Below are 115343 nucleotides of genomic sequence, written 5' to 3'. Positions count from 1 at the left end.
GTGCGAGCGGCGTGACGAGCGCGTAGGGCAGGAGGTCCATGCGCTTCCGCCGCCCCGGGCCTCCCGGTCGGCCCGCCGGCAGCCCGCTCGCGGCGCGGCCCGCCCTGCCCACGCGACCGGCCCGGCCGGTCCGCGTGGTGGCCGGCGCGCTGGTGCCGACCGTCACGAGTTGCCCTTCGCGAGCGAGTTCGCGCTCTTCGCGATGGCGGCGACCGCCTGGTCGACCGACATCGAGCCGACCGCTGCCGCGTGCAGGTTCGTGTTCACGGCGCGGGAGAACTGCGGGTACCAGGACGGCGCACCGGCCGGGAACACGGCCTTCGAACCCTGCAGCAGCGTCGTGAGCTCGGCACCCTGCGCGAGGTTGCCCGACGTCGTCAGGGTCTTCATCGCGCTGAGCCGCGACGGCGTCGGGTAGTTCGGCATGACCTTGGACGCGCCGTCGGCACCGGCGAACGCGGCCTGGTTGCCGGAGGCGGTGATCCACTTGATGAACTCCGCGGCGGCCTTCGGGTACTTCGCCTGCTTCGGGATCCCGATCCCGTCCGGGTTGCCGAGGTTGGCGACCGTGCCGCTGACACCGGGCGTCGGGATGTACTGCACGTGGTGCACGACGGTGGACGAGGCCGGGACGTCGTACAGGCTGCCGACGTTGCCGGAGTAGTCCGACAGGGTCGAGGCGGTGATGCCCTTCGCCATGAGGTTCTGCATGCCCTGCGAATCCGTGACGTTGATGTTCCCGTTCGGGACCAGGCCGTTCTTGATCGACTGGACCATCCACTTGGCGGCCTTGTAGCCGCCGGAGCTCGGCGACGTGAACTGCGGCATGCCGCTCTTGTCGAGGACCTGCCCGCCGAACGCGGCCGTCGTCTGGTACCAGTACGTCGACAGGCCCTCGGCCGCGGCGAACGGGATGTTGAGCGGGGTGTCCGTGACGCCCTTCGCCTTCACCTGCTCGAGGTCCTTGGTGTACTCGTCCATGGTGGTCGGCATGGTCGTGATGCCGGCCTTGGCGAACTCGTCCTGGTTCACGGTCGTGACCATGTACGACGAGTCGAACGGGATGCCGTAGACCGTGCCGTTCGAGGTGAACGAGCTCATCTGCGGCATGTCCGACTTCATCGACTTCACGTCGAGGTAGTCGGACATCGGGCGGAACCACCCGAGCTTGCCGAGCTGACCGACGCGGGACCAGTCGACGTCGGTGACGTCGGCGAAGTACGTGTTCGAGGTCGCTGCCGCCGCGATCTTCGTCTGCAGGCTGTCCCAGTCGACGACGGTCCACTTGACGTGGATGCCCGTCTGCTTCGTGAACTGCGCGAGCGCCGCCTTGGGCGGGGAGGGGTTCAGCCACGCGACCGTGATCGTCGCGCCCTTGGTCTGGTCCGACCCCGAGCTCGCCCCGCCCCCGGCACACCCGGTCGCGAGGAGCGAGAGCCCGAGCGCTCCCGCGACGAGCGCCGAGCCCCGGAGGCCCTTCCGCTTGATTGCCATTGTCGTGACCCTTCTGCCACCGCAGCGCGTCGTCGCGCCGAGGACCGATACCTGCGCAACCTGCGCGGGCGTGGCGGCAACACTTGCACTTTTCGCGCAGTTCCGTCAACTGAGCACGGGCGTTCGTAACGAGCAGGACACAAAGTTGCAGGAATCATGATCGAACCGCGCGAACACTCCCCCGGAGACTGCGCGAAGGCTAGAGTTGCTGTGTGCAGCGAAAGCAACGGCTCAACCAGATCGTCGCCGCGATCGTCGAGAACACCTCGATGGACGTCCCCGAACTCGCGGAACGGTTCGCCGTGTCCGAGGCCACCGTCCGGCGGGACCTCGAGCTCCTCGAACAGCAGCAGCTCGTCAGTCGGACCCGAGGCGGGGCCACCCGGCACGTCGCGTTCAACGACCTGCCGCTCGGGTACAAGACCTCGCAGGACGCGGCGGAGAAGCACCGCATCGCCCGTGCCGCGCTCGCCTACCTCGAGGGCGCGCGCGTCGTCGGCCTGACCGGCGGCACCACCGTGTGGGAGTTCGCGCAGCAGATCGGCAACCGCACGGGGCTGACCGTCGTCACGAACGCGCTCAACATTGCCACGGGGCTCGTCGAACACAGCGGGGTCAGGGTGTTCGCGGCGGGTGGGGAGGTCCGGTCGAGCAGCCAGGAAACCGTCGGTCCGAGCGCCGAGGCGTTCCTGTCCGATTACCACATCGACGTGTCGTTCGTCGGGGTCGACGGAGTTGACGCCACGGCCGGGTGCACGAACTACGATCCGGTCGGCGCCCGGGTGAACGCGATGATGAGCCGGCGGTCCCGCGCCACCGTGGTGCTCGCCGACGCCACCAAGATCGGTCGCATGGCGCTGGCGAGCGTCTGCTCGATGGCCGACGTCGACGTCCTCGTCACCGACACGCGGGCGCCGGACAGCGCCGTCGAGGCGATCGAGCGCCAGGGCTGCCGGGTCGTCCGCGCCTGAGGAACCAAGCAGTTCGCGCAGTTCTCCATGCATTCCTGCGCGCTGATTGCGCAGAAAGCACGCAGCATGCCAGGGTGAGCGCGTGGTCAAAGTAGCCTTCATCGGCGCCGGGAGCGTCGAGTTCACCCGCAACGTCGTCACCGATCTGTGCACCTACCCGGAGCTCCAGGGACAGCTCGAGCTGTCGCTCCACGACATCGACGCCGAGCGCCTCGGGTACGCCGAGGCCCTCGCCGGCCGGGTGTCCGACCTGGCCGGAGCCGGCGCGCGCATCAGCTCCGACATCGACCGACGCGCCGCGCTCGAGGGCGCCGACTTCGTCATCAACGAGATCCAGGTCGGCGGGTACGCGGCGACCCGCCTCGACTTCGACATCCCCGCGAAGTACGGACTGCGTCAGACGATCGGCGACACGATCGGCGTCGGCGGCATCTTCCGTGGCCTCCGTACCATCCCCGTGCTCCAGGGCATCGGGAACGACCTCGCCGAGGTCGCGCCCGACTCCACGCTCCTCAACTACAGCAACCCGATGGCGATGCTGCCGTGGGCCGTCGCGGCGAGCACGCCCTTCCAGCGCGTCGTCGGCCTGTGCCACTCCGTGCGCGACACCCACCGCCAGCTCGCCGAGCTCGTCGGCGTTCCGCAGGACGAGATCGAGTACGTCACCGCCGGCTTCAACCACCAGGCGTTCGTCCTCCGGTTCACCCGCGACGGCCAGGACCTGTACCCGCGCCTCCGCGAGGTCGTCGAGGCCGACCCGGAGCTGCAGCGCCGCGTGCGCGTCGAGATCTTCCGCCGGTTCGGGTACTTCCCCACCGAGTCGAGCGAGCACTCGGCCGAGTACGTGCCATGGCTCATGCACGACGACGCCGCGATCGATCGGTTCCGCATCCCGGTCGGCGAGTACCTGCGCCGCTCCGAGGAGAACCTCGACGAGCTCGACGAGACGAAGCACATCCTCGAGGGCGGCGGGGAACTCACGCTCGAGCCCACCTCGGAGATGGCGTCGGAGTACATCCGCGCGCAGGTGACCGGTCAGCCGACGGACCTGTACGTCAACGTCGTGAACAACGGCAAGATCGCGAACCTCCCCGACGAGTGCGCGATCGAGGTCCCCGCGACGGTCGACGCCGACGGCCTGCACCCGCAGTCCGTCGGCGCACTGCCCGCGCAGCTCGTCGCGCTCAACCGGACGTTCCTCAACGTCGTCGAACTCACGGTCAAGGCCGTCCTCGAGGGCGACCGCGACCACGTGTACCACGCCGCGATGCTCGACCCGAACGCCGCCGCGTCGCTGAGCCTGGACGACATCCACGCGATGTGCGACGAGCTGCTCGAGGCGCACGGCGACCGGATCCCACAGGCGCTGCGTCTCCACTGATCGCCGCCGCACCACCATCGGGTGCGTCGGGAACCGCCATGCTGGTCCCGATGCACCCGATCCCGGTCGACGTCCCGTCGTCGACCACGGACCGCGCTCACCGCGCTGGAAGGAACCCCACGACATGAACCAGGTCGAAGCCATCGTCCGTCGGCACCGCGGCGGCGACACCGTCGGGATCACCTCCGTCTGCTCCGCGCACCCCCTCGTGCTGCGGGCGTCGATGCGGCAGGCCCTCGAGGACGGCTCCGTCCTGCTCATCGAGGCGACCTCGAACCAGGTCGACCAGTTCGGCGGGTACACGGGGCTCACGCCGGAGCAGTTCCGCGACCAGGTGCTCGGCTTCGCCGACGAGGAGTCCTTCCCCCGCGACCGCCTGGTGCTCGGCGGGGACCACCTCGGGCCGAACCGGTGGCAGCGCGAGACCCCGGATCAGGCGATGCCGAAGGCCGACGACCTCGTCGCCGCGTACGCCGCCGCCGGGTACGCCAAACTCCACATCGACTGCAGCATGCGGCTCGACGGCGACCCCACGCCCCTGCCCGACGCCGTCGTCGCCGAACGCGCGGCCCGGCTCATCGCGATCGCCGAGGCCGCCCGGCCGACCGACGGCGAACCGCCCGTGTACGTGATCGGCACCGAGGTGCCCGTGCCGGGAGGCGCGCACGAGACACTCGGCGCGCTCCAGCCGACGAGTCCCGCGGCCGCACGCGAGACCCTCGACGCCCACCGGGGCGCCCTGCGCGACCGCGGCCTCGACGCGGTGTGGCCGCGGGTCGTCGCACTCGTCGTGCAGCCCGGCGTCGAGTTCGACCACCTCAAGGTGATCGACTACGACCGGACGGCCACGCAGCAGCTGCAGCGGGTCCTCGACGACGAGCCCGACATGGTGTTCGAGGCGCACAGCACCGACTACCAGACCCGCGGCCACCTGACCGAGCTCGTCGAAGACCACTGGGCCGTGCTCAAGGTCGGGCCGGGGCTGACGTTCGCCCTGCGCGAGGCCCTGTTCGCCCTCGCCGCGATCGAGGACGAACTCGTGCCCGCCGGCGAGCGCTCCGACCTCGTCGCGTTCATGGACGAGCGGATGGTCGCCGATCCCGGGTACTGGGAGCACTACTACGAGGGCGACGCCGAGGAGCAGCGCATCGCCCGCCGGTACAGCTACAGCGACCGCATCCGCTACTACTGGGCCTCGCCCGAGGTCGAGGAGCGCGTCGACCGGTTGTTCACCAACCTGACCGCGTCCGGGATCCCCGAGCCGCTGATCGGGCAGTTCCTGCCGAAGCAGTTCACGCGGGTGCGGCAGGGCGTGCTGGCGCCGGAGCCCGAGGCCCTCGCGGTCGACGCCGTGCGCGAGGTCCTCCGCGACTACGCGGCGGCCTGCGGGCACAGCGTCGGCTGACCGCCGGCCGCTCCCCCGCTCCCCCTTCCGCGAGATCGCAGTCGTTGCCGCTCTGACCGGCGTCGGAACGACGACGACTGTGATCTCGTCGGAACGGTCGGGTGCCGGCCACCCGGACGCCGGACGCCCGGGACGCCGGGACGCCGGACGCCCGGACGAGCAGGATGGACGGCGTGCACCCCGTCGACGCCCTGCAGGAGATCGCCTTCTGGCTCGAACGGGACCTCGCCCCGTCGTTCAAGGTGCAGGCGTTCCGCACGGCGGCCGCCGCGATCGCCGGTCGGTCCGACGACGATCTGGAGGCCCGGCTCCGCTCCGGCGCACTCGCCCGCACCAAGGGGGTCGGTTCCCGCAGCCTCGAGGTGATCGGCCAGGCGCTCGAGGGCCGCGTGCCCGACTACCTGCAGGCCCTGCTCGACCGGGAACGCGAGACGACGAGCGAGGCCGGGGCGGGCCTCCTGGCCGACCTGCGCGGCGACCTGCACTGCCACAGTGAGTGGTCGGACGGCGGAACGCCCATCGCGCTCATGGTCGAGGCGGCGCGGACCCTGGGGCGCGAGTACATCGCGCTCACCGACCACTCGCCCAACCTGACCGTCGCGCACGGTCTGACCGCCGAGCGCCTGACCGAACAGCTCGGCGTGCTCGACGACGTCCGGGCGGACCACCCCGACGTCCGGGTGCTCAGCGGGATCGAGGTCGACATCCTCGAGGACGGCACGCTCGACCAGACCCCGGCGATGCTCGACCGGCTCGACGTCGTCGTCGCGAGCGTGCACTCGAAGCTCCGCGCTGACCGCCGCACGATGACGGAGCGCATGCTCGGCGGCATCCGTGATCCGCACACCAACGTCCTCGGGCACTGCACCGGCCGCCTCGTGCAGGGGTCCCGCGGCGAGCGCCCGCAGTCGACGTTCGACGCGCGTGCGGTGTTCGAGGCGTGCGTGGAGCACGACGTCGCGGTCGAGATCAACAGCCGACCCGAGCGACAGGACCCGCCGGACGACCTCATCCAGCTCGCGCTCGAGGTGGGCTGCCTGTTCAGCATCGACACCGACGCACACGCGCCCGGACAGCTCGACTTCCTGCGGCTCGGGGCGGAGCGGGCGGCGCAGAACGGGGTGCCGGCGGACCGCATCGTGACGACGTGGCCGGTGGAGCGCCTCCTGGCCTGGGCGCATCCGCAGGCCTGACGGCCGTCCGCCCCCGCCGTCCGAGGGCCACCGGCCACCGGCCACCGGCCACCGGCCACCGGCCACCGAACACCGAACACCGGCCACCGAACACCGAACACGACCACCGGCCACCGGCCACCGGCCACCGGCGACCGGCCGCCGACCACCCACGAATGCCGCGGGATCGGGGCCGGGGGCGCCAACGGCTGAGCAGAGTGACAGGATGAACGCGTGACGACGACGTCAGCGCGGCGCGACCTGTTCCGCCGCAAGCCGATCGACCAGGTCGAGGACGATCCGGGCGCGGGGTCCCCGCCCGGCGGTCTCGCTCGCCAACTGGGCCTCTGGCAGCTCACCGCGATCGGCGTCGGCGGCATCATCGGCGCGGGGATCTTCACCCTCGCGGGCCAGGTCGCGCACCAGACGGCAGGACCCGCGGTGCTCATCTCGTTCCTCGTCGCCGGGGTCGCGAGCGCGGCGGCAGCGCAGTCGTACGCCGAGTTCGCAGGGATGATCCCGAAGGCCGGCAGCGCCTACACGTACGGCTACGCGGTGCTCGGCGAGCTCGTCGCCTGGTTCATCGGCTGGGACCTGCTCCTCGAGTACACGGCGATCGTGGCGGTGGTCGCGATCGGCATCTCGGGGTACGTCGGGTTCCTGCTCGGGCAGGTAGGTCTCGATCTCCCGGCGTGGATGCTGGGCGCCCCGGGAACGGGGCACGGCCACGTCGTCGACGTGTTCGCGATCGCACTCTGTCTGCTCACGGCGTTCGTCCTGACCCGGGGCATCCGGAGTGCAGCGCGGTTCGAGTTCGTGGCGGTGGGGATCAAGGTCGCACTCGTCGTGCTCATCGTCGTGCTCGGCGTCTTCCACATCCGGGCGGCGAGCTACCATCCGTACTTCCCGCACGGCTTCGGCGGGGTGATGACCGGGGCGGCGACCGTGTTCTTCGCGGTGTTCGGGTACGACGCCATGAGCACCGCGGCGGAGGAGTCGAAGGACGCGCGGAAGCACATGCCGAAGGCGATCCTGCTGTCGCTCGGGATCGCCATGGTGTTGTACGTGCTGGCCACCCTGGTGCTCACGGGCATGCAGCGGTACACCGAGATCGACCCGGCGTCGGGCTTCGCGACCGCGTTCGCGTCGGTCGGGCTCGGGGGCGTGGCGGACGTCATCGCCGTGGGCGCGATCATCGGCATCGTCACGGTGCTCCTGACGTTCCTGCTCGGGGTCTCGCGCGTGTGGTTCTCGATGAGCCGCGACGGCCTGCTGCCCGCGTGGTTCGCCAAGACGGACCCGAAGCGACACGTCCCGACGCGCGTGACGTGGATCGCGGGCGCGGCGGCGGCGGTCCTGGCGGGGCTGCTGCCGATCGGCACCGTCGCGGAGCTGACGAACATCGGCATCCTGCTCGCCTTCGTCGTGGTCTGCTCGGCCGTGGTGGTCCTCCGCTACCGGCGTCCGGAGATCCCACGCCAGTTCCGACTGCCGCTCATGCCCGTCGTGCCCGTGATCGGGGTGATGGCGTCCCTGTGGCTGGTCACGTTCCTCCAGTGGGAGACGTGGGTGCGGTTCGGCGTGTGGTTCGCGATCGGTCTCGGGGTCTACTTCGGGTACTCGCGTCGGCACTCGGTCCTGGCGACCCAGGAGGCGCCGCCGTCCTCGGCCGGATAGGCGGGCGCCGTCCCTCCCCGTCGCGCGTCGTACACACTCGGCGGCCAGACGGGGCGGCAGCGGTTGCACACTGGGGCGTGCCGGACACATCCAGGGTGACCACCGATCCGAAGGAGTCCCGTGGACCCCACATTCACCGAGCTGTACCGGCTCCACTACCCCGCGGTGCTGCGGTTCGTCCGTCGACGAGCGCATCCGGCGGCCGTGGACGACGTCGTGTCCGAGACCTTCGTCGCCGCGTGGCGCCGGCAGGACGAGATGCTCGTCGCACCGCTCCCCTGGCTCTACCGGACGGCACGGAACGTCATGCTCAACGCCGCCCGGAGCGCCGGACGTCGGACCGGACTCGCCGTCCGGGTGCAGGGTGAGGCATCGGTCGCGGTTCCGAGCGACGACCCGATCGCGGCGCTCGAACGTCGGCACGACCTCGCGCTCGCGTGGCGCTCGCTCGACGAGCTCGACCAGGAGGCCCTGGCCCTGCAGGTCTGGGAGGGCATGACCGGAGCGCAAGCCGCCGCCGTCCTCGGCATCAGCCGTGCGGCCTACTCGATGCGCGCCAGTCGCGCCCGACGCCGCCTGGCAGCGGTGCTCCGCGACTCCGACGACGACCAGCGCGACACCGGTTCGGCACCCGCCACCGCCTACGACGACACCGGCCGGGAGGCCCCGCAACCCGCCGCCACCTGGCCCACCTCCGACGCCGGCCGGGAGGCCCCGCACCCGCTCGCCAGCTGGCCCACGCCCGACCCGGATCCGGGCCCCGACCACCCGGACTCCCCCACCGCGATGACCGCACTCCGCCTCGACCGGAAGGCACGACGATGACACGACCGCACGCACCACGACTCGACCACGAGCTCGGCGGCCTCGACACCGAGCCCCGCGCCGACCTGACCCCGAGCGAGGTCGACCGCGCCGAGCGCCTCCTCGCCGCGATCGTCCGACTCGACCCCGAGCCGGAGGTGGGCCGCGTGACGGGCTCGTCCCGGGCCTCCCGGCCGATGCCGGCGACGCGGATCGGACGCGGGCCGGTCACACGGGCCGCCTGGGCGACCGGTGCCACCGTGGCGGGTGGCGCGCTGCTCCTCGGCGGCGCCGTGGTCGGCCTGCCGATCGCCCGAGACCTGTACCACCAGCTGCCGGGACACGCGACGAGCCTGTCGACGGCCGAGATCGCCTCGTGGACGGCGGTCCCCTCGCACCCGTCGGCGACGTCCTCGTCGATCGAGGCGATCGCACAGCAGTGCACGACGTCGGTGGGCACCGACGCGACCTCGACGGCCGGACGGATCTCGGTGTCGGACGTCGACCGCCGCGGCTCGGTCCTGACCATGGTGGTGTCGAGCGCGGGCGACGGCGCGCGGCGCTGGTGCCTCGTCGGCTCCGGACATGTCGTGTCGTGGGAGCTCATCGACGACCGCTCGACCCCGCTACCGGTGCTCGCCGCCGGGACGGTCAACGTCCAGAGCACCGAGATGAACGGATCGGGCGGCCAGGCGATCAGCCGCGCGTACGGGCAGGTCGGGCCGGACGTCACGGGTGTCGTGCTGCACACCGCCTCGGGCCGGACGATCACGACGACCGTCGGGGACGGCCTGTGGACCGCGTGGTGGCCGCCGGTGGACCGGGACACCGGGGACCTCGGGGACCTGACCGTGACGTGGACGACGAGCGACGGCGCGACGCACTCGGCGTCGACGGACGCCCTCTCCGCGCTGCGCTGAACAGCGCTCCCACCGGCCCGGTCACCCCCCCCTTCGTCGAGATCGCAGTCGTTGCCGCTCTGGAGCCGCAGATACCGGCAACGACTGCGATCTCGCGGAAGAACGGGGCGGTCAGGCGGCGGAGCGCTCCGCGGCCGGGCGTCGGCGCAGCGCCGGGTCGCCGACCTCCGGGCCGCGGTAGACCATGTCCATCGCCCCGACGCTCTCGCCGGGCGGGACGATCGCGTCGATCCGGTCGAGCACCTCGTCCGACAGCGCGACGTCGATCCCGGCGAGCGTGTCCTCGAGCTGCTCCATGGTCCGGGGTCCGGCGATGGCGGAGGTCACCCCGGGATGCGCGATCACGAACGACATCGCGAGGTGGGTGAGTGGGACACCGACCTCCTGGGCCAGCGTGATGAGCTGCTCGACGGTGGCGAGGCGACGTTCGTCGCGGAAGTGCCGCATCCCGGAGACCGACGAGCGGAACACGTCGTTGTCCTGACCCGCCCGGTAGCGCCCGGTCAGGGTGCCACCGGCGAGCGGGCTGTAGACCAGGGTCCCCATGCCGTAGCGCTCGGCGACGGGGAGGATCTCGCGCTCGATCTCACGGTCGAGGATCGAGTAGTTCGGCTGTTCGGTGCGGAACCGCTCGAACCCGCGGCGCTCGGACGTCCACTGCGCCTCGACGATCTCGGAGCCGCGCATCGAGGACGACCCGATCGCGCGGACCTTGCCCTGCCGCACGAGGTCGGTGAGCGCCGACAGCGTCTCGTCGATGTCGGTGTCGGGGTCCGGGCGGTGGAGCTGGTACAGGTCGATGTGGTCGGTCTGCAGGCGGCGGAGCGATCGCTCGACCGCCTGGGTGATCCAGCGCCGCGACGCGCCCCGGTGGTTGACGTCGTCGTCCACGGGACCCCAGAACTTCGTGGCGAGGACGACGTCGTCGCGGCGGCCCTTCAGCGCTTCGCCGACGACCTCCTCGGAGTCGCCGTAGCGGTCGGCGGTGTCGACGAGGTTGATGCCGGCGTCGAGGGCCCGGTGGATGATCCGGACGCCCTCCTTCCGGTCCGGATTGCCGAGACTCCCGAGCATCATCGCGCCGAGCGCGTACGGGGTGACCTTGATGCCGGTGCGGCCGAGAGTGCGGTACTGCATGATGCTCCACTTCCGGACCCGCGCCGCCCTGTCAGCCGAGGCGGGTCGTATGATCGATGAATCGGAACGACCTTCCGGAACGACCGCTCGATGCGATCGGATATCCGGAACGTTGTTCCGCTTGATTCCGTCACCTTATGCGGAACGTTGTTCCGCCGCAAGAGGAGCCCCATCATGCCCGCGCCCACGAGCGACACCGAGGCCTCGATCGCGCCGGCCGGCCGACGGATGCGCTCGGACGCGCGGCAGAACGTCGATGCCCTCCTCGAAGCCGCGAAGGCGGTGTTCGCGGACGCCGGTGTGGACGCGCCGGTGCGGTCGATCGCTGAACGCGCGGGCGTCGGGGTCGGCACCCTGTACCGGCACTTCCCGCTCCGCTCGGACCTCATCTCGGCGGTGTTCCGGCGGGAGATGGACGCGTGCGTGGCGGCCGCGGACGAGATCGAGGCCACCTCGCCGCCGGGCGAGGCACTCGACCGCTGGATCATGCGCTACACCCAGTTCGTCGCCACGAAGCGCGGGCTCGCTGCGGCACTCCACTCGGGCGACCCGGCGTACGAACCGCTCGCCGAGTACTTCTCGACACGACTCGCACCGACGCTCGATCGGCTGCTCACCGCGGCGACCGCGTCCGGCAACGTCGTGCACGAGGTCGACCCCGCCGAGTTCCTCGGGGCGGTCGCGGACCTCTGTCACGCGGGTGGGCCTCCCGGGACCGAGCGGTCCGGCCGTGCCGAACGCATGGTGCGGCTGCTGCTCGCGGGACTGCGGGCGGAGCCGGGCGACTGACGACGTCGGACGCTCCTGCGACGATGGGGGACATGCCCGCCCCGCTCGTCGACGCGGTCGACGTCATCCGACTCGTCGGCCCGCGTCCGTTCGGGCGCGCGAAGGACCTCGTGCGTGCCGGCGGCGTGCTCGGGACCCGCTGGGACGACGCGGACGAGACGCTCGCCGCCCTCGTGCAGGGCTCCGGCCCCGAGCCGTACCAGGTGAGCGTGCACCTCACGCCCACCCGCGGTCCGTTCAGCCGACCCGGCCGGAACACCTGCACGTGCCCCATCGGTGGCGACTGCAAGCACGTCGCGGCGGCGCTCCTCGAGGTCACGGCCGCCGCGGTCCGGCGCGACCCCGGGCTGACCGGCGCGGCCGGACTCACCGGACTCGTGGCGCCGACGGGCCTCGCCGCGACGGCGGTCGACGACGCCGTGGCCGTGCCGCCCGAGCACTGGCGGACCGCGCTCGGGTCGCTCGCCGGCGACCCCGGGCCGTCGAGCGCACGGACGATCGCGATGGGCCTCCAGTTCGAGCTCCGGGACCTCGTGCCGCAGCGACTCGCCCGCGCGGCGGCGGGTCGCGACGCCGCTCGGTCGGTCGGGAGCCGCGTCCGCCTCGGCGTCCGCCCGGTCACGCGCAGCGCCGCGGGCAACTGGGTTCGCGGGCAACTCACCTGGGGGTCGCTCCCCTACTCCCGCAACCGCCTCGGCGCGGACCCCGACCAGCACGCCTGGTTCCTGCAGTTCGCCGCGCTGCACCGCTCCGCGCACGCGGCGTACGCGCCGGGCGAGAGCGACTGGCTGTTCCTCGACGAGTTCGCGAGTCCGCTGCTGTGGCCGCTGCTGCACGAGGCCGAGCGGCTCGGCATCGCGCTCGTCGCAGCGGGCGCGAAGGCCGCCGCACGCGGGCGCGGCCGGAGCGCCAGTGCCGGCACCGGCACCGGCACCGGCACTGGCACGGCGCCCGACCCCACCGCCGACACCGACGCCCGTGCCGTCGTCGTCGGCCGGGAGGCCCGGGTCGTCCTCGATGCGTCCCGCACGTCGGACGGCGTGCAGCTCGGCGCACTCGCCCTGGTCGACGGCCGTCCGATCCCGCCGGGGGCCGCGGGCGCGATCGGCACCCACGGCGTCTACGCCTTCCGTCGCTCCCCCGCGCTGCACATCACCCTCGCGCCGACACCGACACCCCTGCGCGAGGACCAGCGCCGTCTCCTGACGACCGGGGACCGCATCACCGTCCCGCCCGCGGACGTCGACGAGTTCCTGCACGACGTCTCGCCCCGCCTGCGCGGCAGCGTGGACCTCGTGAGCGCCGACGGCTCGCTCGAGCTCCCGGACCGCACGCCGCCGGAGTTCGTCCTGACCGTGACGTTCGAGCCCGAGGACCGCGTGCTGCTCAGCTGGCGTTGGCACGTCGACGGCCGACGGGACCTCCCCGCAGCGCACGGACCGATTCCGGACCTGTCGGAGGTCGACGGGCCTCCCGGCGTGCGGTGGCCGAGCCGGACCGGCGTCGACCCGGTACGCGACCGCGACCGAGGCGGCGACGTCGACGTCGACGGAAGCGACGCCGACGACGGGGACTCCGACGACGGCGACCAGGTGCTCGACGGCTCCGACGCCATCGAGTTCACGACGACGACCCTGCCGACACTCCAGGCCCGCGACGACCTGCGCGTCCGCATCGTGGGCGAGCGCCCGGACTACCGGGAACTCACCGACCGGCCGAAGCTGACCCTGACCACGATGCCGAGCCCGCACCGCGACTGGTTCGACCTCGGGTTCCTCGTGACCGTCGAGGGTCGCACGGTCCCGTTCACGCCCCTGCTCGAGGCGCTCGCCAAGCGGGAGCGGAAGCTCAAGCTCATCGACAACACGTACATGTCACTGCAGAACCCGGTGTTCGACGAGCTGAAGCGCCTCATCGACGAGGCGACCGAGCTCGACGAGTGGGAGCCCGGCCGCTACCGCATCAGCCCGTACCAGGCCGCACTGTGGTCGGAGTTCGACCAGCTCGCCGACGAGACCGTGCAGGACGCCGGGTGGCGCGAGACCGTCGAGGGCCTCCTGCGGTTCCAGGACGCCACCGACGACGACCCGGTGATCACGGCCGTGTCCGTGCCGGAGTCGGTGCACGCCGAGCTCCGCCCCTACCAACGCGAGGGCCTGGCGTGGCTGACGTTCCTGTACGAGCACGGGCTCGGCGGGGTCCTGGCGGACGACATGGGGCTCGGCAAGACGCTGCAGACGCTCGCGTTCGTGGCGGGCGTCCGGGAGCGCGAACGGGCGCGGGCCGGCTCGGGGGACGCCGCACCGGACCGGTCGGGAGGCCCGTCAGCCGCGGCTCCCGACCGTCGCCCGTTCCTCGTGGTCGCGCCGACGAGCGTCGTCGGCAACTGGGTCACCGAGGCGGCGCGGTTCACCCCGTCGCTCGTGGTGCGCGGCGTGACGGCGACGACCGCGAAGCGACGGCGGATGCTCCGGGACGCCGCGGCCGAGGCGGACGTCGTCGTGACCTCGTACGCGCTGTTCCGGCTCGACGCGGCGGCGTACCGACAGCAGGAGTGGGCCGGGCTGGTCCTCGACGAGGCGCAGTTCGTCAAGAACCGGACGTCCCAGGCGAACCGGCTCGCGGCGGACCTCCCCGCGCCGTTCAAGCTCGCGATCACCGGGACGCCGCTCGAGAACGGGCTCATGGACCTGTGGTCGATCTTCTCGGTCGTCGCGCCCGGTCTGCTGTCGAGCGTGACGCGGTTCACGGACGACGTGGTCAAGCCGGTGGCGTCCCCGGACCTGACACCGGAGCAGCGGGCCGATGTGATGGGTCGGCTGCGGCGGCGGATCCGGCCGCTCATGCTCCGGCGCACCAAGGAGTCCGTGGCGGCGGACCTGCCCGAGAAGGTCGAGCAGGTGCTGCACGTCGACCTCGACCCGGAGCACCGCGCCCTCTACGACCGGACCCTGCAGCGCGAGCGGCTCAAGGTGCTCGACCTGCTCGACGACATGGACCGGCACCGGATGATCGTGTTCCGCTCGCTGACGCTCCTGCGGATGCTCGCCCTCTCGCCGGCGCTCATCGACCCGGACTCGGCCGTGCCGTCGGCGAAGCTCGACCTGCTGCTCGACGACCTCGCGGAGCTCGAGGCCGAGGGGCGCCGTGCCCTCGTGTTCAGTCAGTTCACCTCGTTCCTCCGGCTCGTCGCGGCCGGGCTCGACGCGCGCGGCGTGGCGTACGAGTACCTCGACGGGTCGACGACCGGTCGCGCAGCGGTGATCGACCGGTTCAAGCAGGGCAGTGCGCCGGCGTTCCTCATCAGCCTCAAGGCGGGCGGGTTCGGCCTCAACCTGACCGAGGCCGACACGGTGTTCGTGCTCGATCCCTGGTGGAACCCCGCGGCGGAGGCCCAGGCGATCGACCGCGCGCACCGCATCGGGCAGCGGGTCCCCGTGAGCGTGCACCGCCTCATCGCGCAGGACACCATCGAGGACAAGGTCCTGGCCCTCGCGACCCGCAAGGGGGAACTGTTCGACGCGGTCATCGACGAGGACGACACGTTCTCGGGAGCGCTGACGGCTGAGGACGTGCGGGGGCTCCTGGAGTAGGACAGTTCCGTCTGGATCCACCACACCCCGAACTGGGTGGTCACCGGGGACAGGACTCACAGCGTGCCCCCGGTGTGACCTGATTTGCTAGACAGACTAGCGAATCCGAGTTCCCGCCCGGCCCTGGACGTGGCGACTCCGGACCTGCAGTGGGGCGACCGAGCGGTCGCCCTGTGCAACCCGAACCGAGGAACCAATGACGCTCATGAGCACCACAGCACCATCCGAGATCACGATCGACCACGAGCCGTACAGCGGCGAGGACGCCGTTCGCCTGCGGGCCGTCGCACTCCTCAGCGCCGGGCTCCCCCCGCGCATGGCACGGACGCTGCCCCCGGCGTCGGTCGCGGCGAACCTGACGGTCCGCAACGGCATGGGTGAGCCGCTCGGCTACGGAGTCCTCAGCGAGGTCGCCGATGGCGTGCTCGAGATCCAGTCGTTCTTCATCCGCGAGGACGCCCGGGGCGCCGGTATCGGCAGCGCGCTGCTCAGCCGCCTCGAACAGGTCGCGGGCGAACTCGGCTCCCCCGCCCTCGTGCACGCCGGCACCCCGGGCGACGCGGACATCACGGACACGCTGCTGCGCCGCGGGTACGTGCCGATCGCCCCATTCGGTGTGCACACCCTCGTGGCGGACGTGGTCTGCGTCTCGAAGATCCTGGTCTGATCCGCGGGACGGCCGGGAGGCCCGGCGGCGTCATCCGCGGAGGTTCGCCACCCAAGCGTCCACGGTCGTGACGTCGGCCTGTCGGGGGTAGACCTTCTCGGTCAGGACCCGGTGGACCTCGGGATCGGCGTCCGCACATGCGTCGGCGAGGACGGTGATCCCGTAGTCGAGGTCCGCGGCCTGCCGGAGGGTCGACAGCACGACCCCGCTCGTGGCGATGCCCGCGAGGACGAGCTCGGTCGCCCCGGCAGCGCGGAGCACGACGTCGAGGTCGCTGCCGGCGAAGGCACTGACCCGGCGCTTCGTCACGACGACCTCGTCGGGACGGACCGCGAACGCGGCGTGGATCGCGGTCGAGCGCTCGTCGAAGCCGGCGGCGTCGCCCCGCTGCCGCATCGCGTCGAAGCTCTTGTTCGACGCGGCGATCTCCGGGAACCCCGCGCGGAAGGCGACGCGGACGAACACCACGGGCACGCCGCTCGTGCGGGCGGCATCGACCGCGCGCGTGGCGGCCGCCAGGACCTCGGGCGAGCCGAGCCGGTCGACGATGCTGGTCTGGAAGTCCATGACGAGCAGGACGGGTGTGGACATGGCGAGCCTCCGGTGGTCGTGTGGATTTCGACAGTCCTGACTGTACAGGTACTGATGCGCAGTCTAGGCTGCCGATCATGTCCGACGAACCGATCCCACTCGACGCATCCCCCGCGGCGACCTCGCTGGCCGTGCGCGTGGCCGTCGGCCGTTTCCTCCGCCGCCTGCGCGAGGTCGCGGCCGAGGGCGACCTCACTCCCTCGCAGGCGTCCGTCCTGACCCGCGTCGGCAAGGGCGAGGCGACCACCGCCTCGGCTCTCGCCGTGCTCGAGGGCGTCCGGCCGCAGTCGATGGCGAACACCCTCACCGCGCTCGAGGCCGCAGGGCTCGTGCAGCGGGCACCCGACCCCACCGACGGGCGCCGCCAGATCGTCGGCCTGACCGACGCCGGGTCGGTGCAGAACGAGGGCAACCGCGCCGCGCGGCAGGAGTGGCTCACCGAGGTGATGGCCGAGCGGTACACGGAGGACGAGCGTCGTCGCCTGCTCGAGGCCCTGGCGCTGCTCGACCGGGTCGCCGAGGCACCGACGGAGCGCACCGACCGATGAGCGAGTCGGACACCGGGCGGCTCCCCCGCCCCACTGCACCGTCCACGCCGGGAGCCGGACGACCGCGCCGCGCCGCGCCTCCCGACCGGTTCGACCGGCGCCTGCTCGCGCCGATGATGCTCGGGTCGATCCTCAACCCGATCAACTCGTCGATCATCGCGGTCGCCCTCGTGCCGATCGCCGCCGCGTTCGGCGCCCCCGCGTCGGAGACCGCCTGGCTGGTGTCCGCGCTGTACCTGGCGACGTCGATCGGGCAGCCCCTGGTGGGGCGACTCGTCGACACGTTCGGGCCGCGGCGGCTGTTCCTCGTCGGCGCCGTGCTCACCCTCGTCGCGGGCGTGATCGGCACCGCGGCCCCCGGGCTCGGGTGGCTCGTCGCCGCCCGGGTCGTGCTCGGGTTCGGCACGTGCGCGGGGTACCCCGCCGCGATGACGCTCATCCGTGCCGAGGGCCGCCGCACCGGGCAGGACAGCCCCCAGGCGGTGCTCACCGCGCTCGCCGTGACGACGCAGACCATCGCGGTGATCGGGCCGACGCTCGGCGGACTCCTCATCGCCCTCGGCGGGTGGCGGGCGACGTTCGCGGTCAACATCCCGCTCGGTGTCGCCTGTCTGGTGCTCGGCTGGGTCGCACTCCCCCGGCACACCGCGCTCGACGCCACCCGGACGCGTGCGCGGTTCGACGTCGCCGGTGTCCTGCTCTTCGCGGCGACGCTCCTCGCGCTCCTGCTGTTCCTCATGGACCTGCGGCCGGCACTCGTCTGGCTGCTCGTGGTCGCCGTCGCCGCCGCGGTCGCCTTCACGGTGCGCGAACTCCGTGCCGTCGACCCGTTCATCGACGTGCGGGTGTTCGCCGGCAACCTCCCGCTGCTCGGGACGTTCGCGCGCGCCCTCGTCGCCCAGGTCGTCAGCTACGCGTTCCTCTACGGGTTCACGCAGTGGCTCGAGGACGGCCGTGGCTTGTCGGCATCGGCCGCGGGGCTCGTGCTGCTCCCCCTGTTCGGTGCGGCCATCGTCGTGTCGACCCTGACCGGCAGACGGCCCGAGGTGCGGGCGAAGCTCGTCGTCGGCGGCGTCCTGCTGCTCGTCGGCTGCGTCCTGCTCCTCGCCGTGGGGTCCGGCACGGCCGTGTGGCTCCTGTTCGCCCTCACCACGCTCGTCGGGATCCCGCTCGGGCTGCTCAACCTGGCGAACCAGAACGCCCTGTACCACCAGGCGGACCCCGAGCGGGTCGGCGCGTCCGCGGGCTTGCTCCGGACGTTCTCGTACCTCGGCGCGATCGTGGCGTCGGCGTCGGGCGGGGCGGCGTTCGGGGCGCGGGCGACCACCCCCGGGCTGCACGAACTCGCGTGGATCATGGTCGTGGCGGCCGCGGTCCTCGTGGCGCTGACGCTCGCCGATCGCTCGCTCGCAGCGCTCTCGCGCCCGGCCCGGACGCCCTGACCGTCCACCCCCTCTTTCACAAGATCGCAGTCGTTGCCGTTCAGACCGCGTCTGGAACGGCAACGACTGCGATCTCGCGGGGTCGTGCGTCAGCGGGCGGTGCCGCCCAGGGCGTCGATCGCGGCGACCTCGTCCTCGGTCAGCTGGAACGTCACGCCGCGCGCGTTCGAGCGGATGCGCTCCGGCTGCGACGACTTCGGGATGACGACGAACTCGTGCGCGATGTGCCATGCGACGATGACCTGCGCGGCGTCGGCGTCGTGCGCCTCGGCGATGCGGAGGAACGTCGGGTCCTGGAGGTTCGAGGCCTTGAACGGGCTGTACCCCTCGAGGACGACGCCCCGCTCGGCCAACCCCTGCGCGAAGGCGACGTCGTACTCCGCAGGGCTCCAGCGCACCTGGTTCACCGACGGGGTCACGCCGGTCGCGTCGATGAGTTCGTCGATCTGCGCCAGCGAGTAGTTGCTGACGCCGATGGCCTTGGTCAGACCGTCCTGCTGGGCGGCGATGACCTGCTCCCACACCGCCGGGGTCGCCTCGCCGTTCGGCGGCCAGTGCACGAGCCACAGGTCGAGCTGGTCGACGCCGAGCTTGTCCAGGCTCTCGGAGATGGTCTGCCGTTCACGGCCGCCGTGCTCCGGCGGCAGCTTGGTGGTGATGAACACCTCGTCGCGGTCGAGTCCGGACTCGGCGACGGCCCGACCGACCCCGCGCTCGTTGGCGTAGCCGGTGGCTGTGTCGATGTGGCGGTAGCCGGCCTCGAGGGCCGAGCTCACGGCAGCGGGGGCGTCGGCGTCCTCGATCTGCCAGGTGCCGAAGCCGAGCAGCGGCATCGAGGCGGTGGGCAGGGCGACGGCTGGTTCGTTGTACGCGTCGTTGGGCATGACGCCTGTCTACTCCGCCAGGCGGGCGCGGGTGAGCGTTCACTCGCCGACCGGCCGGGAGGCACGACCCCTGTCCTCGTCGCTTCCCCCGGTGCAGCATGGGGACATGAGCACGAGGACCGTCCTCCACCCCGTCGATCCGGACGTCCTGCGGGACCTGCGCGAGCGCGTGCGCGCACGCCGGGTGCTGCCTGCCGTCGACCGCGCCGGTCAGGACCTCGGCATGGCGGGGCGCGACCTCGACGCCCTCCTCGACCACTGGGCCGACGCCTACCGGTGGGAGGACCACGAGGCGCGCGTCCTCGCCCGGCCATGGGTGCGCTCGGGGTCGGCGACACCGGTGAACGCGATCGTCCACCGTGCGGGCGCCGACGCCCCGGTCGTCCTGTTCCTGCACGGGTGGCCGGACTCGGTCCTCCGGTTCGAGCGGGTGCTCGACCGCGTCGACGACGTGACGTGCGTCGTTCCGGCGCTGCCGGGCTTCCCGTTCGCCGCGGCGACGGAGCGGAGTGGCTGGTCGGCGATCGAGATGGCGGACGCCGTGCACGCCGCGATGCTCGACCTCGGGTTCGACCGGTTCGTCGTCTCGGCCGGGGACGTCGGCTGTGACGTGGGTGAGGCGATCGCGGCCCGGCACCCCGGAGCGGTGGCTGCGCTGCACCTGACGGACGTGTCGCAGTACCACTTCCTCGGCGGCCTCCCCGACGACCTCGACGACGACGAGCGCGCCTACGTCGAGCGCGGTCGACAGTGGCAACGGGACGAGGGCGGGTACATGCACGAACAGTCGACCCGACCGAACACGCTGTCGGTCGGGCTCGCGGACTCGCCTGCCGGGCTCGCCGCCTGGATCGGCGAGAAGCTCGACCGCTGGACCGACCAGGCGGTGGACACGCCGCCGTTCTCGCCCGACGAGCTGCTCACCTGGATCACCGCCTACTGGGTCAGCGGATGCATCGGCACGTCGTTCGCGCCCTACGCGGTGGGCGGCGGCAAGGACTGGGGTCGCATCGACGTACCGACCGTGATGACGGTGTTCCCCGCCGACCTCGTCAACGCGCCGCGACGGTTCGCCGAGCGACGCTTCCGGATCGTGGACTGGCGGGAGTTCGAGCACGGCGGGCACTTCGCGGCGTGGGAGCGACCCGACGACTACCTGTGGGGCGTCCGACGAGCGGTCGAGGTCGGGTGGTGACGGCGGCGTCGTTCGGTCAGCTCCTGGCGGCAGCGACGAACCCGGCCCCGCTCAGCGGCGGGCGTGCCGCCAGCGCGCCCACCGCACGACGTTGATGGCGGGGTAGGTCAGGAACGCCAGCGCGAGGAGCAACAGCAGGATCGAGGAGGCCACCGGGGCGGAAGCGCCCGGGTCTGCCGCCGCGACGATGCCCGACACCGCGCGAACGAGGTCGAACAGTCCGATGACGCCGAGCACCACCGAGACGACGACCCGGACGGCGAGCTGCCGGGGACGCAGCGGCGTGAGCGGCTCGCGGTGGTCGACCTCGGCGAACTCGGGCGCCACGTACGTGCCGCTGCTGCCGCGCTGTGCACTCCGCGCCGTCGCGGTCGGATCTCCGTGGTAGGTCTGTCGGTCGGTCATCGTCACGATCCCCTCGTCGTCGTACCCGCAGCCGAGGCCCGGATCCGCCAGCGATGTCAGAACCCGCCGAAGCCGAACAGCGCGGTGACGCCACCGGTCACGAGCACCCAGAACGACACGGGGACGGCCATCGCGCCGAGGACGACGACGACGACCCCGAGCGTGCGGTGTCCCGGGTCGGCGGACCGGGTGCCTCGGACGCCGAGCATGAGCACGCTCGTCGCGGCGATGACCGAGCCGACGGACAACAGCCCGAGCAGCAGGGCGGCCACCTGCACCCACCACGAGGGTGTCGCGAGCGCCGCGTGCGGTTCGTGACGCACGAGGGCCAGCAGGACGAGGTAGGCGCCCAGGAGCGCGGCCGCATAGCCGACGAGCAGCGTCATCCCCACGACCGACGCGCCCGCACTCGCCCGCGGACGCCGATCGGCCAGCGGGTCCGGCGCCCACTCGTCGTCGAAGCCCGCCCACACCCCGTCGTTCCCCATGACGGCAGCATGGCAACGCGAGGAGTGCTCGCACATCCGCCGAGGGGATGATCACGTCAGGCGGTCGCGGCCCGGTCTCAGTCCGGCCGATGCGTCAGAGTCGGCAGGCGCGCTCCGAGGTCGGCGAGATCGCGCACCGTGATCGTGAAGCGGTCGTCGGGCGCCGGAGCGTCGGCGGACGGGCGAGCGACGAACGCGGTCTGCATGCCGAGCGAGGCCGCCGCCCGGAGGTCCCACGGATGCGCCGCCACCATCATCGTGCGGGCGGCGGGGACGCCGAGCAGCTCCAACGCCGTCCGGTACACCGAGGCCGCGGGTTTGAAGGCACGCGCGAACTGCGCGGAGACCACGGCGTGCCAGCGCAGTCCGGCACGCTGCGACAGCGCGGCGAGCTCGTCGAGGTCCGCGTTCGACAGGGACGCGACCACCACCTGCCGTCCCAGCGTCGCGAGGGCGTCCGCCGAATCGGGCCACGGCCGGAGCGTCTCGGTGACGTCCACGAGCGCGTCGTGTTCGTCGGCCGACAGCGCAGGGAGCGAGCCGTCCGCGACGAGGTCGTCGAGGGCCTCCCGTCGGATCGCGCGGTGCGGGCGCCAGGGGGCCTCCCCGGTGTTGACCGCCGCCATGGCGGCGTCCATCAGGTCGTCCCATCGACGGGCGATCGCGTCGACGTCGTGTCCGGCATGCGCGGCGAGCGCCACCGCCAGACGGTCCCGGATGGTCCCGACGTCGTCGACGACGGTGCCGATGGTGTCGACGAGGAGTGCGTCGACGCCGGTTCCCTGGTCGGTCATGCGCCCAACCTACGGATCACTTCCGACCGCGGGAACGGTCATCCTCACGACGGATGCCGCTCCGGTGCACGGTCCGCCACGATCGGTACCACCCGCCCGCGGATCCCTGGAGGCCGTTCCCATGCCCTTCCTCGTCCTGGTACCCGTCATGTGTCTCTGCATCGCCCTGCCGATCACGGATGCGCTCGTCCGGAAGGACCTCGGTCGAGCCGGGCGGGTGCTCGTCCTGCTGACCGTCGCGATCGTCGTGGGCGCGTGCTCGGAGTTCGTCGTCTACCTCGCCGTGCCGGCGTTCGCCGTCCCGGCGGTGGTCTACCTGGCGACCCGTGGGCGGCTCCCGTTCGTGCAGCGGCTCGTCCCCGGTCGGTCCGGTGACCCGGAGCGGCGGCGCGCACTCGCCGTGCGGCCCGCGTTGGCCCTCAGCGCGGTGGCACTCGGGGTCGCGGTCCTCGCCGTCGTCGCGATGATGAGCGTGGCGCTGTCCGAGATGTGAGGGCACCGAGGCCGGCGGCCGCGCCGGGACGAACGGGCGACGACCCTCGATGTGGCCGCGTCAGTCCATCGCGATCCCTCAATCGATCCGGTTGGTCAGGGCCTCCCCGCCGCGGACGTGCTGGTCGCAGAACGTGAACACGGTCTCGCTCCACACACGGAAGTTCGACGGCGACAGCACCCAGTGGTTCTCGCTCGTGAGCTGCAGGAACCGGTGCGGCATGTCCTCGGGCGCGCCCGGGAACCCCGATACCAGGTCCCACCACGCCCGCAGCGCCTCGGAGACCGGCACGCGGTAGTCCCGGTTGCCGTGGATGAGCAGCATCGGCGTCGTGATCGCCTCGGCGGTCCGGTCGGGCGAGTTCTGCGCGTACCAGTCCGGGTGCTCCTGCTCGGTGCCGAAGATCCCGTTCTTGTTCTCGGCGGCATCGGTCGTGTCGTGCTGCTGGTCGAGCGACCAGAGCCCGGCGTGCGTGACGATGCAGTCGAAGCGGTCGGTGTGGCCGGCGATCCAGTTCGTCATGTACCCGCCGAAACTCGCGCCGAGCAACGCCGTCCGCGTCGGGTCGAGGCGGTGGTCGCTGTCGGCGAGGACGGCGTCGAGCACGCCCTCGACCTCACGCCACACGATCGCGGCGCGGTGCGGCCAAGCCCGCGCGATCCACTCGTCGCCGTACCCGGTCGAGAGCGCCGGGTCGGGCAGCACGACGGCGTACCCGCGCTCGACGGCGAGCCAGGGGCACCAGCGCCACGACCAGGCGTTCCAGGACGAGAACGGTCCGCCGTGCACCCACGTCATGACGGGTGCCGGGCCGTCGCCGCGGTGCGCGTCGTCCGGCAGGAACAACCATCCGGGCACCTCGACACCGTCGACCTCGGCCGATACTCGCTGCACGGTGCCGGGCAGGGTGTCGACCACGCCGGGGGCCGGGAGGAACGCGGGCGTCTGGTCCTCCGCGGTCACGTCGAGCCGCACCGGGCTCGCCGGACGGTCCATCGCCGAGCGGAGCGCGAACAGCGTCCGCCCGTCCGGGTGCACGAGGAGGTTCGAGTACGACGCGTCGGTGACGAGCCATCGGACGATGGCACCGGAGGCCGGGTCGACGAGGACGACCGCCCCCGCGCCGTGCAGGTCACCCGTCACCAGGAGGCCGGTTCCGTCGGCCGTCCACGCGACGTCGTTCGCCGTGATGTCGCCGAGGTCGAGCCGCACCGCTGCTCCGCCGTCGATGCTGCGGACCTCGATCCACTCCTGGTGCGGGGAGTCGTACGTCCCGCGCACGCGCATCGCGACGGCGAACCGGGAGGCGTCGGGCGCGATCCGCGCCTGGCTCGCGTCGGCGCCGTCCTCGTCGACGACGACGGACCGCTCGCCCGTCATGACGTCGATCCGGAGGAGCACGGCATGCGAGCGTCCGCCCGTGATCCGCTCGGTGGCGCGAGCGAGGACGAAGGAGCCGTCGGGAGCGATGTCGAACTCGGGGTTCCGGAAGCGCTGCCCCGCGTCGGGGGCGAGGTCCCGGAGCGGGGTGGGACGGGCCTCCCGGTCGCTGGCCCGAGCGGCGTCGGGGGCGGTGGCCCCCGCGTCGTCGAGCACGAGCAGGCGCGCCTCGGTGTCGTCGAGTTCGTGGTCCCACCAGCGGATGGGCATGCCGTCGTGCAGGATCGCGGTGACCGCCTGGTCCTTCCGGCGCTCGCGGCGGGCTCGGTCCTCGTCGGCGTCGGACGAGCCGACCAGGCGGCTGCCGGTCACGATCACCACACCCGAGCGGCTGGCGAGCGGACTCCCGACGCCACCGGGACTCGTCGCGACGCGGATCGGCTCACCGTGTTCTGGCAGCGACCAGAGCGCGGGGTCCTCCGTGTTCTCGCCGCTGCGCGGGTCGGGGCGGCTCGACGTGAAGAGCAGGTCGCCGGACGGGGTGAACGCGGGCGACGACTCCCCCTGCTCCGAGGACGTCAGGCGGACCGGCGGGCGATCGCCGACGGGGTCGACCTCCCACAGCGCGCTCCGGTACCGGGCGGCGTCCGCGTCGGGCTCCTGCACGGTCGCGACGAGGCGGGCGCCGTCGTGACTGAGCGCGAGGCCCGTGACGCGGGGGTGGCGGATGAACGAGTCGAGGTCGGCGAAGAGCGAGGAGGTCATCGCCTCCGAGCGTACGGCGGGGCGCCGACCAGCGGCCGCATCCGCGCGGGCCGCTCACCGCCGAGGACGTGCGTACCCGGACATGAACGCCACGAGCGCGAGCACCGCGGTCACGGCACCAGCAACGGGCACCGCCACCGCTCCCGCGTCGCCCCCGACCCCGAGGACCTGCGCGCCCACCACCGGGGCGAGCGCGATCCCGACGTACATCGCGGTGGAGTACCACGACAGCGCGATCCCCGCGGTACCGGGGTCGATGCCGACGAGGCGGTGCTGCACGGGCACCACGGCGGCGAACGCGACGACACCCCACACGACGAACGCGGCGCCGAGCGCGGCGACGGAGCGGTCCACGAACGGCAGGACCGCCAGCACCACCGCCTCGGCTGCGAGGGCGACCGCGACCATCGGCCGGCTCCCGACCCGGTCGGTCAGCCGCCCCGACAGGTTCGTCCCGACGATCCCACCCATGCCGTAGAGCAGGAGGAGCACGGCGAGCACGCCGTTCGAGCCGTGCGTCGCCGGCCGGGTCACGACGGCGCTGAAGATGTAGACGACGTTGAACGCCATGGTGAGGAGCACGGTGGCGAGGAGGGTCGCGAGCATCGGCCGGTGTCCGAGGGTGCGGAACCGCTCCCGCATGCCGATCGCCGCTCCGAGCGGGACCCCGCGGACGAACACGGCCACCGTCACCGCGAGCACGAGCCCGAGGCCCGCCAGGACGCCGAGCGGGAGTCGCCACCCACCGATCTCGGCGAGCGCCGTCCCGGCCGGCGATCCGATCGCGGTGGCGAGGGTGAACCCGAGACCGGCGATCGCGAGGGCCCGACCGCGCTGGTCCGGCGGCATGATGGCGGGTGCCGCCGCGGTGGCGGCGGGGACGAGCGCGGCACCACCGAGCGCTGCCAGGAACCGGCCGACGTCGAACACCTCGAGCGTCTGCGCGACGGCTGCGACGCTGGTGCCGAGCGCGATGAGCACCAGGCCACCGGCCATGAGGCGGCTGCGGTCGAGTCGTGCGAGGAGGACCGAGATCGCGGGCGAGGCGACGGCCACGACGATCGCGTAGAGCGTGATCGAGTAGCTCACCCGCGACACGGAGGTGTGCAGGCTGGCCGCGATCTCGGGCAGGAGCCCGGCGATCACGAAGGCGTTCGTCCCGACGACGAACAGGCCGGCGGCGAGCACCGCCAGACGTGCGGTCACGGCGCGGGCTGGGTACGATCGTTCGATCACCGTCATACGGTGCAGCGTACGCATTCGTTCGATTGTTGTCGAACTATCTCTGGAGGCCCGTGCCCGACTACCCCGTCCCCGCCATCGACGACGTCGAGCTCGTCGAGGTCATGCGCGCCCTGGCGGATCCGATCCGCCTGCACATCGCGCGGATCCTCGCCGACGGCGAACCCCATGGCAAGACCATGGAGGACTGGGGCGTCGACGTCACGAAGTCGACCATGTCGCACCACTTCCGCACCCTGCGCGAGGCCGGTCTGACCCGAACGATCATCGACGGCCGGACGCACGCCATCCAGCTGCGGCGCGACGAGCTCGACGTGCGGTTCCCCGGACTCATCGCGGCCGTCACGCAGGCATGACGCAGCGGGAGGCGCGGTGCGGGTCGGACCCGCGCCGCGCCTCCCGGCCGTTCCCCCGGGGCGACGATCAGGGACGTACCCAGACCGTGGTCTCCCCCGGCAGCTCGCCGGCCGCGGTGAGTCCACCGCTCGCGACGACCACCGACCCGGCGGGCGCGGGCACGGGGTCGGTCCCGAAGTTCATCGCGCACACCCAACCGTCGTGCCGGGCGAAGGCGATCGCGTCCGGCCCCGGAGCGTCGAGCCAGCGGAGGTCCTCGCCCTGCTGCAGCGCGTGGCGGGCGCGGAGTGCGGCCCGGTAGAGCTCGAGCGTCGAGTGGGGCGCACCGTCCTGCACGGACACGGCGAGGTCGGCGAACCACGCCGGCTGCGGCAGGTGCGGCGCGGCCGGGCCGAAGCCGAACGCCGGCGTCGACGTGTCCCACGGCAGCGGGACACGGCAGCCGTCACGGCCCTTGCGCGTGTGCGCACTCCGGACCCACACCGGGTCCTGGAGGTCCTCCTCACGCAGGTCCGCGACCTCACGGAGTCCGAGCTCCTCGCCCTGGTACAGGTACGCCGAGCCCGGCAGCGCGAGCAGGAGGAGCGTGGCGGCGCGGGCGCGGCGGAGTCCCCGGGTCTCGTCCGCCGTAGGACGCGTGCCGCCGGACATGAGCCAGTCCTCCTCGTCCGCACCGGCGGGCAGCGCGTAGCGGGAGGCGTGGCGGATGACGTCGTGGTTCGAGAGCACCCACGTGCTCGACGCACCGCTCTCGGCCGCGAGCCGCAGGTTGTCGTCGATGATCCGCGCGAACGTGCCGGCGTCGAAGTCGGCGCGGAGCAGGTCGAAGTTGAACGCCTGCCCGAGCTCGGTCGGCCGCGCGTAGAGGGCGACCCGCGCGCTCGGCACCCACGCCTCGGCGACCGCGGTGCGGGGCGGGTCGTACTCGTCGAACACCCGCCGCCAGCCGCTGAAGATCTCGTGCACCTCGTCGCGGTCGTACAGCGGGTCGCTGCCGTCGAGCGGGAGGTCGAAGTCCTTCGGGTTCGCGTCGCGGAGCGGCTCGCTGAGGTCCTTCGCCAGCGCGTGTGCGACGTCGACGCGGAACCCGTCCACCCCGCGGTCGGCCCAGAACCGGAGCGTGGTGTGGAAGTCCTCGCGGATCTCCGGGTTCGCCCAGTTGAAGTCGGGCTGCTCGGGCGCGAACAGGTGCAGGTACCACTGGCCCGGTGTGCCATCGGGGTCCGTGGTGCGGGTCCAGGCGCTGCCACCGAAGTTCGACTGCCACGTGGAGGGCGGGATCTGCCCGTCGTCGCCGAGCCCGTCGCGGAACACGTAGCGCTCGCGGGCGGCGGAACCGGGCTCGGCGGCGAGCGCCTCCCGGAACCACGCGTGGTCGTTCGAGCTGTGGTTCGGCACGATGTCGACGATCACCTTGATGCCGGCGTCGTGCGCGGCGGCGACCATGGCGTCGAAGTCGTCGAGCGTGCCGAGCCGCGGGTCGACGTTCCGGTAGTCCGCGACGTCGTACCCACCGTCGGCGAGGGCGGACGGGTAGAACGGGCTGAGCCAGATGGCGTCGACGCCGAGCCGCTGCAGGTACGGCACGCGACTCGTGACACCGGCGATGTCGCCGAGACCGTCCCCGTTGCTGTCGGCGAAGCTCCGCGGGTACACCTGGTAGACGACGGCCTGGCGCCACCAGTCCGGGTCGGTGCCGTCGATGGCGATGAGCTCGCCGTCGTCGCGTGCGGTGAGGCCCGGGGTGGTGGGTTCGGACATGGCGTTGGCCTCCTGGGATGGTCGTGGTCCCTGCACGAGGGACGTCGACGAACGGCGGACGATCACCCCCAGCATGGCGCTCCCGACGGCGACAGGCCCGCTTCCCGCGTCCCTGACCCGCAGCTGAAGGGGCACGGCACCCGACGTCTAGGGTCGGACCGGTCCTCGTCCGCGGTCCGACCGGTCCGCTCTCCCACCCACGCAGGAGGTTCCATGGCCCACACCGACATCGACGACGCCCTCTGGGACGACTTCCACGCGGCCGTCAACATGACCTCGCGCGAACTCCGCGAGTGGCTCGAGACCGATGCGTCGCAGCCGGACAGCGAGGCCTTCGCCGACCAGGCCGGTGACGAGCGCTCGCGCGCCGTGCTCGAGATCCTCGGCAAGCGCAGGACGGACCTGACCGACGACGACGTCACCGTCATGGAGACCGTGGTCGCCGAGGTGCAGGCCGAGCGCGGCGACGACCGCGAGCCGACGGCCGGCGACGCGGAGTGGCGGCACCGGCTCATGTCCATCGGGCACGACCCGCTCAAGCCCTCGACCTGAGCCGGGAGCACATGCCCGCGGACGCGGCGGCCGCTGAACGGGCAGACTCACAGTCGAACCACGCTCATGCTTCCGACGAAGGAGTCCCGATGACCTACGCCTCCGAGCGCCAGGCCCGTGCCACCCCGCCGACGCTGGTGAACGCCGCGTTCTGGCTGTTCATGCTCGCCGTGCTCGCCCAGATCGTCAGCCTCATCGTCTCGATCTCGACCTTCGGCACGGCGGAGGACGAAGCGAAGCGACGGGTCGCGTCGACGTCGAGCAACCTCTCGGAGTCGACGGTGCACGCCGCGCTCGTCGCCGGACTCGTGATCGCGATCGTCATCGGCGTGCTCTCCATCATCGCGTTCGCCCTGTTCGACGTGTTCATGCGTCGCGGGGCGAACTGGGCACGCATCGTGCTCCTCATCCTGACGATCCTGTCGGTCTTCACCATCCTCGGGGGACACGGCATCAACGCGGTCGGTGAGGTCGCCGCCATCGTCGCGACGATCCTCATGTACCTCCGGCCGTCGAGCGCCTACTTCGCCGCGGTCAAGGCGCGGAAGACGGGTGCCCAGCCGCTCGGGTACTGACCCCAGACCACCACCGCAGGACCACTCCCGGCCGGGAGGCGCCGTGTGCGCCTCCCGGCCGTCGTGCGCTCCCGGCCGTCGTGCGCTCCCGGCCGTCGCGCGCCCCGGCCGTCACGCGCCTCCCGGCCGTCGCGCCCCGAACAGGATCGGTCGGTTTGATCCTTGACAGTTAGATGTCGAACTGTCAGAGTTCTGACCATGAGCGAACAGGAGCCCGAACTCACGACCAACATGGACCTGCTCCGGTGGGTCGGCTGGGCGCAGCAGCAGGCCGGACTGGACTGGATCCGGCAGCGCGAGCTGAGCCACCAGCAGGGCTTCGCACTCGGGTTCCTCGTGCAGAACCCCGGTGCGATCCAGCGTGACATCGCCGCGATGACACGGACGACCCCGGCCAGCGTCTCGAGTCTCCTGCAGGGGCTCGAACGACGCGGACTCATCGAGCGCCGCACGGAACCCGGGAACGAACGGAGCAAACGCGTGTACGCCACCGAGGCCGGCGCCGCGCTCATCGCCGGGTTCGACGACGCGATGCGGGACGCCGAGGAGACCATCCTCGCGCCCCTGAGCGAGGAGGAGCGTCACACCCTCCACGCCCTGCTCACCAAGGTGACCTCCGCACTCCCGCGTCCGACGCGGGAGCAGTAGCCAGTCGTCCGCGCGCCCGTCCGCGGGCCGCACCCCCACCACCGCCGTGCCGGCGTCCGTCGGCGCGCCATCCGTCATGCCCGGAACCGGGCTCCACCCTGCCCTCGAGGAGTCACCATGAGCACCTCAGCCCCCACCACCGTCGACGCATCGGTCGCCGCCCCCGCCATCGGCACGAACCGTTGGTACCTGTCCGCTGCGCCCATCGTGCGGGCGCTCGTCCACCTCTGCATCCCGATGGCCGCCGCGCTCATCGTCGGAGCCGTCTACAACGTCGTCAACGCCGGGTTCATCGGTTCGCTGCACGACGCGACGCTGCTCGCCGCCGTCACCTTCGGCTCGCCGATCCTCGGGCTCGTCATGGCCGTCGGCGGTGTGTTCGGGACCGGTGGCAGTGCCCTCATCTCGCGGCTGCTCGGCGCGTCGGAACAGGACCCCGCGGAGGCGGGCGAGATCAAGCACGTCGCCGCGTTCTCCGTGTGGGGTGCGGTGATCGTCGGCGCGGTGCTCGGCGGCGTCGGCCTCGTGGTCCTGCACCCCCTGGTGCTCGCCCTCGGCGCGCACGGTGTGGCCGTCCCCGCGACGAGCGCGTTCGTCGCGGTCATGCTCGCCTTCGTCCCGGTGCTCGCCGCGGCGTTCTGCCTCGAGCAACTCGTGCGCGCCGAGGGCGCCGCACGGCAGGTGATGATCGGCCTCATCGCGTCCACGGTCGGCAACCTGGTGTTCGACGTGCTGTTCATCCTCGTGCTGCGCTGGGGTGTCGCCGGCGCGGCACTGTCGGTCGGGCTGTCGAACCTCGTGACCGTCGTGTACTTCGTCACGTGGCTGACCCGGCACAGCGAGCACGTCAGCCTCGCGCCGCGATGGTTCACGCTCTCCCCCGCGGTCATGCGGCCCGTGTTCGGGGTCGGCATCGGCGAGCTGCTGCAGTCGGCGTTCCTCATCGTGACGTCGCTCGTGCTCAACAACCTGGCAGCGGGCTACGGCGACGGCCCCCTCGCCGCGATGGGAGTCGCCGTGCGGATCGCGCAGGTGCCGGAGTTCCTCATCATGGGCGTCACGCTCGGGGTCCTGCCGCTGCTCGCCTACACGTTCGGCAAGGGCGACCGGGCACGGCTCGCTGCGGCGCTCCGCGGCTCGGCGATCACCGTCGGCGGCATCGCCTTCGTGTTCTCCGGGGTCGTCTTCGCCTTCCGGGACCAGGTGTTCTCACTGTTCGTCGCGGACCACGCTCTGCTCGCCGTCGGCGCCACGATCATCACCGCGCAGCTCGTGTCGATGATCTGCAACGGGTTCACCGGCCTCATCACGTCGCTGTTCCAGGCGACCGGCCGCGCCCTGCCTGCGACGATCATGTCGGTCACCCAGGGGGTGCTGTTCATCCCGATCGTGATCCTGGCGAACCTCTGGTTCGGCCTCGGGGGCATCATCTGGGCGCTCACCGTCAGCGAGGGTCTCGTCCTCGTCGCCGGGATCGTCATGTGGCTCGGACTCCGCGGTTCGATCGACCGCGGGCTCGCCGACGGCAGCCCGGAGCGCGCGGAGGCCGTGCTCGACGAGGCGTGATGCGGCGCGACGAGCGAGCCGGGACGGCCGGGAGGCGCGGTGCGGGTCCGACCCGCACCGTGCCTCCCGGCCGTTCCCCTGGATCAGCTGAGCGCGTCGACCACCGCGCCCCAGCCCGGGGCGAGCTCGGCCGCCCGGACGCAGGAGAGCAGCATGCTCGCCTCGTTCGCCTGGCCGGTCCCGGCGATGTCGAACGCCGTGCCGTGGTCCACGGAGACGCGCACCGCGGGCAGCCCGACCGTGATGTTGACCCCGTCGTCGCCGTAGACCGACTTGAAGGGGGCGTGGCCCTGGTCGTGGTAGCACGCGACGAGCAGGTTCCAGCGGCCCCGGCGCATCGCCGCGGGGAACAGCGCGTCGGCGGGGATCGGTCCGTCGACGGGGATGCCCCGCTCGCGGGCGGCCTCGATCGCCGGGGTGAGGACGTCGGCGTCCTCGTCGCCGAACAGCCGGTTCTCGCCCGCGTGCGGGTTGAGGCCGGCGACGGCGATCCGCTCCTCCGGACGCCCGAGGGCCCGGGCGAGCCCGTGTGCGAGGTTCAGCACCTGGGTCGTCCGCTCGACGGTGACGTCCTCGATCGCACGGCGGAGCGACACGTGCGTGGTGAGGTGGAACACGTAGAGGTCCCCGGCCGAGAGCACGAGGCTGTAGTCCTTGACGCCGAACTCGTGGGCGAGCAGCTCGGTGTGGCCGGCGAAGTCGTGGCCGCCCGCGTGCATGGCCGCCTTGTTGAGCGGCGCGGTGACGATCGCGTCGGCGCGGCCGGCCCTGACGAGGGAGCAGGCCTCGACGACGAAGCGGTAGGCGCCGTCGCCGGCGGCCGCGCTGAGCTCGCCGATCGGGACGTCGGCCAGGGACGGTCCGCTCTGCACGAGTTCGACGGTGTCCGGGTCGTTCCGGGCCTCGCGCGGGTCCTCGATGACGACGAGGGCGTCCGTGTCGAACCCGGTGGCGCGCATCCCGCGGCGCATCGCGTCGGCATCGCCGATCACGACCGGACGCGCGATCTCCCGGAGTTCGGGGTGTGCGAGCAGCGCCTTGGCGGTGATCTCCGGACCGATGCCGGCGACGTCGCCGAGGGTGAGCGCGAGCGTGGGGTTGGTCATGGTTCGTCCTTCGTGAGGGTGCGGATGATGGCGTTCAGGGTGTCGGCGTCGCCGAAGCCGCCGGACTTGGTCACGATCGTGGTGCCGTCGGCGCGACCACCGCGGATCCGACCCCAGGGCACGCCCGGCAGCACGGACCCGAGGACCTCGACACCCTCGGCGCCGAGCGCGCTGAGCAGGGCGTCGGTGCCGTCGCCGCCGATGACGACCACGGCGGTGTCGGCATCCCGGTGGACGTGCTCGGCGGCACGGTCGGCGGTGGCCCGCGCGATCGCGACGGCCTGCTCGTGCGTGACCGTCCCGATGTCGAGGGCGGGCGGCGAGACGATGGGCACCCGGACCTCCAGGGCGTCGATCTGCGCGCGGGACACGGGGTGCACCGAGGTGACGACCACGACCACGCGTGCAGCCCGCGGGCCCGGCGCCTGCCGTGGCGAGCGCCGTGCGCCGAGTGCCGCCGCGAGGCCCGACGCGCCGACGGGGACGGCACGGGGCCCGGCGGCCTCGATGACGGCGGCGAGCGCGTCGAGGTCCGCCTGGGTCGCGGCGTCCACGACGACGGCGGGGTGGTGCCCGATCGCGCCTGGGAGGTCCGCGAGGTCCACCAGGGGCGCGTCGAACAGCACCGGCAGGCGGTCCTCGCGGGTCGGGGCGACCGGATCGGCTCCGGCGGCCGTCTGCGCGGCGGGGGTCCCGTGGACGAGCACGCGGCCGTCGGTGACGGTGCGGCCGAGTGCCGGGGCAGCCGGGCAGATGACGGCCGTCGCGGACGGGCCCCACCACGCGACGGCGGTGCGGACGTGCTCGCCCGGCCAGCCACGGAGCGTGGAGTCGATCTTGACGAACAGGCGGTCGACGGCGTCGCGGTCGAACCGGTCGTCGGTCTCCCAGTCGTGCGTCGGCTTGGCGCGGGACCCGGTCGAGACGGACGCGACGTCGACGTGGACCGGCAGCGTCACCCCGTACTCGACGAGGCCGGTCCCGGCGAAGCCCACGGCGCTGTCGAGCGCGCCGGTGACGTCGTCGGCGAGGATGAGCCACCGTTCCATCGCGTCTCCTCCTCGGTCTGTGTGCTGCACTGCTCGGATCCCGTCTACGCGATCGCGATGGGACGGACCATCGAGCCGGTCGCGCCCGCGATCTTGAGCGGCAGGCAGATGAGCGTGAACTCGGCCACGCCATCACGCGCGAGGTCCTCGAGGAACGCGTTCTCGAGCAGGTGGACGCCGCGCTGCCGCAGAGCGAACTCGTGCACGGGGTGCGGGTTCTGCGGGTCGGCGGACGGGACCTGCTCGACCGTCGAGGTGTCCGAGCCGAGCACGACGCAGCCGAGGTCGTCGATGAGCCAGCGCGCGGCCTCGAGGTCGGGGCCCGCGCCGTCGGCGGCCCCGTAGCGGGCGGGATCCGGCCACACCGACATGAGGCCGGTGCGGACGAGCACGCAGGACCGCGGCGGGATCGTCGTCCCCTGGGCCGCGGCGACGGCTTCGAGGTCCGCCCGGGACAGCCCGCGGCCCTGTTCGAGCAGCGGGACGTCGAAGTACCCCGCGGCGTCGAGCAGGACACCGCGCAGCACGATCGGCGGGATGCTCGCGGCGTCGGCCCGGGTGGGACCGAAGTCGCTGCTGTGCTCCGCCGCGTGGAAGCCACCGAACCACGTGTCGTCGGCGTCCGTGATGTGGCAGAGGGCGTCGAGGTGCGTGCCCGTGTGCATGCCGGTGATCATGAGCTCGGTCAGCATGCTCACGCCTGCGGGGTTCTGCTGCTCGCCGAAGAGGGGGATGTCCTGCGCCCGCTTGATGCCCTGCGGCGTGCGGTACGGGGTGAGGGTGAAGGTCGGATGTCCATCCCACTGCGGCATGCCGACGAACCGGCCGGCGTCGAGGTCGTAGACGCGGCCCTGTCCGGCGGCCCCGAGGGCGTCGAGGACGTCGGCGGGACCGATGTCCCCGACGCGGCCGATCTCGCGGCAGCCTCGCCCGACGCCTGCGCGGACGCTCCGGCCTCACCGTCATCACCAACGGCATGACGACCCTGGCCGAACTCTCCGACGACGAGCACGTCCACGTCATCGGCCTCGGCGGCGACCTCCGGAACATCAGCCAGGGGTTCGTCGGCCCCCTCGCCGAGCTCGCCCTCACCCGGTTGACGGCGGACCGCGCGTTCCTCGGCGCCGACAGCCTCGACGCCCGGCTCGGGATCTGCGAGGCGAGCCCGGTGCAGACCCGGCTCAAGGAACTCATGATGGACCACGCCGACCACGTCTACGTGCTCGCCGACAGCTCCAAGCTCGGTCGCGCCCCGTTCGACGCGTGGGCACCGATCGAACAGCCGTGGACCCTGATCACCGACGCGGGGGCGACCGAGGAGCAGCTGGCGCCGTTCCGGGCGCGCGGCGACGTCACCGTCCTCGTCGCCGGCGGGCGGGGCTGACGCGCGGCGCCGGCACGCGGGTCGGAACGCGGCCCCGACGCGTGGGCCAGCCCGGACCCGACACGCGGCCCGACACGCGGGATGACACGCAGGGCGGGCACCCCCTTCCGGGGGCCCGCCGAAACCGGATACGGTGATCGAGCTCCACCCGAAGCGCGACACCCGAGGGGACCCGAACCCGTGCGCACAACGACCATCACCGTCATCGCCGCTGCCGTCTGCATCGCCGCAGTCGGCATCACCGTTCCCGCCGCCGCGGCGACCGCATCCGACCACCCGACGACGGCGGCGTCCGCCGCAGCCCGCAGCAGCGCGCCAGCCGCCAGGCGGACACCGTCCGCGACCACGCCCTCGTCTGCGTCGCCGTCCGCCACGCCGTGGTCCGCGACCGCGACCGCCACGCCGAGCGCTGCCGCGGCGGCGAAGTCGAGTACTGCCGCCACGGCGAAGCCGAGCGCCGCGGCGCCCGCGCGCACCGCCACCGCGAAGGCCCCGGCTCCGACCGCCCTCACGGCGACACCGCTCCCCCTCGCCTCGGCCCGCGCCACGTTCGGCAGTGCCCTCATTCACTGGACGAAGCCCGAGGGCGCCCAGGGCGCGTGGGTCGTCAGCCGCAACGGGACGGACTCACTCGGCGTCGGCCCGCAGAGCATCAGCACGACCTCGGCGAACGACACCGCACTCGTGCTCAACCACCTCGTCCGCGGCAGGACCTACACCGTCACCGTGACGGGCGACCTCGGCCAGGGGCGATTCGCCTCGACCACCGTGCGCGTCGGGTCGGATCAGGTCACTCCGCCGCGTGCCCTCGTGGTCACGCGGAACGACGAGAACGCGCGGGTCGGCACGGTGTCCGCCGCGTGGGCGGCACCGCAGGTCTCGGCCGGCAAGAAGGTGCTCGGGTACCAGGTCACCGTGCAGCAGCTGGCCACCGGTGCCGCGCCGACCGTCGTCGTGCTCGCGCCGAGCGCGCGCTCCTACACCTCGGGCGAGCTCGACTCCACGTTCACCTACCTGGTGTCCGTGTCCGCGATCACCAGTTCCGGCGTGGGGCCCGCGGCGCAGGGGTCGATCCAGATCGGAGACTCGAACAAGCTGTACCCGTGAGGTACTCGGGCCATCCCGCTTGACGGGCGGGGGCGACGACCGGCTCAGCGGTCGTCGACGTCCCACCGGTGGTCGACGTCGGCGAGCGTGGGCTTCGGCGACGGATGAGGTTGTCCTTTGTGGACTTCCAGCGCTCCAGCCACGCAGGACATCGAGCCCGCGGCAGCGGATGCGGACCCGAACTGCGCGGTCAGCCCGCCCAGACCTCCCCGAGCACCCGGAGCACGTTCCCGCCGAGGACCTTCCCGATCTCGTCGTCGGAGTACCCGTGCTCGACGAGCCACGCGGCGATGTTGTGGAAGCTCTCCGTCGGGTTCTCGAGCCCGTCGACGTACTCGACCCGGGGGTGGTCCTCCGTCGTGGCCGCGGCCGCCCCGAGCATGGACGAGAACGTCGTGTGCAGGCGGACGTGGTCGCCGTAGAGCGTGTCGGGACCGAAGGCCACGTGGTCGATGCCGACGAGTTCGGCGCAGTACTCGAAGTGGTCCATGACGGACAGGAGGCTGTGGGTCGGGTGGTCGCGCGAGATCGTCGTGTGCGGGGCGGCGGACGTGCCGATCACTCCCCCGCCGGCGGCGACGGCCCGGAGCACGTCATCCGACTTGAGCCGCGGGATGTCCCAGAGTGCCCGCGCGCCGGCGTGCGTGATGAAGACCGGGACGTCGGACGCGTCGGCGGCGTCGATGCCGGTCCGGTCGGACGAGTGCGACACGTCGATCGCGAGCCCGAGCTGGTTCATCCGACGCACGGCGGCCCGACCGAAGTCGGTCAAGCCGAAGTCGGTTCGCTCCGAGAGTCCGGCCCCGAGACCGTTCGACTGGGAGTAGGCGAGCCCGATCTGCCGGATCCCGAGCCCGTACAGGATGTCGAGGCGGTCGAGGTCGTTCCCGATCGGGGTGGCGGCCTCCAGACCGAAGACGAGCCCGGTCCTCCCGGCCGCGTGGGCGGCGTGGATGTCGGCGAGCGTGCGGATGACGACGACGTCCGACTGGTGGGCGATGTCCGCCTGCCGCATCCCGAGGTCGGTGACGACGTCCTCCCACTGCCATGGCGTGTTGCCCGTGACGGTGGCGGTGCCGTCCATCATGTTGTCGAACACGACGGTCAGCCCGGACGCGCGCAGGCCCTCGAACGCGGTGAACTGACGGCCCGTGCGGTTGTAGGCGGGTGTGTTCGCCATGTCGGCCGGGAACCGGACCGGGTGGTCGTGCAGGCTGATCGTGATGGTCGCCGCCAGGAGCCGCTCGGCGCGCTCGATGACCGCCGGCGTGTGCCCGCCGTCGTACGGCGGGACGCGGTTGAACTCCGGCGTCAGCGGATCTCGCGGTAGGTGGAGGTCACCGTCGAGGTAGTCGTAGGACTCGTAGCCGGACACGATGCGCGGGCCGCCGTTCCCGATCTCCTCGTGCTGCGGATCAGACGGTGGCCGCGACGGGAACCGCGCGGGCGAGGAAGTCGCGGAGCGTCTGCTGGAACTTCTCGTGCTCCTCGACCTGGGGCGAGTGCCCGGACTTCTCGAAGACGACGAGCTCCGCGTCGGGGATCAGTCGGGCGATCGTCTCGGAGGCGCTGACCGGCGTGACCCAGTCCCCGCGGCCGACCGTCACGAGCGTCGGGACGGCGATGCCCGGCAGGTCCGGCTTGAGGTCGTAGGTCGGGAAGTTGTCGACGAAGCAGGCGTTGTGCGCCTCGTGCCGGTAGATGCCGGCCTCGACCGCCGCCGTCGACTTCTCCTCGTCGTACTCGTAGTCGTACAGCGGGATGAGCTCCGCCCACAGCGACTTGAGTTCCTCGTCGCTGCGCGTCTGGCCGCCCCAGTAGCGGTTGAAGTGGTCCCAGTTGATCTCGACGCGGTCCTGGTTCCGCGCGTTCTCGAACGCGAGCTCGAGGTTGCTGCCGTCGGCGGAGGTGTCCCGCAGGATGATCGCCGAGACGTGCTCCGGGTAGCGGACGGCGTACTCGAGGGCGATGAACCCGCCGTACGAACCACCGGCCACGACGATCTGCTCGACACCCGCCCACTGCCGCAAGCCGTCGACATCGGCCGCCCACTGCTCGTGCGTGTACGGGCCGACGCCCTCGCTCCGGCCACAGCCACGCGAGTCGAAGACGATGACCCGGAAGCGGTCGTGGAGCGGGCCGAACGTGGCCTTCGGCTCGGCGAGCGAACCGATTCCGCCACCGCCGTGGTGCGCGATGAGGACCGGTGCGTCCGGGTCGCCGTTCGTCGGCTCGAGCACCTCGACGTTGAGTCGGGCACCGTTGATCGTGAGGTCCATCGGGTTCCTTCCGGGTGGTCTGCTTCGACGCCGGTCGGTGGAAGCCCCGGGCGGATGCTCGGAACTCTAGCAACGGGTGTGGGAGCGCCGGCGATCGTGCGCCGACGGATCACGGAGCGCGACATGACGAAGCGCGCTACCCCCTTCCTGGGGCCGCTCCACGAGGTCTACGGTGAGCGCCACTCACCACACGCGCTTCTCACAGATGGGACCCGAACCCGTGCGCAAACCAACGCTCGCTGCCCTCGCCGCGGCCTTCTGTATCGCCGCAGTCGGCGCGGCCGTCCCCGCAACCGCGGCGACCACGTCCTCCTCGTCCGCGGCCGCCACCCACGCCGCCGTGACGGCGTCCGCCTCGCCGGCCACCGCCTCCAGGACGTCCGCCGGGCCATCGAAACCGGCGGTCGCACCTCTCGCCTCGCTGCCGAGCGCTCCGCAGTCACTCGGCGGATCGCAGAACGTGCCGAAGGAGACCGTCACCTGGACCTGGAAGGCTCCGGCGACCGACGGCGGCTCGCCCGTCACGGGCTATCGGTTGTCGACGGTGGCGCCCGGGCCGACCTCCACGCTGACGGTGTCGGCGTCCACGCTGTCCCACACCTACACGGACTGGGCCCGCGACACCGACTACTCCTTCACCGTCCAGGCGATCACCAAGGCCGGCGTCGGCCCGGCGGCGTCCGACTCGATCCACACGGCCCCCGCGCCGAGCGCCGCGCCGACCGGTGTGAGCGCGACGCCCCTGCCCCTCGCCTCCGCCACCGCCAGGTTCGGCAGCGCCCTGATCCAGTGGACGCAGCCCGCCGGCGCGCTCGGCCCGTGGGTGGTCAGCCGTGATGGCACCGACTCGCTCGGCATCGGTCCCCAGAGCATCAGCACGAACGGCGTGTGGGACACGTCCATCGTCCTCAACCACCTGATCCGAGGCAGGACCTACACGGTCACCGTCGCTGGGAACCTGGGCCAAGGGCTCTCGTCGACGGTCACGGTCCGGGTCGGTCCCGAGCTCGCCACCCCACCGCGGAACCTCGTGCTCACCCGCGATGACAAGGACTTCTTCACAGGCACGGTGTCGGCAGCGTGGGCACCACCGGTCCTGACCCCCGGGCAGAAAGTGCTCGGATACCAGGTCACCGTGCAGCCGCTCCCACACGCCACACCCACGGTCGTCGTGCTCCCGGCGTCCGCGCGCTCCTACACGACGGGCGACATGGGTTCGACGATCACGTACCTGGTGTCGGTGTCGGCGGTCACCGCTTCGGGCGCCGGGCCGGCGGCGCAGGGTGCCATTCAGATCGGAGACACGAACAAGCTGTACCCGTGACGGCGGGGTGAGGGGCAGGTGGCTGTACGGGTGCGCCTGCTCCGTCGCCTGCTCCGCAGTGCTCGTGCGGGCGGGGCCGGGGGCGCTGGCCCCGCGCAGACCGTTCCGGAAAATGTGCGCACGACTCCTGACGTGCTCACAGGTCCCGAACACGTCTGCGCCATCGTCCGTCGTCCACCGATCCGCCGGGAGGCGCGGCACCCGTCCGCCGCTCCGCTACCGTCCCGGCCTGGTCACCGAGACGTGGCAGGCGGACGACGAACGGCGGGCACGCATGGCGCGGTTGGGCCGACGGGACACCGCGCCCGAGCTGGCGCTGCGGCGACTCCTCCACCGCCGCGGCCGCCGGTTCTTCGTCGACCGTCGCATCAGCCAGCGCACCCGGGCGCGGCCGGACCTGGTGCTCCCACGCGGCCTCGATCGGTGGGGACGGACTGTCAGCGCTTCGTGCTGGAGATCAGGCTCAGCCGTGCAGCGCTGACACGGCGACGGCCCACCAGTACCCAAGCAGACATGCTGCCGGAACGGCGAGGACCCCGAGCACGGACACCTGTCGAACGAAGCGCCGGCGCCCCGCTGCGGCGATGACCTCGCGTTCGAGCCGCTCGAACCGCTGCACATGGCGGAGCGTGTCGGTGATGACCAGCGACTCCACGTGCCAGGTGCCCCGCTCCTCAGCCAGCATGCTGAGGAAGCGGACCTCCTCCGCCGACTTCACCCGTCGAAGGCCGTGGAACCAGCGACCGACCTGGTGAGCCTGCAGCGTCACGACCATCGGGGTCTTACGGCCTACCTTGAACGATGCGGCCGCGGCGAGGATCAGCAGCGGCTGTACGCGGACCTGCACCCCGGCTGCGACCGACAAGAGTCGCTCGGCTCGCTCGGCCTCGTGCAGGGCGTTGCGCATGTGCGGCTGCCGGTACCCGCTCACCATGAACGACCCGCCGCCGACGAACACCTTCTGCCCTGCGTGGTTCTTCGTGTTGACGGTGAACACGCCTCCTGGCCCGATGACGACATGGTCGATGTCGGATTGCCCCGTACCGACGGGGACCGCGTGCAGGACGGTCCATTCCGGCCCGAGCTGCTCGAGTGCGACCGCGACGGCCCGCTCACCCAGCGCGCCCTTGAACCAGCTCCGCGCCTCGGGCACGAGTGGGTCTTTGCCGAAGAAGCGCTCGCGACGGGTGGGCGGCGTCGTGCCGTGCTGGATCTCGAGGCACTTCTGCATCACCGAATAACCCGGCCTCCGAGCACGGAGCGTCACGGGAGCGGAGCCGCGAGGAGCTGAACGTGCCGTGGTTCCCGAGACCGTTGGACCATCGTTCGTGAGACTGCTCACGTTCCCCCTGCCGCCAGTGCCCGTGACCCCCACGGACGTCTTCCAAGGCTAGGAGCAGCGAGACGTCACCCCGAACGGACCCGTGCCCCCAGTCCGGGTCCTGCACTTCGCCCTTCAGCCAGATCGGCCGAGCAATGCTTGAGCCCTGCAGTAGCACCGTTATGCTGACATTTCAGATAGCCGTTGTGGGGGAGACCATGAGCACTGACCGGTCTCCAGTCGAACCGCTGTTTCACGAACGCCGGGGCGGCCCAGTGTGGGTCCGAATCGTCGGCGCGATGATCCTCGCCCTGAGCCTCGTCGTCGTCGGACTGATGCTCGGCACCGGCAACCGTGATGGTCGGGCTGTGGTCATCGTCGCGTTCACCGTCGCCGGGCTCGTCGGCATCGCAGCGCTCATCCAGTGGCTGTCCGTCACCGTCGACCAGGACCGGCTCCAGATCGCGGTCGTTCCCCTGTACCGGCGCAGCATCCCGCTGCAGGACGTCGCCGAGGTCTCGCCCACTGTCATCCGTGCAAGAGAGCACAGCGGCACAGGCATCAGGAAGACTCCCGGGCGCCCCCTCGCGGTGTTCCAGTCATCCGGTCCGGCTGCTCGGGTTCGACTGAACGACGGGCGCGAATATCTCGTTCAGGTCGGGGCTCCCGAGGCGCTCCGTGCCGCGATCCCGGCTCAACGCGGCGACGAGTGACCTACCGCGGTGCGTCGACGAGCTCGACAACCCACGCAGCTGTCCGTCGGTCAATTCATCGCCGGCGACGCAAGGAGATGCTGAACGGCCGCGTCCAGGACGAACGGCGGCATCGAATGTCCACCGTCGAACACGATCGCGGTCAACACGCCCGGCCGGAAAGCGTCGAACGCGTCCTGCACGCCGGCCATCGGGAAGAGCTTGTCGTTGCGTCCGGCAGCGACGAGAACGGGCTGCTCGACGGCAGCGGCGACCAACGGAACGTCGCCCGATGCCAACAGGCCGGGAACGAACCACGCCGGGTTGTGCCGGATGCGCTCCGACTCAAATGACGCCAGCGAGCCAATCCCGCAGCTCACGACTCCTTTCGAGACCCGAGCGTCGACCGCGAGGGAAAACAGCGCCACTTGACCACCAAGCGAGTGACCGATGATCCTGACATCAGTGGGACCCACGCTGGTGTCCTGCATCCAGCTCGTCACGACGGCGATGTCGCCGGTGTGCTTGGACTGAAGGCTGCTGCCCTTCGCCACTCGGAAGAGCGCGTCGAGTCGCTCGTCGGCAGCGGGATCGTCGGTCCACCTCCGTTGGCGCTCTTCAAAGCCGACGAGGTCGGGCAGGATCACACGCGCTCCAGCGCGAGCGAGCGACGTACCGTAGGCAAGGGTCGGTTCGCCAATGAGTCCAGCTGGCTCGCTCTTCCCGATGGCGAATGCTCCCGCGTGTTGATGCACCGCGATCACGTCGATCCCGGCCTGCTCATCCGGCGTCAGCAGTAGGCAGGGGATCGTGTCGCCGTCAGCAGCGTCAAGCACAACGCGGTCGTACTGCACCCCCTCATCGCGCCGAAGATGCTCTCGACGGATCGCTGTCGGTCGCATCGAATCGGGTGATGGAAGCGCGAGGAGCTCGAGAACCTTTGAGCGAGCGGTGTCGTCAATCGTCGGCGCCATCTGCGGACGCTACCAGCGGCCGCATCGCGATCGTCGGCGTGCAGGGCCGGTGTGCCATGAGACACGATGCCCGGCGCTTGACCCGTGCGCTGGCACCCGGCTCGACCCGGCGCCGCCTGACCTACCGCGGAGCGTCGACGAGCTCGATGAACCGCGACAACAACGCCATCCCCGCGATCGACGTCGGAAGCGCCTTCGTCAGCCCCGGCGAGTACACGACGAACGCCGCCCACTTCGCCCGCGAGATCGCGACGTTGAGCCGGTTCGGCATGAGCAGGAAGTCGAGCCCCCGCGGGATCTCGGCCGCGGAGGACGCGGCGAGCGACACGATGGCGACCACGGCCTCCCGGCCCTGGAACAGGTCGACCGTGCCGACCTGCGTCCCGCGCAGCCCGGCGGCGTCGAGCGCGGCGCGGATCAGCGCGCCCTGCGCGTTGTAGGGCGCCACGACGATGACGTCCTCGTCGGTCAGTGGCCTGGTCACGCCGCCGTCCGTCCACGGCAGCCCGATGACGGACGACGCGAGCGACACGACCCGCTCCGCTTCTTCGGGCGAGGACGTCGTGTTCCCGATGTGCGCGACCGGCGCGACGTGGAGGCCCGGCTCGAGTCCCCGGACCGACCGGGACAGGACGGCCTCGGACGCGGTGAGCGACCCGTTGTAGGACAGGCGCGAGACGGGCGCGGTCAGGGCCGGGTGCATCCGCCGGGTGTGCGCCAGGAAGTACCCGAACTCCGGCGGCAGGACGTGCTCACCGTCGGCCAGCCAGCCGAGGGCGGACTCGTCGACCGGCTCGGGGTGCGAGCCCAGCGACACCTGGGGCAGCTGCTGCGGGTCGCCGAGCAGCAGGAGTCGCGACGCGGCGACGGACGAGGCGATCGTGGGCGCGAGCGAGAACTGCCCCGCCTCGTCGACCACGAGCAGGTCGAGCGACCGCCGTTCGACGGTGTTGGCGTTGGCGAAGGTCCACGCCGTCCCGCCGACGACACCGCCGGGACGACCGGTCGATCCCGCTGCGGGGCCGGCCAGGAACGCGGCGAGCGCGACGTTGTCCTTGACGGGCGTCCAAGCGGCCGCCTCGAGTCGGTCGGGATCTCCCCCGCGCTGCGGCACCTTGACGACGCGGTCGGCAGGAACACCCGCGGCGACGACGGCGTCGAGGAAGTTCTCTGAGGTCGCGTGCGACTGCCCGACCACGCCGACCCGCCACCCGTGCTCCTGCACGAGCCGTGCGACGACGTGCGAGCCGACGTACGTCTTGCCGGTGCCGGGAGGCCCCTGGATCGCCAGGTACGACCGGTCGAGTCCGAGCAGGGTCGCGACGACGGCCGCGACGGTGTCGTCCTCCGTCACGGACAGCGGCACGACGCCTCCGCGCGGCGGCACCCGCCGCAGCAGGTCGAGGGCCGGGTCGGGCAGCATCGACGGGAGCGCATCGAGCACCTCGCGCCCCCACTCGGCGATCGCCTCGGGCTGCGGCTTCGCGGCTGGCGGTGCGGCGGGCGTGAGGGCCACCGGCAGGTCCTCGTGCCCCGTCTGCCCCTGCCCGACCGACTCCTTGAGCAGGATCTCGATGCGGTCGCCGTTCGGCCCGATGTCGAGGACCTCGCCCTTGCTCGAGGCGCCACGCATGCCCGGCCCCGGCGAGGTGATCGAGATCGGCAAGGGCTCGTCGTACACGAGGTGCGGCTTCGTGCCCTCGCGGACCTTGCTGCCGGGTGCGAGCGTGCCGAGCAGGCGGAGTTCGCGCGAGAACGTCCGCTTGCCGGGCAGCTTCGCCCACTCCTGCACGACCTCGGCCTGCTCCACGATGAACACGTCGCGGGTGTCGGCCCACTCGTCGATCGGGTTCCGGAGCCGGTCGAAGTGCTCCTGCCAGAACGTCTTGCCCTCACGCCGGTGGTAGTCGATGGCGGCCGCGGCGAGCGCGATGGCCTGCTGGTCCGCCGTGCGGTCGAGCGCGTCGACGCCCTCGATCTCGGCCATGAGCGCCAGGTACACCGGGTCGGGCTCGCGCACGGCCGGCGGGAGCACGACCTCCAGCTCGTCGGATGCGCCGTCGGACCCGGCCGTGTCGGGTGCGGAGCCGCCGTCGTCGACGCGACCCCGGGCCTCCAGGCCGAGCAGCCAATCGCGGAGCCGCAGCGTCGATCGGCAGTCGTACTCGTTGTAGTCCGCGACCTCGTCGAGCGCGCGCTGCCCCAGGACCGGGTCCCCGTTCCGGAGCTCCTCGATCGCGTCGACGTACGCGGTGATGCTGTCCGCGGCGTTCGTCACGCCGGCGTCGTCGCGCAGGTCCTCGCCCATGTAGAGCGGCTCGAGCTTCTTGATGGAGTAGCTCCGGCTGCCGACGAGCAGGGCCTTCCGCACGATCGGGTACAGGTCGACCAGGACGTTGTCGCGCAGCAGGTCGTCGACGTCGTCCTCGCCCACACCGTGCCGGGCGGCGAGCGACAGCAGGTGCGTCCGCTCGTACGACGCGTAGTGGTGGACGTGCATGCCCGGGTACTGCGCGCGCCGCTCCTTGACGAACGCGAGGAAGTCGACGAGCGCGCGTCGTTCCTCCCGGATCGTGTGCGCCCAGAACGCGGTGAAGCGTGCGTCCGTGTCGACGAGGCCGAAGAGGTAGTCGAGGCCCCAGGTGTGGCCGTCCTCGGAGTACAGCGGGTCGCCCTCGAAGTCGAAGAACACGTCGCCCGCGTCCGGCGCCGGGATCGCCGCGAGCGCCTGCGGGTCGACCACCTCGAACCGTGGTGCGGGGTGCGCGTCGGAACCGGCCCGCTGTCGGTCGCGTTCCGATCCGGTCTGGAGGCGCGCCTGCGCCCGCAACGTCGCCAGCGTCGCCGCGCTGACACCGGGCACCGGGCCCTCGGCGGTCGCGAGGGCGTCGATGCTCGTCACGCCCGCCGCGATGAGGCGCGCTCGCTGGTCGAGGCGCATGCCGGCGACGAGGACGAGGTCGCGGTGCTCCTCGACCTGCGTGCTGCAGATGCCGCACCGGCCGCACGAGGTGTAGCGGGGGTCGCCCCACGCCAGCGGCTCGGAGGCGGCGATGCGCTCGTCGATGACGCGCCGGAGCTCGTCGCGCTGCGTCCGGTACACGGGTGCGATGTCGGCGAGGTCGTGACTGCTCACGGTCTCGTCGCCGAGGACCAGGTGCACCTGCGCCCCCACCGGGATGCCGAGCCGCTCGATCTGCTCGGCGTACGCGGCGAGCTGCAGCAGCGCGGTGATCTTGGCGTGCCGGGCGAGCTTGGTGTCGTAGACCTCGTACTCGCCGCGGTCGTTGCGGATGAGGAAGTCCGAGAACCCGATGAAGCCCGGGTCGTGGAACGTCGCCTGGTACAGGACCGCGACGCCGCCGCGCATGGCGTCCGCCGCGGCCTGCGCCGCCTGCTGGTACTGGTCCGGGGCGGGGCGCTCGAACTCGACGACCTGGTCCGCGCCGTGCTCGGCCTTGAGCGTCGCGAGGTACCGGAGCTCGTGCTCGTCACCCAGGCGAGCGGTGCGGTCGAGCATCGCGTCTGCCGCCTCGGGCAGGGGTTCGGCGCGCCCCAGCTTGGCGTCGAGGCGCCGCAGGAACGCCCACCCGCACGAGGCCCAGACGCTCAGGTCGCTCGGGCTCAGCACGACGCGGTGGTCGGTCGTCAGTTGCACGGTTCCTCCCCCGGGTGCGCTCGTTCGTCGCGCAGCACGACGGTAGCGGTCGCGACCGACACGACCGACACGACCGACACGACCGACACGACCGGGACGACCGACACGACCAGCACGCAGGGGTCGACACGACCGGGACCCAGCGGCCGCGGCCGAGCGACACTGACATGCCGGGCGGACGCGCCGCGGTCTGTCCTCTGGAGTGAGGACTTGTCGCCTGCTCGTGCCGCTGCCAGTGTCTCGCCATGGACGCACCCACAACGAAGTTCGACGTCTCCGGCTCACTGAGCCGACGCTCGCTCCTCATCGGAGCGGGCGGTGTCTCGCTCGCCGCGGTCGCTGCAGTCGCAGGACCCGCATCGATGGCGAGCGCCGCCGCACCCACCACCCCGTCCGCCGTGATCACCGAGGCGAAGAGCTACACCGGCAACAGCCTCGCGCAGATGAACGCGATCTGGTCCTCCAAGTACAAGACGAGTGGCGACTGGTGCGCGATCTTCGTCAGCTGGTGCCTCCGTGGCACCGACACCGGCTTCAGCCCTCGGGCGTCGGACTTCTACAAGCTCTGCACGCCGGTGTCGGCCGCCAACGTCCGCCAGGGCGACATCATCTGGTACTACGGCGTCGGGCACATCGGCCTCGTCCGGTCACACAGCGACGGCCACATCCGCACGGTGGAGGGGAACGTGGGCTCGGGCAACGCCTCGACCAATCACGTGAAGATCTACGAGGACCCCTGGGACACGAGCGGTCAGTACAAGTTCGCGCGGCCGAAGTACTGACCCCGTCGAATCAGCCGACGTCGACCGCGCACGCGGACGACAAGTGCGCATGCGCCCGCATGCGCACTTGTCGTCCGCGTGTGCACTCAGTCGGCGGCGACCCCGCCGCCCCAACGCACGCCCACCGCGGTCGTCGCGAACGGCGCGAGCGTGACCCGCACCGCACCATCATCGACCGGGAGGTCCGTCCCCCGGTCCCCGAGGAACGAGCTCACCCACGCCTCGGCCATCGCCACGCCGGGCCGGAGCGTCAGCACGACGTCCTGGTCGGCGAACGACTGGAGCCGCACGATCGAGGTGCCCTCCTCCGGTCCCGCGACGACACCGACCAGTTGCACGCGGTCGTCGTCGAGGTCGAGCAGGGACGCGTCGGCCCGAGCGGCGACGTCCGGACGGCCCTTGGCCTCAGCGGTCGTCAGGGGGTGCACGAGTTCGCCGGTCGCCGCCACGGCCAGACCCTCGGTCGAGGCTCCGTCCCGGTCCGTGCGGACCCCGACGGCGTACCGGAAGGTCGCGGTGAACGCCTGCTCGATCGGGAAGTTCGTGTCCCACACGTTGTTGTGGAGCCACGAGAACACGGTGCCCGGTTCGACGGGACTCGTGCTCGCGGGGAACGGCGCGTACGGCACCGCGATGCTCCCGGTCTGCACGAGCGGCGCGTCCTTCGTCACCCAGACGACGTCGTCGTGGGTCTCCGGGTCGGTCAGGGTGATCCAGTTGCGGATCGCGCGCATGTGCTGCGGCGCTCCCGGGATGTGCGGGACGCCGTCGCCCGTGACCCCGCCGGAGACCTCGAACCGGACGACCGGGTCGTCGACGGCGAACGGGAACGCGAAGTAGGCGCTCTCCTTGATCAGGGTCGTCGGCTTGGCCAGGCGGTTCTCGATGAGCAGCACGCCGTCGCCGTGCCGGAGCCGGAGCGTCACGACGACGGAGTCCACCCCGTCGGCGACGAACTCGTAGACCAGGCGTTCCTCGACCGCGTCGCTCGTCCGCTCGAGGACGACGGCGGGCCGGGCGGTCGTCCGCGACACGAGCAGTTCGAGCCGGTCGGAGACGGACAGCTTGTTCGCCAGGTGGTTGAACCCGGCGCCCGAGCTGCCGTACTGGTCGTAGAGGTACGCGTTGAACCCAGCGACGGACGACCCGTTCACGAGCTCGCGTCCGGTCCGCCGCTCGACGATCGACGCGATGGAGGACGTGGTCTCGTCGACGACGACGCGCAGGTACTCGTTCTCGAGCGTGAGCACCTCGGCGCGGGCCCGGGACCCGAGGGGAACGGGAGCGTCGTTCGGCGCGGACGTCGCCGCAACGGAGACGTCGAGTCGGACGAACCCGAACGCGGGCACGTCCTCGACCCGCACGACGGCCCAGCGCCCGGACTCCCGGTGCGCCGTGTTCGACTGCGGTTCGAGGACCACCGGCAGCGGTTCGCCGGTGCGGCCGTCCCGGACCTCGATGTCATGGTCGAGGCCGATGTGGGCCTCCTTGACGAGCAGGCGCGCGACGGTGCTGCGGCGGCGGCCGGTGGCGTTCGCGGCGATGAAGCTGACGACCGCGTCGGGATCGCGCGGCACCGCGGCGCCGAGGTAGGCCATCGCCTGCTCCCGGAACTCGGTGGCCCGCTGGTGCGCGCCGATGCCCTGCGCCACCTTCCACTGCCACTGCAGCTCCCCCGACTCGAACCCGGCGTCCCCGTGGGTCCAGGAGTTCCCGGCGCCCCACGTGTGCTCGTTGAACATCGAGATCGCGTCGTAGGCCTCGGTGCGGCGCGCGGTTTCCTCCGGTACCGCGGCAGCGCCGATCAACGCGGCCGCCTGCGAGAACGCGCCGGCGTCGGTGACGGCGGCCTGGGCCTCCCGGGCGAGTGCGAGCGGCACGGCCGCGGAGCCGACGCCCTCGACCCACCAGTCGCCCCAGTCCCCCTGGAACGTCTGGAGCTCGTCGCCGTGGCGGGCCTCCGCCTCGGCGAAGAAGTCCTCGTTCCGCGACACCCGCAGGGTCGGGGACGTCCACGTTTCGTTCCACTCGCGGACGATCTCGGCGAGCTGGAGCCGGGCGGGGCCGTTGTCGCCCATGAACCCCTGCGTGCGGATGTGCAGGACCTCCCACGGGTAGCCGTCGCGGCCCTCGGTCTGCTCGCCGTGCGCGCCGAAGATCCCGGGCGGGAACGGGTAGCCGCGGGTGGCGAGCGCGGTCAGGTACGCGGGGAACAGCGCGTCCACGGATGCGTACGACTCGGTGAAGCCGATCATCGGCCCCTCCATGTACGCCAGGCCGTGCGGGCTGTCGGTCATCCACACGATCACCGAGTTGCCGGCGGGGGTGCGCCAGCGGAACATGCGCGGCAGGTTGAGCGCGCCCGAGGTGTGCGGCTGCGACCGGCCCGCCCAGTTGTGCGCGACGGCCAGGTACTTGACGCCGACCTCCTGCAGCGCGTCCGGGAGGCCCGCCACCTGTCCCGGGACGTCCGTCTGCATCGCGGTGGTGAAGTCGATGCCGTACTGGTCGCGGATGCGCCGCGCGTCACGGAGGAGCTCGTGCAGTTCGTCCGTGGAGCACGTGTCGGTGTGCAGGTTGTACGGCATCGCGCTGAGGCCGATCCGGCCGTCCTTGACGAGCTCCACGAACTCGTCGACCTGCGCCTGCGGGCGGTGCCGCTCCCAGTCGGTGAACGCCCAGAGCGCCTCGGCGTTCCAGCGGAACCGGGCCTCCTCGGGCCAGTCGTCGGTCGCGCGGGCGAGGTCCATGGCGGTGTCGAGGTACGACCGCTGGCTCGCGATGACCGTCGCCTGCGGGTCGGTGTAGCCGAAGTCGAAGTGCGAGTGGTGCACGACGTGCACGGACCACGGGCGCTGCGGCGTGAGCTCGACGGACACCGCGCCGTCGCCGAGGGACGGGATCCGGACGGTCGCCGCGGTCGGCGCGTCGACGATGCGGACCAGGAGGCGCACCGACAGCGCGTCGGGGGCCGTCGCGAAGCCGACGAACGCGCCCGACGCGGCGGCGGCGCCGGTGTCGGTCGCGGTGCCGGGTTCGATCACGACGTCGGTCGCGCGGGCCGCCGCTTCCTCGGTGTCGAACAGGAGGCGCACCGCCTGGACCTCGACGTCGTCCCGTGTGGCGCGCATGGGCTCGGGCAGGACGCGGACACGTTCGCCGCCGATCGTGCCGGTCGCGGCGACGGCGCGGTCGATCAGTCCGACGCGCGCATCGGTGTGCTGCCACGGCTGTGCCGAGATCAGCGGGGGTCGAGTCGGGCGATCACCACGGGCGTCGGTCATCAGCAGCACCATTCGTCGTCGAATTGATATCGTTACCAACAACGCTAGCAGGACGACGGGGGCGCTCCGCAAGGGGCAATCGTGTGACCGGCCGAGGCCGGTGCTGCTGTGCACGTGTGTCCGGCCGGAGCCGGTGCTGCCTCATACGTGTGACCGGCCGGAGCCGGTGCTGCTGTATACCTTGAGGCATGGCAGCCGTGGGGAACGGGAGCGGGCCCACGACGGGGCGCGGTCGTGGTGCGCCGACGGTCAAGGACATCGCGCGTGTCGCCGAGGTCAGCCCGATGACGGTGTCCCGTGTGCTCTCCGGGGGCAAGAACGTCCGGCCCGAGCTCCAGGACCGGGTCGAGCGCGCCATCGCCGAGGTCGGCTACCACCGGAACGAGAACGCCCGCCGACTCCGCCAGGGTCGCCGCTCGGGACTCGTCGGCGTGCTCATCACGAACGTCGGGAACCCGTACTACGCGGGGATGCTCCAGGGCGTCGAGGAGGTCGTCGGCGAGGCCGGGCGACGCATCATCATCGGCGTCACCAACGAGGACGAGGACCTCGAGCAGCAGCTCCTCGCGGACTTCCTCGGTCGGCAGGTCGAGGGCCTCATCGTCGTCCCCGCGGGGCGGGAGCCGGCCCGGTTCGCGCCCGACGCCCTCGCCGGCGTGCCCGTCGTCCTCGCGTCGCGGACGTTCCCCGACGTCAGCGCCGACGCGATCCTGCTCGACGACATCCACGGTGCGTTCGTCGCCACGGACCGCATGCTCGCCGAGGGACACACCCGCGTCGGGTTCCTCGGCAACCAGGTGTCGGTGTCGACCGGCCGCCGACGGTTCGAGGGCTTCCGCCAGGCGCACGAGCGCCACGGCCTCGAGCCCGTGGACGAGCTCGTCCGGCTCGGGCAGCAGGACGTCAGTTCCGCCGAGCAGGCGATGGACCAGCTGCTCGGCCTGGAGGCCCCACCCACCGCCGTCTTCGCCGCCAACAACCGCAACTCGATCGGTGCGATCCGCGCGATCACGAAATCTCGGGCGCAAGCGCGAGACCGCGGCGAGCAGCCCGCTCCGATCCGGCTCTTCGGGTTCGACTCGTTCGAGTTCGCGGACATGTCGCCCGTGCCGCTGTCCGTCGTCGCGCACGACGCCGCCGAGCTGGGTCGCGTCGCGGCGCGGATGCTGTTCGACCGCCTCGACCGTGGGGACGACAGCGCACCGCGGCTCGTCGAGCTGCCCGTCGAGTTCGTCGACTTCGCGTAGCGCCGGCGGGCCTCCCGGCTGCGCCGCCCAGTACGCGGGGACGTCGGGACGCACGGACGGCGGGCCGCGAGGACGTACCCGGGTATTCGGACGGTGCCGCTGCCGAGCGACAACGGGAACGTCGAAACCAGCGGCAGCGTGCACTGTGGGGGCCGCACCCGCCCGGGAGTTCCGACGGTGCTGCTGGCGAACGACAACCGGGACGTCGAAACCAGCGGCCGGGAGGCTCGGGTCCATCGGGAGGAGCGGTAGCGCTCCCGAGGAGACGCCGGACGCGGCGCCGAGACCGGCCGGAGGTGGGCCTCCCGACGGGCCGGTGCCGGGCCTCCCGCCGGGCTTGCGATCGGTGCCGATCCTGATAACGTTACCAACCTGAACACACATCCATGCGGCCAGCGTCGGTCGCGGACGCGAAGGGAGCGGGGATGGACGACCGACCGACCGGATCACGGGCGACCTACGACACGGCACCGTCGGTGGCCGTCGGACCCGGGCACCACGCCTGGACCGGCCCCGAGGCGTGGGGGCGACTGGCGGAACACGCGGCTCCCGGTCGCCCGATCGCGATCGACACCTACCCCGGCAGCGACCTCGACGGGCTCCGTGCCGAGCTCGCCCGGGTACTCCCCGACGCCGAGCTCATCGACGTCGAGGCCGCGGCGGCGCACTCCCGCGAGTACATCGACGCGCTCCTCGCCCCGAACCTCACCGACGACCGGGTGTTCGGCGTCATGGACCATCGCACGCTCGACATCCTGTACGACACGGACCGCCTCGCCGCCGTGGCCGACCGGGTCGCCGCGTCCGAGCGGCCCGTCGTGGTCTACGGCTGGGGCGCCACGCTCGTGCCGACGACGTTCAACACGATCGTCCTCGCCGACCTCGCCCGATGGGAGATCCAGCAGCGACAGCGCGCGGGTGCCCCGAACTGGCGCGCGGACAACGGCGACGACGACCAGCTCCGCAAGGTCAAACGCGGGTTCTTCGTCGAGTGGCGGATGGCCGACCGGCACAAGCGGGCGCTGTTCGACCGGATCGACTACGTCCTCGACGCGAACAGCACGATGGCGACCGCCAAGCTCATCACCGGCGACACGTTCCGAGCCGGACTCGCGGCAGCGACGACCCGTCCGTTCCGGGTCGTCCCGTTCTTCGACCCCGGCGTCTGGGGCGGCCAGTGGATGAAGACGACGTTCGACCTCGACGACGCCGAGAACTACGCCTGGTGCTTCGACTGCGTGCCCGAGGAGAACAGCCTCCTGCTCGACGTCGACGGCACCACCGTCGAGGTCCCGTCCCTCGACCTGGTCCTCCGGCACCCGCGGGAGCTCCTGGGCGAGCGGACCCACGCGCGGTTCGGCCCGGAGTTCCCGATCCGCTTCGACTTCCTGGACACCATGGAGGGCGGCAACCTGTCACTCCAGGTCCATCCGCTGACCGGGTACATCCAGGACAAGTTCGGCATGCACTACACGCAGGACGAGAGCTACTACCTGCTCGACGCCGCCGACGACGCCGTGGTGTACCTCGGGCTCCGCGAGGACGCCGAACCCGCAGCGATGGAGCAGGCACTCCGCACCGCCGAGACCGGTGCCGTCCCGTTCGAGGCCGACGCGTTCGTCAACGCGTTCCCCGCCAAGAAGCACGACCACTTCCTCATCCCCGCCGGCACCGTGCACTGCTCCGGGGCGAACTCGATGGTGCTCGAGATCTCGGCGACGCCGTACATCTTCACGTTCAAGATGTGGGACTGGGGCCGGGTCGGGCTCGACGGCGTCCCGCGTCCGATCCACCTCGACCACGCGATGGCGAACGTGCAGTGGGACCGGGACACGACGTGGACCCGCGACCACCTGGTCGACCAGGTGACCGAGGTGGCCTCCGGCGACGGCTGGGTCGAGGAGCGCACGGGCCTGCACGAGCTCGAGTTCATCGAGGTCCGCCGGCACTGGTTCACCGACGTCGTCCCGCACGACACCCGCGGCACGGTCAACGTCCTCAACCTCGTCGAGGGCGCCGAGGCCGTCGTCGAGAGCCCGACCGGCGCGTTCGAACCGTTCGTCGTCCACTACGCCGAGACCTTCATCGTGCCGGCCGCCGTCGGGCCCTACACGATCCGGCCACACGGGCGCGGGACCGGTCAGCGCCTCGGGACCGTCAAGGCGTCGGTGCGGGGCACGGAGCGGGGGTAGCGCGCGGGGCCGCGATCCGCCGAGGGGGCACAACACGCCGCCCCACCTCCGCCGAGGGTGCACAGCACGCCGTTCCGCCCGGGAGTGAGCGGCGCGTCGTGCACACTCGCCCCTGCCCCCGCCCCGCCCCGCGCCCGCTCCCGTCCGCACGAGCCTCGGCTGGGCGGACGCCGCCGGAACCTGACGTCAGCGGCCGTCCGCCCAGACCGCCGCCCCGATGAGCGGCGCGTCCGACCCGAGCTGCGCCTGCCGGAGCTCGGTCACCGCACCGGCATCAGCCAGCGCCGTCGCCAGGGGCTCCTCGAGCAGGTCCCACGAGCCCGCCATCGCACCGCCGATCACCGTCCGGGAGGCCCCGAACCGCCGCACCCACGGACCGAGCGCCCGCCCGAGTGCGGTCATCGTCGTGCTGATCACCCGCGCCGCCACGATGTCGCCCTGCCGCGCGCGGTCGGCGATGTCGCGGACGCTCGGCGCGTCCGCTCCCCCGCCGTGCTGCGTCGCGCCAGTTGCATCCGTCGCGCCCGCGGAATCCGTCGCACCCGCGGAACCCGTCGCACCGGCGGAACCCGTCGCCCGCGCGTAGGCATCCCGGAGCGCTGCGGTCGACACGGTCTCCTCGAGCGGCCGCCCGTCGAGCCGGATCGTGTGCGCCTCGCCGCGGTCCGGGACCAGGTCGCCGTGGTCGACGTGCACGCCGTGGTCGAGGAACGCCGACCCCACGCCCGTCCCGAGCGTCAGGCACACCATCCGTGCAGCTCGCTCTCCCGCACCGGCAGCCCACTCCCCGATGCCGTACGCCACCGCGTCGTTGCAGAACCCGATGGCCGTCGGCGGCACCTCGAGCCGGTCGGCCAGCGCCGCCCGGAGGTCGACACCCGTGAGCGCTTCGAACTTCCCCATGCCCCGGAAGTCGCCGACGCCACGGACGGGATCGAACGGACCGGGCATCGCGATCGTCCAGGCGGGCGCACCCTCGGCAGCGACCTCGCGGGCGGCGTCGACCAGGACCTCGAGCAGGGCGTCGCGGGGCGCACCCGCATCGAGTGGCCGCGTCCGGGAGGCCCGCACCGCCCACCGGACGTCGGCTCCGATACCCGCGACATCCGCACGCTCGAAGCCGGCCCCGGGCACGCCACCGGTGACCGTCGCGACACCGGACGCTGGTCCCGAATCGAGGGCGATCCCGGCGCCGGTCCCCGTCACGACCGCGGCGGTCACATGACTGCCACCGACGTCCATGACGTGGATCGGGCCTCCCGGCCGGTGCTGCTGGTGCCTTCCGCTCATCGTCCCCACTCGCCTGTCGTCCGGTCACGCCGTCGTCCGGCGGCGCCGCTGTCGGACCCGCGCAGTCCGTCCGGTTCGGGATCGACACCCTTGCCGCTCCGTCGCAGCGCATGTTACTGTCAGCGCCTGGTAACGATACCAACGGATTGCATCCGCACTCCTCGCACTGAGTTCCACGAGCGGCGAGACGCGTGCACCGAGCCGAGAACAAGGGAGTTCAGCGTGAAAATGAAGCGATTGCTACCGGTCATCGCGATGACCCTGGCGGCATCAGCGGTGCTCGTCGGGTGTTCGTCGTCGAGCTCGTCGAACACCACCACCGGCACCTTGAGCTTCGTCAACGACAAGTCGTGGGACTTCAAGTCGTTCTCGAAGGTGTCGCAGAAGGACATCGGCGTCTCGCTCAAGTCCTCGACCTACGCGGACCAGCCGGCGTTCCAGGCGTTCGTCAAGCAGTCGTTCCGGACGAACAAGACGCCGGGGCTGTTCACCTGGCACACCGGCGACCAGCTCAAGCAGCTCGTCGACCAGGGCCTCGTCGCGGACACTTCGAGCATCTGGAAGAAGGCGATCGCGAACGGCCAGATCGCTCCGAGCGTCAAGAGCCTGTACACGATCGACGGCAAGCAGTACTGCACCCCGATCAGCGTCGACGACTGGGTCATGTACTACGACAAGTCGATGTTCGCCAAGTACAACTTGACGCCGCCGACGACCTGGGCCGAGATGATGTCCGACGCCGCGGTCCTCAAGCAGCACGGCATCTCGCCGTTCTGGAGCTCGGGCGGCGACCCCTGGGCATTCGTGTGGTTCCAGATCCTCCTCGCCGGCACGGACCTGAACCTCTACCAGGGCCTCTCGACCGGCAAGGTCTCGTACACCGATCCGCGCGTGGTCAAGGTGATGGACACCTGGCTCGACATGGAGAAGAAGGGGTACTTCAGCGACCCGGGTTCCAAGACGGCGCCCGAGACGCAGATGAAGGACGGCAAGCTCGCCATGATCCCGTTCGGCACCTGGTACGCGTCGACGATCGACCAGGTCGGCCTCAAGCCCGGAACCGACTGGGGCGTGTTCACGATCCCCAAGGTGAACCCGGCGCAGGCCAAGACCCCCGTGGCGATCGAGACCGCGCCGGCGTGCGTGCCCGAGAAGTCGTCCCAGAAGCAGCTCGGGCTCAAGTACTCGGCCTGGTGGATGACCGCGAAGGCGCAGACCGCCTGGTCGAAGCAGCAGAACAACCTGCCGTACAACCCGAAGGCCACCGCGGCGACGCAGACCTTCGTCGACGCGAGCAAGGAACTGTCGAACAACAGCAAGTACGAGACGTACCTGCGCTACTACGAGGCCACGCCGCAGCAGATCCTGACCGAGGCGCTCGACCAGTTCACCGGGTTCATGACGAACCCCGGTGACCCGAAGAAGTACCTGTCGGGCATCCAGCAGGTCGCCGCGCAGTACTGGAAGAGCCACAAGTAACCGATGGCCGACCGCAAATCGACCAACTACCAGGCCGCCGCCTGGGCCTTCCTCGGCCCAGGCGCGGCCGTGGTGGTCCTGGTCCTCTACCTCCCCGTCCTCTACACCGTCTACCTCAGCTTCACGTCGTACACGGGCCTCGGCAGCGCGTCGTTCGTCGGGCTCGCCAACTACGCCTCGATGTTCACGGACCCGGTGTTCACCACCGCGCTCCTCAACACACTGATCTGGGTCGGCGGCTCGCTGCTCATCCCCGTCGGGATCGGGCTCCTCGTCGCCTACCTGTCATTCGGCCTCAAGGGCGCCGCCTGGCTCCGCGTGCCGTTCCTCATCCCCTACGCCCTCTCCGGCGTCGCGGTCGGCATCCTGTTCAACTTCGTGCTGCAGAACGGCGGTGCGCTGTCCCAGGCACTCGCGTTCCTGCACCTGCCCGGCAGTGACATCCGCTGGCTCCAGGTGGCCCCGCTCAACACCGTGGTGATGATCCTCGCCGCGTCGTGGCAGGGCATCGGCGTCAACGCGCTGCTGTTCACCGTCGGCCTGCAGTCGATCCCCAAGGAGCCGCTCGAGGCCGCGCGCGTCGACGGCGCCTCCGGCTGGCGCATGTTCCGGTACATGATCTGGCCACTGCTCCGGCCCTCCACGACCATCGTGGTCGGCCTGTCGATCGTCAACAGCCTCAAGACGTTCGACATCGTCCAGGCCATGACGCAGGGCGGGCCGAACCGGGTGTCCGAGACCCTCGGCGTCACCATGTACCGCGACACGTTCTCGAACAGCCAGTACGGGCTCGGGTCGGCCGTCGCGATCTTCCTCAGCGTCATCACCGTCGCCGCGAGCGTCATCTACCTGCGGCGGCAGCTCGCCATCGGGGACTCCTCGGGTGACGGGGCGGCACGCGACGGGGCGGGCTCGGGTCGGGCCTCCCGGCGGGCGCGTGGTGGCGACGGCGGGACCGGCGCGTCCGGCGGCTCGGCCGGGAGGTCCGCCAGCGGTGCGTCCGATGCCTCGCCTCGTGAGACGGTCGGGGCCGCCAGCGGCTCCGGACGGTCCGACAGGTCCGGCGCCGCTCGATCAGAACGGAGGGCCGTCTGATGCGGTCGACCATGCCCCGCTACGTGATCCTCGGCGCCATGGGCCTGCTGTGGCTCGTGCCGATCTACCTGCTGTTCGCGAACGCGAGCAAGAGCTCCGCCTCGTACTCCGGAGACAACCTGTGGAGTGCCGGCTCGCCCGTCGGCCTGTGGGACAACGTCATCGCGGTGTTCCAGAACACCGACGTGCCCTCCGGCCTCGGGATCACCGCCGTGTACGCGATCGTCGCGCCGATCATCGCCGTCGCCCTGGGTGCCGCCGTGGCGTTCGCGGTCATCGTGCTCAAGGTCCGCCACGGGTTCTTCTGGTTCTTCGTCATCTTCTGCGGCACGGTGTTCCCGCTGCAGATGATGCTCATCCCCTGGTTCTCCGTCTACGCCGACATCGGCCTGTTCGACACCGCGCCCGGCTTGATCATCATCTACGCCGTCGTCGCGCTGCCGTTCTCGGCGTTCGTCATGCGGAACTTCTTCGTCGGCATCGCGCCGAGCGTGTTCGAGGCCGCGGTCGTCGACGGTGCCAGCGTCTGGCGGATCTTCACCCGCATCTACCTGCCGATGTCGCGCAGCGCCCTGGTCGTCGTGTTCATCCTGCAGGCCACGTGGGTGTGGAACGACTTCCTCATCGCGCTCATCCTGACCCAGAGCCCGTCGACCCGGCCCGTGATGCCCCTGCTCAACGCGCTGCAGTCCGTCGAGGGTGGCGGCCCCGGGTTCACGATCATCCTGACCGCGGCGCTCCTGGTGTCCCTGCCGACCGCGCTGCTGTTCGGGTTCGCGCAGCGGTTCTTCCAGCGGGGGTTGTCGTTGGGGCAGTACTGAGCGGAGTCACTTCGAAGGGCCGCGCCCGCGCTGCCGGAGCGGCCCTTCTGTGTGTGGTTGAGCTTCCCCACGCGCGACGTCACATCCTCGTACTGATATTCCATGTGCTCCGGTGTATCTTCATCCACACTCAGGGTCACTCGACGCGTGTCCCACGCTTCGGCTGCTGCTCGTACCGTCCCGCAGGGGGTCTGACGCATGGTCTTGGTCGAGGTCGGCGCGGCCATCATCGCCCTACTCGTGACGGTCCTTCCGGCGCGCGGCGTCATCGGTCGCAATCGGTAGCTGGGCATCCGAAACTCGACGACACGAGTGACACGAGAGTCGAGCGGGCATGGAGCCAGCATCCCGGGGTGAGTCCTTGCTACCGCCACTTGCTCCGCGGCCGGAAAGCCAATGCCCGCAAGCCACAGGGCAAACAAGGTCCCATCGGGGCGGCAAAAGCGCCTTCGCGGATGCCAGGAACGGTGTGGCCCATCGACGAAGCAGCCTGACAAGCATTCCTTCTCGTTACGCTCGCTCCATGTTCCTCGACGCGCCCCGCGGACTGCGTGATCCGGATGTCCTCGCGGACCGCAATGCGATGCTCGGCACCGCAAAAGAGACGCTGCCGCTCGAGGCGTGGGCCCGTGAGGTCGAGGAGCGCCGACGAGCGCTGCAGCCAGGGATCGTGATCCCTCACTTCGACCCGGCGGAATCAGGCGTGGCGGCCCGAGCGCTGCTGTTGCTCGAGGCACCAGGCCCGAAGACCGTTCCGGAGTGGGGCGGCAGCGGCTTCATTTCCGTGGACAACGACGACCCGACGGCACAGAACGTGTGGACCACCCGGAACGACGTCGGGCTTCACGACCACGCTCTCGCATGGAACATCGTGCCGTGGGTACTCGGCCGCGCTTCGGTCAAGCCGAGCAGCGCGGAGCTCGCGCAGGGCGCGGTCGAGCTCCGCGGACTTCTCAACGTGCTCCCGAACCTCCGCGTCATCGTCCTCGCCGGCCAGAAGGCACAACAGGCATGGGACGCGCACCTCGACCTGATCATCGGCGACCAGTACCGAGTGATCCGGACGGTGCATCCTGCCGGGCAGTCGTTCGCTCAACCCGGGGCGAAAGAGCGATTCGTCGCGGCGCTTCGGAAGACCGCCGAGCTCGTCGCGTAGCCCACCCCCGAACGGGTACTCCCACACAGGACGTCCGTCCCGTCAAACTGGTTTGCGGTCGGTACGAGTCTCATCAGCCGACAGATGAGGGGTCGGGGTCGTGATCGCAGGGGAATCCGCTGGCGTCGAAGCACAACGGCAGCTGCGGCGCGCTGCGGCGCTCGAGACTGCCGCCGGGGTCGCGCGGGCGACCGCTAGGCGGTTCGCCATCGCCCATCGGACGGAGGAGGAGACCGCACGTCTCCTTGCCCCGCTGGGCGCGATTGGCTATCACCTGTTGGCCGACCGACGCTGGCCCGGAAGCCGGCACGCCCAGGTCGACATGGTCGTCGTCGGACCGGGTGGCGTGTTCATCGTCGACACGAAAGCCTGGAGTGAAACCGCGATCAGCGACGGGCGCATGTTCCGCGGCCAGGAGGATGTGACCGACGACATCGCGCGCCTCGCGGACCTGAGATACGGGGCGGAGGCGGTCCTCGCCGAAGTCGGCCTCGCGCCGAACGAGGTCCACGCGGTCGTCGCGCTTGCCGGTCGTAAGGGCATTCGCGCCGAGGTCGCGTCGGTCGACGTCCGGGGTGCCCTCGATCTCATCGCGCACATCACCGCGTACCAACGGCGGTTACCGGGCCCCCAGGTGGATGCGGTCCTGCTCGCGTGTATGCGGCACTTCGCCCCGATGGACGGGGCGCTCGATGAGGACATCCCCGACCTCACCGTGCCGACACCGGTGCTACCGAGGACCCCGCTCGACCTCTCGGGCGTCGAGCACCGTGCTGCCGAGGAGCTTGAGGCAGACCTGGTCACCGGCATGTTGGACGCGCCGATCGAGGCGTGGATGGCCACGCTCGACCCATCACAGGCGAAGCTCGTGCGCCGCAACTTCAACGGCCCGTCTCGAATACGCGGCGCTGCTGGCACCGGCAAGACCGTGGTCGGTCTCCACCGGGCTGCCTACCTGGCTCGCAGCACTGGCCAACGAGTCCTCGTCGCCACGTACATCCGAACGCTGCCGGCGGTACTCGGCAGCCTGCTCACGCGGCTTGCACCTGATGTGAAGGACCGCGTCGACTTCAGCGGTATCCACCAGTTCGCGATCAAAGTCCTCAAGGACCGCGCCATCCCCGCCCGCCTCGACGGCGTGGAGGCGAGGCGAGCCTTGTACGAGGCATGGAACGGAGTCGACGCCGACAGCCCCCTCCGATCCAAGCGGTTCTCGTTCGCGTACTGGGAGGACGAGATCGGCTCCGTGATCAAGGGACGCGGACTCACGCGGTTCGAGGAGTACGCGGAACTGGCTCGGGTTGGCCGCAAGCACCCGCTGACGCTCGATCAGCGGCAAGCGGTGTGGGACCTGTACTCGGCCTATGACGAAAGCCTCCGCCGCCGCGGCGTCGTCGACTACGCAGACGTCATCCTGCTCGCACGCGATTCGCTCCGAGCCGACCCTCTACGTGACTACGAGGCCGTCATCGTCGACGAGGCGCAGGACCTGTCGTGTGCCATGGTCGCGATGCTGCACGCGCTCGTCGGGAACCGGCCGGACGGGCTCACCCTCATCGGTGACGGCCAGCAGACCATCTACCCCGGCGGGTACACGCTCGGCGAGATCGGAATCAGTGTCGCGGGGCGTGGCGTCGTGCTCGATGTCAATCACCGCAACACGGCAGAGATCCTGGCGTTCGCCAAGGACCTCGTCGCCGGCGACGACTACGTCGACATCGAAGGTGTCGACGGGTCCGGAGACGCCGTGTCCGCGGTCACCAAGACCGGGCCCGCGCCCGTCATCCGACGGTTCCCGTCCTGGGCGGAGCACGACGACGCTATCGTCCCGCGTGTTCGCGAGGTACTCCGCCTCGTCGACACCAGTCTCGGCGACATCGGCATCCTCACCAGGACGAACACCGACGCCGACCGGGTGATGACCGCGCTCGCGGAGGCAGGCATTGCGAGTGTGTCGTTGAAGAAGTACAACGGCATCCCCGTCGCCGCCGTGAAAGTCGGAACGATCAAGCGCGCGAAGGGCCTCGAGTTCAAGCAGGTCCTGCTCCCCCGCGTCCGGACCTCGCTGCTCGACGAACGCCCGAAGGCCGACGCCCGTGAATCGGACCGAGAACGACACGCGCTCGATCGCCGGGAGCTGTACGTCGGAATGACACGAGCCCGGGACGGGCTCTGGGTCGGTGTGCACTGAGGGTGCTCGGCCGACCCGCGAACCTCTCGAAGGACGCACTAGTCATGGAGCACGAGTTGCTCCACAATACGAACACCCGAGGAAAGGCTCACAGTGGAATTTGAAGAACGTCTGGCAGCTCTCGCGACGAAGGTCCAGAATCAACGTCAGGCCATCGAGACCGAAGAGGCGACGAAGAACGCGTTCGTGATGCCGTTCATCTCGACGATCCTCGGGTACGACGTGTTCAATCCCCTCGAGGTGGTACCGGAGTTCACCGCCGACGTCGGCGTGAAGCGCGGCGAGAAGGTCGACTACGCGATCATGCGGGACAGCGAAGTCCAGATCCTAATCGAGTGCAAGAAGTCGACCGAGCCGCTGAAGATCGAGCACGCCTCTCAGTTGTTCCGGTACTTCTCCGTCACCAACGCCCGGATCGCCATCCTCACCAACGGTGAGGTCTACAACTTCTACACGGACCTCGACGCTCCGAACAAGATGGACGACAAGCCGTTCCTCGTGCTCGACCTCGGCGACATCGACGAGACGTTGCTCCCGGAGCTGCAGAAGCTCACCAAGGAGAGCTTTGATCTCGACTCGATCATCAGTGCCGCCGAAGAGCTGAAGTACGTAGGCTCCCTGAAGCGCGCGCTGGCCGCACAACTCCGCGAGCCATCCGACGATTTCATCAAGTTCTTGACCACCCGCGTCTACGACGGTATGTACACGCAGAAGGTGCGCGAGCAGTTCACCACCCTGGTCTCGAAGGCCATCAAGCAGTTTCTGAACGAACAGGTGAACGACCGCCTGAAGACTGCCCTCGGCAGCTCCTTCGCCGCACCCCATTTCGAAGCGTCCGTCGAGAGCGTTCAAAGCCAAGCCATCGCTGAGGAGAACCTCGAGCAGCCCTCTGACGTCGTCACGACCCAGGAGGAGCTCGAGGGTTACCAGATCGTCAAGGCGATCGCCTGCAGCGAGGTCAAGCCCTACCGCGTCACACACCGCGATCAGAAGTCGTACTTTGCCGTGCTGCTCGACAACAACAACCGCAAGCCGGTCGCGCGGCTCTGGTTCAACGGCAAGAAGCAGAAGTACCTCGGCTTGTTCGACCAGGAGAAGAACGAGACGCGTCACCCGATCGACGCACTCGAGGACATCTACGAGCACGCTGACGCAATCCGCGAGACGGTTCGCACCTTCGCTGGCTGAAGCGGACCGGGGCTGCTTCCGCGCCCCGTCCGCAACGGCTCCAGCACATGACGGTGGCTCATGCCACGATGAGCAAGCAGGCCGAGCGACGACCCGAACCGCCCCTCCGCTCGCCCCGCGCACCCGAACAAAGAAGGAACGAGCAATGACCGGCCTGTCCGACTTCAAGGTCGACATCGTCGTGGTGCACCCGTCCGCACCAGACGAGCCGCTGATGGCCGTCCTGCTCGACACACCTGCTTGGGCGTCGCGCTCGACGGTCGCCGACCGCGATGCCCTGCCGCTCGAGGTACTCGAGAACCTCATGCACTGGCCGAGCGTGCAGCGGGTGTGGATGCCGCATTGGTTGGCGTCGCAGGAGGCCGTGGTGTCGTCCATCTTCGAAACGCTGGAGTCCGCGCACCCCGCACGTCGTGCGTCCGCCGCCTCGTTTGCGTCGGCCGCTGAGTTCGTGGACGCCGTCCTCGACGGCACGTCGGACGCCGCAGACTTCGGCATCGGTGCACCGGCGTTACCGGTCATCACCGAGCCTGACGGCGAGCCGATCAACCGAGAGGCCGAATCCTCTCCCGTCGACGTAGCTCCCGTCGCCGTCATGGCCGGTCCGGCGACGAGTGCGGTTCTGACTTCGTCAGTACCGGCTGTGCAGGCGGCGGAGACTGCACCAACGCCGGTCCCTGCCGCGGCACCTTCCTCGTTGTCCCAGGACGAGGTGTTCGCGGCACTCACCAAGCTGGCCGACCTGGCGAAGGCTGGCATCCTGACTGAGGAGGAGTTCGCGCCGAAGAAGGCGGAGCTCCTCGCCCGACTGTGATGCAAGAGACGTCCGCCATGCACACGGGCCGTTGTCCAAGCGGACGTTGCCGTCCGACGATCGTGGGTTCGCCAACATCGTGCAACGGGGCCGGCGGTGAGCCCCATGCCGGTCGGTGACACGGAACGACGGATCGAGCAGCTGGCGGCAGCGGACGGACTGCGGTTCGAACGCAACGTCGTCCCGGCGATCACCCAACGAGGGCACCTGGACCTCCGCGATGTCGCGCCTGAGACGGTCTCGCTTCTCCGTGGTATCTACCTCGACCTCGGTGGGAACGAAGACGAGCTCGCAGCCAAGCGTCCGACACCCCTGCGCGGAGACTTCCTCCACGTTGCGACCCGGACGGTCGTCGAGATCGATGAGTTACAGCACTTCACAACGGCGCGGCGCCGAACGCTCGTGGCGTACCCGCCGCAACTGTCGCTCGGATTCGACCTCAACGAGTACCTCCAACTGTGTGACGAGTGGTCGAGTCGAGCCGATCGCCAATATGCGCACCGCCCGGCCGTTGGTTTCGGCCCCGGCGGCCGCCAGCGGCAGCGCGCTTACAACGATGCACTGCGGGACATTGCCCTCCCGGCGCTGGGATACGCACCCGTCGTGCGGATTGCTACGCCCGACCGAGATGGCGAGACTGCGTACGCCCGCGTCCGTGCCGAACTGCTTTCCCGAACAACCACCCGAACACCTCTCCATCCCGAGGAGCAGAACGATGAACGATGAAGTAGAGCTGATCAACGACGGCACCGGCCTGGCCGTAATCGGGGATCCGGCAGCGGTGGAGCGCTTCCTGTCCAGCACCGGTCTTCCCTCCCGTGAGCTTGACCTCCACAGACTCCGCCGGCAGTCATCCGGCGCCACGAGCGCCCTCGCGCAGGCCGCTGCGGACGGTGTCGCCCAGTCCGGCCGCTGGGTGAAGCTGACGAAAGAATCGGCAGAGGCCGCGAAGAACCTGCCGCTGATGAAGGGCTCAAAACCCGGCGTCGGTCGCGCGATCGTGACGGAGAACGGGAAGATCAAAAGCATTCTCGAGATCGCGAAGGGTCCCGGCGCGCTCGCGGCAAATCCAGCCCTGCTTGCTGGCGCCGCCGGCATCATGGCGCAGGTCGCCATGCAGCAGGCAATGGACGAGGTGACGGACTACCTCGCGAAGATCGATGAAAAGGTCGACGACATCCTTCGGGCGCAGAAGGACGCAGTGTTCGCCGACATGATCGGCGTCGACCTCGCTCTCACCGATGCGCTCCGGGTCCGCGAGAACATGGGTCGCGTCCCGGACACGACGTGGCAGAAGGTGCAGCACACGTCCGTCATGCTTGACACCGTCCAGGCGTACGCGCTCCGGCAGCTCGACGCGGTTGCAGAGAAGCTCGAGGGCAAGTCGAAGATGGGCGATCTCGCAGCCGCTTCCGAGGCGGCCAAGGCGTCAGTCGGAGACTGGTTGGCGGTCGTCGCACGTTGCTTCCAATTGCAGGACGCCCACTCCGTGCTCGAACTCGATCGAGTGCTCGAAGCAACCCCTGGCGAGATCGACGACCACCGGACCGCGCTGGCCCTCACACGCGAAGCACGTCGCGACCTGATCAAGACGAGCACGACGAAGATCCTGAGCCGCATGGACGACGCCGCCGAGCGGGCCAACTCGAATGTGCTGCTCCACCCGTTGAATGCGCACGTCGTGGTCGATTCCAGGAATCAGATGGCAAGCGGCGTCACCCAGTTCCACGGCCATCTGGGCATCGAGAGCGCCGGGCAGGCTCTGGAGTCAAAGCGGTGGTCGGCCGCGGCGCTCGAAATCAGAGACAAGGCCATCGACGCGGGTGAGAGCGGCATCGACGGTGCGAAGCGCCTCGGAGATGCGGCAGTCACCAAGGCGCGGTCCGCAGCCGGAGAGGCGGCGCTCGCGTTCGCGGAGCGGATCATGCCGCGCAGCGGGTCGAAGAAGGCGGACGACGAGTCCTAGCGTGCGGCGTGGCCCCCGCTTATTTCAGCGATCGTGCCAGGGACACGTCCGCCTGTTCGACACCGCGACCGGCCTGATCATCATCCACGCCGTCGTCGCCCTGCCGTTCTCGGCGTTCGTCATGCGGAACTTCTTCGTCGGCATCAGGATGACCCCAGGATCTTCACTTTGAAGGGTCGATGAAAGCGAAAAGCGACACCACCGGCGAGTCACGCACCTCGGCGAGGCGAGGCCCCGGATTCAGCCCAAGCATAGTCGCGAAACCTCTGACGGAGCGCGCGATCGGCGATCCACAGGTAAGTGCCGCGGATACCACGAGTCAGCAGCACCGCGTAGATGTTCGACACGAAGCGCAACAGATCCTCGTCGGAGTACGTCATCCCCAGCCGTGGATTGTTCTCCATGCCCTTCTTGTCAAAGTAGCTCGAACGATCGAATATGATACGCCCGGCGTGCTCGTCGTAGCGGAGGTCCGGTCCGATGATAACGCCAGCGTAGTTCAGGTCGTACCCCTGAACAGTGTGAATCGAGCCCACTTGGTCGACGGCGCCTGCCGAATGTATCCAGTCCGTTTGCGTCTGGTTCCAGCGAAGCCGGCGCCCGTCTTCCTCGATGTCGTAGGCGGACGGATCCCTCCTGCTCTTCCACGGCCACGCATATCCCGCAACCAGTCGCGACAAACCGTACTGCTCGTCTCGCACCCGGATGGCGTCGTGCATCTCGCCAAGGTCGTCGAACATGCGGAACTCGTAGTCCGCGAACATCTGCGGAGCGGGACTCTCGTCACGCATGATGGCCCGGACGTACTCCACATAGTCCTCGCCCGCGCGAACTCGCATCTGGGAGAGCAGACGGTAGTACCGGTGATGCTCACGCGCTTCGGCGATCACGTTCACCTGCAGCTCGTTCGGGAGGTCCGCCGGCCGCACGCTCTGCTCGGAGTCGATGAGGAGGATCTGATTCGTGCTCTTCCGGCGGATCCAGTCGAGCTGCGTCCAGTGGTCGGCGTCGCTCCCGAAAAGTGCCGCGTTGATCTCGCCGAAGCTCTTGTTCTGCGGGCCCGACGCCTGGTTCGCCCGCTGATTCAGGCGGTGCGCCTCGTCGACGATCAACAGGTCAAAGTCTTCGCTGCTCTTCCCGACATCGAACGGCGTGAGCACCATCGACGGGTGGAGCCCCGGCGTCTTGGCGAAGACCCTCCGGAGAGAAGCGCGCAACGCCTGCTGCGGCACGACCAGGCCCATGCGGAAGCCCTGCAGCAATTCGTGGTTGTCAGCCACGAAGAAGTCGCTGAACAGGGAATCGCCGTCCAATTCGTCGATGTCGATGCCCCGCGCGATGTCACTGAGCAGCTTCATCAGGTAAACCGCGACGACGGTCTTCCCAGTGCCGGGCGCACCCTGGATCACGATCATGTCGCCAGTATCGCTCTCCAGGTCCTCGAACAAGCCCTCCAATATGTCTTCGATGGCGACAGCTTGATCCTGATTCAGAGCCTTGAACGGCGAGAGCTTGAACAGTTCGCTGTTCTCGATCTCCGCGACGTTGCGGGTGAAGAGCTTCTGCTCGCGGAGCGCTTCGAAGATCGCGTCGAACTTCTCGCGATATCTGGCGCGGGCGTAGTAGTCCGCGTCGACGATGCCCTCATTGCGGTTGAGCACCGCGTACTTGCCCTCACCCGCGAAGAGTCCAATCAATCGAGACTCGAGGTCGAGACAGACGGACTTGTTGAACGTGTCATCGAGCACCACGCGCACGGCGCCGAGAGAGCCGCGTTCCTCGGACTCGAGGTGCTGGCGCATACGCGCCGCCGCGTTGCGAGTCTCGCCCACGTACACACGCTTGCCATCGTCGAGAACGTAGACGACGGGCCAGTTCGTGAACCGAGGATCGAGCTCGCGCCACGCCTGGATATGCGCAGCGCCGAACGGCAGGCGCTCGATGCTAAAGCCGGTCATACTTCGTGCTCCGGCCCTTCGCTCGGTCGACCGGGTACTTCTGCCGGGTCTCTTCGAGCTTCGTCCTGACGATCGCCTTCGGATCCAGCCCCAGTCGGTCCGCGAGCATCAGACAATAGGTCAACACGTCCGCGAGTTCCCCACGCACGTTCTCGAGCGGCGCATCGTCGCTCCACTGATAACACTCGAGGAGCTCCCCGGCCTCGATCGAGACGCTCTTCGCGAGGTTGCTCGCACTGTGGAATTGGCTCCAATCGCGTTCGGATACGAAGGCTCGTAACTCGCCCATCAGTCCGTCGTCCGGCATGCACGAACGCTAACAGCCAGAAGGCGCGTCATGAGGCTCAGGAGAGGCCTCAGAACAACCTCCCGCCCCGCGGGGCGCTCGGCGAGGTCCGATCCCGGCAGCGTGTCGTCGCTCGAAGGAGAGCACGGTCACGGGAAGCTTCCTGGGTGAACATTGGCGCTTGGACGACCGTCGTCACGGCGATCGGCACCGCACTGACGCCGATCCTGGTCGCGGTGCTCGGTATCGTCATAACCAAGCGGCAGTCGCGGAACTCCGAGCTGCTCAGGCTTCGCGTCGACTACTACCGGCAGTTGGTTCCGAATCTGAATCGGCTGATGTGCTACGTCACGTTCATCGGAAGCTGGCGTGACGATGCGCCACCCGACATCGTGGCGCTCAAGCGGCACCTGGACAGCGACTTCTACTGTGCATCCCCCTTGTTCTCGCGAGCAGTGTCTGCCGCCTACGAGAACTTGATGTCGCGGAGCTTCAGTACCTTCGGCGCCTGGGGTTCAGACGCGAAGATCATCAGCAGCTCGTACAGACGAAGTCAGGCCTGGTGTCGACAGGACATCGGTTGGCAGCCGGGATGGGAGCAGCACTTCACCCTCGCTCCGCACGACCACATCGGCATCGACGTCCTCGAGGGGTACCGGAAGGCGTACGACGAGTTGTTGGCACGGCTGGTCGATGACCTCCGTATCAGTCGCACTCGTCAGAACTACACCACTGCGAGAGTCTCCCTGAATGCCACCTCGCCGAGGCCGCGAGCGATCGACTGACGCACGAACGGCAGCTCGGGTTCCGAACTCCTTGCGCTCGCCTAGAGCTACACACGACAACCACGGCGAGGTGCGCCCTGGCGCCGCGGCTGAGCGCTCTGCCAGGATGACCCCGAGCACCAGAGCCGAGGGGGATTCACATGAGCTACGGCACTCTGAGAGACGCAACGGCGCCGAGACCCGCTCGACGCATCAGCAGGGCACTCGCAACGATGTCCGCGGCTCACTGGGTCCGCGCGGCCCTCGTCGGCGTCGGCGGTTTCATCGCCGCGTACGCCATCGGCATCCTGACGATGCTCCTCGCCGCCCTCCTCGCGCCGCACACCGAGACCACGACCGGCTCGGGCACCGCGAACCTCTCCGACACCCTGACGAGCATCAGCGACATCGCCGCGACCCCGGTCCAGCTGATCCTGCTGGCCGACCTCGGCCGCCTCGGGATCAGCGGCCAGGGCGCACTCATCGTCCAGTTCGCCGGCTCGATCGCGATCGGGTTCGTGCCCCTCTTCATCGCCGCGGCGCAGATCATCGCGATCGTCGTGCTGAGCCGCCGGATCACGCGACCGCGCTCGCTGACGCAGCACGTCGCGATGTCGCTGCTGTCAGGCGTCGTGCTGGCGGTCCTGACGCTGGTGGCCGGGTTGGTCCTCCCGGTCCGGATCCCCGGCGGGAGCGGCGCGGCGGTCAGCACCATCAGCGGGCTCGGTGCTGGCGCGGTCCTCGTGGCGTTCCTCGTCGGGGCGATCGCGAGCTTCCTCGCGCGGGCGATCGTCGTGGCGACGCTGAGCAGCACCCTCGCCGCGTGGTTCGGCGTCGTGCGCGTCGTCATGACGCAGTTCGCCGCGCTCACCGCGCTGGTGACGGTCGCCCTCATCGTGGTGGCCGCCGTCGAGCAGAACACCGCAGCTCCGGTGCTCCCCCTGGTGATCGGGAACGTGGCCGTCGTGGTCGTGGCGCTCGGGCTGCTCGGCGGTGCCGGCGTCTCGGACTCGGTGGGTCGCCTGCTGTCGCTGGGCGGCTCCGACACGAGCACGCCGCACACCCTCACCGTGTTCTCGGGCACGGGCTGGCTGTGGCTCGCGGTCCTCGCCGCGGTCGTGAGCGTGTTCCTGGGCGGGCTCGGACTCGCCGTGCGACGTTCGGCGGCCGCACGGCCGGTCCTCGACTGGGCGCTGACACCGGCCGCGTACCTGCTGGTTGGCCTCCTCACGATGGTCCTCGGCACGGTCGTCGCGCACGCCGCGCTCTCCGCCGCGTCGATCAACGCGGACACCACGGCATCGGCAGGCGTCACCCCGTGGACGCCGGTGGTGTTCGTGCTGTGGGGCGGCGTCGCCGAGGTCGTCGCGCGTTTCGTCGCACCGCGGGTCCTCCCCCGCGTCAGCCCGTCGGTCCTCGCTGTGGCCTCCCGTGTGCTCGGGAACGACCAGCCGGTGTTCGCCCAGGTCCGGCCGCGGCGCGCGCCCGTGGCGCCGGCCTCGGCATCACACGCCTGGCCGGTTCAGGACGCCGGAGCGACACTGCCGGGAGGCCCGGATCGCGCGGACCTGGACGGCTGGGGCGACGTCGTGGGGCCGGCACCGACCTCCCGGGCGGACGCGGTGACGGACGACCGGACGGCGGCGACAGCGCCAGCCGGTCCTGTCACCGCAGCGAGCGCGACGGGAGGCGCGGCATCGGCGGCTCCGTCCCTCTACGGCCCCGCCGACGGGTCGACCTGGGCAGATCGGGCCCGTCCGCCCCTGACGCCGCGGGCACGGCGCGTCCTCGTCACCGCCCTGATCGGCGGTGGTGCGTTGATCGTCGTGGTCGTCGCCGGTGCGATCACCCTGTCCACGTTGCGGGCGTCGGTGTGGGGTCCGGGTCCGGTCGCGCGGCAGTTCATGCAGGCGCTCAGCGACGGCGACGCTCGGGCAGCGGGTGACCTATCATCGGTCCACGGGATCGGCTCGGGACTCCTGACCGACGCGGTCCTGTCGAAAGCGACCGATCGGCCGTCCGACGTGCGGATCGGCACCACCACGGTGGTGGGCGACAAGGCCACGACGGTGGTGCACTACCGGCAGGGTGGCAGGGCTGAGGTGGCGACCGTGGCCCTTCGGCGCACCGGCACGACCTGGCTCGTGAAGGACTCGTGGCAGGTCACGAACGCACCGCTCGGCGAGACGATCGTCACGGTGACCGGGACCTTGAGCGGGCAGCCGATCACCGTGAACGGCGTCCGTGTCGGATCGGCGGGGTCGGACGGCACAAAGACGTTCGCGGCCTTCCCCGGCACCTACCGGGTCGGCGTGGCGTCGACCAAGTACTTCACGGCGACGTCGCGGCGCCTGACGGTACGGGCGGCCGCCGTCGGTGACGCAGAACTCACCGCGAAGCCGACCAGCGCGCTGAAGACGGATGCGGTGAAGGCCGTCCAGTCCGTCGTCGCCAAGTGCGCGGCCACGACGACCGCATCCGTGCCCGAGTACTGCCCGTTTGCCTACGACGTGTGGGACGACCAGGCAACGGGCGTCAGCTTCCGGATCACGAAGCAGCCGACCTACACGCTGCATGTGTACGGGGACGACGACCTCGAGGTGTCGAGCGACGAGGGCGAGGTCCACGTCGCGTTCAACGACCCGTTCCTCGGGCCGACGGCGGACGACGATTCGTTCCAGGTCGACTACCGCGTCCGGGTGCACGGCGACAGCGTGAGCGTCGACACGTCGGACAGCTACTGAGGCGTGGCGACCGGTCCAGCCCAGAGCGCTCATGCCGACGACAAGTGCGCATGCGCCCGCATGTCCACTTGTCGTCGGTGTGAGCACGAGGGGCACGGGTGGCATCACGTTGGCGCCGAGCCACGGCGTGCAATAGATCGATCAGGTCGTCAGCGGACAGCCGCTCGGTGCGCAGTCACCGGGAGCCCTCCGCGACCCCCGTTACGCGCTCGGCCTTGAGGCCTCAGCGGAAGTCGTGCGGATCGCCGTCGGCGCACTGAGAGTCGACGTAGAGCAAGAGCCGTCGGTCGCCGGCCGTGTACGACAACCAGGGCGCGTCAGCCTTGCGGACCGTCCCGTCGTAGATCGTGCCAGCGGCGCCCTCCCCGCGATCCACGCTCACCCGCGCCGTGTATCCCTTGCGTTGCCAATGCTGCGCCACCGCTCGAGAGAAGTCAGCCGGCGCTGTCGGGTCGTCGACCGTGACCATGAAGGTGAACTGCACGCCCTGAACTCCGTGCGAGGAGCACTCGTTGACCGCAGGGCGCGGCAATCCGGGCCAGTTCTGCTCGCTCAACCGCATCGCCTCTCGGAGGGTTCTGATCGCCTCGGCTCTGACCGCTTGGGGACGTGCCATCGCCGGTTCCGGGGCACCCCGGGCACAGCCCACGAGCGCGACGAGCGAGAGTCCGACCACGATGCCGACGAGCGAGGTTGCGCGCTGGACCTGTGTGCACCGCCCCGCGAGGGCGCGGATGCTGCTCGGATCGCCGGCGAGCGGGTCGGCGGTCATCGAGCCGCCTTCGCCAGGTGGCCGTCCGCTGCGACCATCGACTGCGCGGTGTCCCCGACGAAGGTCGCGAGCGAGGTCGCGCTCGTCTCGAGCCAACGCACCATCTCGCGGTGCGCGGCGACGGTCCGAGCGAAGGCGTCCTCGACGTCCGCGGCGCCGAAGGCACCACCGGGAAGCGCTCGGCCCTCGTCGCGAAAGTCCTCCGCCGCCTGCCGAGCCAACCGAGCGACGTGCTCCATCGCGCTGACGTCGATCCGTAGGTCCCCCATGGAACTCCCCCCCACCCCGAGTGACCGACGCAGAATATCAGTTTCGACGCATAGACGGAACGGGTCTCACGGACGCTGACTCACGGATCAACCACCCACACGCGCTACCAGACCACCGTCTCCGGCTCCCCGCCGCCGTTCAGCCGCTCGTAGTCCGCGAGCACGGCCCTCCGCACGTCCTCGCCCCGCGCCATCGCCTGGAGGTGCGAGATGATCCATCGCCCTCCTGGCTCCTCGAGGAACCGAATCCAGTTCGCGAGGACGTAATCGGCGGTGAAGATGCCCCCGTGGGTCTCCTTGGCGTCGGACTGCGCGAACGCCACCGCTCGGGCGTCGAAGGCGATCCAGACCTCGCACTCGAGCACGATCTCGCCGAGGCGGTGTTCGGCGTGCGCGGCCGCGACGATGTCGTCACGGCGCCACCTCGCGACCTTCGAGAACAGCGCTGGCGCTCTCATCCGCGGGGCTCTGCACGTGGGACGTGGGCACGCACATCATCGGCCTGTGCGTCGTCGAGGACCCAGCGCTCGTGCTTCGGGTGCTCCGGGTACCGCTGTCGCAGGTACCTGCGAACGACCGCGCCTGGACGCGTCTCGTCCCGGTACCCGAGCTCCACCGCGAGCTCGCGGGGCGTCGATGTCGTCACGCCTCGGATCCTATTCGGGCGCTCGACGGTCCGGACCCGCGTCCTCGGCGGCGGTGTCGACGGACTGCAACCGCGCCTCCCGGCTGAGTGCCGCCGACCGCGGCAGTGGGTCAATGGAGGCACCGCACCCGTCAGCGATGAGAGGAACCGCCATGCCCAATCGATTCGAGAACAAGGTCGCGATCGTCACCGGAGCGGGCTCCGGGATCGGCGCGGCGACGGCCCGCGCGTTCGTTGGCGAGGGTGCCCGCGTGGTGGCCGTGGACTCGGTCGGCGAGAAGATCGCGGAGACCGCCGCGGGCCTCCCGGACGGTGCCGTGACGACGATCACCGGCGATGTCGCGCAGCCAGCGACGATGGAGGAGGCGGTGCGCACCGCCGTCGACACCTACGGCCGCCTCGACGTGCTGGTGAACAACGCGGGGACGTTCACCTCGGGCGACATCACCGAGATCGAGCCGGAGGATTGGCGCCGCGTCATCGAGACCGACCTGTCCGCCGTGTTCTACGGCACGCGCGCGGCGCTCCCCCACCTGCGCGAGACGAAGGGGTCGATCGTGAACACCTCGAGTGTGTCGGGCATGAGCGGCGACTGGCGCATGAGCCCCTACAACGCTGCGAAGGGCGGCGTGAGCAACTTCACGCGGGCGGCTGCCCTCGACAACGGGGAGCACGGGGTGCGCGTCAACGCGGTGGCGCCCGGGCTCATCTGGACGGACATGACGCAGCAGCAGGCGCAGAACGAGGACCTCAAGCAGGCGTTCGCCGAGCGGATCGCCCTGGGCCGTGGGGGTCAGCCCGAGGAGGTCGCCGCCGCGATCCTGTTCCTGGCGAGCGACGAGGCGTCGTTCATCACCGGGGCGATCCTGCCCGTGGACGGCGGGACGACCGCGAGCAACGGGCAGCCGCCGCAGGCGTAGCGCCGCCGCAACTGCGCGCGCCGACGACAACTGCGCCGTCGCCTGGCCGCGCACTTGTCGTCGGCGCGCGCAATCACCGCCGATCAGCGACGCCCCCGCCCGCCGCGACCTGCAGCTGACGACGAACCACGTCGGCGAGTGCGTCGAGCTGCCGGTGAAGCCGGACGAAGCGCTCGACGGCTCCAGCGGCAGCGGCAGCGACTGCAACTGCGACTGCGACTGCGACCGCGACTGCGACTGCGACTGCGACTGCGACTGCGACTGAAGAAAAACCGACCCGCGCGACTTTTTCTGCTGCTCATACGTATGAGCACCCAAGCCTCGCTACGGTCATACGCATGACCTCGACGACGAGGCCGTGAACAGGAGCACCGGAGCCCATGACCGCCAGCACAGCGCGCATCACGCAGCGGATGATCGCCGACATCGCGGGTGTCAGCCAGTCCACGGTGTCGCTCGTCCTGAACGGCAAGGCGGACGAGACACGGCGCATCCCGGCGGCCACGCGGGACCGCGTGCTCGAGGTCATCCGCGAGACGACCTACGTCGCCAATCCCGTCGCACGGAGCCTCGCGGGCGCGACGAACGGGCTCATCGGCGTGTTCACCTACGAGCCGGCGTTCCCGAACCGGTCGTCGGACTTCTACACGCCCCTCCTCACCGGCATCGAGAGCGCGGCCGAGGGCGTCGGCGCCGACCTCCTCGTGTTCACGAGCACACCCGTAGTCGACGGTCATCGCCGCCTGTTCCACGAGTCGAACCGGCTCCGCCTGGCGGACGGCTGCATCCTCCTCGGCCGCGAGATGGACCCGGACGAGCTCGAGCGGCTCCTCGACACCGCCTACCCGTTCGTCGCGATCGGCCGTCGTGACGCCGCCGGAGGACGGGTCCCGTACGTCGGTGTCGATTACGTGAGCGCCACACGGTCCCTGGCGGACATGGCCGTCGGACTCGGCCACACACGGTTCGGCCTGCTGCGCCTCCCCCTGACGGCCGAGTCGAGCCGCGACCGCCGGGAGGGGCTCGTCGCGGGCCTGACCGGACACGGTGACCTCGCCGAGGCCGAGATGACCACGGGAACGACGGTCACCGACGCGTGGGATGCGATCCGGCCCTCCCGGCCGACCGTCCTGTTCATCGAGGACCCCGTGGACGCCCAGCTGCTCCACGAGCACCTCAGCGCATCCGGCATCCGAGTACCCGAGGACCTGTCGATCGTCGTGCTCGGCGAGCACAACCGTCCACGCGAGCGGGCGGTCGACCACACCCGCCTCAGCGCGCCGCGAACGGAACTCGGCGCCCGGGCCGTCGCGGCGCTCACGGCCCGTCTGGAGGCCCTGCACACGACCGACACGGACAGTGCCGCCGACGCGGATCCGGTCCAGGAACTCCTCCCCTGCACGATCGTGGCCGGCGCGACCCTCGCCGCACCGCCGGGCTGATCCCGGCAGCACCACCACCACACCGCTCGCCGCCCCCGCGGGGCCGCGCAGCGCCAGGCCAGACGACACGGACCGCCGGTCCGACCGACCCCAGGAGCACCATGCCCAGCACCAGCACCCACGAAACCGACGTCGTCATCATCGGCGGCGGTCTCGGGGGCGTCGCGGCCGCGATCGCCGTCTGCCGAACCGGTCGCCGCGCGATCCTCACCGAAGAGACCGACTGGCTCGGCGGGCAGCTCACGAGCCAAGCGGTCCCGCCGGACGAGCACCCGTGGGTCGAGCAGTTCGGGGTCACCCGGAGCTACCGCGCACTCCGCGACGGGATCCGCGAGCACTACCGCCGCGTCTACCCGTTGCGGGCCGAGGCCGCGGCGCTGCCGGACCTCAACCCCGGCGCGGGCCGGGTCAGCAAGCTCTGCCACGAGCCTCGCGTCGCGGTCGCCGTGATCGACGAACTCCTCCAGCCCTACCGGAGCGCAGGGCTCCTGACCGTCCTGCTCGAGCACCGGCCCGTCGCGGCGACCACCGACGGCGACCGGTGCACGGACGTCACGGTCGCGGCCTCCGACGGCACGCGCACGGTGCTCCGGGGCGCGTTCGTGCTCGACGCGACCGAGACCGGTGATCTCCTGCCGCTGGCCGACGTCGAACACGTGGTGGGCGCGGAGGCGCGGAGCGAGCACGACGAACCCCACGCCCCCGAGACGGCCGACCCGGGCAACCAGCAGGGCATCACGTTCTGCTTCGCGGTGTCGCACCACGAGGGCGAGGACCACACCGTCGAGCGCCCCGCGATGTACGACTTCTGGCGCTCCTACCAGCCCGACTTCTGGCCGGCCCCGCTGATCGGGTTCCTCGCGCCCGACCCGCGGACGCTCGAGGCGCATCCGCGGACGTTCGAGCCGAACCCGGACGCGGACCCGCTCGCCGTCAGCGCCGACCAGAGCGCCGACGCGGGCGACAAGGAACTGTGGGGGTTCCGGCGGATCCTCGCCCGGAAGCTGTTCACCGACGGCGCGTTCGACTCGGACATCTGCCTGGTCAACTGGCCGCTCAACGACTACTGGCTCCAGCCGCTCATCGGAACGGGTGAGGATCCGGACGCGGACGCCGCAACCAGCGAGCGGGCCCTGTACGAGGCGCGACAGCTGTCCCTGTCGGTCCTGTACTGGCTCCAGACCGAGGCACCACGGTCCGACGGTGGCACCGGGTTCCCCGGGCTCCGGCTCCGCGGTGACGTCACCGGGTCCGCCGACGGGCTGGCCAAGGCGCCGTACATCCGCGAGTCCCGGCGTATCCGGGCCGTGACGACGATCGTCGAACAGGACGTCGCCGCCGACGTCGTCGGGGTGACCGGACGGACCCGCTACCGCGACTCGGTCGGGGTCGGCAGCTACCGTCTCGACCTGCACCCGTCGACCGGGGGTGACAACTACGTCGACGTCCCGAGCGTCCCCTTCGAGATCCCCCTCGGCGCGCTCGTGCCCCGCCGTGTCCGCAACGTGCTCCCCGCCGGCAAGGACATCGGCACGACCCACATCACGAACGGGTGCTACCGGCTCCACCCGGTCGAGTGGAACGTCGGCGAGGTCGCCGGCGCGCTCGCGGTGCACTGCATCGAGCACGACCTCGACCCGCAGCACGTCCAGGCGGATGACGACCGGTTCGCGGCGTTCGCCCGCGAGCTCGACCGCGCCGGCGTCGAACGCCACTGGCCCGAGGTCCAGGGCTACTGAACTCCCCGGACGCGCGCCGCGTGTCCGGTCACACCAGCAGGAAGGTCACGACGACGTGAAACCCAACGCCCTCCGCATCGGCATCGACGTCGGTGGCACGTTCACCGACGCGGTCGCCATCGACGCGACGACGCTCGCGCTCATCGGGCAGTCCAAGGTCCCGACGAGCCACGACCACCCCGACGGCGTCGCGCACGGCATCGTCACCGCGCTCCACGAGCTGCTCCGGACCATCGGGCGCTCGGCATCGGACGTCGTGTTCCTCGCGCACGGCACGACCCAGGCCACGAACGCACTCCTCGAGGGCGACGTCGCGCCGGTCGGGCTCATCGGCATCGGTTCCGGTCCGTCAGCGTTCTTCGCCAAGCGCCTGCGTCGGCTCGGGCGCATCGAGATCGCCGACGGCAAGCGGCTCCCGATCGAGTACGAGCACGTGGCACGGGCGACCGACGAGCGCGCCGTCGGTGCCGCGCTCGACCGGTTCGCCGCAGCCGGGATCCGGTCCGTGGTCGTGACCGAGCCGTTCTCCGTCGACGACCCGATCGGCGAGGAGCACGTCGCCGCGATCGCCCGAGCCCGGGGGTTCCTCGTCACGGCGACGCACGACATCACCTCGCTCTACGGCCTGAGCAAGCGGACCCGGACCGCGGTGCTCAACGCCGTCATCCTGCCGCGCATGTTCGCGACCGCCGACCTCGTGCAGACGAGCATCGACGCCGCGGGGATCACGGCACCACTCATGGTCATGCGGTGCGACGGTGGGGTGATGTCGCTCGACGAGATGCGACGACGACCGCTGCTCACCGTGCTGTCCGGGCCGGCCGCGGGGGTCGCTGGTGCGCTCATGCAAGAGAAGCTGAGCGACGGCATCTTCCTCGAGACCGGCGGTACCTCCACCGACATCTCGGTGATCCGACGCGGCAAGGTCGCGGTGCAGTACACCGAGTTCGGCGGCAGTTCCACCTACCTGTCGGCCCTCGACGTCCGCACCGTCGGGGTCGGTGGCGGCTCGATGGTCCGCATCCAGCCGGGAGGAACGGCACGGGTCACCAGCGTCGGCCCTCGCAGCGCGCACATCGCTGGCCTCCCCTACGCCTGCTTCGCCAGCCCCGATGACCTGCGCGACGCCCGGCTCACGACGATCGCACCGCTCGACGGCGACGCCGCGGACCACGTCGTGCTCGACGCCGCGGGCGGACGCTTCGCCATCACGATGACCTGCGCGGCGAACGCGCTCGGCCTGGTCCCGGAGACCGACTACGCCCACGCGTCGACCGAGGTCGCGCGCGCAGCGCTCGCGCCGCTCGCCGCAGCGCTCGGCACGGACGCCGACACCGCTGCCCGAGCCGTGCTCGACGCCGGGGTCGCGCCGGTGCTCGAGGTCGTGGACCGGATGATCGACGACTACCGGCTCCCGAAGGACAGCGTCACGCTCGTCGGCGGTGGCGGAGGTGCCGCGTCGGTCACCCCGCACGCGGGCGCCCGTGCGGGATCGGACTGGCGGATCGCGCAGCACAGCGAGGTGATCAGCCCCATCGGCGTCGCACTCGCGCTCATCCGCGAGCAGGTCGAGCGGGTGATCCCCGGCGCGACGGACGACCAGATCCTCGCCGTCCGACGCGAGGCCGAGCAGGCCGTGATCGCGCAGGGCGCCGCCCCGTCCGAGGTGTCGGTCGACGTGACCGTCGACCCGCAGTCGAACACGGTCCGGGCCATCGCGACGGGCGCCACCGAGCTCCGCACGCAGGACCGGACCGCACGCCGCACCGACGACGACCTGCGCCGCATCGCCGCCACGAGCCTCGGCGTGCCCGCCGCAGACCTGCAGGTCCCGCGCAGACGGACGCACACGTCGTGTTCGGGGCACCACCACGGCAACGGTTCCTGCGCAAGCCCGTCCGACCCGTGCGGGTGCTCGACCGCGACGGCGTGATCCGCCTCGCGTCGGCCGATGCCCAGGTCGAACAGAGCACCGTCGGCGCCGGCGGCGAGGCACTCCCCCGGCTCATCGCGGAGCACACCGCCTACGGGGACGGCGGCTCGCGTGCCCCCGCGCTCCAGCTGCTCGTCGGTCCGCGGATCGCCGATCTGTCCGGCGTGCTCGACGAATCGCAGCTCGTGTCCCTCGCCCGTACCGAGGTCGAAGGCCAGGACCGGGCGGATTCGCTCGTCGCCGTGCTCGAGGTGCGCTCGTGAGCACCGTGCAGGGCGCGCTCACCGCGGCGGACCGCGAACGCCTCCGTGCGCTCGCCGGTGTCGACGACCCGGCACTCGGCGCCCGACTCCTCGCGTCCGTGCCGACGAACGAGTCGCGGTCCTCGGCGGACCTCCTGCGGTTCGCGGCGAGGGCCGACGCTTTCGGCCGGGACCTCGCCGACGGCACGGCCATCGACGTGGCCACGGTCGAGGTCGTCGAGCGTTCCGGCGGGCTCCCGGCGGGTGGACTCCTCGCCCGGTACGGCTCACGTGGTCACCGTGTCGAGCTGTTCAGCGACACCATCGGGTTCTGCGAGGACTTGGTCGACGAGCTCGGCTGGCGTGCGCTGTTCCCGACGGGCAGTGTCCGGGCGGCCGCGGTCGCCCACGAGCACGCACACCACCTCGTCGTCGCCGACCGCTCCCGGGCGCTCCGGACCGCGCTCGACCACCCGGTGTCCCGGATCGGCCGCCTCCGGCGACTCGGCTTCGTGGCGGGCACGGACGAGGTCGCGGCGCACGCGTTCGCGGCACGCACTCTCCGTCTGGAGCGCTCGCCGCTCCTCCTCACCGCGGCCGCGACGGCCGCACTCGACGTGCGCAACGGTGCGCGCGCCTCCCGGACCTCCAAGGAGAACTGACCATGGGCATCGTCATCATCATCGTCATGGCGATCGGGGTCGCCCTGATCCTCAGCGGCAAGATCCCCACGGCGTTCGCACTCGTGCTGCTCGCCGTCGCCATCGCGCTGCTCGGCGGAGCGCCGTTCGTCGGCGCCGAGAACAGCGTCCTGACGACCGTGATCCAGACGGGGGCGGTCACGCTCGCATCGACGATGATCGCGATCCTGCTCGGGTCATGGCTCGGGTCGCTCATGCGCGACACCGCCATCGCCTCGACGCTCGTGCGGAAGACGGTCGAGTTCGCCGGGGACCGGCCGGTCGTCGTCGCCCTCGGTGTCCTGCTCATCTCGGCGCTCTGCGGAGCGGTCACCGGCTCTGCCCCGGCGGCCCTGCTCGCCGGTGTCATCGGCATCCCCGCGATGGTCGCCGTCGGCGTGCCGAAGGTCACCGCCGCCGGCACGATCCTCATCGGCATCGGGGCGGGTGCTCCGTTCGAACTCCCCGTCTGGCAGTTCTTCTCGACCGCTCTGCACCTGTCGGTCCCGCAGGTCCGGTCGTTCATGCTGTTGCTGTTCCCGTTCGCCGCGGCGGCCGCCATCGTGTTCGTGATCGTCGAGACCCGCCGCCGCGGCACCGTCCACCAGTGGTCACTGGCGTCGATGGCGGAACGGGACGCCGCTGACGCCGACACCCGGAGCCGCCGCGAGCGCCTCGGCGACGCCCCGTGGTTCGCGCTGCTCACCCCGCTCGTGCCGATCGTGCTCGCGCTCGTGCTGCAGGTCCCGATCATCCCGTCGCTCCTGGCGGGCGTGCTCTTCGCCGTCGTGACCACCACACCTCCGCGACTCTGGGCGAGCCGGATGCTCCGCTCGTTGTACGACGCGTTCCACGTGGCCGCACCGCCGATCGCGCTGTTCATCGCCATCGGCATGCTGCTCGCCGCGGTCGGGCTCCCCGGATCCGTCGCAGCGCTCAAGCCGATCGTCGAGGCGGTCGCGCCCACGAACGTGTGGCTCTACGTCATCGTGTTCTCGGTGCTCGTGCCGCTGTGCCTCTATCGCGGCCCGCTCAACATCTTCGGCCTCGGCGCCGGGATCGCTGGCGCGATGACCGCGATCGGGTTCTACTCGCCGATGGCGGTCCTCGGCCTGATGACCAGCTACAACCAGGTGTTCGGTGTCGCCGACCCGACGAGCACCCAGACCGTCTGGGCCGCGCAGTACTCGGGGGTGACGCCGCAGCAGGTCATGGTGCGGGTGCTGCCCTACGTCTGGGTGGTCGCGATCGCCGGGATCGTCATGTCCGCGATCCGGTTCCTCTGACGCGGACACGGCCGTGCACCCCTCGTCCTCGCTGCTCCCCCTCGTCCCGAGCGACGGCGTCACGATGACGAACTTCTGGGCGACCGGGGCGCCGAAGACCGCGGGGATCCAGGTCAGCGGAGCAGCGTCGGTCGTCACCCAGCGGGCGGACGGCACGCTCGCCGTGGCGGTGAGCGATCCCACGCAACGGCGCACGGACACGGTGACGGTCACGGTGGACGGCGCGGCGACCGGGGTGGTCTCGACGGACTCCGGTGTCACGGTCGTGTCGACCAGTCCGAACACCACGATCTCGGTGCCCCTGTCCGGAGCAGCGGGCAGGAGCTTCACCGCGCGGTTCACCGTGTAGTGCCGCGCATGGTCGTGTGTCGACGGTGAGGCTGATTTGGCGCGTGCGCGTGCCAACGACGAGTGGCCGGAAGGACGACCGCGCACTTGTCGTCCGCACGCGCCCTTGGGCGTCCCGCCGTCGCCACGACCACGACCACGCCCGGCGGCCCGACACAGAGGCACCGCGCGTAGCGTCCGCGCCATGAGCGACAACGAGCAGACCGAGCCCGTCATGGACGGCGCCACCGACGCGACGAACAAGGAGAAGCTGGCGGGCCTGATCGAGCAGGTGGACAACGACCACGGGAGCGAAGGCGCCTCGAGCATGGCTGACGAACTCCGGAACCGGATGGCCGAGACGCAGGTCGAGCCCGAGTCGGCCGCTGACACGGAGGACTGATCCACCGGAGCGGTCCGTGCGGGGGGGTTCCGATCCCGACCGCAGCCATCCCCCGTCGCATGCGAACGACGAGGGCGCTGTCTTCGGACAACGCCCTCGTCGTTTCCACGCCCGCCAGCGCCAGGCGACGCTGCCGACCCGATCAGTCGATCGAGTAGTACGGGTTCTTGAAGCTGTAGGTCGCCCCGCAGTGCGTCCCGTAGTCGGGCGCGTGTCCGGCGCACAGCCACACGGTCACGTCGGTCACCCCGACGCTGCTGTCGGACGGCACGGTGCCGCTGCAGCTGGTTCCGGACCCCTTCGTGCACGGTGAGATGTAGTTGATGCTGCCACCGCCCGCGCCGGCGACGTCGTAGATGAGGTACGGCCCGTTCCCGTCGGGCGCGGTGTCGGCTTCGGTGTAGTTGATGTGGAAGGTCTCGCTCGTGCTCCACGTGACCTTCACCACGGCCGATGCGTTGCCGTCGCTCGACGAGATCGCATGACTCTGCGTCGTCGTGACCGCGTTGGCCGGTGCTGCGATGCCGACGGTGAGTGCGAACGCTCCGAGAGCGGCGGCCCCGATGATGCGCTTCCTGATCTTCATGACGATCCCCTTTGATGTCATTGCCCCTGATATCCGACGAATCGTCGGAATGAGGGTCATCGAAGCACCGAGGCCGCTGGTCGTCAAGATGCTGCTGCGCCGGGGTGGCGCCCTGGGCCCGGACCCCGGGCGAACCACCGCGCGGCATCGAAGCGTCCCGGAGCGCGGACGACCCCGGGCCGCGAACCGCCGCAGGGCCCGAACCGCAGCCGGGCCGGAGGCGGCCGCCGAACCCCGGAGCCGTCAGTTCATGTACAACCCGCCGTTGACGTCGAGCGTGTGCCCGGTGATGAACCCGGTGTCCTCGCGGAGCAGGAACTCCACCGCGACGGCGACGTCGTCCACGGTGCCGATGCGACCGACGAGCAGGTCCGCGGCCATCTCGGCCTTGCGTTCCTCGGTCAGGGTGCCGCCCATGATGTCGGTGTCGATCGGGCCGGGGGCGATGGCGTTCGCGGTGACGCCGAGCGGGCCGAGTTCGCGGGCGAGTGCACGGGTCAGGCCGATCACCCCGGCCTTCGCGACCGAGTACGGGGTCTTGCTGTAGGTCCCTCCGCCGCGTTGTGCCGACACGGAGGAGATGCTCACGATGCGGCCGACCCCGCTCGCCGCCAGGGACTCGGCCACCCGACGCGAGACGTGGTGCACGCCGGTCAGGTTGACGGCGATGACGCGGTCCCACTCCCCCGGCTGGAGTTCGAGGTACGGCGTCGGGGAGCTGATGCCGGCGATGTTCACGAGCGCGACGATCTGCGGCAGCGCGGACTCGAGTTCGTCGACGGCGCCGCGGACCTCGGCTTCGTCGGAGACGTCCGCACCGACCCCCGCCGCCCGGACACCGAACGACGCCGCGAGCTCCGACGCCGCTTCCGCCGACGCATCGTCGTCGAGGTCGATGATCCCGATGTCCCAACCGGCAGCGGCGAGCCGCCGCGCGGTCGCTCGGCCGATCCCGCGGGGCGAGACCGCCCCGGTGACGATCGCGGTGCGGGCGGCGGGGAAGGCAACGGTCATGGCCTCGGTGTACTCGCATCTCCGACCAGCCGCCACCCATACGGGGTCGATAGGCTCGCCATCTCCACGTCCGGTCCAACGAAGGAGCGAGTGTCGTGACGCGTCTGTGGAACCAGCCCACCCAGTTCGTCGACGAGATGATCGAGGGCTTCGTCCTCGCGAACGGCGATCGAGTCCGCCAGGTCCGAGGCGGTGTGACCCGGTCCACGAGGAGCCCGGACCCCGAGGTCGCCGTGGTCATCGGCGGCGGCTCGGGGCACTGGCCGGCGTTCGGCGGTCTCGTCGGGCCGGGGCTCGCGCACGGGGCGGCGATGGGCAACCTGTTCGCGTCGCCGTCGTCGATCCAGGTCGAGTCGGTGATCCGCGCGAGTGAGCAGGGCCGGGGCGCCCTGCTCAGCTACGGCAACTACGCCGGTGACGTCCTCAACTTCACGGCAGCGCAGGACGCGGTCCGGGCGGACGGCATCGACTGCCGCACGGTCCTCGTGACGGACGACATCTTCAGCGCGTCGAGCGACGAGCGCGGCAAGCGTCGCGGCATCGCGGGCGACCTCACGGTGTTCAAGGTGGCCGGGGCCGCCGCGGCCGAGGGCATGGGCCTCGACGACGTCGAGCGCGTGGCGGTGCTGGCGAACGAGCGGACGCGGTCGATGGGCGTCGCGTTCAGCGGCTGCACGCTGCCCGGCGCGGACGAACCCCTGTTCGACGTCCCCGAGGGGCGCATGGCGATCGGGCTCGGCATCCACGGCGAGCCCGGCATCGACGAGACCGACATCCCCAGCGCCGAGGGGCTCGCCGAGCTGTTCGTCGAGCGACTCCTCGCCGAGGCGGAGATCCCGGAGGGCGTCGACCTCGACGACGCGCGCGTGGTCCCGATCCTCAACGGGCTCGGGTCGGTCAAGGTCGAGGAGCTGTTCGTCGTCTACCGCTCGATCGCGGGGCTGCTGCAGGACCGTGGGCTCACCGTGGTCGACCCGCAGGTGGGCGAGTTCTGCACGAGCTTCGACATGGCCGGCGCGTCCCTGACCCTGCTCTGGCTCGACGACGAGCTCGAGCGGCTCTGGACCGCGCCCGCCGACACCCCGGCGTTCCGTCGGGGCAGCGTCCAGCAGGACCTCGTGAGCGCCGGACCGACGGCCGCGGAGGCCGACACGGAGGACGCGATCCGGCCCTCCAGTGCGGAGTCCCGCGAGTCCGCGGCACACATCGTCGACCTGCTCCGCACGGTCGCGACGACCGTGGAGGACCACGTCGACGACTGGGGTCGCCTCGACTCGATCGCCGGCGACGGCGACCACGGCATCGGCATGCAGCGCGGTGCGAGCGCGGCACTCGACGCCGCGACCGCCGCTCTGGAGGCCCAGGGCGGCGCCGCCACGGTCCTCCACCGGGCGAGCGCCGGCTGGGCCGACCGCGCGGGCGGCACCTCGGGCGCGCTGTGGGGCGTGCTGCTGCGGACCCTCGCGAGCGAGCTCGACGACGAGACGCAGCCGACCGCCACCGCCGTCGCGACCGGTGTCGCCCAGGGCCGGGAGGCCGTGCAGTCGGTGGGCGGAGCGGCCGTCGGTGACAAGACGATGGTGGACGCGCTCGTGCCGTTCGCCGACACGCTCACCGCGCGGGTCGACGTGGGCGACGACCTGGCGACCGCGTGGGCCGCCGCTGCCTCCGCTGCCGAGGAGGGTGCGGCGTCGACGGCGGACCTCGTGCCGCACCTCGGGCGCGCGAAGACGCACGGCGACAAGGCCGTCGGCTCCCCCGACCCCGGCGCCGTGTCGTTCGCGGCGATCGTCGGCGTGGTGGGCCATGCACTCGCAGGTGGCACGGACACGGACGGAGTACACCGGGACCCCGGAGCGACAGACCGTCGCGAGGAAGGAGCCACGCGATGACGCAGTGGCGGTTGGTGATCGGCTCGGACGACGCCGGGTACGACTACAAGGAAGCGATCCGCAAGGACCTCGAGGCGAGCGACCTCGTGGCCTCGGTGGTCGATGTCGGCGTGGACGCCGACGGGCACACGAACTACCCGACCGTGGCGACCGCCGCGGCGGAGATCGTCGCCCGCGGGGATGCGGACCGGGCGATCCTGTTCTGCGGCACGGGCCTCGGCGTCGCGATCTCGGCCAACAAGGTGCCGGGCATCCGGGCCGTGACCGCGCACGACTCCTACTCGGTGGAGCGGTCGATCCTGTCGAACGACGCCCAGGTGCTCTGCATGGGGCAGCGCGTCATCGGCCTCGAGCTCGCCCGCCGCAACGTGCGGGAGTGGCTGACGTACGAGTTCGACAGCTCGAGCGCGTCGAACGACAAGGTCGAGGAGATCCGGGCGTACGAAGCGGCGCACTGAGCTGCGGCGCTGACGAGCGCCGACGCGGAGCAGTCGAGGGGGAATCGGCCTCTGCGGTGCCGACGCCGCGCTCAGGTGGTTCTCGAGGCGTGTCCCTCGCAGTCGGGTCGCGCTCATCGCATCCGTCCTCGTAGCCTCAGCACGTGAACACCGGGCGGCTGGTCCTCATGACGGCGACAGCGCTCGCCGCCGTGCTCGCGGGCACCTTCAGCGTCGTGGCTCTCGAGCCGCCCGCACTGACCTCGCCGGGTTCGTCAGGAGGGGTGTGCGGTGGCTTCGCACGCCACAACGCGCCGTCGGACATCACCGTCACGATCGCGGTCCGGAACCGCAGCTCGCACCCGGTCGATGTCCTCGGTGCGCGGGTCGACGCGGCGAAGGGGCACACGGTCCGGTTCCACATCGACCCGGAGGGGCACGTCGCACCGAACGGATTCGGTGCACTCGCGGACTTCGAGCATCGAGGCCACGTCGTCGACATCGCGGACGCCACCATCCCCGGGCACACGACGTCGACGATCCTCGCCACCGTGACGTTCCGCCAAGGCGATGCGCTCGTCCCCCTCTCCGACGTGGCGGTCGACTACCGCGGCCGGCTCGGCACGGTCCGGACTGTGGACATCCCGGCTGGTGTCACCGTGAGTGCTCCCGGGCACGGTGCTGCCTGCGTCGCGGAGGGCTGACCGCGTCCCGTCGGCGCCGGTGCGCCACTTGCTCCGCCCGAGGAACGTGATCTCATCCGTAGCCCTCGTCGAAGAGTCGCCAGCCGTCGGCGGTGTGCGTGAAGCAGAACTCCCAGCCCGGCAGCGACCCCGGATCGGCGCCGCTCATCCCCTTCTGCACGATGTCCACCGGGATGCATTCCTCGGCGGCCGGAGCGTGCTCCGCGGACACATGAGACGTCCGTCCGACGTTCCCGTACGAGACGAGATCCGGATCGTCATCCGACCACCAGGTGTGGCGCCGCGTCCCGCACCAGGGAGCGTCCCGTTCCGGACCATCGGGAGCCATGAGCGCTGCAGTGACCCGGCACTGGTGCGCCTTCGCCGCGCGGAGGTAGACGAGGAGCACCTGCCGGACGGGCGTGTCCGGGGCCGGCAGCAGCGCTTCGACCGCACGCTCCTGAGCCTCGGCCCGCTCGTGGTGCACCACCGTCACCGTCGACACTGCGACCGCCGCCGCGATGCCGATCGCGCCAGCGGCCCACAGTCTGCGTGGCATACTTCGACGTCGCTCCTCCACGAGCGGAAGCATGGCAGCATCCGCGGGTCACGCACAGCGTTCCATGTGTGCGTTCGCTCAGCGGTCGGAGGCGCTCACCACCGGTGGTGGGCCTCCCGGTCGTCACGCGTCGCGGACCGCGGCGACCGCTTCGATCTCCACGAGCTGGTCGTCGTACCCGAGGACCGTCACCCCGAGCAGCGTGCTCGGCACGTCATGGCCCCCGAAGGCCGCTCGGACGACGTCCCACACCGCGATGAGGTCTGCCTGCCGCGACGACGCCACGAGGACGCGGGTGCTGATGACGTCCTCGAGCCCCGCTCCTGCGTCTCGGAGTGCCGTCTCCAGGTTGGCGATGCACTGTGCTGCCTGGCCAGCGTGGTCCGCCGCGGCCACGGTCGCTCCGGCGGCGTCGAGCGGGCACGCCCCAGCGAGGAAGATCAGCCGAGCGCCGGCGGGAGCGGTCGCGGCGTAGGCGTAGTCGACGTTGCCGGCCAGGGTCGACGAGCGGATGAGCGTCACATGCCCGGACACAGGCTGCTCACGAGATGAAGGGGATGGTCCGGGGGCTGCCCACGTTGCCCGTCTCGTCGACCGCCCACGCCATGAGCTCGTAGCGCCGCCCCTTCGGGAGTGTCAGGGTGGCGGTTCCGGAGGCGCTGGCTCCGACCGCGTAGCCGGACGTCGGCGTCGCGTCGACCCCGGTTCCGGACACGAGCCGCACGATCGTCGTCGCGGCGTCGGCCGATGCCGAGCGGGTCCAGGTCACCTTCCGCGTGCCACTGCCGATCAGCGTGAGGCCCTTCGGTGCTGCGGGAGCCGTCACGTCGCTGCGGTCCTGCCACTGGATGAGGCCGGTGATCGGGTGCGTGGGGTCGCTCGGACAGGTTGCCGTGAAGGTCGCATGGAGATGGTCGATGAGGTGGTCGGGAAGGAATCCCACGCTCGTGATGGTCTCGGTTCCCGACGATCCTCCGCACCCGGACGCACCGTTCGAGAAGTCGAGGCCGTAGTTGCCGAACCACTGCTCCGCGTGCCTGCCGGCCGTGAGCGTCCCGCTCTTCGACGTCACGTCCAGGATGTGGCCGCCCGTCCAGAAGTCGTAGGTGTGCCCGGTGCCGAACATCCAGTAGCCAGGAGTACTGCGCGGCGATTCGTAGATGACGGTCGGCCCCTCCGTGTCCGTGTTCGTCCGGACCTGGGTGGTGTCCCCACGGTGCTGGTCGATGTAGCTGGCACTGGTCGTCGAGATCTTCGTGGTGCCGAGGTTGGCAGATCCGGCCAACGAGGCGGTGGCTGTGGCCGAACCAGCAGCGATGCTCAGGGTCGCAACACGCGGCCCGCCTGCCTTCGGTGAGAAGCCCACACGGACGACGCACGTTGCGTCGGGCGCCAAGGCGCGACCGCTGCAGGCATCCGAGGCGAGGGCGAAGTCGGAGGCATCCGCGCCGGAAACCGCGGCTCTCCCCAGACGCACCGATGCGGCCGACGCGTTCCGGATCGACTCCTCCGCCCACACCCGCGTGCCGTTCACGGGCATCTCGGGCCACTCGAGGTGCTGCCCCGCGAACCGCACCGGAACCTCCGGCTCGCCCATCCGGATCTCGCCGAAGTACGCCTCGAGGGGGGTGATGTCCGAGTTCCGGAACACGATGTCGAACCGCGTCACCCTGCCCGTGCTGTCGGCAGCGAGATCGAGCACGTCGAAGTCGCCCACGTATTCCTTCTCGCTCGACCCGTAGGAGACGTGCACCTTCGCCGCGGTCGGGTCGCCCTCGAAGTCGATGCCGGAGTACCGACCGACGTGGAGGTTCTGTCCCCACGGAGCGGTGATGTGGACCTCGGCCTGGCCGGTCTGGCCGGCCAGCGTCGTCGTCGGGTTGCTCGGGAGGACCACATCGATGTCCTGGAGCGTGGCTGACAGCACGGTGATCGTGCCGTCCTCGTGCCGCTGCGCATCGGTGAGCCCGTAGTTGTCCGGGGTGTCGGTGTTGGCGATCAGTGCGATCGCTGAGGACACGTCGGGCGCGGCTGCAGCGGGCTGTGCGACCAGGACGCCGCCGGCGAGCGCGGCGACGAGGGTCAGCGGGACGAGTGCCTTCGGGTTCAGCACGGGTTCCTCCTCGAACGGGATCGGTCATCGTGACCGTCACTCAGATACTGGACCCGTTCCCACTCCCTGTCCGCGGTGGCGACGGCTGCAGTCCGAGCGCCCGCTCCATCACCGCGATCGACTGCCGGGCCGCGTACTCGTCGCGCTCCGTCTGCGCGTCCTCGACCCGCAGGTGCACGGCGCCCGTGTACCGGCCGGTGCTCACGCCGTCGCGCGGGGCGAGATGCAGCACGACGCCCCATCCTTGCTCCGACTGTTCCCACGAGTGGTCCGGGGTGTGGAACGGCTCGATCGACAGCGCCTCGGCCCGCTCCGCGATGTGACGGCCCTCCGTGTCGGTCGCGGTGTCCCAGAGCGCGATCCCCCGCGCGGAGAACGCGAGCTGGCACGGGAACGTGACGGAGAGACCGGGGTCCCACGCGGCGAGGTCGTCCTTCGTCGACGGGGTCGCCAGCGCGCTGACGAAGGCGATCCCCGGATGCCGGGCGCTCCGCGCACCGCGCTCGTCCCTCCGGCGGAGTCGCACCAGACGCAGCGGGCCACCGGCCGCGCACGCGATGGTGGCGAGACCCCCGGCGCGCAGGGCGAGCGGGAACGCGTCCGAGTGGACGCCGTGGATGCGGACGAGCAGCACGACCGTCAGGACCGCGAACACGACGGCGAGCACGCTGAACACGATGGTCGACGGATGCCGCCGGGCCGTTGCAGCGAGCGACGCCGACGTCGCGCGGTGCTCGCCCACCGGCACGCCGGACCCGGGCTGACTCACTGCGCCGGAGGCGTGCTGCCGTCCATCGTGACCTTCCCGGCACCGGAGTCCCAGGTGTACGTGGCGTTCGCGCGGCCGGTCGGATCGGCGTCGGAGTCGTTGCCCTGCGGGTACGGGTAGGTCACGGCGATGCTCGTCGACGAGGTCCGCCGGACCGTGGGCTGGAACGCGTACTGCTCCTTCGTCGCGGTTCCGAGGTAGGTGCCGTCATGGAACAGCAGGATCGCGTACGGGGAGCTCGCCGTGGAGCCGGAGACGGTGACGACCGACCACGACAGCGGCGCGCAGGGGTCGTACCCGGAGTAGTCGGCGCCCGCCGCGTCCCAGTGGGCCGTTCCCCGCAGGTTCACCGGGAGCGGGAGTGCCGCGATCCCCGTCGCGGCGGCAGCCCGCCCCGTCGCGGGTCCGCACGTGCTCGTCGCGCTCGGGGTGCTCGTGGTGCTGGGCGAGGCGGGGGCGGCGGACGGTGTCGGGGTGCTGCGCGTGACCGTGCGCGCCGTGCTGCTCGGGTGCGGAGAGGTGGTCCCGCCCGAGCACCCGGCGAGCACCACGGTGAGCGCCGTGCCGAGGAGGACCAGACCCGAGGAACGTCGTGTGAGCATGCCTCCACATTGGCCCCGCTCGCCGAGCGCGTCCTGACCGTGCGCCGAAGCGCCAGGATGGAGTCCATGGACCCGAGCATCGCGATCGTCGGCCCGGGTGCGATCGGCACGACGGTGGCAGCAGCGCTCCACGAGGCCGGTCGGACCCCGCTCCTCGCCGGCCGGACGCCGCGGGAGCACCTCCGGCTCCGGACCCCGGACGGCGCGGTCGTCGTCGTCCCCGGGCCGGTGCACACCGATCCGACGACGATGTCCGGACCCGTCGACGTCGTGTTCCTCGCCGTCAAGGCCACCCAGATCGAGGCCGCCGGGCCCTGGCTCGCCGCGCTGTGCCACGCAGACACGGTCGTGTGCGTGCTGCAGAACGGGGTGGAGCAGGAGGCGACCGTCGGTCCGTGGGTCCCGGGCACGGTCCTCCCGGCCGTCGTGTGGTTCCCCGCCCAGGCCGAGCCGGACGGCACGGTGGCGCTGCGGCGACCGCCGCGCCTGACGCTCCCCGACGTGCCGGCGGCGCAGTCGGTGGTCGATGTCCTCGAGGGCACCCGGTGCGCGGTCGACGTCACCGAGGACTTCGTGACCGTCGCGTGGCGCAAGCTCCTCCACAACGCCGCCGCCGGGCTCATGGCGCTGAGTGGGCGGCGATCTGGGATGTTCCGACGTGAGGACGTCGCCCGGCTGACGCTCGACTACCTCGCCGAGTGCCTCGCCGTGGCGCGGGCAGCGGGCGCCCGCCTCGGCGACGACGTCCCACAGGACGTCCTCGACGGCCTCCGCGCACAGCCGGCGGACCTCGGGACCTCGATCCTCACCGACCGCGCCGCTGACCGCCCGCTCGAGTGGCGGGTCCGGAACGAGGTCGTGGCACGGCTCGGCCGCATGCACGGCATCCCGACCCCGGTCAGCGACGTGGTCGTGCCGCTGCTCGCCGCCGCGAGCGACGGGCCCGGCTGACCCGGGAGGCCCGCCACGGACGGTCAGGCGATCGGCACGGGGGCCATGACATCACGGAGCCGGAAGGCGCTGATGTCGTCGTCGGTCCGACCATCGAGGGCGAGTTCCGCCAGGATCCGCCCGATCGTCGGCGTGAACTTGAACGCGTGGGCGGCCCCGAGCGCGACGAGCACGTCCGGGTGCTCCGGCAGCGCGTCGACCACGAACCGCCGGCCGGGGGTCAGCGTGTACTGGCAGGTGATGGTCCGGACGTCCGCGCCGCTGGCGGGCAGGAACCCGCGCATGAACGCCCGCAGCTGGTCGAGGAGCTCCTCGGAGTGCCGGAAGGTCCGCTCCTCGGGCGTCATGCGGTTGTCGGAGGCGTCTCGACCCGCCTTGACGGTCGGCTCCCCGTAGGTCGGGAACCCGTAGTAGCAGGGCTCGTCCTCCCAGATCCACACGGGGAGCCGGTCGTCGCCGAAGTCCTCGGGGCGGTCCGGCCCGAAGTACGTGACCTGCTCCTGCATCGTCACGAGCGGGACCTCGACACCGAGGGGCGCGATGAGCGCGTTCGTCCACGCATCGGCGGCGACGACGACCTTCCGCGCTCGGACCGTCCCCGCGGTCGTCATGACCACGACTCCGTCGGGTTGGGGTCGGAGCTCCTCGACCCGTGTCCGGTCGCGGAGCACCGCACCGTGCGACCGTGCCTGCATCTGGAGCGTCGCGACGGTGCGGGCCGCGGGGACGATCCCGGTGTCGGGCGAGAACACGGTCTCGACTCCCGGGGGCAGGGTGAACTGCGGCCATCGCGCGGCGACCGCGTCCCGGTCCATGAGCTCGAACGGCAGGTCCTGCGCCGCGAGTGCCGCGGCGAAGGTGGACACGGGGTACGGACTGCCCGGTGGCACGAACACGACGCCGCCGGTGGTGGTCACGAGGCGTTCGCCGCTGACGCGTTCCAGCTCGGCCCAGTCCCGGTACGCCGACTTCGCGAGCCGGACGTAGGCCTCGTCCCCGTACGAGGTGCGGAGGATCCTCGATGTGTCGTGGGAGGCACCGCGCACGTGACCGAACTCGAACTGTTCGAACAGGACCACCGTCGCACCCCGGAGTGCCAGGTGGTGGGCAGCGGCGCTGCCCAGCGCCCCGGCGCCCACGACGGCGACGTCGAACTCCTCCATCGCGGTCCGGTCAGTCGATCGGTGCGGGGCCGAGCTCGTCGAGCAGCTTCTGCAACGCCACGTACGCCCGGTTCCGGTACGCGACGAGTTCCGGCGTCCGGTCCGCCGGGACGTCGAGGTACCCGGCGCCCGACTTCGTGCCGAACTTGCCCTCGGCCACGAGCGCGGCGAGCGACTCCGGGGTCGCGAACCGCTCCGGCCACCGGGTCTGGAGGGACGCGTAGCAGAACGCGTACACGTCCAGGCCCGCCATGTCGGCGATTGCGAACGGGCCGAACACGGGCAGCCGGAAGCCGAACGTGGTCCGGACGATGGTGTCGATGTCCTCGGGGCTCGCGATGCCCTCGGCGGCGATGTCCGCGGCCTCGGAGAACAGCGCGTACTGCAGACGGTTGAGGACGAAGCCGACGCTGTCCTTGACCCGGGCGGTCTGCTTGCCGGTCGCGCGGACGATCGTCTCGGCGGTCGTGATCGCGGACTCGGTGGTGGTCTCGTGCGGGATGATCTCGACACCGGGGATGAACGGCGCGGGGTTCGAGAAGTGCACCCCGAGGAACCGTTCGGGCCCCTCGACGGCCTCGGCGAGTGCGCTGATGCGGATGGTCGACGTGTTCGAGCCGATCACCGCCTCCCGGCCCGCGGCCGCGCTGATCCGGGCGAGGGTGGCGTGCTTGATCTCGATCTTCTCGGGCACGGCCTCCTCGATGAACTCGGCGTCGGCGACGGCGGCCTCGACGGACTCGGCGGGGTGGACGAGCGCGGCGATGCGCTCGACGGCATCGGCGGGGAACAGCCCGTCGGCGACGAACTGCCGAGCCTCGTCGAGCAGCCGCGTGTGGTTGCTCGCGGCGATCTCGGCGGAGACGTCGGCGAGGGCGACCTCGGCCCCGGACAGCGCGAGCATCTGCGCGATCCCGCCACCCATGTACCCGGATCCGACGACGGCGGCTCTGATCTGACTCATCGTGCGACCTCCTGGGGCAGCAGGGTGCGGATGTACCGCTGGTTGGTGGCGCAGACGCCGAGGCTGTCCCCGCCGTACTGCTCGGTCATGATGATGCCGCGGAACCCGACGTCCACGGCCTCGCGCAGGACCTGCCGGTAGTTGATGATGCCGGTCTCCATCGTCGAGGGGACGCTCGTCGCCCACGAGCCGTCGCCGGCCTCGTCGCGTGTGTAGTTCTTGACGTGCAGGTAGTTCGCGTACGGCAGGGTCGCGGAGAACACCTCGCGCCAGTCCTCGACCGGACGGTGCAGGCGGATGAGGTTCGCGACGTCGGGGTTGAGGCCGACGTTGTCGAGGCCCACCGCCTCCACGAACCGGACGGCGCTCTCGGCCGTGCCGAGGTACGTGTCCTCGTACATCTCGAGCGCGAGGGGCAGCCCGACGTCGGCGGCGTGCTTGCCGAGTTCGCGGATCGACCGGACGGCGCGGTCCCAGACCTCCGGGTCGTCGGGGTCCTTCGGCCCGGGCGCGGTCCAGAACCACAGGGCCTTGCGCTGCGCCTCGCTGAACGGCTGGTGGAGCCCCGTCGAGAACACCTGCATGCCCCACGCGGCGGCGGCGTCGATCGTCCGGTGCGCGTACGCGAGGTTCTCGTCCTCGTGCCCGGGCATGATGACGCTGCGCCGCTGCAGGTGCACGCTGGGGATCCCGATGCCGTGCTCCCTGGCGGTGGCGAGGAGCTCGTCACGTTTGCCGGGATCGTAGTCGGCGGGGCGGATCCGGTCGTCGGCCATCTCGGCGAGCGTGAAGCCCACCCGCTCGATCTGGGCGAAGATGTCGTCCCACACCGCGATCGGGGCGTCGTGCAGCGTGGTGCCGTCGCGACCGACCGGTGGGAACCCGTGCAGACACACGGCGATCGGCCAGGTGTCGGCGGTCCAGGTGGCGGGGTCCCAGTCCTGCTCGGTTCCGGGTCGGTCTGGTCCTCGGGCCACGGTGCCTCCTCGCACATCGGCGTCATGGGCGACACCGGGCCCGACGTTACTCCGGTGGTGACCGCGGGGGTCCGGACCCGGGCGTCTCGGCTGAGTTCGCGCGCGGTCGTCGTCGGCGCGCGCGGGTGCGCGCCGACGACGAGTGCGCGCGCCAGCGACAGCGCAGTTGTCGTCGGCGCGCGCACGTGCAGGGGCCGCGGCGGGTCGGCCGGGAGGGACGGCGCCAGCCCGCCCCGTCCCTCCCGGCCGCCAGGGGGTCAGGGCTGCACGAGCTCGAGGTCCTCGAGCACGCTCGGGTGCGTCGGGGTCCAGCCGAGCGCCCTACGGGTGATCGCGCTCGAGGCCGGCTGGTCCGTCGCGAAGATCGGTCCGAACGGGCCGAAGGTCTCCTCGGGCACCTGCTCGACCGGAAGGCCGAGGCGCCGACCGATCACCCGGACGAGGTCGATCACGGCGTCACCCTCGTCGGCGACGGCGTGCCACGCGGACCCCGCCGGGGCGGACTCGAGCGCCAGCCGGAAGAGCACCGCGGCGTCGGCGGCGTGCACGGCGGGCCAGCGCTGGCTGCCGTCACCCGGGTAGCCCGCGACGCCGGTCCTCCTGGCGTTCTCGGTGAGGAGCCCGGCGAACCCGCCCGTCCCGTTCGCGTGCACCGTGCGGGGCAGGCGGATCGCCGAGGACCGCACACCCCGGTCGGCGTACCCGAGGATCGCGTTCACGGTGATGCCGCGCCCGCCGACGGGTCCGTCGGTCGGCAGCGGGTCCTCCTCGGTCGACGGGCGACCCTCGACCCAGGGCGTCCCGGACACGACGACGAGCGGACGGTCGCTGCCCACGAGTGCGTCGGCGAGCGTGGTCATCGCCGCGGTCTCCTCGGCCATGCCCTGCTGGATCGACTCGGTCGACCCGTAGTCGCGGCTGAACGCCAGGCTGATCACGCCATCGACCTGCCCGGCCGCGGTCCGGAGGACGTCGAGGTCGGCGATGCTCCCCCGGATCGTGCTGGCGCCGGCCTGCTCGAGCGTGGCGGCGGAGGCCTCGGAGCGAGCGAGGGCGAGGACGGTGTGGCCGTTGGCGAGCATCTCGGCGACGACGGGCGTGCCGATCGTGCCGGTGCCGCCGGTGACGAAGACGTGCATGGGGACTCCTCCGGGTGATGAGACTGTTGTCCCATCACCGTAGCACCATGATGGGACAACAGTCCCATCACGGGCTCGGAGTCGTAGGATGAATGGCATGGCGCGATGGGAACCGGGAGCGCGGGACCGACTCGTCCTCGCGGCCGTCGACCTGTTCACCGAGCAGGGCTACGACGAGACGACGGTCGCGCAGATCGCCGAACGTGCCGGCGTCACCAAGAGCACCTTCTTCCGGTACTTCCCGGACAAGCGCGAACTCCTCGTCGCCGGGCAGGAGACCCTGAGCACCCTGCTCGCCGAGGGCATCGCCGCCGCGCCCGCGGACGCGTCCCCGCTCGAGGCCGTCGCAGCCGGACTCGCACGCGCCTCGGACGAGATGGGGCCGATGAACCGCGACATCGGGCCTCGGCTCCGGGCCGCCGTCGCCGCGAGCGCCGAGCTGCAGGGACGGGACGCGCTGAAGAGCGTCGGGCTCGCCGTCGCCATGACGGACGCGCTCGTCGCCCGCGGTGTCCCGGCCGCCACCGCGCACCTCGCGGCCGAGATGGGTCTGCTCGCGTTCAAGCAGGGCTACAGCCGCTGGGTCGAGGGTTCGCGCGACGACGATGCCGGGCTCGCGCCGCACGCGCTCGCCGCGCTCGAGGACCTCCGGGCCGCGACGGCGTCACTCGGCTGACGCTGCGGCCCGGCGCGCCGCATCTGCGCGCGCCAGCGACAACTGCGCTGTCGCCTGCGGGCGCACTTGTCGCCTGCGGGCGCACTCGTACCGCGCGCCGCACGTGCGCACGCCGACGACGAGTGCGCATGCGGGCGCACGTCCCGTTGTCGTCGGCGAGCGCACACCGCACCGGACGTCGGACGGGAGGGACGGCACCAGCCCGCACCGCGCCTCCCGGCCGGCGGGCGGTCGCGGCCGGCGGGCGGTCGCCCTACACGTCGGCGGCGGCGAGCTGCCCGCAGGCGCCGTCGATCTCCTTGCCACGGGTGTCGCGGAGCGTCGTCGGGATGCCGGCGTCGTTGAGGCGCCGCACGAACTCGTCCGTCACGTCGCGCTCCGACGCCGTCCACACGGAGCCGGGCGTCGGGTTGAGCGGGATCGGGTTGACGTGGACCCAGCCGTGGCCGCGCTGGTTGAGCTTGTGCGCGAGCAGGTCGGCACGCCAGGCGTGGTCGTTCATGTCCTTGATGAGCGCGTACTCGATCGACACCCGACGGCCCGTCTTCTGGAAGTAGCGGTACGCGGCGTCGATGGCCTCGTCGACCTTCCAGCGGGAGTTCACCGGGATCATCTCGTCGCGGAGCTCGTCGTCGGGCGCGTGCAGGGAGAGCGCGAACGTGAGGGGGATGCCCTCGTCGGCGAGCTTGTCGATCGCGGGCACGAGTCCGACCGTCGACACGGTGATGTGCCGGGCGCTCATGCCGAGGCCGTTCGGCTGCGGTGCGACCATGATGCGCACGGCGTCCATCACGCGCTTGTAGTTCGCGAGCGGCTCCCCCATGCCCATGAACACGATGTTCGTGACGCGCTCGGGGTCGGTTCGGTCCTGGCCGCCACGGGTCGGGGCACCCGCGAGCTCCCCCGCCGCCAGCGCCGCGTTCGCCCGGACGATCTGCTCGACGATCTCGGCTGTCGACATGTTGCGCGTCAAGCCGTTCTGCCCGGTGGCGCAGAACGGGCAGTTCATCCCGCACCCGGCCTGCGACGACACGCACAGCGTGATCCGGCCCGGGTACCGCATGAGCACCGACTCGACGAGCGCGCCGTCGTGCAGCTTCCACAGGAACTTGATCGTGTCGCCCTTGTCGGTCGTCAGGCGCCGGGCCTCGGTCAGGAGGGGCGGCAGCAGTCCGGCGACGAGCTCCTCGCGTCCGGCGGCGGGCAGGTCCGTCATCGCCGCCGGGTCCGAGGTGTAGTGCGTGAAGTAGTGCGTCATGAGCTGCTTCGCCCGGAAGCCCGGCAGGCCGAGCTCCCTGACGCGGGCGACGCGCTCCTCGGCCGACAGGTCCGCGAGGTGCACCGGCGGCTTGCCGCGCTTCGGCGACGCGAACTGCAGCAGCGGGCGGCCGGTCGGGTCGAGCTGCTGCTTCCAGCCCTCGGTCGTCGGACGGACCTGGGGGCGGGCGGCCTCCGTGCTCACGGTCGCGGGGCGGAGGCCGGGGGTGCGGAGGTCGGAGGGCATCGGGCGATTCTACGGGACCCCGGTCGTTTCCGACAGTCCGGGCGTCCCGGCCCCCGCCGCCCGTTCGCGGCGGCGGGTGGGACGAGCCGCTCTGGTAGCGGGGCCGGCCGTCAGCGGCGGACCGACAGGACCTCGTCGAGCGCCGCCTGCGCACCGGCGGAGCAGAGGGTGCCGAGGCTGCGGCGATAGGGCGTCGTGAACCGCTCGTCGTCGACGAGGTCCCCGAACACGTCCCGGTTGCGCAGGAACGCGAGGTCGTCCGACCGCTGCTGCGCCGCCGCCGGCATGAGGACGTCGCGGAGCTGGTCGACGACCTCGAACCGCTCGCCGTGCTCGCCGACACCCTCGGCGTACCGGGCCCAGCTCGCGACGACCGCAGCCGCCAGGTCGATGGGGAGGCCCGCCTCCAGGTCGGCGCGCACCACCGGCAGCAGCCACTTCGGGATCCGGTCCGACGACTCGGCGGCCAGCCGCGCGAGCGTGTCGAGGATCGCGGGGTTGCCGAACCGCTCCATGAGCGTCGCCTTGTACTGGTCGAGGTCGATGCCCGGCACGGGGTCGAGCGTGGGCGTCGCCTCCTCGTCCATGTAGCGCTCGAGGAGCCGGGCGATCAGCGGGTCGGTCGCGGCCTCGTGCGCGTAGGTGTGTCCGGACAGGAGGCCGAAGTACGCCATCGCCTGGTGCGAGGCGTTGAGCAGGCGGAGCTTCATGAGCTCGTAGGGCACGACGTCCTCGACGACCTGCACGCCAGCCGTCTCGTACAGCGGACGGCGCAGGGTGAACCGGTCCTCGAGCACCCACTGCTCGAAGGGCTCCGCGACGACGGGCCAGGCGTCGTCGATGCCGAACTCGTCCCGGACCATCGCCCGGTCGGCATCCGTGGTGACCGGGGTGATCCGGTCCACCATGGAGTTCGGGAACGACACGTGCCGCTCGATCCACGCGCCGAGCTCCGGGTCCTTCGCGGTGGCGAACGCGACGATGGTCTGCCGGGCGGTGTCGCCGTTGCCCTGGATGTTGTCGCACGACATCACGGTGAACGGCGGGATGCCCCCGTCGTGGCGGCGGCGCAGGGCCTCGGTGATGAACCCGAACATCGTCGTCGGCGTCGCCCCGGGCGTCAGGTCCGCGGCGATCGCCGGGGCGTCGAGGACGAACTGCCCCGTGACGTGATCGATGTTGTAACCGCCCTCGGTGACGGTCAGGGACACGATGCGCGTGGTGGGCGCGGCCATCAGGGCGAGCACGGCCTCCGGGTCGTCCGGGGCGTACAGGAAGTCCGCGACGGAGCCGATGACACGGGGCTCCAGGGTCCCGTCGGGGTGCTTGAGCACGAGTGTGTACAGGTGGTCCTGGGAGTCGAGCGCGTCGCGCATCTCGGCGTCGCGCGGCATGACCCCGACGCCGGTGATCCCCCAGCACAGCTCTCCCCCGGCGTTCATGAGCCGGTCGACGTACATCGCCTGGTGCGCCCGGTGGAAGTTGCCGAGGCCGAAGTGGACGATGCCGGTCGTGACGGCGCTCCGGTCGTAGGTGGGCACGGCGACGCCGGTGAGCGTGTCGAGGGTGGCGTTGCTGAGCGTGGTCATGTGGGGTCCTCCCGTGGCGCGCTCCGTCGCACGCCCCTCCCGTCACTGTACGACCGGTGGTGGCGTCTGCGGGAGTGGTGGCACGGGTCGGGCCGACTCGGACGTGCGCGCATGGACGACGACTGCGCTGTCGTCTGGCGGCGCCCTCGTCGTCCGCGCGCGCACCCGCCAGGTCGTCGTCCGTGCGCGCACCCGCCCGGTCGTCGTCCGCGCGCGCACCCGCCCGGTCGTCGTCCGCGCGCGCACCCGCCGGGTCGTCGCACCTCAGGCTCCCGCACGCGCCGCACACCGCTGGCGGAGGAGCGCGGCGAACCGTTCGTGCCTCGCGGCGGCGTACGCCTCGAGCCGCTCGGCCGTGCCGACCCACAGACCGTCCGAGAGCACCGGGCCGTCGACGACCGCGCGCAGGGCACCGGCCAACGCCTCGGCGTCGCCCGGCGGCACCTCGACCAGCTGAGGACCGACGAGCGGGCGGAGTTCCGCGAGCGCCGGGCTCGCCGCCGTGATGACGGTCCGCCCGCACGCGAGCCCCTGCCACACCTTGTTCGGGATCACGGACCGGGCCTTGTCCGACGTGCCGAACACCCCGAGGACGACGTCGTGGTTGGCGATGACCGTGGCGAGCTCCTCTGCCGGCACGGGTTCGAGCAGGGTCGCGTCGACGCGGTCGCCCTCGTCGTGGAGCTGTGCGCGGATCCGCTCGAGGACGGAGGCGTACGACACGAACGTCGCGCGGATGGGACGACCGACCTCGCCGAGCGCCGACACGATGACCGGGACGCCGTGCAGCGGGACGTCGTGGCCGTAGAACAGCACGCGGAGCGGCCCGGACGCAGCGGCCGCGCGACCCGAGGGCAACGTGCCGGCCTCAGCGGCAGCGCCGGCAGCAACGCCGGCAGCAACGCCGGCAGCAACGCCGGCAGCAACGCCGGCAGCAGCGCCGGCAGCAACGTCGGCGCGCGACACGGCCTTGGCGCCAGCCTCCGCCGGCGGGACCGCCGGCGGGACCGCCCACGCCGGCGCCCCGACCGGGAGGCTCACCACCGCCGTCCGCGCCGGCACCCGTTCCCGGAGCGCCGCAGCCCGCACCTCGGTGTCGATGAGCAGCACGTCGGCGGAGCGTTCGGCCAGGCGATCGACGACCCGGCAGCGGAGGGCGCGGAGTGACCGCGGGGCGGCCAGTCCGTGGTCGTCGATGTCCGTCTCGTACTGCCCGACGAACCGATCGACGACGACGACCCCGCCGCGGAGCCGCGCGACGAGTGCGACGAGCGGCGCGACGACGAGCGACATCTCGGCGAGGAGGTGGACGTCGTACCCACGGAGCCCGAGCACCGTGCGGGCGTCGCGGGTCATCCGTCCGATGACGCTCCCGCCCCGGTGGCGCCGGACGACGTCGACCGCGAACCCCGCCGCACGCAGGTGGTGGCGCACGCGGGCGTTCCGCGGGTAGGCGGGGTCGTCGACGCGGACGTGTGCGACGCGGAGGACCGTTGTGGCTCGCCGGACGCGCCGTCGCCGCCGCCGATCGAGCACGACGACGGCGACGACCTGCACGGCGAGCACCGCGGCCTCGGCGGAGAGCACCCCGAGCATCGCTCCGCGCGCACCGTCGACGCGGGCGAGGACGAGCACCCCGGGCACCCCGACCAGGCATCCGGCGGCGGCGCTCAGGGTGATCGCGGGGACCCCGCGGAGCGCCACGAGCACCAGGCCACCGGTGGCCCGCGATGTCGTGACGACGACGACGAGCAGGCCGCTCAGCACGGCGAGGTCGGGCGCGACGGTGGCGACGCCGGCGAAGAACGCGCGCGAGACCGCGGGGACCACGACGACGAACCCAGCGCCGACGAGGACCCCGACGCCGACGTTCCCCCAGAGCGCGACCCAGGCCCGTCGGATCCGCCGGTCCGGATCGGCGGGGCCACCCACCCACCCCTGGAGTGCGGTCGGCAGGGCCTTGAGCGCGGTGAGCGCCCATCGCTGGAGCCGGTCCGCGGCGGCGAACACCGCGACGGCCCCGGGCGCACTGACGCCGGCGAGCGTGATCGGGACGCTGATGTAGGTCGCGCTGAGCACGCGTCCGAGGAGCGGTTGCAGCTGGATCCGGACGGCGCGCACGACGAGCCGCGGGGTGAGCTGTCGCAGGGTCGCCGGTCCGATGCCGAGCAGCGTCGTCCCGAGCACGACCGGCACGAGTCCGCCGACGACCAGGGCGAGGGGGAACACCCACAGCGGCGCACCGGCAGCGAGGGCGACCGCGGCGACGACGACGGGCAGCGTGCGGGGCAGTGTGTCCGCCCAGAGGATCGGCCCCGGCCGCCCGAGGCCGATCCAGCACCAGACGACGTTGACCGAACCGAGTGCCCCCGCGGTGCCGATCCAGCCGACGAGCGCGGGAGCACCGACGGGTACCAGGTGCGCGACGACCCAGACACCCGCGGTCACCGGCAGCAGGACGAGCACCTGGGTCACGAGTGCGAGCCCGACCGAGCGACGGAGGTTGCCGAGCGACTGACGGGCGGACCGCTGCGGTCCGCTGATCCCCCAACCGAGCTCGACGACGACCGCCGCGGCCGCCCCGATCGACTGCCCGAGCGCGACGTCGCGCCACCCCTCCGCACCGAACCGTGCGGCGATCGCGGGGACCGCGACGAGTGGTGCGAGCCCGCCGACGACGGGGAGCACCGCGAACCCGACGAGCCGCCGGATCGCCATGACTCGTCTGCTGTCGGTCGGGAGGAACGGGGCCACCCGCCGACGCTAGGTCGCCGCCGTCACGCTCCGGTCCGCGGCCGACGGCCTCCCGCCGGTCGTCGGGGATGCGTCCCGCTCGGGTTCACCCGTTCGGTCACCCGGACGCACCGAGCCGCGTCATCACGGCGACGGCGCGGGTACGACGAGGACCGTGCCCCCGCCCACCCGCGCTCGCGCCGCCTCCCGGCCCGGTGTCACCAGACGAGCACGAACCGTCCACGGACGCCCCCGGCCTCCATGCGCCGGTGGGCGTCGCGGGCGGACTCCGGGTCCGCGGCGGGCAGGACCTCGGCGACGCGCAGGGTGAGCAGGCCGTCCTCGACGTCCTGCCGGAGCCGGTCGAGCTTGTGTCCGGAGTGGTACTCGTCGAACACCATGACGCGCTCGAACCGGATGCCCCGTTCGCCGTTGCCCGGCCAGCCGCGCACGGCGACGAAGACGCCCCCGTCGCGGATCGCGGGGACGACCTGCTCGTGCAAGAGCGCGGTGTCCGCGAGACCGTCGACCCCGTCGGGCACGATCGCCCGGATCCGGTCGACCACCCCGTCCCCGCGTTCGACGACGTGGTCGGGACCGAGCGACTCGACGAGCGCACGGTCCTTCTCGGCGGCGTCGGCGATCACGACGAGTCCGGCCTGCTTCGCGAGCGGCACGAGGTACGTGCCGAGGGTCCCGGCGGCTCCGGTCACCATCAGGGTCTGGCCGGGCTCGAGGTGCATGAGCTCGAGGATCCGCACGGCCGTCAGCCCGTTCATCGGGAGCGTGCTGGCCTGCTCGAAGCCGACACCCGCGGGGATCCGGGCGATCGAGTCCGGCGCGGCGACGAGGTGCTCGACGTACGCTCCCCCGTGCTCGCGCAGCGGCAGCGCGATCGCCATGACCTCGTCACCCGTCTGCCACTGGTCGACGCCCTCGCCCACCTCGTCCACGATGCCGGCCGCGTCCATGCCGGGCACGTAGGGGGGCTGCGCACCGCCGAGGTCGCGTCCGCCACCACGAACGCCGGCGTCGGTCGGGTTGACGGCGAACGCCCGCACCCCGATCCGGACCTCGCCCGGGCCGGCGTGCGGCTCCGGGACCTCGTGGACGGCGAGGGCCTCGGGCCCTCCGAACTCCTGCACTCCGATGACTCGCATGCCCCAGGTCTACCGCGGCCACGGTCCTCCACACCCAGCGGCGGCCCGACCGGACGTCGAGGGCGCGGCTGCGAGGATGACGGGGACGGATCCCACGACGAACGGAGACCACATGTCCCTGCCACCGCTCCCCGACGACGCCGTCGCGATGCTCCAGCAGCCGAACCCCGCCGTCATCGCCACCCTGCGGTCGGACGGCACGCCCGTCACCGCGGCCACCTGGTACCTGTGGCAGGACGGCCGGGTCCTCGTGAGCATGGACGACAGCCGTGTGCGCCTCAAGCACCTGCGGCGTGACCAGCGCGTCAGCCTGACGGTCCTCGCCGAGGGCGACTGGTACACCCACGTCACCCTGATCGGCCGGGTGGTCGAGTTGTACGCCGACGACGGCCTCCGGGAAATCGACCGCATCTCGACCCACTACACGGGCGGCGCCTACCCGAACCAGGTCCGTCCGCGCACCACGGGCGTCATCGAGATCGACCGGTGGACGGGCTGGGGCGCGATGAAGGACAACGACCAGCCGACGACCTGACGGACATCGCTCAGCCGAGTCCCGCGAGACCCGTGCGGTCCGGGATCGTGAACCGCAGGTCGGGCAGCCAGGCCGCCGGGTCCTTCCAGCGCGGTGCCATCGGGAGCCGTCCGAGCCGCTTCCGGACCGCCCAGGCCGAAGCCGGCTCGGGCAGCACCCGTCGCGGCCCCTCGACGGCGAGCGCCCCGAACCACCAGTGCCGCCAGGTGCCCTCGACGGACTCCGGGTCGAGCACGACGTAGTAGTCCGGCATGACGCGGTGGCCCGCGGCGAAGGCGGCGAGCGCCGTCTCGACCTCGAGCTCGAGCGTGCCGAGCGTGCTGCGGTCGTCGAAGAACTCGACCCACGCGGCGGCGACGTGCGCCAGGGGGTCGGCGTCGTGGACGACGTACGTCCCGTTCGATGCGCTGATCCGCGCGGTGCCGTCGGCGTCCGCCTCGCCGAGTCGGAGGGCGTCGACCCCGCGGAGTGCGCCGAGTTCGTCGAGGAGGCCCGTGGCACCGGCACCGACGAGCGCGATGATCGTTGCGGTCTGGACGGCCATGCCCCACTCTACGTCCACACGTCCCACGCGGCGGCCGTGCGCGGAGCCGGGCCGCCGGACCGGTTGCCGCCCAGGACCTGACGGCGAACGAGAGCCGCTGCGCGAAGCACCCAGGCCAGGTCCCGCATCGAACGGACGAGAACCGACATTCTGCCCCTCATCCGAGGTACGGTTGGCGCTACCAGACAGAAGTCGGGAACTGCGTCAGGGCAGTCCCGGCATCGTCACGACCGCGCATGACGACAGGGATGATGGGCATGAGCTCGTACGAGTCCGAACCGGGCGTCGCACCGGTCCGCATCACGACGTTCAAGCGGCAGCGCAAGCTGTGGCGCCGCGGGTACGCGCTCGAGACAGGGCACGACGATCGCTACGAGGACTTCTTCCGCGACTCGTCCGCGTTCCGTCGACGGGACTGATCGACGTGGACGGCTGGCCGGACACCCACCGGCTCGGGCGGGCGGCGTCGCTCCCCGTGGACGCGCCGCAGCGCACGATGACGCCGTGCTTCGCCGCGAGCGGGCAGTGGATGCTCCGGACCCATGCGATCCCCCGACAAGCGGTCGCTGGGCTCCTCGGGTACTCCGAGGTGCAGAGTGGGTTCGACGAGATCGTGTCGATGCAACCCGAGGTCGGGCTGCTCTGTGCCGGCGTCCGGAACGCCGCGCGCACGATCGCAGGAGCCGACGAGACCTAGGACGCCCATGACGACCGAGACCACCGCCCCGACGAACGACGCGGTCCTGGTCGCCGGCGCCGGCGGCGTCGTCGGTCGCAGTGTCGTCGAGCACTTCGCCCGCACCGGTGTGACGACGCGGGGCATCAGCCGCCGGGCGCCGCAGGGCGTGTCCGGTTGGACCCACCTGCCGGTGGACCTGCTCGACGCCGACGCCGCCGTCGAGGGGCTGCGCCCGGCGTCCGACACGACGCGCCTCGCGTTCGCCGCGTACATCGAGAAGGCGGACCTCGCGGAGCAGATCGGCCCGAACGTGGCACTCCTCGAGCACACCCTCGACGCACTCGACCGGCTCGGCGCTCCGCTCCGGCACGTGACGCTCTACCAGGGCATGAAGTACTACGGCGCCCACCTCGGCCGGTTCACGACGCCCGCCAAGGAGGACGACCCGCGTCTCCTCGTGCCGAACTTCTACTACGACCAAGAGGACCTGCTGCGTGAGCGTGCGGCGCAGCGGGGGTTCGCGCTCACGGTGTTCCGGCCCGAGGCCGTGATGGGCTACGCGCAGGGCACGCCGATGAACCTCCTCATGGCGATCGGCACCTACGTCGCGATGACCCGCGAGCTCGGTCTGCCGCTCCGGTTCCCGGGGCAGCGCGAGACGTACGACCGGATCCTGTACCAGATGACGGACGCCGAGCTCCTCGCGCGCGCGACGGACTGGGCCGGTTCGGCGCCGACCGCGGCGGGCGAGGCGTTCAACATCACCAACGGCGACGTCGTGCGGTGGAGTCACCTCTGGAAGCGACTCGCGGACCACTTCGGCCTCGAGCTCGGCGAGCCGCAGACGCTCCCCCTGGCGACCGTGATGCCACCGCGCGAGGACCTGTGGAACCGCATGGTGGAGCGGCACGGTCTCGTCCCGACCCCGTACACGGAGCTCGTCGACTGGCGGTTCGGGGACATGATCCTCGGCTCGACGTGGGACAACGTGTCGAACGTGATCAAGCTCCGGCAGGCCGGGTTCGGCGAGTGCCACGACAGCGCCGACCGTCTCGTCGAGCTCCTCGACGACCTCGGTCGTCGGCGGATCCTGCCGGCCGCACCGGGCGTCGAGGTCCAGCCGGTCTGAGCACGATCGGCGCGGACGCCGGGAGGTGCGGATCGGCCTGGTCCCGCGCCTCCCGACAGACACGATCCCGGGAGGTCCGGGGCGCGCCGGTCCCGCGCCTCCCGTCCGCCGGTCAGTCGGCGGGCAGGACCCGCGCGAAGTGGTGCGGGGCGGAGAACATCGGGATGATGTCGACGGGTTCGCCCGGGTGCGGTGCCTGGATCACGAGGCCGTTGCCGAGGTAGAGGCCGATGTGGGCCTCGCTGTCGTAGACGACGAGGTCGCCGGGCTGCGCCTCGGACTCGGGGATCGTCGTCGCAGCGGCGTCCTGGGTCGGCACGTAGTGGACGAGCGGGATCCCGACCGACGCGTACGAGACCATGACGAGGCCCGAGCAGTCGATGCCCGCGTGGGTCGCGCCGCCCTCGACGTACGTGTCGCCGAGGTAGGTCAGCGCGGTCTGGATGACCTGCGCACGCTTGCCGCCGGCGCTCAGGGCGTCGACGATCGCGCTCTGCGCGCCGGAGACGGTCGCACCGCCGCTGACGACGACCTCGGTCGGGGCGGGCGCGGCGATGATCGTCGTGCCGTCGTGCTCGATGACGGGGAGCGTGATGTCCCGCGACACGGTGTACTGCTGTGCGCCGGGGGTCGACGAGGTGACGGCCGCGGCGGCGCTGCTCAGCGTGTCCGCGTTGGCGGGGAGCCCGAACGCGATGCACGACGTCATGGCGAGGATCGGGGCGACGATGAGCGAGAGACGCTTCGCGCTCACGGCACGGCGCTCGTGACGGAGGACCGGGGCGGCGACGGCCGGGGCGGTCGCGACGACCGGCAGGGCGCGGGCGGCGGTGACCCGACGGACCGCGGCCAGGCGGGCTGCGGCGTGGTGGGCCTCGGCACGGCGGATCTCGGCCCGGCGGCTCGCCTCGGCGGGGCGGTGCTCGGCGAGGGGCGAGGCGACGACGACGACGCGCTCGGCGACGGTTGCGGTGGGACGGGGACGAACGGCGCTGGTGTCGGCACGTCGGGTGCGGCGGTCCTCGACGGGGAGCGCGTGTCGTCCTGCCATGTGTCCCTTCCTCGTCCCGCCGAGCGCGGGACACGAGAAGATAACGTATTGGTAACCGTCTGACGGTCGCCCTGGCAGCGGGCCGTGCGCGCCTGCGGGTCTCCACAGGCTCGATGCGATCCGTCCGGTGACGCGCGATCTGGGGGATGACCGAACGCCCGGCGCCTCCGTACGGTGACGACATGCCCGTCATCCGCCGATGGAACACCACCGCGAGCGACCGGATCTGGGCGGCGCGCATCGGCCCGGAGAACGCCCGCCGCCTGGCCGGCGTCCGCCTGCCGGCCTACCGCGCCCTCGCCGCGTTCATCGTGCTCCTCGTCGTCGCCGCGGCCGCCGCCGCCCTGGCCCCCGCACCGGTCGGCGTCGTGGTCGCCGCCCTCGCCGTGCTCGCCGGCTCCGCCGTCGTGGGCGTCGGGGTCCGACCGCTGCGCGCGGAGGGACACGCACTCGCGGTGCGCCTCCGGGACCTGGGCCACCGGGTGGACCGCGACGCACCCCTCAACGACGGCGGCGCGTTCGACCGCTGGGCCGCGCGGAACGGACTGCCGCGGGAGCAGCTCGTCACTCCGTGGTGAATGATCGTCGGATGCGCTTCCTGCCGCCCCTGACCGGTCCCCGCATCACGGCCGCCGCGGTCGGGATCGCCGTCGTCGCCCTGATCGCCTGGCTGTGGGGTCCGCAGGTCGCACACGGCGTGGTGCGCACGGGTGTCGCCGGTGCGTTCGTCCTCATCCCCCTCGTGGTGCTGGCCGCGCTCGTGCTCGTGGGACTCCGCGTCCGGCCGTCGCTCCGGGCCGTGCTCGCGGCCGCGCTCGTGCTCGTCTTCGCCGGCTCCGTGGTCGCCTGGGTCCGGCACGCGTACGACGTCGACCGGTTGTACGTCGCCGACGTCCGGACCGTCGACCACCCGGCACCGAGCTTCGCCGAACGTTCCCCGTACGACGTCGCCGCGACCTCGTCGACCAAGAACCTCGGCGACACGACGGGCACGGCGCTACCGGTCAAGTCGCTCACCGACCAGCGCAGCCACGGACTGTGGGACGCGCTCGTGCAGCGCCGCGGGTTCCTCGCCGGGTACGAGAGCGTCCAAGTCCAGGACATGCCCCTGTTCGGGCAGACCGAGCCCGACCAGGTGACGACGTGCGACTTCACGCGCACCGCACGGCTCCGCGTCGGAGGGTCCCTGCCGACCAACTCGCTCACCCGCGCGATCGACGCCGCGACCCCGCCGACCGTCGGTTTCGACCCGACCGACGTCTACGGGTACTGCGACGGCCGGGCCCCCGATGTCGTCGTGCCGTTGACGCAGGTGCACGGGTTCTGGGACACGTCCTACGACTTCTTCGGCGACGCCCTGTACAACGGGCGGACGGGCGAGGTCCGCATCGTGACCCGCGCCGCCGACCTCCCCGGCCCCGCGTACCCGCAGTCCCTGGCGAAGCGACAGCGGACGGCCCTGCGCGCGCTCGGGTCGTTCGGCGACTACTGGTTCCACCGCTCCGGGTACGAGGACACGTCGGACGACTCGGACAACCCCGACTCGTTCAACCCGTCCGAGCTCGGACTGCGCCGCGCGAGCGACGCCCACGCCACGTACGTCACCCCGCTCACCCCGCCCGGGTCGTCGTCCTCGGTCGTCGCGCTCTCCGTCGTCGACGCCTCGGTCGGTCACGCCGGCAGCCGCAACCCGATCACGGTCTACGAGTACGAGAAGGGGTCCGCGCGGCAGGCGAACTCGTCGGTGGCCTCGACCATCAAGACCACCTACAGCTACCTGCCCGACTGGGCGAGCGGGCTCAAGATCTTCGAGATCGTGCCCGGAGCGCGGAACCAGTGGGTCGCCTCCATCGGGCAGTCCCAGGGCGTCGTCTACCGGGCCGTCATCGACGCTGCGGGCGCGGCCACGCTGTACGACGCGAACGGCGACGTCGTGACCCGATCGGGCACGGAGTCCGCGGGGACGGACGGCGGGACCGGTGCCTCGGGCTCGAGCGGAGCCTCCGGATCGGCCGAGTCCCCGGACCTGTCGAAGCTGACGCCGCAGCAGCTCCGGGACCTGGCGCAGGCGGCGCTGAACGAGCTCGCCAAGCGGGCGGAGTCGTCGGCCCCGCCGACCACGGCGCCGTCACCGACGCCCGGCGGCTGAGCCGCAGGAACGACGAACGGGAGGCGCTGCGCACGACAGCGGAGTGCCTCCCATCCGTCACACCCCTGCGTGGGGCTGCGGCGGAGCGGTCGAGACGACGTTCGCGGCCGCGACCCCGTCGTCACCGCCGTGGTCGTCGAGGAGGTCGGCGTGCGCGACGGCGTAAGCGCGAGCGCGACGCATCCGCACGACCGCCGCGGGGATGGCGACCGCGGCCCCGACGACCAGGACCCCGAGGTAGACGATGCCGAGCCGCGTCATCCCGTCGAGGGTCAACGACAACTCGTTGCAGGCGATCCCGGCGTACAACAGCGCGAAGTACCCGATCTGCAGCCCGAGGACCGTCGGGACCGTCGAGGCGTACCGCGCCGCAGCCCGTTGGTCCGCCGCCGAGAGGTCGAGGGCCTTCCCACGGAGGACGACCTTGTTGAACTGCCGGAGGCGTGCGAGATCGCGGCCCGCCGCATCCCGCAACCGGCGCTGGAGCGGCACGACCAGGACGACCATCACGATCGCCGGGACCATGAACGTCATCGCCGCCCCGAGGAGTCCCGTCGTCGCGAGGTCGAGACCACGCTCGCGCCCGAGGACCGCATCGACGACGACCCACGCCGACGCGAGGACCACCATGCCAGCGAACACCACCGACACGATCAGGAGCTTCCGACGGATCAGACCGGGGTCCACGGGTTGCCACCGGTAGGGCGACGCCAGTGGGCGCTCGGCGCGCCGGAGGCGGTCACCGAGCGGTCTCGCGACGACGAGCAGCAGCGCGGTCACGAGCGCGACGAGCACGGGCACCCACACGGGTCCGCCCGCGACCACCGTCGCGACGACGAGCAGGCCGACCGCGGCGAGGTCGACCGCGAGCACGACGACGCCCGCCCGACGCAGGTACCGACCAGCGTCGGGCGAGGACCGTCGATCCCAGAACGTGTTCCACGACCCGAGGAGCAGCGGACCGTACACGATGAGGGCGACGCCCGTGCCGGCCGCCACGACGAGACCGTCGGGGCCGCCCCGCAGCTGGATCGCCACGAGCAGTGCTCCGCCGATGCTGAGCACCGTCGACACGAGCACGCTGAGGATGTACGCGAGGATGCGCATGGTCCTGCCTCCCGGCAGCGCCGTCGGGTCGGCGCCGCCGTCGTCATCCTGCTCCGCCACGCGATCGGGTGGAACGACACCTTGACGCATCCTCAGGCTCCGGATCGCTCGTCGCCTCGGCGAATTCATGCTCGTTCCTGTGCCGATCCCCAGGTATCGTGCCGAGCACACCCCCGAACGGGGTGCATCCACGAGAACGGTAGAACCAGTTGCGCAGACATCAGGGGATCAGCAGCTCCACCACCGCCGTCCGACTCACCGTCGTGGGGGTGACGACCGTCGGCCTCGTGCTCGGGTCGACACTCCTGGGCGCCGGGGTCGCGACCGCGTCGCCCGTCGTCGGGCACCACACCACGACGATCACGCCGGACCACCGTCAGGGCGGGGTCGGCAGTGGCGCCGACCGGGCACTCGCACCACGGACGCAGTTCACGATGGCGCCCGACGGCTCCTCGGGCGCGACCCAGGGTGGCGAGGGCATCCCGAACATCGACTCCGTCAAGAAGACGATCGCGACCTACTACGGCGACCCGGGCACGGGCATCGCCGACAAGACCGACAGCCCCTACATCCGCGAGATGGCCGCCATCGTGCGGCGGGAGAGCGGCCAGCTCCAGCGCCAGTACGACGCCGCCGTGGCCGCGGGCGAGAAGCCGGCCATCGTGCTCGACAGCGACGACACGACGCTGTTCACGTACGACATGGAGGTCGGGGACATGCACTTCACGTTCTCGCCCGCCGAGCAGGACGTCTGGGTGCAGGGCGAGCGATTCCCCGCGACCCCGTCGATGGTGTCGTTCGTGAACCGGGCGGCGGCGATCGGCTACACGATCTTCGGCGTCACGGGCCGCAACGACGACCAGAAGGCCGCGACCCTCGCCAACCTGTCGAAGGACGGGTACGACGGATTCACGTCCGACGACTTCTTCACGAAGTGGACCGGCGTCGGTGCCTCCCAGCAGCCCTCGTACGTCACGTGCGTCGCGACGTGCACGACGGTCGAGTTCAAGGCGGGGACGCGCAAGCACATCGAGCAGGACCTCGGCTACACGATCACGCTCAACGTCGGCGACCAGTACTCCGACCTGCAGGGCGGGTACGCCGAGCACACCCTCAAGCTCCCGAACCCCACCTACTACCTCCCCTCGGCGGACCTGCCGGGGGTCTCGGAGCCCTGGCTGGCACCCCGGACGCACTTCACGATGGCACCCGACGGCTCATCGGGCGCGACGCAGGGCGGCGAGGGCATCCCGAACATCGACTCCGTCAAGAAGACGATCGCGACGTACTACGGCGACCCGGGCACGGGCATCGCGAACAAGTCCGACAGCCCCTACATCCGCGAGGTGCGGTCGATCGTCGCGCGACAGGCGCCGGTCGTGGTGGCGCAGTGCGCGATCGCGAGGGCCCGGCACCGCAACCCGGCGATCGTCCTCGACGCCGACGACACGACCCTGTGGACGTACGACATGGAGGTCGCGGACATGCACTTCACGTTCTCGCCCACCGAGCAGGACGTCTGGGTGCAGGGCCAGCGGTTCCCGGCGACGCCGTCGATGACCTCCCTCGTCGCGGTCGCCCGTGCGGCCGGTTGCACGGTCATCGGGCTGACGGGCCGGAACGAGGGCCAGCAGGCAGCGACGATCGCGAACCTGCGGAAGGTCGGGTACCCCGAGTTCGCCGCGACGCAGCACGGCAACCGGACCTACTACACGAAGTGGACCGGCATCGGTGCCTCGCAGCAGCCGCCGTACGTGCACTGCGCGACCGCGTCCTGCACGACGATCGAGTACAAGTCGCAGACGCGCGCCCACATCGAGTCGGCTGCGGGCGGCCGGTACGACATCGTCAGCAACTGGGGCGACCAGTACAGCGACCTCATCGGCGGCTCGGCCGACCGGTCGGTGAAGCTGCCGAACCCGACGTACTACCTGCCCTGACCTCCGGCGGGTCCCGATGACGGGAGGCGGTGAGCACGACGGCTCGCCGCCTCCCGTTCGTCATGGGTCGGGCCGCGCGCGGAGCGCCAGGAGCGCGCGCTCAGTCGACGGTGACGACGAGTTTCCGCGCCGAGACACCACGCCGCAGCCGGGCGAGCGCCTCGGGGACAGCAGCGATCCCGTGCCCCACGACCTCGCGCTCCGGAGCGGCGACGTAGCGGCCCGTCGCCAGGGCCTGCGGCAGGAACGCCTCGTAGACGAGCGGACCCACCTGGCTGACCAAGGGCGTTCCACCCCAGATCGCGGAGACGGTGATGCCCTCGCGCCGTGCGGACCGCGCACGGAGTCGCGTCGCCGGGGTGGGGTAGGCCGAAGCGAGGCGCCGACTCCCCGCGGTGGCGCGGACGACGCGGAGGGTGCGGGTGAGCGAGCCCGCGCCGATCGCGATCGTCCCCGCGAGCGGCCGGTCGCCGATCGCGTCGGTGATCCGCCGCTCGGCGTCCGGGTCGTGGTAGTCGAACACCTGCTCGGCGCCGAGTCCGCGCACGAGGTCGTGGTTCCGATCGGACGCGGTCCCGAGGACGTCGTACCCGGAGGCCCGCGCGAGCTGGACGGCGTTGCACCCGACGCTCGTCGACGCACCCCACACCAGGACGACTGCTCGACGCGGCTCGGGGTCCAGGGAGGGCCCGGCCAGGCCGAGCTGGTCCGGCTCGTACAGGCCGGCCGCCGCGGTCGTCAGTGCGAGCGGCAGCACCGCGGCGTCCTCGAGCGGCATCGACGCCGGGACCGGGGCACAGTTGCGCTCCTGCAGCAGGACGAATCGTTGGAAGGCGCCCTCGGCAGCGGCGTTCCGGTGTCGCTCCTGCCCCGCGGCGGAACCGAGCACGCGCGCCCCGATCCCGAACCGCCGCACGTCCGGTCCGACGGCGACGACCTCGCCGGCGACGTCCGAGCCGAGTACCGCCGGGTACCGCAGCCACGGCGTCACGAACGGACGCGCGAGGCCGGACATCGCGTCGACCGGGTTCACGGCGACGGCACGCACCCGCACGACGATCTCCCCCGGCCCCGGGGTGGGCATCGGCGCGGGGCCGATCCGCAACCGCCCGACCGGACTCCGCAGCCAGACGGCCTCGTTCTCCACCATGAGTCAGCTCCTCCACTTGACGACACGCAATGTCATCACCCTGCACCATGACACTCCGTGTCGTCAATGGTGTGTTGTCGATGCGATCGGGACCCCGCGGGCCCGGACCGTCTGCAGCGTCGCGTCCGGGAGGCACGGGTCGGCCGGTCCGACGCCTCCCGTTCGCGGGATGGTCGCGCGACGGACGCGGCTGGCAGGATGAGCACAGGGCATCGCCACGCCGGCCACCGGAGGACCAACCATCCCCGGAACGCGGAGTCGGGACACCGTCGATGGCCGCAGCCGTCCTGCGCCCCTGGGAGGGGCCGTCGACGCGCACCGCGATGAGGAGGAGACCATGCCCGATCCCGGACTCGGGACGATGAACGTCGCGGCGATCGCGGCCGAGGGAGCGCGGCGGCACCGGTCGAAGGCGGCCGTGATCACGGCCCTCCCGGACGGCGGTACCGAGACCCTGACGTACGCGGACCTGTGGGAACGGGTCCGCGCGATCGCGGGTGCGCTGCGGGCGCAGGGCGTCCGACCCGGCGACCGCGTCGCCGTCATGCTCCCGAACATCACGGAGTTCCCGTGCGTGTACTTCGCGGTCCTCGCCATGGGCGCGGTCGTCGTGCCCGTGCACCTGCTCTTCAAGCGCGACGAGATCGCCCACGTGCTCCGGGACTCGGAGGCACGGGTGCTCGTCGCGTCGGCGTCGATCCTGCCGCAGGCCGGACCGGCGGCCCGCGACGTCGGCGCGTTCGTCGTGGCGGTCGGGGCCGCGTCGGCGGCGGAGGTCGGCGCGGACGTCACGCTGGCCGAGTTCGAGGGCGGTGCGGACCCGATCGACGAGTACGTCGCGGTGAACCCGCTCGAACCGGCGACGGTCCTGTACACGAGCGGCACGACGGGGACGCCGAAGGGTGCCGTCGGCTCGCACTTCGCGCTCATGGAGCAGGTGAACGTGTCGCTCATCGACCTGTTCGACCTGCGACAGGAGGACGTCGTGTTCGGCGGCCTGCCGCTGTTCCACACGTTCGGGCAGACGGTCGTCATGAACACC

106 protein-coding genes and 1 pseudogene (2 of these 107 cut by a window edge) are annotated in these 115343 nt (G+C 71.2%); 60 read left to right on the top strand and 47 right to left on the bottom strand.

All coding sequences use genetic code 11. The annotated features are described in order from the left end of the window. Both DEI88_RS05750 and DEI88_RS05745 read right to left on the bottom strand, forming a co-directional pair. Nucleotides 1-166 carry the beginning of a carbohydrate ABC transporter permease gene (locus tag DEI88_RS05750; RefSeq protein WP_181434676.1) on the bottom strand. Its footprint begins 821 nt before the window's first position, so the window shows 166 of its 987 coding nt (coding positions 1-166); its start codon is at nt 164-166; its stop codon lies off the left edge, out of view. After that, a complete protein-coding gene (locus tag DEI88_RS05745; RefSeq protein ID WP_111012702.1) occupies nt 163-1494 on the bottom strand; it encodes an extracellular solute-binding protein in 1332 nt (443 codons plus the stop codon). Before DEI88_RS05745 ends, DEI88_RS05750 begins: the two co-directional genes overlap by 4 nt. Nucleotides 1495-1706: 212 nt before the next feature. Here DEI88_RS05745 and DEI88_RS05740 point away from each other — a divergent pair, with 212 nt between their 5' ends. The 7 genes from DEI88_RS05740 (at nt 1707) to DEI88_RS05710 (ending at nt 9824) form a co-directional block, all read left to right on the top strand. Beyond that, nucleotides 1707-2465 carry a DeoR/GlpR family DNA-binding transcription regulator gene (locus DEI88_RS05740; RefSeq protein ID WP_111071663.1) on the top strand — a complete coding sequence of 253 codons (759 nt, stop codon included), beginning with the start codon at nt 1707-1709 and terminating at the stop codon, nt 2463-2465. 82 nt (nt 2466-2547) lie between these two features. Further along, nucleotides 2548-3846 (top strand): alpha-glucosidase/alpha-galactosidase, encoded by a 1299-nt coding sequence (locus tag DEI88_RS05735; RefSeq protein WP_111071662.1) that lies wholly within the window; start codon nt 2548-2550, stop codon nt 3844-3846. 124 nt (nt 3847-3970) lie between these two features. Next, complete coding sequence (locus tag DEI88_RS05730) at nt 3971-5251, top strand: D-tagatose-bisphosphate aldolase, class II, non-catalytic subunit (protein ID WP_111048684.1); 1281 nt, start codon at nt 3971-3973, stop codon at nt 5249-5251. A gap of 173 nt (nt 5252-5424) precedes the next feature. Further along, nucleotides 5425-6444, top strand: coding sequence for a PHP domain-containing protein (locus DEI88_RS05725; RefSeq protein WP_111071758.1), 1020 nt, complete (start codon nt 5425-5427; stop codon nt 6442-6444). A gap of 213 nt (nt 6445-6657) precedes the next feature. Then, on the top strand, nt 6658-8100 hold the full coding sequence (locus DEI88_RS05720) for an amino acid permease (protein ID WP_111071661.1): 1443 nt from the start codon (nt 6658-6660) through the stop codon (nt 8098-8100). Between the two features lie 120 nt (nt 8101-8220). Beyond that, a complete protein-coding gene (locus DEI88_RS05715) occupies nt 8221-8925 on the top strand; it encodes an RNA polymerase sigma factor (protein WP_111071660.1) in 705 nt (234 codons plus the stop codon). Then, on the top strand, nt 8922-9824 hold the full coding sequence (locus tag DEI88_RS05710; protein ID WP_111071659.1) for a hypothetical protein: 903 nt from the start codon (nt 8922-8924) through the stop codon (nt 9822-9824). The genes DEI88_RS05715 and DEI88_RS05710 overlap by 4 nt, the downstream gene beginning before the upstream one ends. A gap of 111 nt (nt 9825-9935) precedes the next feature. On the opposite strand, the gene DEI88_RS05705 is transcribed toward DEI88_RS05710, so the two are convergent. Next, complete coding sequence (locus DEI88_RS05705; protein ID WP_111012708.1) at nt 9936-10961, bottom strand: aldo/keto reductase; 1026 nt, start codon at nt 10959-10961, stop codon at nt 9936-9938. 174 nt (nt 10962-11135) lie between these two features. Between DEI88_RS05705 and DEI88_RS05700 the strand changes: the two genes are divergently transcribed. The 3 genes from DEI88_RS05700 (at nt 11136) to DEI88_RS05690 (ending at nt 16010) form a co-directional block, all read left to right on the top strand. After that, nucleotides 11136-11750: a TetR/AcrR family transcriptional regulator gene (locus DEI88_RS05700; protein WP_258374969.1), complete on the top strand. Its 615-nt coding sequence runs from the start codon at nt 11136-11138 to the stop codon at nt 11748-11750. A 32-nt stretch (nt 11751-11782) separates the two neighbouring features. Then, nucleotides 11783-15343, top strand: a complete 3561-nt coding sequence (locus tag DEI88_RS05695) for a DEAD/DEAH box helicase (protein WP_181441189.1) — start codon at nt 11783-11785, stop codon at nt 15341-15343. A gap of 205 nt (nt 15344-15548) precedes the next feature. Then, nucleotides 15549-16010, top strand: a complete 462-nt coding sequence (locus tag DEI88_RS05690) for a GNAT family N-acetyltransferase (RefSeq protein WP_181441188.1) — start codon at nt 15549-15551, stop codon at nt 16008-16010. A 30-nt stretch (nt 16011-16040) separates the two neighbouring features. Here the strand turns inward: DEI88_RS05690 and DEI88_RS05685 are convergent, their stop codons facing one another. Further along, complete coding sequence (locus tag DEI88_RS05685) at nt 16041-16601, bottom strand: cysteine hydrolase family protein (RefSeq protein ID WP_111071656.1); 561 nt, start codon at nt 16599-16601, stop codon at nt 16041-16043. Between the two features lie 77 nt (nt 16602-16678). On the opposite strand from DEI88_RS05685, the gene DEI88_RS05680 reads away from it, so the two are divergent. Beyond that, nucleotides 16679-17149: a MarR family winged helix-turn-helix transcriptional regulator gene (locus DEI88_RS05680; protein ID WP_111036046.1), complete on the top strand. Its 471-nt coding sequence runs from the start codon at nt 16679-16681 to the stop codon at nt 17147-17149. After that, nucleotides 17146-18591, top strand: coding sequence for an MFS transporter (locus tag DEI88_RS05675; RefSeq protein WP_111071655.1), 1446 nt, complete (start codon nt 17146-17148; stop codon nt 18589-18591). Before DEI88_RS05680 ends, DEI88_RS05675 begins: the two co-directional genes overlap by 4 nt. 89 nt (nt 18592-18680) lie before the next feature. Here DEI88_RS05675 and DEI88_RS05670 read toward each other — a convergent pair whose 3' ends face one another. Then, nucleotides 18681-19475: an aldo/keto reductase gene (locus DEI88_RS05670; protein WP_220037236.1), complete on the bottom strand. Its 795-nt coding sequence runs from the start codon at nt 19473-19475 to the stop codon at nt 18681-18683. A gap of 106 nt (nt 19476-19581) precedes the next feature. On the opposite strand from DEI88_RS05670, the gene DEI88_RS05665 reads away from it, so the two are divergent. Further along, nucleotides 19582-20670 carry an alpha/beta fold hydrolase gene (locus DEI88_RS05665; RefSeq protein ID WP_111071756.1) on the top strand — a complete coding sequence of 363 codons (1089 nt, stop codon included), beginning with the start codon at nt 19582-19584 and terminating at the stop codon, nt 20668-20670. Between the two features lie 51 nt (nt 20671-20721). Here the strand turns inward: DEI88_RS05665 and DEI88_RS05660 are convergent, their stop codons facing one another. The 3 genes from DEI88_RS05660 to DEI88_RS05650 all read right to left on the bottom strand — a co-directional run bounded on the left by DEI88_RS05660 (nt 20722) and on the right by DEI88_RS05650 (nt 22357). Further along, nucleotides 20722-21081: a hypothetical protein gene (locus DEI88_RS05660; protein WP_111012715.1), complete on the bottom strand. Its 360-nt coding sequence runs from the start codon at nt 21079-21081 to the stop codon at nt 20722-20724. A 50-nt stretch (nt 21082-21131) separates the two neighbouring features. Beyond that, entirely contained in the window at nt 21132-21563 is a 432-nt protein-coding gene (locus DEI88_RS05655) for a hypothetical protein (protein ID WP_111036043.1), read from the bottom strand. Between the two features lie 77 nt (nt 21564-21640). Further along, on the bottom strand, nt 21641-22357 hold the full coding sequence (locus tag DEI88_RS05650; protein ID WP_111036042.1) for a haloacid dehalogenase type II: 717 nt from the start codon (nt 22355-22357) through the stop codon (nt 21641-21643). A gap of 121 nt (nt 22358-22478) precedes the next feature. Between DEI88_RS05650 and DEI88_RS05645 the strand changes: the two genes are divergently transcribed. Next, nucleotides 22479-22850 (top strand): hypothetical protein, encoded by a 372-nt coding sequence (locus DEI88_RS05645; protein ID WP_111036041.1) that lies wholly within the window; start codon nt 22479-22481, stop codon nt 22848-22850. Nucleotides 22851-22928: 78 nt separating this feature from the next. Here DEI88_RS05645 and DEI88_RS05640 read toward each other — a convergent pair whose 3' ends face one another. Beyond that, the gene (locus tag DEI88_RS05640; protein ID WP_111071654.1) at nt 22929-24995 is read right to left on the bottom strand and encodes a prolyl oligopeptidase family serine peptidase; all 2067 of its coding nucleotides are present in this window, start codon (nt 24993-24995) and stop codon (nt 22929-22931) included. A 54-nt stretch (nt 24996-25049) separates the two neighbouring features. Continuing rightward, a complete protein-coding gene (locus tag DEI88_RS05635) occupies nt 25050-26201 on the bottom strand; it encodes an MFS transporter (RefSeq protein WP_258374968.1) in 1152 nt (383 codons plus the stop codon). An 89-nt stretch (nt 26202-26290) separates the two neighbouring features. Here DEI88_RS05635 and DEI88_RS05630 point away from each other — a divergent pair, with 89 nt between their 5' ends. After that, nucleotides 26291-26593, top strand: a complete 303-nt coding sequence (locus tag DEI88_RS05630; protein ID WP_111071652.1) for an ArsR/SmtB family transcription factor — start codon at nt 26291-26293, stop codon at nt 26591-26593. 67 nt (nt 26594-26660) lie between these two features. On the opposite strand, the gene DEI88_RS05625 is transcribed toward DEI88_RS05630, so the two are convergent. Continuing rightward, nucleotides 26661-28355 (bottom strand): glycoside hydrolase family 13 protein, encoded by a 1695-nt coding sequence (locus DEI88_RS05625; RefSeq protein WP_111071755.1) that lies wholly within the window; start codon nt 28353-28355, stop codon nt 26661-26663. A gap of 213 nt (nt 28356-28568) precedes the next feature. Between DEI88_RS05625 and DEI88_RS05620 the strand changes: the two genes are divergently transcribed. The 4 genes from DEI88_RS05620 to DEI88_RS05605 all read left to right on the top strand — a co-directional run bounded on the left by DEI88_RS05620 (nt 28569) and on the right by DEI88_RS05605 (nt 31696). After that, the gene (locus tag DEI88_RS05620) at nt 28569-28907 is read left to right on the top strand and encodes a DUF3140 domain-containing protein (protein ID WP_111008522.1); all 339 of its coding nucleotides are present in this window, start codon (nt 28569-28571) and stop codon (nt 28905-28907) included. Between the two features lie 89 nt (nt 28908-28996). Then, nucleotides 28997-29482 (top strand): hypothetical protein, encoded by a 486-nt coding sequence (locus DEI88_RS05615; RefSeq protein ID WP_111036038.1) that lies wholly within the window; start codon nt 28997-28999, stop codon nt 29480-29482. 198 nt (nt 29483-29680) lie between these two features. Further along, nucleotides 29681-30130, top strand: a complete 450-nt coding sequence (locus tag DEI88_RS05610; protein ID WP_111071651.1) for a MarR family winged helix-turn-helix transcriptional regulator — start codon at nt 29681-29683, stop codon at nt 30128-30130. A 117-nt stretch (nt 30131-30247) separates the two neighbouring features. After that, nucleotides 30248-31696, top strand: coding sequence for an MATE family efflux transporter (locus tag DEI88_RS05605; protein ID WP_111071650.1), 1449 nt, complete (start codon nt 30248-30250; stop codon nt 31694-31696). An 83-nt stretch (nt 31697-31779) separates the two neighbouring features. Here DEI88_RS05605 and pdxA read toward each other — a convergent pair whose 3' ends face one another. From pdxA to DEI88_RS05590, 3 genes are read right to left on the bottom strand one after another with little or no spacing between them, the layout of a single operon-like run. Next, nucleotides 31780-32802, bottom strand: a complete 1023-nt coding sequence (pdxA, locus tag DEI88_RS05600; RefSeq protein WP_111036035.1) for a 4-hydroxythreonine-4-phosphate dehydrogenase PdxA — start codon at nt 32800-32802, stop codon at nt 31780-31782. After that, entirely contained in the window at nt 32799-33851 is a 1053-nt protein-coding gene (locus DEI88_RS05595) for a four-carbon acid sugar kinase family protein (protein ID WP_111071649.1), read from the bottom strand. Before DEI88_RS05595 ends, pdxA begins: the two co-directional genes overlap by 4 nt. Nucleotides 33852-33895: 44 nt before the next feature. Then, entirely contained in the window at nt 33896-34663 is a 768-nt protein-coding gene (locus tag DEI88_RS05590) for a cyclase family protein (RefSeq protein WP_111071648.1), read from the bottom strand. A gap of 122 nt (nt 34664-34785) precedes the next feature. Between DEI88_RS05590 and DEI88_RS05585 the strand changes: the two are divergent. Together DEI88_RS05585 and DEI88_RS05580 are read left to right on the top strand one after the other, a co-directional pair. After that, nucleotides 34786-35235 (top strand): annotated as a pseudogene (locus tag DEI88_RS05585) (DeoR/GlpR family DNA-binding transcription regulator); the annotation flags it as partial. A 180-nt stretch (nt 35236-35415) separates the two neighbouring features. Next, nucleotides 35416-36342: a fibronectin type III domain-containing protein gene (locus DEI88_RS05580; protein ID WP_111071646.1), complete on the top strand. Its 927-nt coding sequence runs from the start codon at nt 35416-35418 to the stop codon at nt 36340-36342. 190 nt (nt 36343-36532) lie between these two features. Here DEI88_RS05580 and DEI88_RS05575 read toward each other — a convergent pair whose 3' ends face one another. The 3 genes from DEI88_RS05575 to DEI88_RS05565 form a co-directional block, all read right to left on the bottom strand. Continuing rightward, a complete protein-coding gene (locus DEI88_RS05575; RefSeq protein ID WP_258374967.1) occupies nt 36533-37717 on the bottom strand; it encodes a dipeptidase in 1185 nt (394 codons plus the stop codon). 40 nt (nt 37718-37757) lie between these two features. After that, nucleotides 37758-38621 carry an alpha/beta fold hydrolase gene (locus DEI88_RS05570; RefSeq protein ID WP_111071644.1) on the bottom strand — a complete coding sequence of 288 codons (864 nt, stop codon included), beginning with the start codon at nt 38619-38621 and terminating at the stop codon, nt 37758-37760. 183 nt (nt 38622-38804) lie between these two features. Further along, on the bottom strand, nt 38805-39101 hold the full coding sequence (locus tag DEI88_RS05565) for a hypothetical protein (protein ID WP_181441187.1): 297 nt from the start codon (nt 39099-39101) through the stop codon (nt 38805-38807). Here DEI88_RS05565 and DEI88_RS05560 point away from each other — a divergent pair. Further along, nucleotides 39082-39945, top strand: coding sequence for a fibronectin type III domain-containing protein (locus tag DEI88_RS05560; protein WP_181441186.1), 864 nt, complete (start codon nt 39082-39084; stop codon nt 39943-39945). The genes DEI88_RS05565 and DEI88_RS05560 overlap by 20 nt on opposite strands. A gap of 463 nt (nt 39946-40408) precedes the next feature. Here DEI88_RS05560 and DEI88_RS05550 read toward each other — a convergent pair whose 3' ends face one another. Further along, nucleotides 40409-41176, bottom strand: a complete 768-nt coding sequence (locus tag DEI88_RS05550; RefSeq protein WP_111071641.1) for a nuclease-related domain-containing protein — start codon at nt 41174-41176, stop codon at nt 40409-40411. Between the two features lie 308 nt (nt 41177-41484). Here DEI88_RS05550 and DEI88_RS05545 point away from each other — a divergent pair, with 308 nt between their 5' ends. Further along, the gene (locus tag DEI88_RS05545; RefSeq protein WP_284183589.1) at nt 41485-41979 is read left to right on the top strand and encodes a hypothetical protein; all 495 of its coding nucleotides are present in this window, start codon (nt 41485-41487) and stop codon (nt 41977-41979) included. A 50-nt stretch (nt 41980-42029) separates the two neighbouring features. Here the strand turns inward: DEI88_RS05545 and DEI88_RS05540 are convergent, their stop codons facing one another. Both DEI88_RS05540 and DEI88_RS05535 read right to left on the bottom strand, forming a co-directional pair. Further along, nucleotides 42030-42932 (bottom strand): alpha/beta hydrolase family protein, encoded by a 903-nt coding sequence (locus DEI88_RS05540; protein WP_111071640.1) that lies wholly within the window; start codon nt 42930-42932, stop codon nt 42030-42032. A gap of 121 nt (nt 42933-43053) precedes the next feature. Next, complete coding sequence (locus tag DEI88_RS05535; protein ID WP_220038127.1) at nt 43054-46590, bottom strand: TM0106 family RecB-like putative nuclease; 3537 nt, start codon at nt 46588-46590, stop codon at nt 43054-43056. A gap of 245 nt (nt 46591-46835) precedes the next feature. Between DEI88_RS05535 and DEI88_RS05530 the strand changes: the two genes are divergently transcribed. Further along, the gene (locus tag DEI88_RS05530) at nt 46836-47372 is read left to right on the top strand and encodes a CHAP domain-containing protein (RefSeq protein ID WP_111071639.1); all 537 of its coding nucleotides are present in this window, start codon (nt 46836-46838) and stop codon (nt 47370-47372) included. An 86-nt stretch (nt 47373-47458) separates the two neighbouring features. On the opposite strand, the gene DEI88_RS05525 is transcribed toward DEI88_RS05530, so the two are convergent. After that, entirely contained in the window at nt 47459-50656 is a 3198-nt protein-coding gene (locus tag DEI88_RS05525) for a glycoside hydrolase family 38 N-terminal domain-containing protein (RefSeq protein WP_146246033.1), read from the bottom strand. 188 nt (nt 50657-50844) lie between these two features. Here DEI88_RS05525 and DEI88_RS05520 point away from each other — a divergent pair, with 188 nt between their 5' ends. Next, the gene (locus tag DEI88_RS05520; RefSeq protein ID WP_111071637.1) at nt 50845-51903 is read left to right on the top strand and encodes a LacI family DNA-binding transcriptional regulator; all 1059 of its coding nucleotides are present in this window, start codon (nt 50845-50847) and stop codon (nt 51901-51903) included. Nucleotides 51904-52328: 425 nt separating this feature from the next. Continuing rightward, nucleotides 52329-54095 carry a class I mannose-6-phosphate isomerase gene (locus DEI88_RS05515; RefSeq protein ID WP_111071752.1) on the top strand — a complete coding sequence of 589 codons (1767 nt, stop codon included), beginning with the start codon at nt 52329-52331 and terminating at the stop codon, nt 54093-54095. A gap of 186 nt (nt 54096-54281) precedes the next feature. On the opposite strand, the gene DEI88_RS05510 is transcribed toward DEI88_RS05515, so the two are convergent. Then, nucleotides 54282-55385, bottom strand: a complete 1104-nt coding sequence (locus DEI88_RS05510; protein WP_181441185.1) for an ROK family protein — start codon at nt 55383-55385, stop codon at nt 54282-54284. A 228-nt stretch (nt 55386-55613) separates the two neighbouring features. Here DEI88_RS05510 and DEI88_RS05505 point away from each other — a divergent pair, with 228 nt between their 5' ends. From DEI88_RS05505 to DEI88_RS05460, 10 genes are all read left to right on the top strand, one after another. Further along, nucleotides 55614-56864 carry an ABC transporter substrate-binding protein gene (locus DEI88_RS05505; RefSeq protein WP_111008503.1) on the top strand — a complete coding sequence of 417 codons (1251 nt, stop codon included), beginning with the start codon at nt 55614-55616 and terminating at the stop codon, nt 56862-56864. 3 nt (nt 56865-56867) lie between these two features. Next, entirely contained in the window at nt 56868-57959 is a 1092-nt protein-coding gene (locus DEI88_RS05500) for a carbohydrate ABC transporter permease (RefSeq protein ID WP_111071634.1), read from the top strand. Next, on the top strand, nt 57959-58780 hold the full coding sequence (locus DEI88_RS05495) for a carbohydrate ABC transporter permease (protein WP_111012740.1): 822 nt from the start codon (nt 57959-57961) through the stop codon (nt 58778-58780). Before DEI88_RS05500 ends, DEI88_RS05495 begins: the two co-directional genes overlap by 1 nt. A gap of 523 nt (nt 58781-59303) precedes the next feature. Continuing rightward, nucleotides 59304-59936, top strand: coding sequence for a uracil-DNA glycosylase (locus DEI88_RS05490; RefSeq protein ID WP_181441184.1), 633 nt, complete (start codon nt 59304-59306; stop codon nt 59934-59936). A 100-nt stretch (nt 59937-60036) separates the two neighbouring features. After that, a complete protein-coding gene (locus tag DEI88_RS05485; protein ID WP_111071633.1) occupies nt 60037-62127 on the top strand; it encodes a nuclease-related domain-containing DEAD/DEAH box helicase in 2091 nt (696 codons plus the stop codon). Between the two features lie 93 nt (nt 62128-62220). Further along, a complete protein-coding gene (locus DEI88_RS05480) occupies nt 62221-63315 on the top strand; it encodes a type I restriction endonuclease (RefSeq protein ID WP_111026785.1) in 1095 nt (364 codons plus the stop codon). A gap of 214 nt (nt 63316-63529) precedes the next feature. Further along, a complete protein-coding gene (locus DEI88_RS05475) occupies nt 63530-64129 on the top strand; it encodes an SHOCT domain-containing protein (protein WP_146246031.1) in 600 nt (199 codons plus the stop codon). A gap of 105 nt (nt 64130-64234) precedes the next feature. Then, entirely contained in the window at nt 64235-64855 is a 621-nt protein-coding gene (locus DEI88_RS05470; RefSeq protein WP_502866977.1) for a hypothetical protein, read from the top strand. Continuing rightward, complete coding sequence (locus DEI88_RS05465; RefSeq protein ID WP_111071630.1) at nt 64845-66095, top strand: hypothetical protein; 1251 nt, start codon at nt 64845-64847, stop codon at nt 66093-66095. Before DEI88_RS05470 ends, DEI88_RS05465 begins: the two co-directional genes overlap by 11 nt. Before the next feature lies 1 nt (nt 66096). Next, the gene (locus DEI88_RS05460) at nt 66097-66267 is read left to right on the top strand and encodes a hypothetical protein (RefSeq protein ID WP_181441183.1); all 171 of its coding nucleotides are present in this window, start codon (nt 66097-66099) and stop codon (nt 66265-66267) included. Between the two features lie 37 nt (nt 66268-66304). Here the strand turns inward: DEI88_RS05460 and DEI88_RS05455 are convergent, their stop codons facing one another. Together DEI88_RS05455 and DEI88_RS05450 are read right to left on the bottom strand one after the other, a co-directional pair. After that, complete coding sequence (locus tag DEI88_RS05455; RefSeq protein WP_111071629.1) at nt 66305-68053, bottom strand: DUF2075 domain-containing protein; 1749 nt, start codon at nt 68051-68053, stop codon at nt 66305-66307. Next, nucleotides 68040-68360: a nucleotide pyrophosphohydrolase gene (locus tag DEI88_RS05450; protein WP_111071628.1), complete on the bottom strand. Its 321-nt coding sequence runs from the start codon at nt 68358-68360 to the stop codon at nt 68040-68042. Before DEI88_RS05450 ends, DEI88_RS05455 begins: the two co-directional genes overlap by 14 nt. A 146-nt stretch (nt 68361-68506) precedes the next feature. On the opposite strand from DEI88_RS05450, the gene DEI88_RS05445 reads away from it, so the two are divergent. Further along, a complete protein-coding gene (locus DEI88_RS05445; RefSeq protein WP_111071627.1) occupies nt 68507-69124 on the top strand; it encodes a hypothetical protein in 618 nt (205 codons plus the stop codon). Between the two features lie 212 nt (nt 69125-69336). Further along, nucleotides 69337-71847 (top strand): hypothetical protein, encoded by a 2511-nt coding sequence (locus DEI88_RS05440; RefSeq protein ID WP_111071626.1) that lies wholly within the window; start codon nt 69337-69339, stop codon nt 71845-71847. Nucleotides 71848-72070: 223 nt separating this feature from the next. Here DEI88_RS05440 and DEI88_RS05435 read toward each other — a convergent pair whose 3' ends face one another. The 4 genes from DEI88_RS05435 to DEI88_RS05420 form a co-directional block, all read right to left on the bottom strand. Next, nucleotides 72071-72619 carry a hypothetical protein gene (locus DEI88_RS05435; RefSeq protein ID WP_111071625.1) on the bottom strand — a complete coding sequence of 183 codons (549 nt, stop codon included), beginning with the start codon at nt 72617-72619 and terminating at the stop codon, nt 72071-72073. After that, on the bottom strand, nt 72616-72888 hold the full coding sequence (locus tag DEI88_RS05430) for a hypothetical protein (RefSeq protein WP_146246030.1): 273 nt from the start codon (nt 72886-72888) through the stop codon (nt 72616-72618). Before DEI88_RS05430 ends, DEI88_RS05435 begins: the two co-directional genes overlap by 4 nt. 104 nt (nt 72889-72992) lie before the next feature. Next, nucleotides 72993-73346, bottom strand: a complete 354-nt coding sequence (locus DEI88_RS05425; RefSeq protein ID WP_111071623.1) for a hypothetical protein — start codon at nt 73344-73346, stop codon at nt 72993-72995. Further along, complete coding sequence (locus DEI88_RS05420; protein ID WP_111008494.1) at nt 73343-73534, bottom strand: hypothetical protein; 192 nt, start codon at nt 73532-73534, stop codon at nt 73343-73345. Before DEI88_RS05420 ends, DEI88_RS05425 begins: the two co-directional genes overlap by 4 nt. 152 nt (nt 73535-73686) lie before the next feature. Between DEI88_RS05420 and budC the strand changes: the two genes are divergently transcribed. The 9 genes from budC (at nt 73687) to DEI88_RS05375 (ending at nt 82506) form a co-directional block, all read left to right on the top strand. Continuing rightward, entirely contained in the window at nt 73687-74454 is a 768-nt protein-coding gene (budC, locus tag DEI88_RS05415; RefSeq protein ID WP_111071622.1) for a meso-2,3-butanediol dehydrogenase, read from the top strand. Between the two features lie 380 nt (nt 74455-74834). Next, nucleotides 74835-75896 (top strand): LacI family DNA-binding transcriptional regulator, encoded by a 1062-nt coding sequence (locus DEI88_RS05410; protein ID WP_111071621.1) that lies wholly within the window; start codon nt 74835-74837, stop codon nt 75894-75896. 101 nt (nt 75897-75997) lie between these two features. Next, a complete protein-coding gene (locus tag DEI88_RS05405; RefSeq protein WP_111071620.1) occupies nt 75998-77635 on the top strand; it encodes an FAD-dependent oxidoreductase in 1638 nt (545 codons plus the stop codon). Between the two features lie 55 nt (nt 77636-77690). Continuing rightward, nucleotides 77691-79568: a hydantoinase/oxoprolinase family protein gene (locus DEI88_RS05400; RefSeq protein ID WP_220038126.1), complete on the top strand. Its 1878-nt coding sequence runs from the start codon at nt 77691-77693 to the stop codon at nt 79566-79568. Beyond that, a complete protein-coding gene (locus DEI88_RS05395; protein WP_220038125.1) occupies nt 79541-79831 on the top strand; it encodes a hypothetical protein in 291 nt (96 codons plus the stop codon). The genes DEI88_RS05400 and DEI88_RS05395 overlap by 28 nt, the downstream gene beginning before the upstream one ends. Continuing rightward, nucleotides 79828-80472: a hypothetical protein gene (locus DEI88_RS05390; protein ID WP_111071619.1), complete on the top strand. Its 645-nt coding sequence runs from the start codon at nt 79828-79830 to the stop codon at nt 80470-80472. The genes DEI88_RS05395 and DEI88_RS05390 overlap by 4 nt, the downstream gene beginning before the upstream one ends. A gap of 2 nt (nt 80473-80474) precedes the next feature. Beyond that, the gene (locus DEI88_RS05385) at nt 80475-81776 is read left to right on the top strand and encodes a transporter (protein WP_111071618.1); all 1302 of its coding nucleotides are present in this window, start codon (nt 80475-80477) and stop codon (nt 81774-81776) included. A gap of 13 nt (nt 81777-81789) precedes the next feature. After that, nucleotides 81790-82125: a polysaccharide lyase beta-sandwich domain-containing protein gene (locus DEI88_RS05380; RefSeq protein ID WP_111071617.1), complete on the top strand. Its 336-nt coding sequence runs from the start codon at nt 81790-81792 to the stop codon at nt 82123-82125. A 183-nt stretch (nt 82126-82308) separates the two neighbouring features. Further along, nucleotides 82309-82506: a hypothetical protein gene (locus tag DEI88_RS05375; RefSeq protein ID WP_111071616.1), complete on the top strand. Its 198-nt coding sequence runs from the start codon at nt 82309-82311 to the stop codon at nt 82504-82506. Between the two features lie 142 nt (nt 82507-82648). On the opposite strand, the gene DEI88_RS05370 is transcribed toward DEI88_RS05375, so the two are convergent. Next, nucleotides 82649-83092 (bottom strand): hypothetical protein, encoded by a 444-nt coding sequence (locus DEI88_RS05370; RefSeq protein WP_111071615.1) that lies wholly within the window; start codon nt 83090-83092, stop codon nt 82649-82651. A gap of 243 nt (nt 83093-83335) precedes the next feature. Beyond that, nucleotides 83336-84106 carry an SDR family NAD(P)-dependent oxidoreductase gene (locus tag DEI88_RS05365; protein WP_111071614.1) on the bottom strand — a complete coding sequence of 257 codons (771 nt, stop codon included), beginning with the start codon at nt 84104-84106 and terminating at the stop codon, nt 83336-83338. Nucleotides 84107-84201: 95 nt separating this feature from the next. Here DEI88_RS05365 and DEI88_RS05360 point away from each other — a divergent pair, with 95 nt between their 5' ends. From DEI88_RS05360 to DEI88_RS05350, 3 genes are all read left to right on the top strand, one after another. Then, a complete protein-coding gene (locus tag DEI88_RS05360; protein ID WP_111071613.1) occupies nt 84202-85998 on the top strand; it encodes a dihydroxyacetone kinase family protein in 1797 nt (598 codons plus the stop codon). Then, nucleotides 85995-86456 carry a ribose-5-phosphate isomerase gene (locus tag DEI88_RS05355; protein WP_111008481.1) on the top strand — a complete coding sequence of 154 codons (462 nt, stop codon included), beginning with the start codon at nt 85995-85997 and terminating at the stop codon, nt 86454-86456. Before DEI88_RS05360 ends, DEI88_RS05355 begins: the two co-directional genes overlap by 4 nt. Before the next feature lie 143 nt (nt 86457-86599). After that, nucleotides 86600-87139, top strand: coding sequence for a hypothetical protein (locus tag DEI88_RS05350; protein ID WP_111071612.1), 540 nt, complete (start codon nt 86600-86602; stop codon nt 87137-87139). Nucleotides 87140-87191: 52 nt separating this feature from the next. Here DEI88_RS05350 and DEI88_RS05345 read toward each other — a convergent pair whose 3' ends face one another. From DEI88_RS05345 to DEI88_RS05325, 5 genes are all read right to left on the bottom strand, one after another. Beyond that, nucleotides 87192-87677: a hypothetical protein gene (locus tag DEI88_RS05345; RefSeq protein ID WP_111071611.1), complete on the bottom strand. Its 486-nt coding sequence runs from the start codon at nt 87675-87677 to the stop codon at nt 87192-87194. A 123-nt stretch (nt 87678-87800) separates the two neighbouring features. Then, nucleotides 87801-88211 carry a RidA family protein gene (locus DEI88_RS05340; RefSeq protein ID WP_181441182.1) on the bottom strand — a complete coding sequence of 137 codons (411 nt, stop codon included), beginning with the start codon at nt 88209-88211 and terminating at the stop codon, nt 87801-87803. A 7-nt stretch (nt 88212-88218) separates the two neighbouring features. Next, nucleotides 88219-89790 carry a hypothetical protein gene (locus tag DEI88_RS05335; RefSeq protein ID WP_111071610.1) on the bottom strand — a complete coding sequence of 524 codons (1572 nt, stop codon included), beginning with the start codon at nt 89788-89790 and terminating at the stop codon, nt 88219-88221. A gap of 40 nt (nt 89791-89830) precedes the next feature. After that, on the bottom strand, nt 89831-90559 hold the full coding sequence (locus DEI88_RS05330) for a hypothetical protein (protein ID WP_111071609.1): 729 nt from the start codon (nt 90557-90559) through the stop codon (nt 89831-89833). Continuing rightward, nucleotides 90556-91161, bottom strand: coding sequence for an LppP/LprE family lipoprotein (locus DEI88_RS05325; protein WP_111071608.1), 606 nt, complete (start codon nt 91159-91161; stop codon nt 90556-90558). The genes DEI88_RS05330 and DEI88_RS05325 overlap by 4 nt, the downstream gene beginning before the upstream one ends. 66 nt (nt 91162-91227) lie before the next feature. Between DEI88_RS05325 and DEI88_RS05320 the strand changes: the two genes are divergently transcribed. Next, nucleotides 91228-92112, top strand: coding sequence for an oxidoreductase (locus DEI88_RS05320; RefSeq protein WP_258374965.1), 885 nt, complete (start codon nt 91228-91230; stop codon nt 92110-92112). 23 nt (nt 92113-92135) lie between these two features. On the opposite strand, the gene solA is transcribed toward DEI88_RS05320, so the two are convergent. The 4 genes from solA to DEI88_RS05300 form a co-directional block, all read right to left on the bottom strand. After that, nucleotides 92136-93275: an N-methyl-L-tryptophan oxidase gene (solA, locus tag DEI88_RS05315; protein ID WP_111071606.1), complete on the bottom strand. Its 1140-nt coding sequence runs from the start codon at nt 93273-93275 to the stop codon at nt 92136-92138. A gap of 10 nt (nt 93276-93285) precedes the next feature. Then, nucleotides 93286-94239 carry a 3-hydroxyacyl-CoA dehydrogenase family protein gene (locus DEI88_RS05310; RefSeq protein ID WP_111012763.1) on the bottom strand — a complete coding sequence of 318 codons (954 nt, stop codon included), beginning with the start codon at nt 94237-94239 and terminating at the stop codon, nt 93286-93288. Continuing rightward, a complete protein-coding gene (locus tag DEI88_RS05305) occupies nt 94236-95216 on the bottom strand; it encodes a sugar phosphate isomerase/epimerase family protein (RefSeq protein WP_111071605.1) in 981 nt (326 codons plus the stop codon). The genes DEI88_RS05310 and DEI88_RS05305 overlap by 4 nt, the downstream gene beginning before the upstream one ends. Before the next feature lie 257 nt (nt 95217-95473). After that, nucleotides 95474-96355, bottom strand: coding sequence for an SDR family oxidoreductase (locus DEI88_RS05300; RefSeq protein WP_111071604.1), 882 nt, complete (start codon nt 96353-96355; stop codon nt 95474-95476). 97 nt (nt 96356-96452) lie between these two features. Here DEI88_RS05300 and DEI88_RS05295 point away from each other — a divergent pair, with 97 nt between their 5' ends. Beyond that, entirely contained in the window at nt 96453-97031 is a 579-nt protein-coding gene (locus DEI88_RS05295; RefSeq protein WP_111071603.1) for a TetR/AcrR family transcriptional regulator, read from the top strand. A gap of 253 nt (nt 97032-97284) precedes the next feature. Here DEI88_RS05295 and rlmN read toward each other — a convergent pair whose 3' ends face one another. The 4 genes from rlmN to DEI88_RS05275 form a co-directional block, all read right to left on the bottom strand. Further along, on the bottom strand, nt 97285-98535 hold the full coding sequence (gene rlmN, locus DEI88_RS05290) for a dual-specificity RNA methyltransferase RlmN (RefSeq protein WP_111071602.1): 1251 nt from the start codon (nt 98533-98535) through the stop codon (nt 97285-97287). A 110-nt stretch (nt 98536-98645) separates the two neighbouring features. After that, a complete protein-coding gene (locus DEI88_RS05285) occupies nt 98646-100124 on the bottom strand; it encodes a mannitol dehydrogenase family protein (protein ID WP_111027384.1) in 1479 nt (492 codons plus the stop codon). Nucleotides 100125-100388: 264 nt separating this feature from the next. Beyond that, entirely contained in the window at nt 100389-102878 is a 2490-nt protein-coding gene (locus DEI88_RS05280) for a glycosyltransferase family protein (protein ID WP_146246029.1), read from the bottom strand. Between the two features lie 197 nt (nt 102879-103075). Beyond that, a complete protein-coding gene (locus tag DEI88_RS05275; RefSeq protein ID WP_111011469.1) occupies nt 103076-104017 on the bottom strand; it encodes an NADP-dependent oxidoreductase in 942 nt (313 codons plus the stop codon). A 112-nt stretch (nt 104018-104129) separates the two neighbouring features. On the opposite strand from DEI88_RS05275, the gene DEI88_RS05270 reads away from it, so the two are divergent. Continuing rightward, nucleotides 104130-104552, top strand: a complete 423-nt coding sequence (locus DEI88_RS05270; RefSeq protein WP_111071750.1) for a PPOX class F420-dependent oxidoreductase — start codon at nt 104130-104132, stop codon at nt 104550-104552. 10 nt (nt 104553-104562) lie between these two features. Here the strand turns inward: DEI88_RS05270 and DEI88_RS05265 are convergent, their stop codons facing one another. Continuing rightward, nucleotides 104563-105096, bottom strand: coding sequence for a hypothetical protein (locus DEI88_RS05265; protein WP_111011468.1), 534 nt, complete (start codon nt 105094-105096; stop codon nt 104563-104565). A gap of 257 nt (nt 105097-105353) precedes the next feature. Here DEI88_RS05265 and DEI88_RS05260 point away from each other — a divergent pair, with 257 nt between their 5' ends. The 3 genes from DEI88_RS05260 to DEI88_RS05250 are packed head-to-tail and all read left to right on the top strand — an operon-like array spanning nt 105354 to nt 106904. Continuing rightward, nucleotides 105354-105515, top strand: coding sequence for a hypothetical protein (locus tag DEI88_RS05260; protein WP_181434685.1), 162 nt, complete (start codon nt 105354-105356; stop codon nt 105513-105515). Nucleotides 105516-105520: 5 nt separating this feature from the next. After that, entirely contained in the window at nt 105521-105793 is a 273-nt protein-coding gene (locus DEI88_RS05255; RefSeq protein WP_111011467.1) for a hypothetical protein, read from the top strand. A 7-nt stretch (nt 105794-105800) separates the two neighbouring features. Then, nucleotides 105801-106904 (top strand): SDR family oxidoreductase, encoded by a 1104-nt coding sequence (locus tag DEI88_RS05250; protein WP_111049709.1) that lies wholly within the window; start codon nt 105801-105803, stop codon nt 106902-106904. A 112-nt stretch (nt 106905-107016) separates the two neighbouring features. On the opposite strand, the gene DEI88_RS05245 is transcribed toward DEI88_RS05250, so the two are convergent. After that, on the bottom strand, nt 107017-107955 hold the full coding sequence (locus DEI88_RS05245) for a C40 family peptidase (protein WP_258368772.1): 939 nt from the start codon (nt 107953-107955) through the stop codon (nt 107017-107019). A gap of 182 nt (nt 107956-108137) precedes the next feature. On the opposite strand from DEI88_RS05245, the gene DEI88_RS05240 reads away from it, so the two are divergent. Both DEI88_RS05240 and DEI88_RS05235 read left to right on the top strand, forming a co-directional pair. After that, nucleotides 108138-108533 carry a hypothetical protein gene (locus DEI88_RS05240; RefSeq protein ID WP_111011465.1) on the top strand — a complete coding sequence of 132 codons (396 nt, stop codon included), beginning with the start codon at nt 108138-108140 and terminating at the stop codon, nt 108531-108533. A gap of 11 nt (nt 108534-108544) precedes the next feature. After that, the gene (locus tag DEI88_RS05235) at nt 108545-110104 is read left to right on the top strand and encodes a hypothetical protein (RefSeq protein ID WP_111071600.1); all 1560 of its coding nucleotides are present in this window, start codon (nt 108545-108547) and stop codon (nt 110102-110104) included. 57 nt (nt 110105-110161) lie between these two features. Here the strand turns inward: DEI88_RS05235 and DEI88_RS05230 are convergent, their stop codons facing one another. After that, a complete protein-coding gene (locus tag DEI88_RS05230) occupies nt 110162-111271 on the bottom strand; it encodes a hypothetical protein (RefSeq protein WP_111071599.1) in 1110 nt (369 codons plus the stop codon). Nucleotides 111272-111480: 209 nt separating this feature from the next. Here DEI88_RS05230 and DEI88_RS05225 point away from each other — a divergent pair, with 209 nt between their 5' ends. Beyond that, nucleotides 111481-113151, top strand: a complete 1671-nt coding sequence (locus tag DEI88_RS05225) for an HAD family acid phosphatase (protein ID WP_258374962.1) — start codon at nt 111481-111483, stop codon at nt 113149-113151. Between the two features lie 100 nt (nt 113152-113251). Here the strand turns inward: DEI88_RS05225 and DEI88_RS05220 are convergent, their stop codons facing one another. After that, the gene (locus tag DEI88_RS05220) at nt 113252-114301 is read right to left on the bottom strand and encodes a zinc-binding alcohol dehydrogenase family protein (protein ID WP_111071598.1); all 1050 of its coding nucleotides are present in this window, start codon (nt 114299-114301) and stop codon (nt 113252-113254) included. Nucleotides 114302-114638: 337 nt separating this feature from the next. Between DEI88_RS05220 and DEI88_RS05215 the strand changes: the two genes are divergently transcribed. Further along, nucleotides 114639-115343: the start of a long-chain-fatty-acid--CoA ligase gene (locus tag DEI88_RS05215; protein ID WP_111071597.1), read on the top strand. The gene runs 861 nt beyond the window's last position; 705 of the gene's 1566 nt are visible here — the first part of the coding sequence; it begins with the start codon at nt 114639-114641; its stop codon lies beyond the right edge, outside the window.

The sequence above is a fragment of the Curtobacterium sp. MCBD17_003 genome (assembly GCF_003234885.2).
Lineage (GTDB): Bacteria > Actinomycetota > Actinomycetes > Actinomycetales > Microbacteriaceae > Curtobacterium.
Note: the sequence above shows the minus strand (reverse complement) of the source record. Positions and strands in the feature narration are given on the sequence as shown.

Coding starts and splice junctions, on each gene's coding strand:
- DEI88_RS05745 (WP_111012702.1), bottom strand. CDS start 1,494: ATGGCAATCAAGCGGAAGGGCCTCCGGGGCTCGGCGCTCGTCGCGGGA.
- DEI88_RS05730 (WP_111048684.1), top strand. CDS start 3,971: ATGAACCAGGTCGAAGCCATCGTCCGTCGGCACCGCGGCGGCGACACC.
- DEI88_RS05710 (WP_111071659.1), top strand. CDS start 8,922: ATGACACGACCGCACGCACCACGACTCGACCACGAGCTCGGCGGCCTC.
- DEI88_RS05705 (WP_111012708.1), bottom strand. CDS start 10,961: ATGCAGTACCGCACTCTCGGCCGCACCGGCATCAAGGTCACCCCGTAC.
- DEI88_RS05700 (WP_258374969.1), top strand. CDS start 11,136: ATGCCCGCGCCCACGAGCGACACCGAGGCCTCGATCGCGCCGGCCGGC.
- DEI88_RS05695 (WP_181441189.1), top strand. CDS start 11,783: ATGCCCGCCCCGCTCGTCGACGCGGTCGACGTCATCCGACTCGTCGGC.
- DEI88_RS05690 (WP_181441188.1), top strand. CDS start 15,549: ATGAGCACCACAGCACCATCCGAGATCACGATCGACCACGAGCCGTAC.
- DEI88_RS05685 (WP_111071656.1), bottom strand. CDS start 16,601: ATGTCCACACCCGTCCTGCTCGTCATGGACTTCCAGACCAGCATCGTC.
- DEI88_RS05680 (WP_111036046.1), top strand. CDS start 16,679: ATGTCCGACGAACCGATCCCACTCGACGCATCCCCCGCGGCGACCTCG.
- DEI88_RS05675 (WP_111071655.1), top strand. CDS start 17,146: ATGAGCGAGTCGGACACCGGGCGGCTCCCCCGCCCCACTGCACCGTCC.
- DEI88_RS05670 (WP_220037236.1), bottom strand. CDS start 19,475: ATGCCCAACGACGCGTACAACGAACCAGCCGTCGCCCTGCCCACCGCC.
- DEI88_RS05665 (WP_111071756.1), top strand. CDS start 19,582: ATGAGCACGAGGACCGTCCTCCACCCCGTCGATCCGGACGTCCTGCGG.
- DEI88_RS05655 (WP_111036043.1), bottom strand. CDS start 21,563: ATGGGGAACGACGGGGTGTGGGCGGGCTTCGACGACGAGTGGGCGCCG.
- DEI88_RS05650 (WP_111036042.1), bottom strand. CDS start 22,357: ATGACCGACCAGGGAACCGGCGTCGACGCACTCCTCGTCGACACCATC.
- DEI88_RS05645 (WP_111036041.1), top strand. CDS start 22,479: ATGCCCTTCCTCGTCCTGGTACCCGTCATGTGTCTCTGCATCGCCCTG.
- DEI88_RS05640 (WP_111071654.1), bottom strand. CDS start 24,995: ATGACCTCCTCGCTCTTCGCCGACCTCGACTCGTTCATCCGCCACCCC.
- DEI88_RS05625 (WP_111071755.1), bottom strand. CDS start 28,355: ATGTCCGAACCCACCACCCCGGGCCTCACCGCACGCGACGACGGCGAG.
- DEI88_RS05620 (WP_111008522.1), top strand. CDS start 28,569: ATGGCCCACACCGACATCGACGACGCCCTCTGGGACGACTTCCACGCG.
- DEI88_RS05615 (WP_111036038.1), top strand. CDS start 28,997: ATGACCTACGCCTCCGAGCGCCAGGCCCGTGCCACCCCGCCGACGCTG.
- DEI88_RS05610 (WP_111071651.1), top strand. CDS start 29,681: ATGAGCGAACAGGAGCCCGAACTCACGACCAACATGGACCTGCTCCGG.
- DEI88_RS05605 (WP_111071650.1), top strand. CDS start 30,248: ATGAGCACCTCAGCCCCCACCACCGTCGACGCATCGGTCGCCGCCCCC.
- pdxA (WP_111036035.1), bottom strand. CDS start 32,802: ATGACCAACCCCACGCTCGCGCTCACCCTCGGCGACGTCGCCGGCATC.
- DEI88_RS05595 (WP_111071649.1), bottom strand. CDS start 33,851: ATGGAACGGTGGCTCATCCTCGCCGACGACGTCACCGGCGCGCTCGAC.
- DEI88_RS05590 (WP_111071648.1), bottom strand. CDS start 34,663: ATGCCGCAGTGGGATGGACATCCGACCTTCACCCTCACCCCGTACCGC.
- DEI88_RS05570 (WP_111071644.1), bottom strand. CDS start 38,621: ATGGACCTCACGATCAACGGTGCCCGACTCAACGTCGAGGTGCTCGAG.
- DEI88_RS05550 (WP_111071641.1), bottom strand. CDS start 41,176: ATGCAGAAGTGCCTCGAGATCCAGCACGGCACGACGCCGCCCACCCGT.
- DEI88_RS05545 (WP_284183589.1), top strand. CDS start 41,485: ATGAGCACTGACCGGTCTCCAGTCGAACCGCTGTTTCACGAACGCCGG.
- DEI88_RS05540 (WP_111071640.1), bottom strand. CDS start 42,932: ATGGCGCCGACGATTGACGACACCGCTCGCTCAAAGGTTCTCGAGCTC.
- DEI88_RS05530 (WP_111071639.1), top strand. CDS start 46,836: ATGGACGCACCCACAACGAAGTTCGACGTCTCCGGCTCACTGAGCCGA.
- DEI88_RS05525 (WP_146246033.1), bottom strand. CDS start 50,656: ATGACCGACGCCCGTGGTGATCGCCCGACTCGACCCCCGCTGATCTCG.
- DEI88_RS05520 (WP_111071637.1), top strand. CDS start 50,845: ATGGCAGCCGTGGGGAACGGGAGCGGGCCCACGACGGGGCGCGGTCGT.
- DEI88_RS05515 (WP_111071752.1), top strand. CDS start 52,329: ATGGACGACCGACCGACCGGATCACGGGCGACCTACGACACGGCACCG.
- DEI88_RS05510 (WP_181441185.1), bottom strand. CDS start 55,385: ATGAGCGGAAGGCACCAGCAGCACCGGCCGGGAGGCCCGATCCACGTC.
- DEI88_RS05505 (WP_111008503.1), top strand. CDS start 55,614: ATGAAGCGATTGCTACCGGTCATCGCGATGACCCTGGCGGCATCAGCG.
- DEI88_RS05500 (WP_111071634.1), top strand. CDS start 56,868: ATGGCCGACCGCAAATCGACCAACTACCAGGCCGCCGCCTGGGCCTTC.
- DEI88_RS05495 (WP_111012740.1), top strand. CDS start 57,959: ATGCGGTCGACCATGCCCCGCTACGTGATCCTCGGCGCCATGGGCCTG.
- DEI88_RS05490 (WP_181441184.1), top strand. CDS start 59,304: ATGTTCCTCGACGCGCCCCGCGGACTGCGTGATCCGGATGTCCTCGCG.
- DEI88_RS05475 (WP_146246031.1), top strand. CDS start 63,530: ATGGCCGTCCTGCTCGACACACCTGCTTGGGCGTCGCGCTCGACGGTC.
- DEI88_RS05470 (WP_502866977.1), top strand. CDS start 64,235: ATGCCGGTCGGTGACACGGAACGACGGATCGAGCAGCTGGCGGCAGCG.
- DEI88_RS05465 (WP_111071630.1), top strand. CDS start 64,845: ATGAACGATGAAGTAGAGCTGATCAACGACGGCACCGGCCTGGCCGTA.
- DEI88_RS05455 (WP_111071629.1), bottom strand. CDS start 68,053: ATGACCGGCTTTAGCATCGAGCGCCTGCCGTTCGGCGCTGCGCATATC.
- DEI88_RS05450 (WP_111071628.1), bottom strand. CDS start 68,360: ATGCCGGACGACGGACTGATGGGCGAGTTACGAGCCTTCGTATCCGAA.
- DEI88_RS05440 (WP_111071626.1), top strand. CDS start 69,337: ATGTCCGCGGCTCACTGGGTCCGCGCGGCCCTCGTCGGCGTCGGCGGT.
- DEI88_RS05435 (WP_111071625.1), bottom strand. CDS start 72,619: ATGACCGCCGACCCGCTCGCCGGCGATCCGAGCAGCATCCGCGCCCTC.
- DEI88_RS05430 (WP_146246030.1), bottom strand. CDS start 72,888: ATGGGGGACCTACGGATCGACGTCAGCGCGATGGAGCACGTCGCTCGG.
- DEI88_RS05425 (WP_111071623.1), bottom strand. CDS start 73,346: ATGAGAGCGCCAGCGCTGTTCTCGAAGGTCGCGAGGTGGCGCCGTGAC.
- budC (WP_111071622.1), top strand. CDS start 73,687: ATGCCCAATCGATTCGAGAACAAGGTCGCGATCGTCACCGGAGCGGGC.
- DEI88_RS05410 (WP_111071621.1), top strand. CDS start 74,835: ATGACCGCCAGCACAGCGCGCATCACGCAGCGGATGATCGCCGACATC.
- DEI88_RS05405 (WP_111071620.1), top strand. CDS start 75,998: ATGCCCAGCACCAGCACCCACGAAACCGACGTCGTCATCATCGGCGGC.
- DEI88_RS05385 (WP_111071618.1), top strand. CDS start 80,475: ATGGGCATCGTCATCATCATCGTCATGGCGATCGGGGTCGCCCTGATC.
- DEI88_RS05375 (WP_111071616.1), top strand. CDS start 82,309: ATGAGCGACAACGAGCAGACCGAGCCCGTCATGGACGGCGCCACCGAC.
- DEI88_RS05370 (WP_111071615.1), bottom strand. CDS start 83,092: ATGAAGATCAGGAAGCGCATCATCGGGGCCGCCGCTCTCGGAGCGTTC.
- DEI88_RS05365 (WP_111071614.1), bottom strand. CDS start 84,106: ATGACCGTTGCCTTCCCCGCCGCCCGCACCGCGATCGTCACCGGGGCG.
- DEI88_RS05355 (WP_111008481.1), top strand. CDS start 85,995: ATGACGCAGTGGCGGTTGGTGATCGGCTCGGACGACGCCGGGTACGAC.
- DEI88_RS05345 (WP_111071611.1), bottom strand. CDS start 87,677: ATGCCACGCAGACTGTGGGCCGCTGGCGCGATCGGCATCGCGGCGGCG.
- DEI88_RS05325 (WP_111071608.1), bottom strand. CDS start 91,161: ATGCTCACACGACGTTCCTCGGGTCTGGTCCTCCTCGGCACGGCGCTC.
- DEI88_RS05320 (WP_258374965.1), top strand. CDS start 91,228: ATGGACCCGAGCATCGCGATCGTCGGCCCGGGTGCGATCGGCACGACG.
- solA (WP_111071606.1), bottom strand. CDS start 93,275: ATGGAGGAGTTCGACGTCGCCGTCGTGGGCGCCGGGGCGCTGGGCAGC.
- DEI88_RS05310 (WP_111012763.1), bottom strand. CDS start 94,239: ATGAGTCAGATCAGAGCCGCCGTCGTCGGATCCGGGTACATGGGTGGC.
- DEI88_RS05300 (WP_111071604.1), bottom strand. CDS start 96,355: ATGCACGTCTTCGTCACCGGCGGCACCGGCACGATCGGCACGCCCGTC.
- DEI88_RS05295 (WP_111071603.1), top strand. CDS start 96,453: ATGGCGCGATGGGAACCGGGAGCGCGGGACCGACTCGTCCTCGCGGCC.
- rlmN (WP_111071602.1), bottom strand. CDS start 98,535: ATGCCCTCCGACCTCCGCACCCCCGGCCTCCGCCCCGCGACCGTGAGC.
- DEI88_RS05285 (WP_111027384.1), bottom strand. CDS start 100,124: ATGACCACGCTCAGCAACGCCACCCTCGACACGCTCACCGGCGTCGCC.
- DEI88_RS05275 (WP_111011469.1), bottom strand. CDS start 104,017: ATGCGAGTCATCGGAGTGCAGGAGTTCGGAGGGCCCGAGGCCCTCGCC.
- DEI88_RS05270 (WP_111071750.1), top strand. CDS start 104,130: ATGTCCCTGCCACCGCTCCCCGACGACGCCGTCGCGATGCTCCAGCAG.
- DEI88_RS05265 (WP_111011468.1), bottom strand. CDS start 105,096: ATGGCCGTCCAGACCGCAACGATCATCGCGCTCGTCGGTGCCGGTGCC.
- DEI88_RS05260 (WP_181434685.1), top strand. CDS start 105,354: ATGAGCTCGTACGAGTCCGAACCGGGCGTCGCACCGGTCCGCATCACG.
- DEI88_RS05250 (WP_111049709.1), top strand. CDS start 105,801: ATGACGACCGAGACCACCGCCCCGACGAACGACGCGGTCCTGGTCGCC.
- DEI88_RS05245 (WP_258368772.1), bottom strand. CDS start 107,955: ATGGCAGGACGACACGCGCTCCCCGTCGAGGACCGCCGCACCCGACGT.
- DEI88_RS05240 (WP_111011465.1), top strand. CDS start 108,138: ATGCCCGTCATCCGCCGATGGAACACCACCGCGAGCGACCGGATCTGG.
- DEI88_RS05235 (WP_111071600.1), top strand. CDS start 108,545: ATGCGCTTCCTGCCGCCCCTGACCGGTCCCCGCATCACGGCCGCCGCG.
- DEI88_RS05220 (WP_111071598.1), bottom strand. CDS start 114,301: ATGGTGGAGAACGAGGCCGTCTGGCTGCGGAGTCCGGTCGGGCGGTTG.